Genomic DNA, 115,343 nt, shown 5'->3' on the forward strand with positions numbered 1-115,343 from the left:
AACCTAGAATTGGTGTGCATTACGCAAAAGATTGGGCAGAAAAATTACTGCGCTTTTATATAAAAGATAATGCTTTTATTTCCAAACCATGATGATATGATTGCAACCGTTTAGCGCTCATGAAAAGAATAAGAATAATCACATGGAAACTCTTGCGGCACCTATAACTCGCAATCAAAATTCGCTTGCTGTACTCAAAGAGTACTTTGGGTTTGACTCATTCAGAACACCTCAGGAAGACATTATTAATGATGTTATTGCTGGACATGATGTTCTTGTTTTAATGCCCACCGGCGGTGGAAAATCCCTATGTTATCAGATCCCCGCTATCGTAAGACCGGGAGTGGGCATCGTTGTTTCGCCATTAATTGCCTTAATGGAGGACCAGGTAACAGCCTTAAGATTACAAGGAATTCGCGCCGCTTATTATAACTCATCCTTAACTAGTGAAGAAGCAAAAAATGTATTGATGCAATTACATGGTGATGAACTGGATTTATTATATATTGCTCCTGAACGCCTTATTAGCACATCATTTTTAGAACGATTACAAGAATGCCATATCGCACTTTTTGCGATTGACGAAGCGCATTGTATCTCTCAGTGGGGCCATGATTTTCGTCCTGAATATGCCGCTTTAGGGATCTTGAAAGCCCAATTTCCCAATATCCCAATTATTGCTTTAACTGCCACTGCGGACCAACAAACACGCCAGGATATTGTTAAACAATTAAACTACTCACCTAAAAAATACATTGCCTCATTTAACAGACCGAATATCCATTATAAAGTCGTTCCTAAAACCAGTGCGGTGAAACAATTAAATCAGTTCTTACAAACAGTGGAACAACAATCTGGAATTATTTACTGTGGCACCCGTACAAGCGTAGAGAATCTTGCTAAAAAATTACAGGAAATGGGATTTAAAGCACGTGCTTATCATGCCGGGCTTCCCCACAAAGAACGCAGGGAAGTACAATTTTTATTTCGACATGATCGCATTGACATCGTTGTTGCGACCATCGCCTTTGGGATGGGGATTGATAAACCTAACGTGCGTTTTGTTGTCCATCACGATTTACCTAAAAATATTGAGGGATACTATCAAGAAACCGGGCGTGCCGGGCGTGATGGATTACCAGCCCAGGCACTTTTACTCTATGACGCAGCAGATAGTGCGCGTTTACGTTCCTGGATTATTAACAACCCACTTGATGAGCAAAGACGAGTTGAAACCAATAAGCTCAACCACATGCTGGCTTTTGCTGAAGCATCACATTGCCGTCGCCAAATTTTATTACGCTATTTTGATGAAGTATGTGAAACCGAATGTCAATATTGTGATGTATGCGATAACCCGCCAACAACCGCTGATGCAACAGAAGATGCGCGAAAATTCTTATCCTGTATTTATCGTTTACGGCAAAATTATGGTTTAACCCATACCATAGATGTATTACGTGGCAGTTCTTCGGATAAAATAAAACAATATGGTCATGAACAACTCAGTACCTTTGGCATTGGTAAAGATAAGTCAGCGCAATACTGGAAGCAACTAGCCTGGCAACTTATTCATAAAGAGTATTGTGTGCAGGATATGAACCATTTTAATGTTCTTAAATTAACGCCTAAAGCAATTCCTTTGCTAAGGGGTGAAGAAAAAGTATCATTGACACTGGCCAATTCCGATATAAAAAGCAATAAAAAGAAATCCAAAGAACGACGTTCAATTCAGACAACAAATAGCCCGCTGTTTGAACTGCTTCGTATTTTAAGACGCAAACTGGCCGATGAAGAGAACAAACCACCTTTTATGATCTTCAGCGATGCAACCCTACATGCAATGGCAGAGGCCAAACCTCAAAACCTGGAACAGTTACTCGCGGTACCTGGCGTAGGTCAACACAAACTGGCACATTATGGAAGCCAGTTCCTAAACGCATTGAACGAATATAATGAATAGGATATCCTAATTTTAATGGCTTATTATTGGCCATTTTTGCTGAAATATTAATACGGACTCGAAGGGTGAAATTTCGCGCACGATGCACCCAATACTGCCTTTCTCTAATATAGGCTGAGCACTAATACAAGGACTAGTAATTATGGGGCTGAAAGAAATAATCACTGAGGTTGAAAAAGAGGTTGGCCTATTTTCACAAAAATATAAAACAATAGAAGGAGGTCATACCTACACCATTCCTTTTTCCCAAAAACCTGCCGAACAACTCCTGACTTCATTAGGGGGGATGAAGGATCCAAGCGCCATACTTTCAAGCGCTACACCAGCGATTCACACTTCAGGTAACGCAGATGTTACGATAAATGGCTTTACTCCTAAAACAGCCGATAAAAAATTAGTAATCACTGGAAAGCGTCTTGATCACTTGCTACAAAGCGGCAAAATATATGTCAATACAGCTCTTTTTCCTGCGGGTTTGTACCAAAAAGTCCTCAATGAAAAACTGGCAGGGAAGAAAAAAGAGGAGTTACCGTCAGAAACTAATGGAATTCACTGGGAAAATCTTGCGGTTGGAGTGTGTCATGTCCAAGAAATTGATTTGCTCGTTGATACCATTATGAGCACTCACAAAAGAGCCCATACCACAGTCCGTATAGGAAAAATCGAGGAAAATAATCCGAGCTTGCTTTTGCTTTCAAGCCCCCGCTTGAATCTCAGCGGTGGACTTGACGATCATATGGATAAAGAAACTCAGATCCGTTTTATTGAAGGAATGTTTTACAACCTTTTTGATGCCGTACAAAAGGAAGGACGCCAATACATCGCAATGCCTGCAGCCGGTTTGGGCGCGCATGGCGGTAAACCCGAAATGTATTTTGCGGCGTTAATGAAAGCAGCAAAAGCATTTCCTAAATTAAACATCATTTATCATCCTAATGATCATGAAAAATCCTTTGATAAGGCATTAAAAAAAGCTAAACTGGAGAATGTAGTTAAAATAACTAAAAATGTTATTTTTATTGCAGAGAGACTTAACCAACGGGGTAATCCTTGCGCCTTGCATATACCCGCAGATAGCGACGTTATTTATGGATTATCTGATATAGGAGGACCATGGAAATCTCCTCCTTCTAAAAGGCATCTTTTGTTTTTAAATAAAAAAAATGAAACCAGTCAAACTTATATAGGCGCGCTTTCAACTGCACCATTAAATAGTTTTGGCGTTAATCCACAAGCTTATGCAACAATTATAGAGCGAAATTTAGGAAATTCTCTCGATACACCATTAGGCAAAGAGATTAAAGATACAATTTCCATTCACGTCACAACACAACAAACACCCTCCATTTCAGAACATGGAATCGACCCCACTATTCAAGCAGAACCTGGGAGCCAAGCAAAAAACAATGCTAGAATTACAGGAGAACAGCTCAATAAAATTTCCATAAAACCTACTGAGGGGAGTGAAGTCCTCAAATCCCCAAAATCATCTGTTGTTCCTGATCACATTTCGGAGCCACCAAAATCCTCTCAAACTAAAGCAATTGAAGAACATCCCTCTTCAAAACCTGTAGTTCAAGAGGAATTTCTTCAACAAGCTTCCCGCTTATCCACTAAAAATTCATCTGATCCAAGAAGAATAATTTCTTCTCCCGCTCAAAATGGTCTCTTCGCCCCACCCAAGGAATCGGTACAAGCTAAAACTCAATCAGCTACTTCCTCATTGAGCGAGCAACAGCTACAGGAAATTAATCAAACCATTGATCAGTTAACATTGGAAATCGAAAGTTGTTGGCCTTATCCTAATAAGGCTTTAAAACAAATCAAAATAGACGCTCTAAGTGCATTAATAACCCATGCAGAGACTATGAGTCTTTCTAATGCCATTGCAGCAATTAAAGAAGAGTTTCCAAGAGTTGCTGAAGGAACTTTTAGTACACGCACAGCTGCTTTATTAGTCCGCCTGGAGCACTCCACTAAGAATTTGGAAATCCATTAGAATTATTACTTGCAGGTCGGGCGAAGGCCCGAACTGCGTTTGCTATTTTTGTCAATGAATAATCTAAGCGATGCAGGATGCAGGTTATGCCTAGGCTGCCTTTAACTACGGTAATATCAGCTCGCCTTGGGCATTAAAACGGAATCGATTTTGATCCCAGCCTTGTCCAAAAAGTCTTAGCACTGAGCTGTAATAACTATCCGCAGTCAACTCCACTGCTTCAACACGTTGTCTTTGTATTGCGAGCTGGGTCGGATTATTTGCTAATAAGGGTAACAGAGCAGCAGTAAAACCAATAGAGCCTTTTCCTGTCGTTTTACCACTGAGAATATCAATTTTTTCTGGGGGATACCCCAATTGTTGCGTCAAATTAATAATAGGTAAAAAATGTTTTATCAATTGTGCTGCTTGAGGTGCATCCTGAGCTAACATTCCTACCCATAGATAGACCCGAATTGCATTATAACTGCCAACATTAGGGGACTTCAAATCAGGCTGCCAACCACTATTCTTTTTCCAAATAGCCCAATCCGGTGCAAACCCTTTGGGAGAAGTTTCTAATAGCAAACGTCTGCTATTACGTTCAATAACAGTCCATTTACTATTTAATTTGGCAAAGCGAGCAAATAACTGAGGAGGTAAATAACTTGGATTAACTCGCCAAGTTTTTTTAAAATTAAATCCAAATTGACCTGGAAGTACCATAAGTCCAAATCCCGGAATTTGAGCTACTTCTTCTTTGAGAATACGTTTGAGAAGCTCTTTACCCAAAGCATCATACCGCTTATTTTTCCACAAACGTCCTGCTTCAAGTAAATCATAAGCAATCCATAAGTCCGAGTCAGTCGCCGAATTACTGTCTAAAACGCTCCATTTCTTATTGGCATTTTGTCCCCATTCCCATGCAGGTAGCCGTTTTGTCAAATCACCGGCAGCAAGATTGTTTTCAGTCCAAAGTAATAATTTATCAAACATCGGTTGATCATTGGCAACCAAAGCAAAAAATAATCCATAACTTTGCCCTTCAGATGTTGTTTTTCTCTCAGGAAGTTGTGGATCAATGACTCGGCCATCCACGCTGATGTAATACTGCTTAAATTTATCCCAAATTGGCCATTGCGTATTTGCAATGACATTTGAAATAGGCATCATAGATAGGAGCCATAACAACAAAAATTTTTTAATTTTTGATTTAAAAATCACGCTTTATCCTGTTGACTACCATTTAAACGACGACGATTAATGACTGCCAAACCATTCCAAATCAAAAAGGTAACTAATATCGCAGCCAAAAGAGACAAAAGCGCCAAATTGATGGGATGTTTTTGCAATGAAAACCAAAAACGCTCTACCCATGGTAAATAGCCAAGATGATAGGTCTTGCCTACTCTGAAACTATCAATTCCAGAATTACGAATTACGGCGAGCGAACCAAAGACTTTATCAACATTTTTATTGTTAGATAGTGCATTATTGAGTAATTCAAAGCCCTGCTGATTTTCTGCCAAAAGAATAATAATACTGCGTTTATTGTTAAAGGGGGATTGAATGCCGAGAATTGCTGCCAAAGAACCCATGGCACTCATCGTAGTTTTACTCTCAGCAATGCTGAAAGGAGTCTCGCGATGTATATCAGGCATCGCATTGTTATTTAGAGGTTTTTTAATCCAATCCTGTGTTTTATTGATTAACAAATTGAGATCTTCATTATTTTTAAGCTCTTTGGGTAAAGACCCGATAATTAAAAGATCTGCATCTTTATTTTGAACCTGAGACCAATCATCTGTCAAAGTCATCGATAGAACAGGATAACCTGTTGCTGCACCAATATTACCCATAACATTCAATAAGGTGCTTAGCGCTTCAGGATGTGATTGCGGATCAATGTACACTATTGTTTGCGAGAGATCAGCCAGGATACTGAAAGGATAGCCTGAACTCATAAAAGCATTTAAATTAGGCATCGTAATGAAATGAGAATAATTAGATAAATTCAAAGTGGAAGAACGATCGATAAGCCCTGAATTGTTAATAACCTGATAGGTAATGCATTGTTCATTTTGCATTCCTCCAGCAATTTGAGTCCCATAAGCAAAATCAAAAGTGAATTGGTTGTGTGCTCCTAAATGTGCTGGAATATAGAGTCTTTGACTTGTTTCGGCCATATTATCAGAAAAAGTATGTTCCTGGTGCGACTCCAACTGATAACTTTTCACAAAAGAACCATTCAAGCTAATATTCAATTGTGACATGCTGGCAGCTGGGGGAATTGAGTAACGGTACTTTAAACGTAAATCAATGCCTCTGCCTTGATTAACAAACAAATCAGGAGGCACATTAAATCGAAGTGAAACGGGATAAGGGGTAAATCCTTTTGTTTGCAATTGTCCTTCAAATTCTTCTAATTTTGCAAAAGTTACTGGTTTATTAGTAGGAATCCAGTTGGGTGCGTCATAAGGCTGGCGATGTTCAAGCATTTTTACGTTATCAACCGTAACACGAGCTCCTCTAAAAAGAACATTACCTTGCACTATACCCTGAATGGCAGTCAATAAATCGCGTTCATCACGCCCTGAAATCAACAGTAATTTGATATAAGGATTATTGGGATGACTAATCATTTCGACGGTAGGGGCATTTACAGTCTTATAATCTTTCAAGAAATCAGGTCTTTGTTGGTTTGTGAATAATACTACAGCATTCCTTGTAGGAAGTTGATTCAACAAGACTGGAAAAGACGCTCCACGCCATAAGGCTTTACTCCCGAACCATGAGGTTAAAATTGCTGCGGCTCGTTGTTGCATCAAGCTGGGTTGGTTAGTAAACACGATAGGAAGATTTAATGGATTACTATCTAATGGATCAAAGAAAGGTTCTGGAAAATGGGATAGATCATTTTTCACGAGTAATGTTTGAAACGTCAATTCAAGAGAGCTGAGTTTATCAATATCTAACCATATTGAGCTGTGTGCTGGATTCTCACAAATTGATTTGTAGTGGCCAATAAACTCCAGTCTCAGACGATTGAAATCACTGACATAACGAGGATCTATAGGGATATCCACAGAATTTAATTTACCCAGTTGTTCGTCACTAATTGCAATAACAGTGACCAACTCTTCATTTAAATATATTTTGAGTTGCGATAATAAAGGAATAAGCGCCGGCGAAGGAATAAACTGCAGATGTAATACCGCTTGGGATATCAGCTCATCTTTACGCACCGTGAATTCTATATTTTTTCCAGTAGTAAAATTCCCTAAAGTAAAGTTGCCTTGTTGCTGATTTAAATTATTAAAATATAAATGGATTGTACGTGTTGGAGTATTGGTAGTGGTTGATAATATGGGCTGGGCCGCTTGCATGGAATTTGCTGATGCCGCAGAAGCAGCTTGCATAGGAATACTAGCTCCCGCTATGATCAGTAAAACAATCCAGATTATTTTTCTTATCATTATCTCATCCATTAGTTTTTATATTCTATTCCAATAACCCATGCTTAAGGATGGTTCTTTAATCTAGGCCTGTGAGGGAGGAATGTTCCCATCCAAATAATTGCATTAGTAAAGCTTATGAGCATCTTACGAACTCTAGCTGGTGTATATTCTATGATATCGTAATAACCACGCAAGTCCAGAACAAATACATCACGCATACTTTTCAGCGGCTTATCCTGACCAAACTCTTCCTGCCATAATGTCCAAACATCTGCACGAGCAAATGTACACTGAATGAAATCAATATTTTGTCTAAGGGAGAACTCATGTAATTGAATTCCTGCTTGATGATGAAATGTGTAAGCAATAGTTCCTGGGAAAGCAAATTCATCATCACCACGTCTGAGTAAAAGGGTTATCTCATCACCGGATTGAAACAAACCTTCAGTTTGCATATGTATTCCTACCCCTTTATCCGAATAATTTCGCAGGGTACATTGATACACATGACCATCAGCTCGCATAATTGCTGCTGGCATAACAAATGTTACCCGAGGTGCTCTCCGTCTTTGCCTGGCTTCAATACTTACACCCAACGCCCCACCAAGAATAGCAATGTTATATATAGACCAGATGGAAGTAATAAGCACCGCAAGAATTGTTGCGGCAGGATCAACTGACAAACGAAAGGCAGCCGCGATTAAACCTCCAATATTAATACATAATAAGACGATATAAGGTCGTGCTGTTATCCAATCTACATGCTCTTCTACATTGATATCCCCTTTGGGGGTTACGTTAAACTTTCCCTTACGTGGGTTAATTAAAGCCATGGTGGTAGGGACAGCAATGTACCAGGCCATTACCGTTTCATAAATTTCATTCCATAAAAAATGACGGAATCGGCCTTGAATTCGATCATTTGTTAAAACTGCATGTACGATATGAGGTATGGCATAAAGCAAAATCATCACTCCAGAAGCATAGACTACATAAGCATTCAAAACCAAAAATGCCGCAGGGGTAATGAAGAAAATTAAACGAGGAACCCCAGACAGAAAATGCAACATCGCATTAAAATAACAAAGACGTTGTCCTAAGGATAATCCTTTACCTAATAAAGGATTATCCATACGTAAAATTTGTACCATACCACGTGCCCAACGGATACGCTGGGCAACATGGTTTGCAAGGCTTTCTGTTGCCAAGCCGGCCGCTAAAGGAATACGAATATAAGCTGAGTTATAGCCAAGACGTTGAAGTCGCAATGAGGTATGAGCATCCTCAGTAACGCTTTCTACTGCCAAACCACCAATTTTTTCTAAAGCAGAACGTCGCATGAGACCGCTTGAGCCACAAAAATAAGTTGCGTTCCAGGTATCGTTCCCATCCTGTACCACACCATAAAATAACGAACTTTCATTTGGGGTTTTTCGAAAGGATTTCAAATTACGTTCGAAGGGATCAGGTGAGAAAAAATGATGAGGCGTTTGTAAAATTGCGAGATTAGGATCTTTTAAAAACCACCCAACAGTTAACTGCAAAAAAGGATGGGTAATGACATAGTCACAATCAAAAATTGCCACTAGGTCGCCACTTGTACGTTTTAAAGCATAATTAATATTGCCTGCTTTTGCATGTTCGTGGGTAGGACGCGCTATATAGTGTACCCCTACTTCCTCAGCAAATGCTTTGAATGCAGGGCGATTGCCATCATCCAAAATATATATATTCAGCTTTTCTTTTGGCCAATCCAGGCCTAAAGCGGAATAAACTCCTGGTTTTAATATACTCAAATCTTCATTGTAAGTAGTGATCATGATATCGACACTAGGCCACACAGAATGATCAGAAGGCAATGGCACAGGCTTACGATGTAATGGCCAAATACTTTGAAAATATCCTAATATCATAACCAACCAAATATAGGTTTCTGCAAAGATAAGTAAGCTTCCGAATACCGTGCTGGGTACATCATCCCATACTAAGGTATATGCATAGCGCCACCATAGATAACGACATGAAACAATTACAGAAAGAACAACTAACATAATCGTACACACGTGTCCAGGCGCTTTACGAATGCTCATCGCCATCACCCAGAGCAGGACTACAAAGATAAATTGAGCAATTGGTTTAAAAGGCTGGGTAATACAAATCAACAATATTATGGCTGAAAGAATACTGAGTACGATAAACAAAATACGCCGTACAATTCTGCTTGTGCGTTCAAAATTCATCGCTGTTCGTTTCGTTGCTCGGTTGCTTTCTATCTTATAAGGAAGCGTTTCTATCCAGGAATAATAATAATTAAGACCACGCTCTAAAAAACGGGTATTTTTTTTGCGTTCTGAATAGAAAAAAATAAACCATAAACCTTGAATTAAATAACGAACGATATCTCCGGCGCGTGGATGCTTTCTTGAAATATGAGGGAACCAAAAATGATGGTTATTAAGTACCCCTTGCCAATTGGGAGACTCCAACCTTAAAAAAGTCCAGCTGGTTATTTGTAATAAAATAATACTTATCGTAGTGAACAGCGAGGTATTATGCTGATGAAAATGATAATAAGTTTTCTCAATTTTTTTGTATCCATTATGTGATAAGAACAAATACAAGACTTTACTCATTATGCATCCCTAGAGTCATTGTTCATACACCAATTGGCTAATTCACTGAGATCATTGGCAATAAGACTATGAGCATGAAATTCGCCAATTGGCTTTTTGGCAGCAAGTGACTCTGCGATTGCTTCATCACTATGTAGTATTATTGGTAAAAAATTGGGCAATACCCGCTGCCACAATTGATACAGGTCTTTTTGTAATGACTTAGCGGGGGAAAAATGATTAATTAAAAAATAACAATGCTTCGGAATTTTTTGCTGATGCAAACGAGTATGACAATTAATGTCTGGGGTTAACAACAAGAATACAAAATCGGCGCTATCCAAGCCCTGCTGGGTCAATAATGTATCGTCAGATGGCAGATCAAGCAAAATCCAACGGTACTCATTTTTAGCCAATACATCCTCTATATTTTTTTGCCAAAAAAATGGATTTTTTTGCAGTTTATTTTCCAATTCAACTCGCTCAGCTTGAGTTATTTTCCCAAAAGACAAATAACTCAACTGATGGTTATAAGAGTGGATACTTTCTTTCCAGTCATGTTTATCCAGATATGAACGCCCCCACCCTTCTTTTTGTTCAAATGGCATATTAAAATGCAAGCGCAACAAATTATCTGTTGTGAAATCGATTACTAATACTGATTCATTCAACTGTTGTAAAGCCCAAGCCAACCCAGCAGCAATCGAAGTCACACCTACTCCACCGCGGAGTCCTTGTAGCGCAATTACTGGCATGCTTTTGTCCTATGTTATCTTTTTGAGCTTATGTCACTAAATTCTTTTAATATATACCAACGTTCTAATATTTCGGTAATAATTTGTTGTTTTGAAATATCTACATAACCTAACTGAGGTAAAGAATATATTCGACTCAGTACGTGCAAATCATCCTGAAGCCTAAGAGATTTCAGTCCATGAAGATCTGACATCTGACTCTTCATGTTATACCTTCTACAAACTGTGTATAAATTGGATTCACCCATTTAAAACATAGCTTGCTTTCGCAAAAAAATCAATTTTATCTCTAGTGTAAGGTTCTGATTCATCTGCTGATTTTTTATTATAAATAATGCCTCGGAATTCAGCTTAAAATGGAAAATGTCTGCTTTTCTTAACCAGTCTTTGGTGAAGCAGGCAATGCTGCCTGCCTTTTATCAATAAGTTCCTGCGCAGTAACAATAATTGGATTTTCTTGTACGTTTTCATCGGGATGATTTTGCTGGCGATACTCTATATATTTCTTTAATTCTTGTTCTCGCATAAAAATCTCAAATTCTTTGTAAAAAGCTTTCCCACCTTCTTCCCCAAGAATCTCAATAAATTGTTCATATAAACCTGTTTTGGGGTTACTATAAAAACAAATATCTAAAAATTTCTTCTGGTAAATATTAGAAAACTGATAGGGTTCTCCCACAAACTCAGGTATTTGTTTAAATAAGATATCGAGTCCCTTTGCCTGGGGTTCATTTTTGGCTTGCGCCAAAAGCTCAATCACCCCCTGACGTTTTTCTACTGGGACAATAATGGAGCGGATAGCCGCAAATTTCTTTTTTTCATCATTTAAAAAAGGAGCTCCCCCTACCCGCGCACCACGTTCAGCAAGTGATAACTTCATACTTCCATCCGCCATATTTTTTAACGTAGCAAGTACACTGTGCCCAGTAAAACCAGTTGCCTGAAAAGCCATATCTTCACGCTCCAACCGACTTAATATATCAACTGCCGTGGAGTCCGATTGAAGTTTATTCAATGCCAATAATAGTTGTCCAAACCGCTCAGAATACTCCGGATGTTTCTCCTGGATAAAATTCTTTAAATAGTCATTAAGAACCGCTACTCCTTCATCGAATAAACCCCAACCAAATTTGATCTCTGCATTAGGGAATTGAAGAAACTGAATCAGTTTTTCTCCGCCAAAGATGAAATAAAGTCTGCGTCGATTGTAATACTCCCAATAATCAATCTGATATGCATCAAAAAAACGTGTTACGGACTCCTGGGGAAGTGCATGCAAGTAAGCAATAGAAATCACTGTTTGACCTTTATTGTTTTTGGCCAAAACATCTGCCTTTGCTGCCATAAGCATAGATATTGCTACTGAATTTTGCGATTCAATAGCCGACAATAAAGCCGTATTACCTTGATCATTTCGTGCTTCAATCAACTGCATTTTTATGTGTGGCTGAGAGGTAACTAAACGCAGCATTTCCGCTAATCCATCATTTTGTTTCAGCCTAATTGCTGTGTGCAGAGGGGATTCATCTTTACTATTTTTTTCTAAAATCAAAGCTGGGCTGTGGCTTAGCAGGTATTCCATCGTATTTCCTAAATACCCTTTAGCCACTAATAAATGAAAAGCAGTATTTCCCTCTTCATCGCGGGCATCCAAGGAGCAACCCTTTTGATGGAAAAACTTAACGAGTTTACCGGAGTTCACTTCAGCAGCTGCTAATAAGGGGGTCTTCCCTTTAGCATTTTTATCTTCTAGTGAAAATAAACCTCGAGCAATTAGATGTTTCACAAGAGAAGTATTCCGGTATTTTATGGCCACAAAAAACAGGTTATCTCCTTCGCTGTCCTTATCATGAATAGAAGTAGGATCCTGATCCATGAAATAATCAACGAATGATACATAACCCAAACTTGCTGCCAACAGCATTGGGGTCATTTTATTTTCATTTGTCGCGGATAGAGAAGTGCCATGCTCTACTAACCATTGTGCCGTCGCTAAATCCCCTCGTCTTACTGCATCAAACAAAGCCAGTTCTTGTTCCTGGGCCGTACTATGAGTGACAAGCAAATCGGCTATATCGAATTTTTTTGCTTCCAATGCAAATTGGAACGCTGTTTTACCTTGCTTATTTTGAAGATCGGCAGGAACATTTCGTGCCAAGAGAAACTCTACGCAATCGGCATGTCCATTGCGAGCAGCTGCCATTAAGGCATTCTCACCCTTGTCATTAATAACCATGAGCTCAGCACTCTCTTTATCCAAAAATTTAAGTGTGTCTAATTGTCCCTGTTCAGCAGCAAGAAAAACTGCATTTTCCCCCTGCTTATTTTTTTGATGCAGATTCCCGCCTTTTGCAAGCAAGTAGTCAATAATTTTTGAATTCCCTCTCCCTGCGGCAATCATTAAAGGAGTATTGCCTTGATTATCGGTGACTTCGATTGCGAATTGTTCAGGAAATAATTGAATTGCATCTAATCGATCATTGTATGCAGCAAAATGGACACCGGACCAACCATTTTTAGTTTGATGATGAAGTAAAACTTCAGGAGTTCTTGCGATGCCCAAAAGAATAGTTAAAGCGGTTGCATCCAATGCGCTTGCAACCATAGTAATTTTATTTAGTCCTTCTTTACGAAAGCCAAACGGAGATACCTTCTTTAGTTGTTCATAATTTTTTGCAACAACCAGCTTACTTGAGTCACTTAATTGTGGATTTGATTCTAATAACGGCTTGGTCTTTGATGATGAATAGATATAGGAACATTCTAGAGGAGTGAACCCATTGTCATTAGAAGTCTTCAAAATTGGGCTATTCAGTTCCTCAGCCCTATCTATAATAATTTGCAGAATTTCAGGTTGATCGTAGATTGCAGCAAGATGCGCTAGCGTATTGCCCTCTTCATCAAAAATTAGAAAATCCTCATCCTCTACATTCAATATTAATTTTTTAAATTGCTCCAGATTCCCCTGCTTTATCGCAACTTTTAACTGTTCATTAATCATTGAACACATCCGCATCTATCTTTGCTATAAAGAAAAGTATAGTTGGTATGGAGAGAATCTACATAAAACTCGTATTGATTGGACAGTAGACTTTTGTTACAAAATGAAAAAACACCGTCTTTACAAATGAAATGAAGCAAAGACGATATTTTATCGATTGCCCCCTAAATTATCTGTTTTGATAGCGAATTAGCTCACGTAAAACAGCAGTAGCATAAGAGCCTGCAGGCAAACTAAAAGACAGTTCAGCGGTATTTTCCTTAATGAGACAAGTAAACTGTTCTACATGCAGGATATTTGCGCGCCAATCTTCCTCCAAACCATAATGTTCTAACCCTGTTATCCATGGCTGCCAATCATGATAAATTTTATTAACTAAATCCAACGCCTCATGCTTTATCTTATGTTTGCTTTGCCCTGGTAAAGGACTTGCGGGGGAAATATCTTTATTTTTAATCCTTTGTAACAGTTCATTGTCTACATTATCAATAACAAAAATACTGTTAGATCCTTGAAGCTGCATCACATCACTGATATAGGCGCGGTTTTTTGGACGAAAAAAGGTAATTTTTAAGAGCTATTCTTCTAAGTAACAGAGGAGAATAGAATGAGCAAAAAAAGAAACTATTACACGGCATCAAAAAAATCAAAGATAGCAGTTGCGGCAATTGAAGGAAAATTGACTCAGGCTCAACTGACCAGCGAATACGGTGTGCATCCTACCCAAATTAAAGCATGGAAGCAAACAGCATTGCAGGCTATTTCAGATGCTTTTTCCAATTCTCATGATAAGGATAAAAAAGAGCAAGCCGAGCTTGTTGGTGCTTTGTATGAGGAAATTGGTCGACTTCAAGCCCAATTATCATGGTTAAAAAAAAAGACTGCCACTGAGCTTGGATGAAAAGCGTAAGCTGATTGATAGCAACGCTGAAATATCAATCCGAGAACAATGCATGCTACTCGGATTGAGTATTTCCAGTTATTATTACAAAGCGTCTCCTATATCAGCAGAGGACGAGCGGCTCATGGCGCTGTTAGACGAGCATTATCTCCAGTATCCATGTGAAGGTAAAGTGAAGCGCGCACAATGGTTGTCCCTTGAAGTTGGCTATCCTGTTGGTAAACGACGCATCAAGAGACTCATGGAGGCTATGGGATTAGAAACCGTCTACCCAAAGCCAAATACAAGCGTTCCCAATAAAGAGCACACCGTGTACCCCTATCTATTACGTGACATCGATATCACTAAGCCTAATCAGGTCTGGGCTGCTGATATTACCTACGTGCGTATGAAGGGAGGCCATGTTTACTTGGTTGCCATCATGGACTGGTATAGTCGGTATGTGCTTCAATGGGCGGTGTCCCCAACATTAGAAGCAGAATTTTGTGTAGAGGCGCTAAAAAACGCGTTATTACAGGGGCGGTGTGATATTTTTAATACCGATCAGGGTGCTCAGTTCACGTCTAATGATTGGATCAATACCTTGAAGGCCCACAAAATCTCTATCAGTATGGATGGGCGCGGCCGATACCTCGATAATATTTTCATAGAACGTTTATGGCGCAGTGTTAAGCAAGAAAAACTCTATCGGTATGATTTCGAAACAATCGAAGAGATAGAGCTGGAATTAGCTGAGTATTTTGAATATTATAACAACCGAAGACTCCATCAGTCTTTTGGATATTTAACACCAGCTCAAGTGTATTTCGGACACCCTAGTACGGTTTCTAAAACATAGTTCGGTGTGTCATGGCTTACCCACAGGGTCCACAGGCCTATCCGAGACGATGAAGGCTCTACTGGCCTATGGACTTGTGGATAAGCCATTCTGTGAGAGCAGGAGTTAATAAACCAATTCGGAATAGCTCTTATTTTTCCTGAATTTTGTTCCAGATTACCAGACCTAGATTACACCAGGCAAGGGTATATCCCAACATTGCTCTCTGATACGACGAGATAAAATTAAATTATAAATCCATGAACGTGCGGCAGAACAATACATCCCTCGTAGAAATCGATCCTTAACTTTATAGCCATGAACAAGCATTTCTTCTGCTTTTAACAAATTACCTGCATCTCGACCAAATCGTTGCTCGCCAAAATAATTAGGAACACCTTTCTCTTTAATGCGATCGATACGCTCTAACAAGTCTTCTTTATGGGAAATTTCGCGCAAACGTACAAGAAAATGATTTCCCGTTAGAAAGCCTGGTCTTAATTTTTTATGATGACGAATGCACTCCAAAACACACCAACCAGGCCCTGCAAGTTGCGCAACTCCTGGAATTTCTTCACCAGGAGCATGGATACTCAACCATTGAGTGGTTAATGCTTGCCTGTCTTTTAATCCCGCATAGCCAATTGACTTGATTGGCTTTTTCAATAGTCTTGCTACTGATTTAACTACTTCTAGGGTTGTTACCCCTTTTTTCTCAATTTTAAGGAGAATATGTTCCCCTGCCCCAGAAAATGGGCTATCAAAAAATTCATTTACTTGGAAGTCTTCAGGAGTAAATTTAAAATAAGCCGTAGATTTTGGTAATCCATAAGCATATAACCAATCTAGAGAATACATACATCAACCTTTTCTAAATCCATAAATACTTTTATCAAAAAATTGATAAAAAACTATATAATTCAATTAATTTTAAGTGCATACTTAAAATTAATTTGTAAAATCTATATTAATTGTTACTAAATGGATAGATTAACAATGAATGCAACATTTCCACCAATACGCAAAGCAGTATTTCCCGTTGCCGGTTTAGGAACTCGATTTTTACCGGCTACAAAAACAGCCCCCAAAGAAATGTTAACTGTAGTTAATAAGCCTTTGATTCAATATGCGGTTGAAGAGGCTTATGCAGCAGGCATTCGGCAAATGATTTTCGTAACCTGCCATAACAAACGTGCTATTGAAGATCATTTTGATTTAGCTTATCAATTGGAGAATGAACTGCGCCTCCATGATAAAAATGAATTATTATCCATCGTACAATCAGTTACACCTTCTGACATGGAATGTTTTTATGTACGCCAGGCAAAACCCCTTGGACTAGGACATGCGGTTTTATGTGTTGAAAAAATCGTTTGCAATGAAGCATTTGCTGTCATTCTTGCCGATGATTTAATGTCGAGCACTACACCAGTGATTCAACAATTAACGAACATGTATGAGCAATATGGTCATAGTATTGTTGCGGTAGAAAGTATCCCTCAGGAATTAACAGAATGTTATGGTATTATTCAAGGTGCAGAGTGGGATAAGAACCTTTTAAGTATTCATCATTTAGAAGAAAAACCTAAACCGCATCTTGCTGCATCAAATATTGCCATTGTAGGTCGTTATGTTCTTACCCCAGGTATTTTTGAACAAATCAGAAAATTACCTCATGTGGAGCATAAAGAAATTCAATTAACTGATGCAATTAATGGTTTGCTAAAAAAAGAAACCGTATTGGCTCTACCCTATGATGGAAAACGCTACGACTGCGGGAGCGTTCTCGGTTTTCTAAAAGCTAATGTAGATTTAGGAAAAGAGCATCCAACTGAGGGAGAAAAATTTTCCAAATGGCTTTTAGCCTAGACAGGGCTTGTTTACTTTTCGTTAGCTTGAACCAAAATGGCTTGATTTTCCAATACCGAAGCGCAGCATGCACCCAGTGGTGAAGAGCGGAAAATAATCAGGACCGTTTGGCCAAGGTATTAGAAAGGGAAACCGTCCCTAATTTGATTGAGATATATATATGGAACAGCTTACAAAAATGAATACCTGGAAAAAACTCGAAAAATTCGCCAAAACATACGTTCATCATAATCCAGAAATAAAAAATCATTTTATATCCAATGACAATATTACTCTGGATTACGGCGGGCAACATGTTAATGCCCAGATTATGGATTCACTTCTTGAGCTTGCGAATGAATGTCATCTGCATGAACATATCAATGCCATGATGAGTGGAAAATCCATTAACAACACAGAAAATAGGCCAGTCTTACACACAGCTCTTCGTGCCCCAGAAAATAAAGCCATATGGGTTGATGAACATAACGTGATTCCTGAGGTAGTTAAGGTTCGTAACACAATGAAGGATATCTCCACAAAAATTAGAAACGGAGAATGGCTGGGTTACTCCGGAAAACCTATTACTGATATCGTTAATATAGGGATTGGTGGTTCCATGCTTGGCCCTTTCTTTTGTATTAATGCATTAAGTGATTACGTCACTGACAAATTAGGCTTTCATTTTATCTCCGATATTGACCCTAATGCATTTTCACGTGCTACTGCGAAACTCAATCCTGAGACCACCCTATTTATTATTTCCTCGAAATCGTTTACCACCCCAGAAACCTTATCTCATTTCCAAAAGGCTTTGTCGTGGATTAACCAGGATCACTATTTCAATCAGCATTTTATTGCAATCACGTCACAGGTTAAAAAAGCACAAGAAATGGGTTTTGAAACGATTCTCCCCATCTGGGATTGGGTTGGAGGGCGTTACTCTTTCTGCTCAGCGATTAATTTAATTTCCTGTATTGCCGTTGGTTTTGATAATTTTTCAGAAATCCTTAACGGAGCATACAGCATGGATGTGCATTTTTGCACTGAGCATTTTGAAAAAAACCTACCTGTTTTTATGGCTCTAGTAGGTATATGGAATATTAATTTTTTAAACATTAATAACTTGCTGGTTATGACTTATTCCCAAGATTTACAACACTTTGTTCCTTATCTCCAGCAACTGGACATGGAAAGTAATGGAAAGTCGATAAACAAACAAGGCCGTAGAGTAGATTATGCAACAGGCCCCATCATTTGGGGGGGACTAGGTAATCACGCGCAACACAGTTACTATCAGCTGTTGTGCCAAGGAACTCATAAAATTGCAGCTGATTTAATTTGTCTTCGTAGTTTTGATGACGATGTAATCAATAAAATATGTCGAGCCCACAAGGAAGTTTTAACAAAAGGCGGGAATCATAGCGAGAATCCTCATAGTTATATTCCTGGGGAAATACCCGTAAATCTTCTCTGTTTGAACGATTGCTCTCCAAGAACTCTTGGCTCATTGATTGCTTTATACGAGCATAAAATTTTTGTTCAAGGCGTGATTTGGAATATTAATTCATTTGATCAGCCTGGGGTTGAGAGTTCTAAAGAAATAATTCGACAAAATAATTGGATTACCTAATGTCTAGAGGCAGATTCGGTTTATTATTGTTTAGCTTCATAGCTTTTAAAGCTGTTGCTGACGATTTTAACCCGAAACAAATGTTATTAGATCAAGTCATTTGGGGCGAAACCTATTACCGGGATGATTTTGTTAAGAATTCACTGGAGCGATTACAATTAATCGCTCCTAATGATCCCGAGGTTCTCGCTGCACGGATTAGGCTTGCAATAAGACAAAAAAATTTGGTTTTAGCGGAGGAATTGCTTGATGAATTAAAACAAAAAGCACCTAATTCAGAAGCTTACAAACAAGCCAATATGAGTTTACTTCTAACTCAGCCTACCGCCAAACAAAAACTCCAGCAAGCAAGAATAATGGCACTGTCTGGGCATCTGAGTTCAGCAAAAGCTCAATATGATGCGCTTTTCCATGGTGATTTCCCCACCCTGGAATTAAGTTCTGAATATTGGCGCCTCGTTTCCTACATTCCTACAGAGCGTCAAAATGCATTCAACCATTTGCAAACACTCTATAATTTTTTAAATCTTCATAAAATTTATTCTAACAATAACAATCAAGACAATTGGACTTATGGACTCAAAGAAAGGCTTTCAGGATTATGGGTAGCCAGTGGAGATGCCGCATTTCGAACAGGTAATATGGATTTGGCGCAAAAAAAATATCAGCAGGCCATTCTCTTGGATCACACAAATTATTATGCTTGGGTTGGAATAGGTGAAGTAGCATTTGCTCGCAAAAATTTTGTTGATGCTGAAAAAGCATACAAACAAGCTTTGCTCGTTAGTCCTGGTAAGAGTAGCGCCGTTTATGGACTTTTAGGAATCTATAAACGTCAATCCTTGAAAAAAGCACTGGATTACCTCAATAGTTTACCGGACGATTTGAAAAGTAAATTTAATGATGCGCGACGCAGTTTAGAGAGTTCCATGCTACAAGAGCAAGCGGATCAATTTGCCAGAAAAAATCAATGGCAAAGAGCAATCGAAAAGTACAGCCAGGCAGAAAACCTCGATCCCAATGATGTATGGTTAACTTACCATTTCGCATTAGCATTGAATCATGTAGGCAATTTTAAAAAAGCAAATGACCTGTTTCAGAAGTTGAACTCGAAACAAACAAAAGATCCGACTCGGGCATATGCTTATGCGCTTTACTTATCAAGTATCGACAAGCTACAACAAGCACTGGACCAACTTCATACCATTCCGCAAAAACAATGGAATGAAGGCATGCGTCAAATGGCACAACGTCTGACTACCGAATTGATTTTACAACATGCACAAAAATTGCGAGATGATGGAGATAAACAAGCTGCAATCGCCTATTTAATGCATCAAACCCAAACTACACCCATCAAGCTAACCTTGGCTGATTGGGCTTTTAATGATGGGGCATTTACAGCAGCCTTGAATTATTATCAGGACGTCAAAACCCATGAACCACTTAATACTGATGCCAACTTGGGGGTTATTGAATCGCTAATTGCTATGGGAGACAAGAAAAAAGCCCATCAATTGCTGGAAGAACAGCAAAAAATAAAATTAACATACAATTATAACATGCAAAGAAGATTAGCAAATGCATGGAATGCAGTAGGCTATCCACAAAAAGCATTACCTATTTTTAATCGGCTTAAACGAGAAAATGTCAATGCCGCCCCTAGTCAAGATAGCGCCCTCATATTTCGTGATGCGGCACGTTTAGAGACTCAACTTCGTATGCCTAAACTGGCTCAAGAAGATTACAAAAAAGCGATGGTTGAAAGTGATATTACATCGGTTTGGCCTGCCAGCAATGATTATTATACTTTATTGACCCGCAATCAAGCAGGAGACGATTGGCTTAAACGCAGCATTAGGTCTGATGCAGGCCTTCTTTATCAACAACAAGAAACACGCATTACAATCGATCAAGATTACTGGCGGCTAACAGGTAACGCTGGAACCTCTGATCTACGGGCTGAAGATACCATAGCCCAAGCAGATTGGGGCTACGCAAACGGACGCGCATTTTTTAGAACGGATACGGTTAGTTTGGGTGCAGGAAGTTTTACTACAGTTAATGGCTTGTATTTTGACGACTTTGGAACGTGTAATATTAACGGCTGCTCAACCGGCATAGCGCAAAAAACAAACGGAGTCAGCTTTGATGGAGGATGGCAAAATCGGGTTTGGGGATTCGATGCGGGCGCAACCCCGATAGGATTCCCTGTGAATAATTTCATTGGTGGTATCAATTACAGCGGTGAAATAAATCATATTGGCTGGACAATCACAGCGTCACAACGCCCCATGACCAACTCGTTACTTTCTTTTGCAGGTGCAAAAGATCCAAATACAGGAGTCGTATGGGGAGGAGTTGTAGCCACAGGACTTACCTTATCACTAAGTTATGATCGGGGTGAAGCAAACGGTTTGTGGGCTAATATCATTGGCAGTGAATTAACTGGGAAAAATGTACCGTCGAATCAGCGCATTCTTCTTATCGATGGTTATTATTACAAACTCATCAATGAAGACAATCGCCGTTTTATCATTGGACTCAATAATATGGTTTGGCACTATGATAAAAACCTATACGGTTTTAATCTTGGGCAAGCAGGATATTTTAGCCCAGATTTCTACTTGTCGTTCACCATTCCAATTGATTACCGCAAACGAACAGCAAACTGGTCTTATGAATTAGGTGGCACTGTAACCTGGTCGTATGATACTACTAAAAATCTATTGGCATACCCATTACCAAACCTTATTCCAAATTTTAACAGTTCACAAAACTCCATCCAAACAGGTGGTAATGGTACGGGCTATGGTTATTCTTTGCTTGCATTGATAGAACGTCGACTTGGTTCACATTTTGTAGTCGGAGGAATGGTAGATATTCAACGCTCAACAGACTATACTCCAAGCCATCTCTCTCTGTTCCTTCGTTATTCATTTGAAGGATGGATGGGGGATATGGACATGCCTATCATCCCCTTAGTACCCTATTCTAATTTCAGATAAAGTGAGTTACATATTGAGTCATCTGACGAAATCCAGATAAATTTCTGCCGTGAGAAAAAAGCACTGACGTTCACCTAAGAAACACAATGATATTAGAAAATCACTCAGGATAAGGCACCCAATCACTGTCACCTTTTAATAAAATATAAAATTTGCCTTGATATTTCATTACAGTAACGCCCTCATTAGATGAAACAAAGGCTGTTTGGGGTAAGTTTTTTGTTATTGTTTCTAAATTAACATTATCCTGATTAAATAACTTTCCATCAACCAAGCGAGCCATTAACTCTGAAACAGCTAGATAGCTACTGGGTTCATTGATTTGAATTGGGGCTGGCTTTGTTTTCAAACCAATAAATTTAATTCCAACAGGAATGTGCGTAATACTCGGGCTGGGGATATCACGTAAGCCTGGCATTTGTAATTTATCACCCACAAGGTTGGCTCCATGTTCGGGAATAAAGACAACCACTGCTTTACGACCTGCTTTCTCTAATGCAGTAAAGAAGTTCATTGTTTGATCTAAAAGTCTTTGCGCCCGCGGTGCATAAGGTGCAGGTGTATTATTGCCAATATAAGTATTGCCATCATGGAGAGAAATTTCATTGTAATAGGTAACACTGCGTTTTTGTTCTGACGTGTCTTGTTGTTTAAGCCAGCGCTCGAGTAATTGCCCATCATCTGAAAGTAATTTTCCATCAAATGAAACAAGATCAGGAGAAATACCTGCTCTCGGTAGCATCGATACATCATCTAAGCCACCATATTTTTTAATCTCTCCGATAAAATCACCAAATAATCCCTCATGGTCAAGCATAAACTCCGGAGAAAATCCAAGTTTAGCCAAGTTATCCAAAATATAACAATAAGGAGCTACAGGCTTATAAAGATCAGCATGGGGTGTTTGGCCGCAGCTCGCACGTAATAAACGAATCGCTGCAGGACCACTATATGATGCGGCTGAATTGAACTGATTAAACAAAATATCAAATTTGCTCCATATGGGATGATTTCTTAAATGAGACGCATCGATATCTGCCCAGGCAAGAGAACAAATTTGAATAAACATGATATCAAAAGGCTGAGCATCAGCAGAAAGAGCGCTGGGAAAAATAGTTCGTAAACCTTTTTGCTGCGCATAAAATTGATTCAGATAAGCATTAAGATTCTCATTAGTTGGGGGCAAATTGCTGTTCAGCTCTATTTCACCTGAGTTATTCTCCAACTTAGTTGAGTTAGTCTCCACCTTAGTTTGTTGATTATTAGCAACCATTCTATTTTGTACGGGCAGAAGATTAATGGACGGCCCCATTAGCGTGATGATGTTTAACCAAGTGAGTGCAATCACTGTAAACGTGGTTATTCGAATCCATTGCGAAAGAAACAGATATGCTACTAATAATACAAAAGCCATACCTATGAGTTCCCAATTAAGAAATCGATTGACTAACTCAAGAAGATAGCCAGAGCTAAAAGCAAAAAGATTAGTGCCTTGACCAGTAATGGTACTTATTCCAGGCAGCCAGGTATCATGATAAAACACCACAAAACCTATTGGAATGGCGATCCAGTTACGACAACGATGAAGGAAATTTGAAGGCAACGGAAAAAGTAAAAAAGCTAAAAAAACTAAATTAATAAAAGGATGAAAATTTAAATATCCAGCCCATAAAAGTGCAAATTTCACCAAAAAATAATAGTTCCACCCATCAATATCTCGCCACCTGACATAAGTTTTTTGTTGTATTTGTACTGTGTCCGTCATTATTATTTCTTGTCCGTAATAATCAATATGGTTCTATAATCTGGAGCATCAATACCCTACCAATACTGAGAGGAGAATTGATTTTTTAATTTTCAGTGTAACAGGATACATAATATATTCAATGTATTGTATTTATTTTTCAGAACCGATTTCGTCTCGTTTCTTGACATCACCCTATCCATCTTGGTATTTTGTAGAAAATTCAAATTATAAGACAATATGTTTAAAAATAAATCCATTGCCATTATTGGGGCAGGTCATTTGGGTAGTGCTTTGGCACGAGGTCTCATTAAAAGTGGTCACCCAGCAAGCTCGATAACATTCAGCAATCGTGATCCCAGTAAATCCGAACGTTTGGTTAAAGAATTAGGTGTTCTATCAGCAAAAACCAATACCCAAGCGATGATGAATGCAGAGATTCTTATTCTTGCAGTAAAACCTCAATTTATGCAGGCTGTATGTAGGGAAATTGCTCCTAGCATCCAACAAAAACAACCTATAATTATTTCTTTGGCCGGCGTAATCGGCATCGACAGCATGAAAAAATGGCTTAATAAAAAAGAGCTAGCGATTACTCGGGTCATGACAAATACTCCAATCGAGTTTTGTAAAGGAACCTCGGCATTGTTTGCATGTCCTTCAGTAACTCCTGAGCAACAGCGATTGGTTGAAACTCTTTTTAATGAAGTGGGATATACATTTTGGGTAAATCAAGAATCCATGATCGACTCACTTACAGCTCCCGTTGGTTGTGCGCCAGCCTATGTTTTTCTTTTCCTCGAAGCATTACAAGAGGCAGCAATAAGTAGAGGAATTCCTGAGGAGCTCTCGGAAAAAATTGCCTTAGAATCCGTATTAGGTGCCGCTGAGCTGGCCAAAAAATCCGGGCGTTCGTTTGCTCAATTGCGCGCAGGTGTCACTACTCCGCATGGTGTGACGGCTCATTCTTTAGAAAAACTGTCATTTACTGATTTTTTTGACCTCTTTAAGCAAATCTTTGCAGCCGCTGAAGAACGTATAGAACAAATAACCCACTCATTAAATACGGATGTATAAGATGAAGCTGCTGTAATCCGGGTCCAACGTATAGCGGAACCTGGGTTATCGCTTTGCCAACATTCGAGCTTAGGCTGGCATTGGCCCGACGAGCGGCTAAGAGTTAACATAGAAATGGGTTAATACTTTTACGAAAATAAAAAATGGTTCAGTGGATATCGAGAGTAAAGTAGCTTCGGAGTAACTGTTGTTGGGCCAAGGCCCAACTTACTTTTGCAAACATGAATACTAACTCTCAAATTTAACCAAGATTGGATACAGGTCTAACCCAAGGTTTTAATTTTGTCAACTTTATTGGCAACTTGCTGATACTGCGTTGTGCTTCAACTCTGCTTTGATACTCACCTACAGTCAGAATGTACCAAATGCCTTTTGCATTCGTAAAGTGTCTTATTTTGACATCTTGGGCAAGTAATTTATGGTTCTGCTGGAAACGTTCAATGTCTGTTTTATTGTGGCTGGCAGCAACTTGTATGGTGTACAGATTCGTATTATTTTTCGAACTGGGAACTTGAGTGGGTTCTGCTTTATTTTGTTTTGCTGTTGGAATCTCAACTATTTTTGATTCGCGCGCGAGATCTGATTCAGGGCTCTCCCGTTTAAATTCAGATTCGGGAACTCTTGCTTCTTGCTCCGTTGGATTATTTACTTGCAATTTAGGAATCACAACCACCTTATCCACAATTGCCACTGTCTCACTGGGCGTTTCATCGTTAAATTCATCTAAATCTTGTTTTTGGGGTAAAGCGGCATAGACCAATTGTCGAATTGAAGAATCCTGCCAAGAGGCAATTTGACTGACTAACACTTCAGGTTGTGCTTGTTGCTTCACGGCACTTGCATTGCTCATGTTCTCTAATGATGAAAGATCGTAGTTTTGAGCAAAGTAAAAACCCACAAACCCTGCAATTAAAGCTACGCTCACGGCGATGCCTGCTGTTTTTACCCATTTCAGTGGTTCTTTTTTCTTTTGTGTTGCACATTTAAAGACAAATGGTTCGAGATTGCTGTTTATTTTTGCGACATTTCCTTTAGTCAACTGATAAAATTGCTTAAACTGCGCATCAGTTAATGGTTTGCTTATCAAATGTGCCGCCATAGCACGTTGTAAAACATAGGTTCTTGTTTCACTTTCATTCAATGAACCCAATTCTATTGTATGTACTAAATTTTCAAAAAACGAAGCGACTAAATTGTTCAGCGTTGCTACGATTGAATAGTCCGATATCAGACAAAGATGAAAAAAACTAAAATTCTCCTGGTTCTTTATCGCTAACATTGCTTCTTTAATTAAAGCCTCTGGTAAATGTTGCGCATCATCAATTAAGAGCAATACATGGGCTTTACGTTCGTTAATTTGAGCTACTAACGCACTAATGTCTGTATGTTCATCATGATTAAGATGCAGCTGAGTTGCAATCTCTCGAATGATGCTTTCTCTATTACAAGGCGCCTTAACCGTCATAGATACTGATTTAATTTGTTGATCTAAATTACTTTGCAACAAAGTATTAAAAGAAGTTTTACCGCCCTCTTTCTCAGATAAAACAGTAATGAGCACGTTGTTAAAAAGAACCAAATGATTAATGAAGTCAATCTTAGCGAGCCAAGACCCCGGTTTAAACAATACTCTTGGTTGAATTACAGCCGCCACATCAGACTGAATCATTCCCTCTTTCATTTTTATTCTCCTCTTACAGCTGAAACAAGTGCATTATACAAACAATCCTCAGTTATTCCAGATTCAAGATAACAATCACCAGGCCTCTTAAGTACTACAAACCTTAAGCAGTTATTTTTAATTTTTTTATCCGATTGCATCAATTCGATGAGTTTTTTCAAGTCTACTGAGCTTGGAATTTTATGGGGTAAATGTGCTTGATGCAGAATTCGCTCAACTTGCTCCACCAATTGTTTATCAACTAAATGCATTTTATACGACAAAACTGTGGCACAATATAAACCGATTGCCACCGCTTCGCCATGCAACCATTGTTTATACTGAGTATAAGTTTCCAATGCATGTGCAAAAGTATGACCAAGGTTCAGTAAGGCTCGTTGTCCTGCTTCTCGTTCATCAACTTCAACAAATTGGGCTTTAATACGGCAACACTCAGCAATTAATTGAGGTAACTGGGGGCTTTCAGCTGTTAGCCCCTGCTGAAGGGTTTCACTCAAAACTTGGAAGAAATCACCACCAGCTAGTAGAGCATATTTGATCATTTCTGCTAAGCCCGCACGAAACTCTCTTTCAGGAAGAGTGTTTAATGTAGCCAAATCAATAATCACTGCTTGAGGTTGATAAAAACTACCAATCATATTTTTACCCAAGGCATGATTAATTCCAGTTTTTCCACCAATGGAAGCATCAATCTGGGCGAGTAAAGTAGTAGGGATTTGAACAAATTTTACCCCGCGTTGGTAAGTTGATGCTGCAAATCCCGTGATATCACCAATTACCCCCCCACCTAAAGCGATTAGTGTTGTGTCTCTATGATGCTTGTGTTGGATTAATGCATCATAAATAGTAAATAATGTTTGCTGATTTTTATATTGCTCTCCATCTTTCAAAATCAACACATCACACTGAATATCCGCAAAAGCAGTCTGCACCTGCTTTAAATAGAAAGGAGCTATCGTTTGGTTAGTAACAATTAGAATCTGTGAAGACGTAACGATGGTTCGCAGAAAATCTAGGTTTTGCAAACCATTGCGACAAATAGTGATGGAATATTGATGTTCACTTAAAGAAACATCAACGTGATCAAAAACCTCAAAGTTCGCCATAAATATATTTTATTATATTATTTGCAACTGCTTTGACCGTTAATTTATCTGTCTCAAAACTAACATCAGCTAATTCATTATAGAATGGCTCGCGCTCGTCTCTCAATAATTCCAATCTTCCTTCGAGATCATTCGTTTGTAGCAAAGGACGTTTTGTATCGCGCTTAGTTCTCTCGAACTGTTGTTGTAATGAGGTTTTAAGATAAATTACAGTTCCACGCCCTGCTAATGCATTTCTGTTTTCAGGAGTGATGACAACTCCACCACCAGTTGCCAAAACAATGTTGGTCTTTTGAGTTAATTCTTCAATAACTTTCTGTTCACGGCGTCTGAATCCCTCTTCACCCTCAATATCAAAAATCCAAGAAATATCCGCACCAGCACGTTCTTCAATCACTTCATCTGAATCAAAAAATTCTAACTTGAGCTCCTTTGCCAAAGCACGACCTATAGTGCTTTTACCTGCACCCATGGGTCCGATGAGAAAAATATTTCGTACTTTAACTATGCTCATTTTTTATTACATACCTCTTTAACTGAAATGTCATTAATTAAAGATCGAGTCCGAAATAACTTCCCATTTAGCATTAAACTAAAAATACGATCAGTAGCCAAAGTGGGGGATATTTGGGGCTCAATCCTAACTGTATTTTTCGCAGTTAGAAATTCCCGCTCATTATTCTACAACAAATGAGCATATTTTATAACTATTTACTCTGAATCATTTATATTATATCACTTCTTAGTGTACTTTTATGGGTTAAGTACATCATAAAATTAATTTAAATTGGAAAAAACCTATAGTCTGAAACCTTTTTTACGTGAATACAAGCTTGCCCGTGGACGTAGCTGGAAAAAACATTGTCCCAGCTAATCTATAACATCTAACCAGGACTGGACACATTGTGCTCAAAATTCAATCCGCAAAGTGGAGCATGCACATTCGCATCAATGAGACTGCGAGGTTGTACGCTGTTAGTCTCAAACGTAAAACACGTTTAAGATGGTCTGTTCAGCCCAGCATTCCATAACATTTACAAATTAGCTCGCGAAGAAAAATTGTTCAACAAATGGCTTAACAGTCCAGCCTACGTTTGCTTGTGTTGAAACAAACCTGGCGCAACTCAAAATATTCATTCTGAATAGCGCATAAACGCAAAAACGAGCTCATTAACGCGGTGCTAATAAACTTTATTTTTCATCAAAGCGAATTGATTTTCTGCCTTCAATTGTCGTAATCGATAATGAATTGGTTATTATTTTTGGCGTAATAAAAATAAGTAATTCATCGTTTTTAAGAGCAATTTGGGTATTTTTAAATAAATTTCCGACTACAGGCAGCTGACCAAAAAAAGGTACTCTAGTAATCGTTTTACTCTTGTCTTGCTGATAGATTCCGCCTAGAACTATAGTCTGTCCATTACTAACAAGGACATTGGTTTGAATTTCCTTAGTCAAAATAGCAGGCACACCGTTAAATAATTGAGGTGAAGCCGTATCCTGATTAATTTTTAACTCCATAAGTATTTTACTATCAGGAGTAATTTGCGGAGTTACCTTTAAACTTAATACCGCTTTTTTGAACGCTACAGCAGTCGCACCACTTGAAGTGGCCTGCTGGTAAGGTATCTCCTGTCCTGAATCAATTACTGCAGGTTGTTGATTCGCAGTAATAAGTCTCGGACTGGATATCAATTCAGCAAGCCCTTCACTTTCCAACGCGGATAACTCAAGATCCAGTAAAATATTATCGCCCAGTTGAGCCAAGGCAATACCAACGGAGGCAGGGACTGCTCCCGTCACAGGAGCAGCAACCAAATCTAAGTTTAATCGGTCTGTAAAAGGTACGACATTTGCAGGAGCAACCCCCTGCTCCATTTGGTTCGCTCCAGCTAAAGTACCACTTAAATGAGGCGGTTTGGAAACACCCCATCGTATTCCCAAGTCTTGCGCAAAATCTTTAGTGACTTCGACAATACGTGCCTCAATAAGCACTTGTTTAACAGGTACATCTAACTGTTTTATCAAATCCCTGACTTCATCGATTTTGGTGCCGCTGTCTTGAATCCAGATGGTATTTGTTCGTGTATCAACACTTACTTTACCCTTTTCAGATAGAAGTGAATTTTGTTTGTCTTTAATTAAAATCGCAAGATCAGTAGCTTTTGCATAATTAATCTGAATAAGTTCAGAACGTACCGGCTCAAGTCTTTGAATTTTCTGTTGACTCTTAAGTTCATCTTGCTCAATTTTATCAAAAGTAGCTTTATAATCGATCAACATTACATTACCTGTCTGACGCTTAGCGAGTCCTTGCGTGGTTAAAATAATATCTAACGCCTGATCCCAGGGAATGCTATTTAATCTTAGAGTGATATTTCCCTGAACTTTATCGCTTACGACAATATTAATTCCAGTAAAATCAGCCAATAACTGTAAAACAGCGCGTATGCTGATATTCTGAAAATTCAAAGAAATTCTTCTTCCAGAAAATACCTTCTTTTTCATTTTAGCCTGTTGCGCTTCTTCTTGGGTTAAGGGAAAGACATCTATCATGAATTGTTTATTAATTTGATAAACGTATTGACCAAAATTACCCTTGTTAGACAAAACCATGTGCGCGTTTTTACCGGCTTGCTGAAAAGTAACGAGTTGTACTGGGCTGCGGAAATCTGCAACATCAAAGCGTTTCCTTAGATTCTGTGGAATATTTGTATTTAAAAATTTAACTAAAATTTCTTGGCCACGTTCCTCGACTTCAATTGGAACACTGCTATTGGAGACATCGACTATTGCACGGCCGCCTTGTCTCTCAATCCCACGAAAGTCAAAATGATTGATTTCATAACTTGTCTTGACCGGTCTATTGGTGATTAAAATTTCTTTAGGAGGTTGAAATAACTCGTTGCTTTTGCCATTCAAAATCAGTGTATAAACTTTTCCAGAAATTGAACCGGAATAAGGTACAGGGAAATTTAAATCCAATATAGCTCGAACACGCGACCCCACGGCAACAATGCTGTAGTTATTTAGTGAACCTAATTTAATTTCTTTCGTCCTCTGCTCGGGAGGTAATTGCAGATTGGAGTCAATAAAATCCAGAACGATACGTGCCGGTTTTTGGGTCACAAAACTTGCAGGTTCTTGCTTAAGAGGTTTCGCAAATTGGAAATCCAAACGCAACTTTGCCTCAGGCAAAGGAATTACCTTTACCGATTCAAGAGGATTATTTTGGGCAAAAGCCATCGTACATAAGCTCATGCCAATAAAAATCAATAAAGCAGTTATTTTCCGCACTTTTGCTCCTACTTCCCGGTATATAATTCAATCGTGGTTCTACGTTTCTCCCACTTTCCTGAGGTTTGTGTTGTTTCTATTAATTGAATTGAATTGTTTTTAATCGACACAATACGACCATAATTCTGTCCTATATAGTTACCAATTCGAACATGAGTAATATCCGAGCTGGGTAATTTAATCAATGCCCACAATTCACTTCCCTGTCTTAAAGTTCCTACAAATTTCAAGGCATCCAATGGATAAGCTTCCAAAGGCTCTTTCCGTCTATTTTTATCTGGGGCATTCACATCAACTTGTTCTTTTTTTTGAGTTATGGGCTTAAATGGATTACGTCTGTCACCATTATCAGGAAATTTAAAAGTCGGTAACGGTGAAAATGTAGGAATGGGTTCTATCTCACGTGTTTTTCTGTGTTTCACTTCATTTATGTATTGCCTCAAATCATCATTGTCACTGGAGCAAGCACCCAGTAATAAAGAGCAAATAAACCCCATTATTTTGGGTATATAACCAATCCTTTGTCTTCGGCTCATCATTGTGTACGATATCGATATATTTTAGCAGTAATGCTCATTACCAACTCATCTTCCGAGACTGTTTTATGATCCTTGGAAGACACCCCTTCAATAGTAAAATCATGTAACGTTACAATTCGATTCATTTCAGCCACTCGACTTATAAACATAGCCAATTGAAAATAAGTCCCTACTACTGAAATCTTTATAGGTAATTCAACATAAAAATCATGCATTACTTCTGGTTGTGGGGCAAATAACTCAAATCTTAATCCTGAGGCCACCCCTGTTTTAGAAATTTCTTCCAACAAGCCAGGCATCTCATTTTTTTCAGGAAGCTGCTTGAGCATTAGTACAAAACGCTCACTCATAATCTGCAGTTGTTCACGAAAGGCAGGTAAATTATATAATTGCCGTTGCTTGTTTTCAAAATCTGTTTTTAAAGTTGCTTCCTGACCTTCCAATTTACTGTACTGTGTGAAATTATCTTGAATGATCAACCAATATCCTAAAGCAATAATGAGAAAACTAACACCCAAAAAAACACATATTTTGACCACCAATGGCCATTGTCCCACATTTTCCAGAGTTAGTTCATTTAGGTTGACGTTGTTCATAATATAATTCCAATCTGGAATTGAGGAGCAAGTACAAAAGTTAATTTAAATTCATTTTCAGTAGATTGCTGTTTCTCTTTATCCTTATCTTTATCGTTTTCTTCCCCCTTGATTTCACTAAGGACAGGATTATGGAGCCAATCATTATTTTCAATGTTTCTCATTAATATAGAAACAAATGTATTCGACTCCGTATATCCTATGACTGAAATGATATCATTTTTGCCTTCGACCTGAGTAAGATAGACCCCGGATGGCGTAATATTAATTAGCTCATCAAATAAATGAACCATTAATGTTCGAGTAGATTGTAAATGCTGTACTATAGACATTCTGGAAATGAGCATTTCTCTAGTTTTTTCCAAATTTTTAATTTCTTTTAATTGTGCATCCATCGCATTAATTTCTTTTTGAAGCATTTGATTTCGCGTAATTTGATTACTCACCAAGCCCGAAGCATAGGAGTTAATTAAAAATACAATAAAAGCAGCAGCTACAACGCACACAAGCAGCATGATCGTAAACAGTTTTTTTTCCTGCTCCCGCTTTAACTCTCGCCAGGGAAGAAGGTTAATCTGCGTCATATAGCCTCACTTAATATTCCTTAATGCCAGGCCACAAGCGACCATAAGTGATGGGGCATCATTATTTATCGCATCCAAGTTCATCATTTTACCTGGAGTCATATATGAAAATGGATTCGCAATAGTTGTACTCATTCCTAATCGCTCTTGAACCAATGAAACCAAGCCTGGAAGTTTGGCTAATCCCCCAGCCAAAAGTATATGATCCACATCCCCATCTTGACTTGTAGAATAAAAAAACTGCAAGGTACGCTTGATTTGCAACAATATATCCTCTTTAAAAGGTTCTAAAACTTCCTTTTCATAGTCTTCAGGTAATTCTCCATTCTCTTTAGCGAGCATTGCTTGTTCTAAAGTCATTTTATAATGTTCCGCGATCGACTCTATTAATTGTTTACCCCCAAATTTTTCCTCCCTGGAGTACACTAATTTCATTTTCTGTAATACAAATAAATGCGTATAACTAGCACCAACATCAATGATCGCTATTGTTTTATCTTGGCCTGAAGCAGGTAAATCTTTAGCTAGCTGTTGAACCGCTCGTTCCACAGCATAAGACTCTACGTCAATCACTATTGCATCTAAGCCTGCACGAACCGCAGTCTCAACACGCTGATTCACATTTTCCGCCCGTGATGCAACAATAAGAACATCTAACATATGCGGATTTTTTTCAGACTGGCCTAAAATTTCAAAATCAAGATTGATTTCATCGATTGGATAGGGAATGTACTTATCAGCCTCAGTAACAATGAGTTCCTCCATTTCCTCATCATTTAAACCCTCGTTGATTTGTATGACCTTGCTAATTATTGAAGCATCAGGAACGGCTAAAGCAGCCTGCTTACATGATGTATGCAAGCGATCGATTACTTTCTTAATACAACGGGAAACTACGTCAATATCCTTGATTGTATTCCCATCCATGGCATTTGATGGTAATACTTCGCGTCCATAGTTTTCCACAACAAGCGCACCTTCTTGGCCTGAAATTTCCAATACTTTTACCGACGTTGATGTAATGTCTATTCCGAGAATTGAACGATGTTTGGGCTGAAACAATTTGAGCATGTCTCTTATTCCCTTGAATCTTCCATGCATTCAAAAAACTCCTTTAGGATCATCTATTGATGTTAACGTAAGCGCTTAAAAAATTACACTGTTTTCTGCTGCATTCTCTTATAAACAAATGACTGGATTTTGTCATTTTCACCATTTCACTATAACAACTTGCACTCCTCAAAAACATTTAATATAGTGAAAGACCAACTTGTAAGGGGATTTCACATTTATGCTTTAAAAGGAGATTTGCATGACTCGATTAGAAGAACTCATTTATTCACTCGCAACAGTTATAGTTCGTTATCACGACAGTCAAGACATTAAGGATAAACTTGTTGTTGCAGTTGACCCCACAGCTCTCAAAAAAAAATCTCACGAACGTGCAATAGAAATAATTCAAGATACAAAGATTGATTATTTTCCATACTTGGAAGGCAGAATCTCTGCATGTACAAAAGGGTATCATGGTCGGGAAGAATTCCTTTTCTTCGTTTTAAATGAAATCCGTTTCCTTAAAGAACAGCTCGATAGAAAAACCCCATTGGAGCAAAAAGAATTACAAACGTTTAGCGAACAATTAACTCAATTATTTATCGATTTTCGACAATTATTAAATATAAAAAAAGGGTTTAAACATTCAGCTACTTTACACAGTTCCAAAGGCGCTAAAACCCAGGAATTGTCTGGTTTACTGAATGATCGTATGATTGGCGGCAAATATTGTAATTCCGGTCAATTACTTATTGAGGAAGTACTTTTTGTACTGCATATGACTTCAGAAGACTCTAATGCTGAACTGAAAGAAATTGCTTCAAACATTTGTTTAGAACATCAGACTCAATTAGAGAATCAAAGAGAAAAATTGAGGAAAGCTAATGAAGACTCAGAAAAAGAAATTGATAAATTAGAATTAGACAAACTGAAATCTTCATCAGAGATCCAAAAATCTGAGTCAGAAGCTCAACGATTAGAAATTGAAAAATTAAAAGAATCATTGGTAATGCATAAATCTGAATCAGAAGCTCAAATATTGGAGTTACAAGAAACAAATAAAAAACAACTTGTCACTATTGAGCAATTAACACAAGATCTAGAAAAAACCAAAATAGAGTTACAAAAATCACAAACAGAGGCACTAATAAGACGTTATCCAACTTACAGTCCTTTATTTGGTGGTCTTGCTGGATTGCAAATGCTGCAAAGACAAGCAACTAATCCGCAAACAGGAACGAATCGTTTTTTTCCATCTATTCAGCCTACGAATTCTCCATCCCAAACTTTATCAACAGATCAAGAGGCTGAGGAAAGTCGTCATGGTAGTACGATAGAGTAAAGATAAACAAATTCATCGCTATTTGATGACTTATTTAAACAACTCACTATGTTTCATTGAATTTTTTCCACAAAATTTAATGAAACATAAAAAAAACAGTGCAAAATTTCCCTATTTTTTACACAAAACTCGCAATCTTACAGAGAATCACTGTATAATATCCGCCAAATTTCATTAAAAAAACGCATGACTCTATGAAAATGGCATACTTCTGGCGTAAAGGTCTATGGGCGCTGATGAGCCTATCTTTTGTTTTAATCGTAGCGGGTAGTTTCTTATATCTCTACCTTGAAAGCCAACTCCCCAATGTAGATTCGTTAAAGACAGTACAACTGCAAGTACCTTTACAAATTTTCAGTAAAGAAGGTTTGCTGATTCAGGAATATGGTGAAAAAAAACGAATTCCAGTTACCTATGATGAAATACCACCTATGCTGGTTCATGCTTTGATTGCCACCGAAGATCAACGTTTTTTTGAACATCCTGGTGTCGATATTTTGGGCCTTGGCCGTGCTGCTGTGCGTATGGTGAAAACAGGAACAAAATCACAAGGCGGTAGTACTATTACCATGCAAGTGGCACGTAATTTTTTCTTAAGCCGCAAAAAGACTTTCCTACGCAAATTTAATGAGATTATGCTTGCCATAAAAATAGATAGGGAATTAAGTAAAGAAAAAATTCTCGAACTCTATCTTAATCGTATCTATTTAGGTAATCGTGCTTATGGAGTTGGCGCTGCAGCAATGGTGTATTTTGGCAAGTCCCTTAAAGAATTAAATCTGGCAGAATTAGCGATGATTGCGGGTCTTCCTCAAGCCCCTTCAACACAAAACCCCATTGCAAATCCGCTTGCCGCCAAAAAACGCCGCGATCACGTGTTAGAGCGCTTACTGGAAGAACATTACATTAATGAAGAACAGTATCAGAATGCCATCAATCAACCCATTACTGCCAGGTATCATGGCACCCATATTGAAGTAAAAGCGCCTTATGTTGCTGAAATGATTCGTCAATCCCTGTACGACAATTTTGGCCCGGATGCCTATACTAAAGGCTACAAAGTGTACACCACTATTGATGGGAAATTACAAAACACTGCCAATGATGTCGTTGAAAAAAATTTAATAGCCTATGATCATCGACATGGATATCGGGGACCTGTTGCTACCATTGGAGAAAATGACAGTAAGTCCTTGCATTCAATTCAAAAGAATTTAGAAAAGTATCCGGAACTGAATCACCTGATACCTGCGGTTGTTACTGAAGTTCGGGAAAAAGAAGCTACAGCGACATTACAAAGTGGTCGAACTGTTCTAATCCCTTGGGCCGGTATGTCTTGGGCCAGACCAGCACTTAAAAACGGTTGGGTAGGAAAATCGCCATCTAAGGCCATGCAAGTTGTTGCTGTCGGCGATATTATTTATGTACACTCGACCAAAGACCATTGGGAATTAGCGCAAATTCCTGAAGCTGAATCAGCGATGGTAGCACTTAATCCTAAAAATGGTGCTATTGAAGTTCTTGTTGGCGGATTCAACTTCCAAAAAAGCAAATTTAACCGTGCCACGCAATCAAGCAGACAACCAGGATCCAGCTTTAAACCTTTTGTCTACGCCGCAGCGTTAAATAACGGTTATACCCTGGCAACATTGATTAACGACGCACCTATTGTTGTTGATGATCCAAGCCAACCCAACCTATGGCGTCCTCATAATGTGAATCTGAAATTCAATGGGCCTACACGATTGAAAAAAGCTTTAGTTCAATCTAAAAATTTGGTATCCATACGTATTCTTGATGACATAGGCATCAATTACACTATCGATTTTTTAACTCGATTTGGATTTAATAAGAAAACGCTTCCCAAAGGTCTTTCTCTGGCTTTAGGTAGTTTATCCGTTAGCCCTATGGAACTTACTGCCGCTTATGCTATTTTCGCAAATGGTGGTTATAAAGTTGAACCCTACCTTATCGATCATATTACTGATACGGATGGTAAAATTTTACTGCAAGCCAAGCCAACCGTTGTTTGCAATAATTGTACTAATGTAGATCATTCCACGCTAGCGCCTCGCGTCATTCCTGAAGACATTACCTTTTTAATGAACACTGCATTAAAAGATGTGATTCAGCATGGTACCGCGCGTGCAGCTCGTGTGCTCAATCGTCAAGACATAGCAGGTAAAACCGGTACAACTAATGATCAAGTGGATGCCTGGTTTGCTGGGTTTAATGCCGATCTTGTTGTAACCACCTGGATCGGTTTTGATAATCCCAAATCCTTACACGAATACGCTGCGGGACTGGCTCTGCCTTTATGGATAGACTTTATGAAAGTTGCTTTGAAAGGGAAGCCTGAAAGTGAAATGAAACAGCCTGAGAATGTAGTCGCTGTTCGTATCGATCCGAATAGCGGCTTACTGGCACGTCCTAATCAGGCCAATGGAATCATTGAGTATTTTCGTAATAAAGAAGTTCCTGCGGAAGAAGATCCAACTCCCGTTTATAATGCGAGTAATGAGCAACAACAACTTACAACTGGCGAGGACAGTTTGTTTTAATAAACTCGCGTTGTCCTATTTTTTTATAGCCTGGGTTACAGCTTCGCCTTCACCCAGGCTACAACAATAAATGTCAGCTACATCAACTTGATCTAAGTAAAAAGATCTCCTGAATGAGGCATAACCGTTATAGATAAATAGGATGTACTATCTAGGAGATCCTTCGTCGTAGATTCCTCAGGATAACATGATTTTTATAACCCTGAGCAATTGATTAATTTTTGAAATCCTGGGTTAGGTGTTACCTTCACCCAGGTTATATAGAGACTTCAATAAAACCTTATCGACCAGCTAATGCAATCGTAGCAGGTGTATACTCATAGCCTAAGTCACGAGCAACCGCATCAAAAGTAATTTTCCCTTGATGGACATTCAAGCCATTGAGTAAATGCTTATCATTTAATAAAGCAAGCTTCACGCCTTTGGTTACGATGCTTAACACAAAAGGTAATGTTGCATTATTTAAAGCAAAAGTGGATGTTCTAGGGACTGCACCAGGCATATTCGCAACACAATAATGAACTACATTATCAATAACATAAGTAGGCTCTTGATGTGTTGTGGGGCGACTTGTCTCAAAACAACCGCCTTGATCGATGGCCACATCCACTAATACTGAACCAGGTCGCATTGATTTAAGCATGGAGCGAGTCATTAATTTTGGAGCAGCTGCGCCAGGTACCAATACCGCACCAATCACTAAATCAGCACTAGCCACATATTTTTCTATAGCATCAGCTGTAGAATACACTGTATTGAGCTTAGAACCAAACTGGAAATCTAATTCGTTTAAACGTTGTAAGGAACGATCCAGTACGGTAACTCGTGCTTCCATACCCATAGCCATGCGCACTGCATTCGTACCGACTACACCCCCGCCAATAACCACAACGTTTGCTGCTGCGACTCCAGGAACGCCACCTAGTAAAATACCACTACCGCCTTGAGCCATCTCCAAGCAATGAGCCCCGGCTTGAATCGACATCCGCCCTGCAACTTGTGACATAGGAGCCAGTAATGGTAAACCACCTCCCTCCTCTGTTACCGTTTCATAAGCAATTGCAGTTACACCAGATTCTTTAAGCATACGTGCTTGATGAGGATCTGGGGCCAAATGCAAATAGGTAAATAATGTTTGGCCTTCACGTAGACGTTTGCACTCAATGGGTTGCGGTTCTTTTACTTTTACGATGAGATCCGCTCTGGAAAACACTTCATCCGCGCTATCAACAACTTCTGCTCCAGCATGTCGATAATCATCATCGGAAATACCAATCCCCAATCCAGCACCCTTCTCAACTATAGCAGAGCTTCCTACTCTTATAATTTCTCTGATACTAGAAGGAACAAGACCTACACGATTTTCTTGAGGTTTAATTTCTTTTGGAACACCTACTAACATACTTTCTCCCTCTAACGGTTTTTTAATTGTGCAATTAACTGTGGCACGAGTTCAAATAAATCACCAACCAAACCATAATCAGCGATTTGAAAAATAGGGGCATCCTCATCCTTATTAATTGCTACTATAATCTTGGAATCTTTCATCCCTGCCAAATGCTGTACAGCTCCTGAAATTCCTACAGCAATATAGAGCATTGGTGCAACGATCCTTCCGGTTTGCCCCACCTGATAATCATTAGGAACAAATCCCGCATCAACAGCAGCACGGGATGCTCCCACAGCAGCACCAAGAACATCAGCTAACTCTTCAATCATTTGAAATTTTTCAGCGCTTTGCAGTCCTCTTCCACCTGAGATTACAATTTTAGCACTGCCTAAATCAGGACGTTCCGATTTACTGAGTTCATGTTTAACGAATTGGCTACCTTTTGCAATACATTCTTTATCAATTTGTTCAATGCAACAACTTGTTTGGCTTTCTGTAATAGGATTAAACGCCGTAGACCGAATCGTAAGAACTTTTATAGGATCAAGGACTCGTACAGTTTCTATAGCATTACCGGCATAGATTGGATGCTCAAAAGTATCTTTATCAATAACTTTACTGACATCAGAAACTTGAGCCACATCTAATAGTGCTGCAATACGTGGTGCAATATTTTTACCAAAAGTACTTGCTGATACTAATATGGCATTAAATGAATGTGCAAAAGAAAGAACTAACTCACTGATTTGCTCTGCTAAAGGATGCTCATAACATGGTTTATCAAGGCACCAAACAGCATGTGCCCCTGCAAGAGTTGCAGCTTGTTCAGCTACTTTCTTGCATTGATGTCCTATAACAAGTAAGGTCGGATCATCACCCAATTCTAATGCCGCAGCTAAAGTATTACGGGTAGATGGGTGTATGGTTTGGTTATCATGTTCAACGAGTATTAAAGTGCTCATCACGTCCCCTTATTAAAGCACTTTGGCTTCATGCTGTAATTTATCCAATAACTCAGTCACTGATTCAACTTTAACTCCAGCACTGCGAACTGCAGGTGCAGTAACTTTTAATATCTCAACATGTTTTTTAAGTGACAATCCAAGGCTATCTAATTCTAAAACATCCAAAGGTTTCTTTTTGGCTTTCATAATATTGGGTAGGCTGGCATATCGTGGCTCGTTTAAACGTAAATCGGTACTCACTACAGCCGGCAAATGCACGCTGATTGTTTCGAGTCCACCATCAATCTCACGAGTTACCTCAAGGTGGTCGGCATGTGCTTCAATTTTGGAAGCATAGGTAGCCTGTGACCAATTTAACAGGGCAGCTAACATTTGTGGCGTTTGATTATTATCCCCATCAATAGCTTGTTTACCCATCAATACTAAATCAGGCTTTTCATCATCGACAATCTTTTTTAATATTTTTGCGATATTTAGGCTTTCCAATGACTCTTGGGTTTGAACCAATATTCCTTTATCTACCCCTAAAGCCAAAGCATGTCTTAAAGTTTCCTGTGAGCTGTCGCCGCCGATACTGACTGCAATCACTTCGGTCGCCCAATTTTTTTCGCGTAAACGTAATGCTTCCTCTACAGCAATTTCATCAAATGGATTCATTGCCATTTTAATATTTTGTGTTTCAACTCCGGAATGGTCCGACTTGACCCGAACTTTGACATAAGGATCGATTACACGCTTCACTGCCACGAGAATTTTCATAATTCCTCACTGGATAATCAAAACAAACGCATCTTGCCAGAGATACTGTGCCAAATTCAAGTGGGTATTTCTATTTAAACTGAATTTGGTCCCTTTATCGTTGCTGAGATAACGATTAAAAGTTGTGTCTACTGGCGGTAAAAATATATTCATTATAAAAAATTTAGGACTTACTTAAAGCAGGCTGCATCTCAAAATTATCTTGAAGCAGACTAATTACACGTTCGGCTCTATCCACTGCCAGAGCAGTTTTTCCTCCCTCAGTATAAACATCAGCTTTTTTTTTAACTTTTTCTAATGCCTCATGTGCTTTCGCTATTTTTTGTTCAACCAGTAAGTCATCATCTTTATCTAATACCCGCATAGTCAATAAAAACGCGTCTAAGGCTCGATACTTCTCTCCTCCAGCCCGCCAGTTTCTAAAAAATTGTTGTTCCAATAATCCGAGATAGGATTCGATAGGTGCTGCGATCATTTTTAATTGTGGTGTTTTAAAATTATCACTGATACTTTGATTTTGGCTGGCAAGAATTAATTCCCGACATAAGTTTTGATCTGCCATTGTGCCATCAAATTGAGCTTCAGAAGAAGAAATAAGTGGGGTTAAAAGACTAGAACCTATTTGCAAACTCATCTCATAACACTGTCGTGATGCCCAAAAGGTCATTTCAACGAGACGTACCAATAAAGTTGTCGTAGTCGTAGCCGAGACCATAGTAATTTTTTGCAAGGTACTGCCAAGACTTTGTAATTCTTTTGAATTGCTACTCTCCATATATTGTCCACTCTTCAATAAAGCAAAATAAAGTGCGTAAACAGCAAATAGTTCTTCAGCAAAAACAAAGGTACCAAAACTGATGAAAACCATAGGTAAAAATGAAATTAAAGCCCGTACACCTTTAGGTTTTATCTTACCTACTTCATCAAAATAACCCGTAGATTGATCGAACAAGCCTAAAAGGCCTACGTATAAATTACGCTCAGTAAATGTTCTGGAAGTATTTTTTAAGTGTTCTAACCATTTTTTAAGATCTTCTCGACTTGAAATGTCTTCAAATTTAAGCGGTTTAAAGTCCTGAGGAGACATTAACTTCTCATAGCAAAGACTTAATGTTTTAAAACAAGCCCCATCGTTACGATCTTCAGATAAATTCTTTTCAAACCATTTAGCTTCTGGACAGAATTTTGATATCAAATCCGGATGAAAAAACAAAGATAAATTTTTATAATTTTTTTTGATTTTTGTTTTTTCTGGTCCATCTTTTAGCAATAATTTATTAATTAACTTAATAAAATCAGCATCCAGACGTAAAAGGGCCTCTTGATTCAAATCACTGACATAACATTTGTTTTCTTCATCAAAACTGGCATAAACACTAACCAGAGTTTTTAATTCAGTCTCTATAGTCATAACCTCTCCCTAGATTGGCTAGGATCGATACCGGTAAAAACTCAGTCAACTTCGAGATCTGGGATCCCGAGTTATCAAACAGTACAATCCATTTTTTTAAACCAATTTTTCCGTTTAAGATATTCTGTAAAAAAGCCAACAACCAACAGAGTAATATAAAATGCGCTCATTACATCACTCAAATAATGAAAACATAGCAGGACTCTAGATGCGACAACGAGTAGCGCAATAACAAGTAAAACATAAAAATATCGAGAAAAAACTGTACCTAATCCAGCTGCCAAACTAATAACTGTCGTTGTATGTCCTGAAGGTAAAGACCAATAGTTTGAACTTAATTTAAACCAATAAAATCCAAATTCATTACTTGAAAATAATAACTCAGGACGAGCTCGGCTTAATGTAACTTTTAAAATCAAACAAACTAAATTGGCTAAAAATACACAACCTAACAAATACCAGCAGCGCGCTTCATATACAGCATTAACTTGAATGTATCGGAAATACAATCCAGCAATAAGAAACAAAATGATATAAGCAACCCATTTTCCTAAAGCGGTGAGTAGTTCTAAAAATGGCAGCTTGGTTCCAAGAGCTAATTGATAAAAATAAGTTGCCAAAGGTTTATCTACAAAATAATAGGCCAAAATAACAAAAATTGCATAAATAATAATAACCCAAGGTTTTTTCATAAAATGAAATAACGTTTCAAATTGTGTCATCAATCCATCCTTATTCTATTTTTCACGTAAATACCAAGGTATTGTAATAACAATCGTGCGGGGATCGCGCTCTAAAAATAATAATGCTCGTAATCCTGGCGCATGAATATTGTGTAATAAGTACTCATACCATTTAGGTTCCACTAACTCAGGTATAATAAGAGCAATGAGTCTATTTTTCCTCTCTTTTCTTACTTTATTCACAAAATTTAATAATGGTTTGTAGATACGACGATATGGTGATCTAATGATTTCCAATTTAGGAACCCTCTTATCCGTCGCTTTAGCTGGTATTTCAATTTTTTTATGCCAAAGCTCCTGCAAGTGTTCCACATCATCATATCCTGCATCAATATAAACAGCCGTAATATCATCCGAAAGCAACATTCCAAATTGAATTGCTTTTTCTGCAATTAAATCCACACCATGTATTGGAATAATGACAACAGGAGGTTTTAATGAAAGGGAGTTTATTTTGATTGGATTTTCAATTTCATGAGCAATGCGTTCATAATGATGTTTAATACGGTGCATTAGTAACGCAAGCACAGGGGCAAGAATAACAATTATCCAAGCACCTTGGAGAAATTTTGTAAGAATAATAATAAAAAGTGCAATGGCAGTAACTACCGCACCCAATGCATTGATAATTAATTTATAACGTACTCTTCGATTTTCCTGACGTAACCAATAGACTACCATCCCAATCTGGGAAAAAAGAAAGGCACTAAAGGCACCCACAGCAAATAATGGAATCAGATTATTCGTAATTCCTTTAAAAGCAATAAGAATGATTCCAGAAAAAATGGCCAAAATAATAATTCCGACTGAGAACACTAAACGTCTACCACGTTCAGCAAAAAAATGAGGTAAATAATTATCCTCAGCAAGGAATCGACATACCCTCGGAAAAGCTGAAAAACTGGTTTGCGCTGAATAGGCAAGAACAGTAAAAATACTGGCAATCGAAATATAGTAAAAAACCCCCTTACCTGTAGACGCTTCAACGAGTTGCGACAGTATCGTTCGATACCCAGGTTTATTCTGATCCATGGCTACAATATGATAAGCTGGGCAAAGATAACCAATGATAATTAAAAATAGAGCGAGCGTGCCAACAATTAGAGTCAATGTCCATTGTGCATTTCGAACAGTCGGTTTACGAAATAACGGCACGGCATTACTGACTGCTTCTACTCCTGTCATCGCGGTTAAACCATTAGCGAAAGCAGTTAACAACATCCACAAGGTTAATGTTTCGGTTAAGTTTGTTTGATTTTGTGTTAAGTCTTGTAAAGGTTGTATATGCCCTCCATGAGTCCAGACATCTACTAATCCTAGAAACAGAGCGATTAACATACACAACATAAAAACAAATACCGGAACAACTAAAAGTCTTCCCGTTTCACGAATTCCACGTAAATTGATTACCGTGAGCATGACTAAAATGGCAAGACACAATGTCAGTGTATAAGGTTGCAAGGCAGGAATTGCCGAAACTATAGCACCAACGCCCGCTGATATACCGACGGTGACATTTAATAAATAATCAAGTATCAAGGAAATCGCTGCTCCAACACCATATTTTTTACCTAAATTGTCACTGGCAACAATGTAAGCCCCTCCTCCTTGGGGATACGCCGCTGTTGTCTGTAAATATGAAAAATACAAAGACATAAGCACAAGAACGACTAATAGGGAAATAGTAAAAAAATGCTGCAACCCGATTACCCCTGCCGGTAATAGAATGGCTAACGCCGCTTCGGGGCCATAAGCTGTTGAAGACAATGCATCTAATCCGAGGGCAGGAACCCCAGTGAATACCGACAGCTCTTGCCTTTTCCTGGATCTTAAAGAGAGAGGTTTTCCTAAGATTTTATCTATTATTGACATGTCCCTATAGCCTCAGAATTTTTCATCTATTGTAGCTATTCAAAAAAACTTAATAAAGATATCTTCATCCAAGCAATCCGTAAGCATTTGTTCATAAAATACAAAAAAATGAAACCATTGATTTTGTTGTCAATGATTAAAAAGCACTACAATTCGACTTCAAATTTCATTTAGGTAATGATTACGATATATCCCGATTCTCAGCAATTTCGATCTAGACGAGGTGATATAGGCGCGGTTTTTTGGACGAAAAAAGGTAATTTTTAAGAGCTATTCTTCTAAGTAACAGAGGAGAATAGAATGAGCAAAAAAAGAAACTATTACACGGCATCAAAAAAATCAAAGATAGCAGTTGCGGCAATTGAAGGAAAATTGACTCAGGCTCAACTGACCAGCGAATACGGTGTGCATCCTACCCAAATTAAAGCATGGAAGCAAACAGCATTGCAGGCTATTTCAGATGCTTTTTCCAATTCTCATGATAAGGATAAAAAAGAGCAAGCCGAGCTTGTTGGTGCTTTGTATGAGGAAATTGGTCGACTTCAAGCCCAATTATCATGGTTAAAAAAAAAGACTGCCACTGAGCTTGGATGAAAAGCGTAAGCTGATTGATAGCAACGCTGAAATATCAATCCGAGAACAATGCATGCTACTCGGATTGAGTATTTCCAGTTATTATTACAAAGCGTCTCCTATATCAGCAGAGGACGAGCGGCTCATGGCGCTGTTAGACGAGCATTATCTCCAGTATCCATGTGAAGGTAAAGTGAAGCGCGCACAATGGTTGTCCCTTGAAGTTGGCTATCCTGTTGGTAAACGACGCATCAAGAGACTCATGGAGGCTATGGGATTAGAAACCGTCTACCCAAAGCCAAATACAAGCGTTCCCAATAAAGAGCACACCGTGTACCCCTATCTATTACGTGACATCGATATCACTAAGCCTAATCAGGTCTGGGCTGCTGATATTACCTACGTGCGTATGAAGGGAGGCCATGTTTACTTGGTTGCCATCATGGACTGGTATAGTCGGTATGTGCTTCAATGGGCGGTGTCCCCAACATTAGAAGCAGAATTTTGTGTAGAGGCGCTAAAAAACGCGTTATTACAGGGGCGGTGTGATATTTTTAATACCGATCAGGGTGCTCAGTTCACGTCTAATGATTGGATCAATACCTTGAAGGCCCACAAAATCTCTATCAGTATGGATGGGCGCGGCCGATACCTCGATAATATTTTCATAGAACGTTTATGGCGCAGTGTTAAGCAAGAAAAACTCTATCGGTATGATTTCGAAACAATCGAAGAGATAGAGCTGGAATTAGCTGAGTATTTTGAATATTATAACAACCGAAGACTCCATCAGTCTTTTGGATATTTAACACCAGCTCAAGTGTATTTCGGACACCCTAGTACGGTTTCTAAAACATAGTTCGGTGTGTCATGGCTTACCCACAGGGTCCACAGGCCTATCCGAGACGATGAAGGCTCTACTGGCCTATGGACTTGTGGATAAGCCATTCTGTGAGAGCAGGAGTTAATAAACCAATTCGGAATAGCTCTTATTTTTCCTGAATTTTGTTCCAGATTACCAGACCTAGATTAAGGAGGAGTAGTAGAAAAATTTAAAAATTGCGGCTACAGTTGCCGACGATAAAACTCGCTTGCATTAGTTAATAAAATTTTTTTAGCCATGTGATCATCAAATGCATCCAAAATAAGAGTAATGTCTTCTTTTTTGAAAGGCTGTGGCGCACGTGTCGAAGGAAGATCAGTACCAAACATCAAAGCGTCAGGATTAATAGAAGCAATCATTTTTAAAATTTTAGCCACATCAAAATCAACTCGCCCAAATCCAGATGCTTTGACTTTGACTCCTTGTTCTACAAGCCTAAATAATCCAGAAAGTCCTTTCTTGGACAGCCCCATATGGTCAATACTCAAAGCAGGTAAACAAAGCAAGCGATCGGTTAATCCAGTAAGCTCTGTAGAATCAATATATAATTCAACATGCCAGTGAGCAATCTCATAAACTCGATGCGCCATGTCCCTTAAATGCTCGATTGTTTCTGAACCACCACGTTTAAGATTAAATCGTATACCGCGAATCCCTTGGTGATTTAATTCAATAATTTGCTCATCGCTTACTGACGCAGGTAATTGAGTCACTCCAACAAAATTTGGACCTAAGGTTTGCAAAGCATTAACGAGATAGGTTTGGTCAAACGCTTGAAAAGAGCCTGATACAACTACCCCGCCAACAATATGCAACGGTTTTGCAATTTCAAGGTAATCAGTAACAGTAAATTCACTAGGTAGATAGGATTGGTTAGCAACCAAGGGAAAACGATAATCGATAATATGGAAATGTGCATCAAATACGTTAATCATTGATGTTCCATTTTGGGAATAATCTTTAATTTAGTTTAACCTTTTGTACGTAATAGTCTAGATACTTTGTAGCTCGGAACCAACCCCATCACAAAGTCCTAGCTCTCGCAATACCACACCCTAATTACGCAAAACGTTTAACAAACTCCTCTTCTGCAACAGGAACCTCCACTGGCAATTGAGGTTTCGCTTTTTCAGCAAAAAATCGGTGGTTTTTCGCATCGGAGTTCATAGAGGACCAAGTATCTTCTTTGACCGATTCCATCAAACTCGGAGTATCCCTATATCCACCCAAACAATATGTATCCCATTGACCATCGAGTTCCATTTCAATAAAACAATGATCCGGGTTGCCTACAATAGAAACAGGAACTTTAGGATACAAACGTTTCATTTCCTCTTTAAAGGCAATAGCTCTTAGACGACAACTTCCTACAGCCAATCCTCTGGCCTCATCAAGATATTCATTGCCATTATGAACTTTGGTATCTCTTAACTTTCCATGATCTTTACCAAACTTAAGGTACTTCATTAATAAGCGATGTATCTCTTGATGCTCTCGATGAGCGGTTAATGTATTAAAAACAGGATGTGCTCGATACTGCTTGGGCATGCGTAACAAAAAATTTATCTTGGCTTCCTTAGGCTCTGTAGTTGGTTTCAGTAAGCGAATGTAATGCAAACGATTTTCCTTAGAATACTTTATTTCAAAATCATCTTTTTTTAATCCGTTAATGGCAATATCTAATAAGGTTTCACCAGGATACACCGAAGGCAATGGTTGCCAATTAGAAGTCAAACTTAATCTTTTTTTTCCTTTTAAGAGAACGAGATTTGCTTCATCCTTCCTTTTTTTGATGAGCTCTTCACTTAATCCCTCAGGGTGAAACTCATAGTCACAATCTGTCAGATTTTCAGTGGCATTCATTCCTACTAATTCATAATATTGGAATGGAGAAGATGGGTTTTCGTTAATCACCAAATCGGAATAGACTTCATCACGATAATACTTAGTGGAAGGTGTAAAAGTCAGTAAATCAACGGGCTTAAATATTGGCTTTCTATGTCGTGGTTGCGTCACAAAAGCCTTAGTATCAACACCACTTTGATATGTTTTATGCTTTATATCGTTTAACGTAGCAATTCGCTTTTTCAGTTTTTGCAATTTAAGTTGTTCATTTTCATCCTGAGTATTTGCTAGTTCAATATCAATCAATGCAAGCTTTGTTTGATTCAAATGATACTCATCCTGTTTTGAAGAAAATATTGACGCGACATTAAGATGAGTTTCAATGGATTGATGATCATCTGCTAGTTCTTGACACACTTTATAATCAAGAAAGTGGACTTGGGCAGTATTCAGCTGCTGATACTCTGCTTGCTTAAGCACGGCAGCGCGTGTTGCCGGTTTTAATTTAGAAGCCAGCAAATCATCAAAATCCTCTCCATTAATCGCACTTTTTAAGGACTCTTTGTTCATTTTGACTAATTGGCCATTTTCCCAGGTATATAAAGCATGTCCTTTGGCAACTAATTGGTTCATATACTGTAACAACTGTGCACGTTTATCTGTTGGCCAGATGGAAAAAGACCAATCAGAAAAAATATAAATCTGCCCTGTAGGCAATGGTTCTTGCACTACTTCTGCTGGAATTTCTTCTTGAGATGTGATTGCAGGATGCGTTTTTAGCTTTTCTACTGCGCCCCGGATATCCCCATCAAAAATACCCTGAGTACGCGCAAATGCCCGTATATTGGTATAAGAAGTAGACGGGAACCATTCCCCCAAGAAACCTGTCTTTTTTTGCAAGGCAGGAAGTAACGTTGCAATGAGCTCTAGCGCAATATCAACCTGTAATTCAACAGAGTAGCCTTGATATTTGGGATTACGAAAAGACAAAAGACGCTTTTTTAAATCACTCGCTTTGTCTCTGTCAGCCTGATTGAGCCACCATTTGGACTCAATGCGCTGAATTTCTTTATCTACCGCAGCTAATAAGGTGCTCATCAATTTTTTGCCTGATGCGGGTAAAATTTGTAATTTAAATGGGGGTATCCACTGTTCTTGTGCTGCAACCATCTCTTCAAAATCATCGAACTGCTCCGGTGATTCTTTTTCAGGTCGCGTTTTACTTTTTGTTGCTTCGCGAAGACCTGCTTCCAAAGTTTTGGGTAAAACATATCGTCCTCTGTGTACCAGATCGGGATTAACCTGATTTAACACTTGCATTACGTTACTTGAACAAAAGGTTGCATCCGAAGGAGCAAGATGTTCTCTGTCGTGTTGATCCTGCTGATTTGACCATTGAAACAACGATTTGAGCACGTCCCAGAAACTGGTTCGGCTTTTTCCTTGCTCATGAAATCGTTGTGTTACTTTAACCTGTTGCTGATAAGCACTTAAAAATTGTTGCCGTTGTTTCGTGTCGGTATGCTTAAATACTAAAAGGCTTGAATTCACTACCGGAAGAATTTCTGCCTGTCCTGAGGCACGCCAAAATACAAGCACTAACTGAATCAGTCTCTCTTTATTCTCTTTGGATGCTGCGAGGAATTGTTCAATTAATTTTTCAGGATCCTCACTGCCAGTCATCTTAGCAGCCAATTGCCTCATCCACATGGTACCGGATGAAAAGGCTTCCTTGATTTGGATTGAAGTGAATTCTTTATCACAATACTTTAAAAGGAGCGTGGTTAATTCCTCTATGGTTTTTTCTTGAAGTTTTGCCCTAAAAGTTTCAGTGGGTACTGATAGCTGCCGTTCGTAATTATGACAAATGACACCATATTTATTTCTATCGGTACAAACAAAGACGGTAACTACTTCTCTATGACCATGTTTGTTGCCCGGGGTCGTGAGCTGAAAGATCCCCACGAAATTACCAAACACGGTTAAGCTCCTGTTCTATAATCTCTTGTAAGGTTCTAGGGTCAGGGGCTAAGGAACAGAGCTGATTATGCTCAATCATAAGCTTACCCAGGGTAAAATAAGAGAATATTTTCTTATCTTTGACCGTATTGGCTTGGAAGTATTGTTGTTTATTTTGACTATGTGCAATTACTCCAATAACCCAATAAGTAATTTGCACAATAGCAGCAAGAAGCATTTTTACTCCCCATCTATCTACTGAATGAGTACGCACATAACGTCCTGCTAGTCCGAATTGATGACTTTTAACATCTCTAAACGATTCTTCTATTTGCATTCTTTTAAAATAGAGATTGATAATATCAGTAGGCCCTACATCCAATGGTAAATTAGTAGCCAAAATCCATGGCTCTTTATTAGCTTGACTATAACTTCCATTAGACAGTGTCGAGGTGGTTTTTCCTCGTGATGTCTTTACCTTTCTTCCCTTAGGCTTACGATAGGTTGTAACCACCCTACAAGGTCTTGTATGCTCTTTGGTTAATAGAGCATGCTCATAATGTGTCGTTTTAGATTTAATATCAGGGATTAGTTCTTTAATGAGTTTCCATCCCAGTTCTTCGGATAATTGTACCGATTTAACTCCTCTTACACGACTTAGCCAATACCAGCCCAGCGCTTCTATTTCTTTAAACCATTCTTCATAAAAACCGGCATCCATGATTACGATTACTCGACGATTTTTGGGCAAACAAAGACTCAACTCTTTTAAAAAGTCCTTAGCTCGTCCTTTTGTTTCGGTATCTCTATACACTTCTCGATAAAGAGGAAGACTTCTACCTTTTAACGCTATTTCTGCACTGAGCATTTGAATTTCTCGGTCGTCTTTTAAGCAGCAAATATCTACAATCAAAGGTAAGGTTGTATCTTGCGAGATGTAAGTAAAAACAAAGCTTGATAACCCTTGATAAATGGAAAAAAGTTCATTATGCAGTGCCTTATTGCCTTCCAGCCTATCAACTTTCTTTATCTTATTTTTTAATTTTGCATCTCCAGGCAAGTTCCTCCCTAATTCACTTAATGAAAGGTTTTGGCTATGTCTTAAGCCTGATGCTACATCCATTACTGCATTCAATCGTGATATATGAATTTCAGGACATGATTCTGTAAGCGAATTATAAAGATAGGTTTCTACAGCTAACATTTTAATTTCCATGAGTCTTAATGACGCTCATTTGATCATGAGACGCTCTTTATTTCAACTCATAATTCGTGGGGATAGATCAGGTCGTGAGGGATTGAGCGGCCTGTTTTAAACGTATAAAAGGTTTACTGCTATTGGAGACCACAAACACAATATCGCCTGGCTCAATAGCGCAATCCTGCATCACTAACATGACCGCTCTCCTAAGATTTAATTATCAATGATAATGAGTAGTACCACCAAAACCACGAGTTGCTACTGTTATGTTAGATTCATGGTGATGGTGATGGTGATGTTGTTGGTAACGACCCTCTTCACAGGTTGCACTGGTTATGATTAATGATGAGAGAATCGCGAGTAGGTCATCATCGCCGGCCTGCTCCAGCCCTTTGGTAATTTCCTCGATTTTACTCGGTTCAAAATCCAGCTCTTTGAGTCGAGATGCTAAATCCCCTGGTTTAGAAAAAGTATGGATACCCACTTCCGCTGCATGCGCTCTGAGTAAAGGTAAATAAGCTTCTTTTTTAGCTTGTAAATCTGATGAGCTAGGTGATGTTCCTTTAATCATATTATATCTTCTTACAACGTCATCAATATATCGAATTGCATCCTCATTGCCTTTGAGTTGGCCCTCACTGCTTTTTTGAATTAAGCCTTCATATCGAGTTTGAAAATCAAATTTGTTTCCTAAGGCATTTTTCACTTCGGGCGTTAACTTTTTTAATGTTGGCATTTTGTCTCCTAGACTAGTTAAATTTCGGGCAGAATACTATCATGGGCCGATCAAGCAATCAACTTTCTGATCTCAATTTAATCAGTAGCTTAAGGAACATATTTTGAGGAATGCAAATTCGAAATTTGATTTAGAGATGAGGTATATAAAATAAGATGAATGTTTTGATATCTTTTCACACTTGTTATTGAAAGCCACTATTCGATAGAATCACAATATCTTTATTACAGGTTTTTTATTAATGATAGAATTTACTTTGATCCAAAAAATATGTATCTGGGCTATTCCCATTTTACTCGCCATTACCCTACATGAAGCGGCTCATGCTTATGTTGCCTATCGTTGTGGTGACACGACTGCAAAAATGTTTGGTCGGTTAAGTTTAAATCCTCTTCGACATATTGATCCGATAGGTACAGTATTTATACCTTTATTGGTTGGTATTTTAACTCAGTTTAACTTTGTAATTGGTTATGCAAAACCTGTCCCCATTAATTGGAACCAATTTCGTCATCCCCGGCGAGATATGATCCTGGTAACACTTGCCGGACCTTTTTCAAACCTTTTAATGGCATTTTTATGGGCTGCTTGCGACAAAATCGCTCTTATATTGAATCCCAATACCTCGATGGCTGTACTATTTCTTTATGCTACCGCACAAGCCGGCGTATTTATTAATTTGATTTTAACCGCATTAAATATTCTCCCCATTCCACCACTTGATGGCAGTCGAGTAGTCATGAGTCTTTTACCTCCCAGACAAGCAATTGCCTATGCAAAAATTGAACCTTACGGTTTTTTTATCTTAATCCTTTTAGTATTTACTGGAATTTTAGGTATGATATTGACCCCACTGATTAATCTGGGACTAATCATCCTAAGTGCCATTTTTAAAATATGATGAATAATCGACAAAATTATATCGAGGCAGTGCGATACTCATATCCATACTGACTGTTTTTGCAACTAACGAATAAAAAAAGAGGTTGTTTTTTTTGATGCGGAGTAAGCGATGGCTATAAATATTCTTGCTGATGCCTCTCTTCCGGGCTTGGAGCAAGCGTTTCCCAAACCCTTTCATTTAACGAAATATCATCATCCTGAGGAAGTTTCCCAATTACTTGCCGGGAAAGAGGTGCTCTTATGCCGGGCTACACTAAAAGTCAACCAATCTTTATTAAAAAATCATTCTTTGCGTTATGTTGCTACAGCGAGTAGTGGTACCGATCATCTCGATCATCTTTGGCTTAATTCCCAAAAAATTCAAATAATCGATGCCAAGGGCTCTAATGCACGAGCGGTTGCTGATTATGTCGTTGCTTGTCTTGCTGTATTAAAACATCAACATCTTTTACGTGGAAATACTGCCGGCATTATTGGTCTTGGAAAGGTAGGTTCTCAAGTTGCTGCTCGTTTTCAGACAGCGGGTTTTAGAGTGTTCAGCTACGATCCACCTAAAGCAGCACGTGAGCACTCTCATAGTTGCAGTTTAGAAGAATTATATCAGGTTGACCTCATATGTATCCATGCAGAATTACACCATACCCCACCCTATCCAAGTGCCAATTTAATTGATGGGGATTTTTTTAACCACTTAAAACCAGGCTGCATCATAATCAATGCGGCACGTGGTGGAATTGTCAATGAAGAAGAACTCCTTAGCACCTCAAAACCACTTATTTATTGTACTGATGTATACCTCAATGAGCCTGAGATTGACAAACGCATTATTGATAAAGCCACCATTTGTACCCCTCATATCGCGGGCCACAGTCTCGAAGCAAAATATGCTGCGGTTTCTATGGTCAGCTCAAAATTACACAAAATAGCAGGACTACCTCTTCCACAATTTGCAGCACCTGAGTTACCTCAGCGCTTAAATTTGGAAAATGATGAATTATGGTACGAATCGATATTAAATATTTATAACCCTCTTAAAGAAACATTATTCTTAAAACAGGCTTTAGATCAAAAAAGCGCCTTCTTAAATTTGCGGAAACAGCATCAAATGCGTCATGATTTTTCTCGGTATCCTATACCATCGCTTATGGGCAATGAAACCAAGTTATTGCTTGGAAAGTAAAAAAAATAAGGCCATTAATATCCTAATTATTGAGTTGATAGGTACGGATAAATCTAAAAATTGTCCATTGTAAATTATGAAATCAAATGATACTCTTTTTGCGATTTTTAAAAAACAAAGGAGTATGTGTTATGTCTTTAGGAATAAAATTATCTACTTTTGCAGCAGCATTAGTTCTAGCGGGTTCTGCTTTTGCAATTGATGCAAGTTGCCCTGATCTGAGTGCTCTTCAGGCAGAAGGAATCTCCATGTCTGAGCAAATTGGTAATGACTTTTACATCGGTTATTCAATGAGTAACTTCGGTTCATCTGCTGAATGGGGTTTTGCTATTGGACCAGTGCAAGCTGATTCAAGTGAAGGTGCTGTAGATGCTTCAAATCAAATTCTAGATAATATGACTACTCCTGGATTTCCTTTGGAACTCGATGAAAATGTATTAGTTTGTTTATATGATACAGGCAATCCTTATGTTTATTCTATTGCTGTTAGAGGTTATGCAATTAGTCCAATGAAGTTAAAGCAATACTTGTTAAAAGCCCACAAGTAAAATCACCAACGCGGTACCTCTCCAGGTTCGATAGGTCAATTCAACCTGGAGTAAATTGGAGTAATTGATTTAACAAGGAATATACTATGTCTTTAAAAGCAAAATTAACCACTTTAGCAGCTGCTTTAGTTCTTACCGGATCTGCTTTTGCACAGGAAGCAGTTTGTCCTAAACTCAATGAGATTCAGTCAGTAGGAATCGAAATGGCTTCCCAACTGGCTTATAATTATTTTATTGGTTATTCAATCAACAATTACAATACCTCTTCAAGCTGGGGATTTGCTATTGGCCCTGTAGAAGCAGAATCTGAAGAAGAAACCATTGAGATAACTAACGATATTTTAGACCAGTTGACGGCGCAAGGAATTCCTGAGCATGGTAAAAACGGTGAGTTAGTGTGCTTCTACGAAACAGGTGATCCCAATCTTTTTGCAATCGCAATCAAAGACTATGTAGATATGTCACCAATGAAGTTTAAGCAATACATCCACAAACACTAAGAAAATCCAGCTGGATTTTGTAGGCTGGGCTTAGCAGCCAGCCTACGCATTCTACAAAGCATCCATCCAATTTATGTTTTGCATTTACTTTTGAATTAATCTTTTCACTACATCCTGATCCGAAAAAGTATGTTTTACCTTACCAATTTGCTGATAAGCCTCATGTCCTTTCCCTGCAATCAAAATGACATCATGTGCATCTGCCTCATTTAAGGCATATGCAATTGCTTCTTCACGATTAAGGAGTTGAATCACATTAGATGGGTTCGAAATTCCATGTGCTATCTGATTGACTATTACTTGTGGATCCTCTGTGCGCGGATTATCACTGGTAATAACAATTTGATCTGCAAGTTTACTAGCAACCCTGCCCATCACAGGTCTTTTAGTTTTATCCCGATCTCCGCCGCAGCCAAATACGACCCACAAACGTCCTTTTTTTAATTGATTTAAGGTAGTTAAAGCATTTTCCAAAGCATCTGGAGTATGTGCGTAATCGACAAGTACATAAGGTGCATTCGCAACAATTTCCATGCGTCCTGGAGCAGCTTTTAATTGCGCCATGACGTCAATTATTTGAGAAGGTGCATAATCAGAAGCTAATAAGCTGCTCCATATGGCTAAACTGTTATATATATTAAATTGTCCTAAAGCTTTTATCCTTAATTGATGCTGTCCCCAAGGTGAATGCACTTCAATTTCAGTACCATTAATATCCATAGACCAATTTACCGCTTTTACATCACAATCGTGTTGAATTCCATAAGTCAACTTTTTAACATGTGGCCTAAGTGCCGCTGCCATTTTTTGTTGATAGGCATCATCTTGATTAATTATCGCCCATTGCAACGATTCTCCAGCAAACAACTGTGCTTTTGCCATTGCATAATTTTCCATATTGAGATGAAAGTCCAAATGATCCAGCGTTAGATTGGTAAATATAGCCTGTGTAAACGCAACAGCATCAACACGATGTTGTGCCAACGCATGAGAAGACACTTCCATACAAACCTGTCTTATACCTTGATTTTTGTATTGGTGTAATAATTTTTGCAAACAAAGGGAATCGGGTGTTGTGTTATCCAAAAGTTGAAGTTCGTTTACATTACCTTGCCCAATAGTACCAATATAGGCAGCTCCCTGCCCCAGTAAATGATGGGCCTGAGCCAATTGATAAGCAATCGTTGTTTTACCATTAGTTCCAGTTACGCCAGTTATTGACAGAAAACGCCCCGGATCCTCGTAAAAAAGTTTTGCAATAATTGCGAGTTGTGTCGCCAATTCAGGAACAGGAATACATGGGATTGTCTCAGGTAAAACACAACCCTCGGGAAAATGAGCAGGATCATAGGCAATCGCAACAGCACCTGCAGACACGGCTTTATCTATAAATAATCGACCATCAGCGGCGGCCCCAGGATAGGCAATAAATAAATCACCTGGCTGGATGCGACGACTGTCATTTTCCAGTCCAGTAATAATACAATCCGATTTTATATGAGGCATCCATGGTTTTAATAATTGTGAAAGTTTCATCACTATTCCTAATTGTTCTAAAGTAGCCTAGATTACAATCTTATCCAAAGATCAAATTACCCTACCAACTCATCAGTAGGTATATTAAATAATCGCAAGGCTCCCGACATGACTTTAGCAAACAAAGGAGCGGCAACTGCTGCAGCATAATAACCCTTACGAGAAGGTTCATGAATGATTACAACGACAACAAATTTGGGTTTTGAAACGGGAGCTATGCCTATAAAACTTGCAGTATATCTTCTATCTTTGTAACCATCTTTTCCTGCTACACGCGCTGTTCCTGTTTTACCTGCCACTCGGTAACCTGGTACCCTTGCAGCTCTGCCGGTACCATCTTTACCCAAAACCGCTTCCATCATTGAAAGAACCTGATGCGCTGTCTCCGGTTTTATCACCTGGACACCTGGAGTGGGTGGATCATTATGCAGTAACGTGACTGGAATCAATTTCCCTTGATTTGCAAAAACCATATTGGCTTTCGCGAGCTGCAAAGCTGTAACCGACAAACCATAACCAAAACTCAAAGTAGCTAATACAAAAGGATTCGCATCTTTTACATTAACAATTCCCCCTTCACTTTCGCCAGGATAAGTACTTTCAGTTCTTTGTCCAAAACCACAACGTTGCAACAAGCCAATTAATTGTTCCGGGGGACTTGCTAACACCATTTTCGTTACCCCAACGTTACTTGAGTGCTGCAAAATACCCGTTACATCCAGAACACCATAATTATGGATATCTCGAACGGTGTGACCATGAACAATCATCCAACTGGGATTCGTGTCAATAATTGTTGTTGGTGAAAACAAACCTGTTTCCAAAGCACTGGCAATACTAAATGTCTTAATCACTGATCCAGGTTCAAATGTATCAGTGACTGCTCTGTTCCTATAAGTATCTTTATCGTAACGTCCGCGTGAATTAGGGTTATAAGAAGGAACGTTAGCCATCGCTAAAATCTCACCGTTTTCTGTATCAACAACGACTACAGAACCCGATTTTGCGGCAAACTCTTCAACTGTTTTGTTTAATTCACTGTATGCTAAATATTGTAATCGTCGATCAATACTTAAAGCCATATCACGTCCAGGACGTGGTTCTTTGATGACCCCTAACTCTTCGATAATTCGACCTAAACGATCTTTAATGACTCTTTTTTTTCCAACAACACCTTTCAACCAATCTTGATATGCAAGCTCTATTCCCTCTAAACCTTGATCATCGACATTCGTGAATCCAATTAATTGGGAGATGCTATCTGAATCAGGATAATAACGTTTGAATTCTTTCTGAAAATTAACACCAGGGATTTTTAATGTCTTTATTTTTTTAGCTAAAGGAGGAGGTAATTGCCTTTGTAGGTAGAGAAATTCTAATTCTTTATTTTCAGCATCTACTATTTTTTTGCTTAATTGTTTGGGAGTCAAATTCAAGTATTCAGCCAAAGACATAAATTGTTCTTTGTCAGGTGAAAATTCTTTAGGATTCACCCAGACAGATTCCACAGGTGTACTAATTGCCAATGGAGTACCATTCCTATCCATGATCATTCCTCTATGGGCAGGAATATCTACAACACGTAAGCTACGCGCATTACCTTGACCTTGTAGAAATTGGCGATGAAGTACCGTTAAATCAACCATACGCCAAATCAAAACGAGCAAAAGCAGAGAAAAAAAGGAAGATACTACAATCAGTCTATTTAAATGAGTTGAGTTTTTCATGGATATTTATCCATCTGTAGCCTAGGTAAGTTAACCGCATCTTCATTAAGTCAAATGAAATCCCGCCCCTCCCAATGGAGAGAGATAAAGCTAGAGGTTGCCACCCGACTCCCCTCATCGTCCTGACAGGCCCTTCTCCCATGAAGAGAGAAGGGAAATTTCCATTAACTCGATGGAGTGCAGTCCAAAACCCCAGGTTTTATTGCACTAAAATTCCCAGGTTACTCCCAGGCTACGTTGTTCAAAACTAAAAGCCAATGGTACTCGTTTAAAACAAAAACTTCTACTGCTGGGCTTGTAACCAGTAAGTATTTTTAGCGGTTGGTAAAACCATTTGTAATTTTTCGGTAGCTAATTCCTCTACTCGCGCGGGGGTAGCCAGGCTGGCCTGTTCCAGAAGCAACTGTCCCCATTGCAACTGCAAATAGTGTGTTAATTGTTCCTGTTGCTCGACTTTATTTAAAGTCACTCGATATGAATTGGTACTGTATACCACTGCCAAAGCACTCACTAATACAGCAACTAATAATATAATCAGCATGTATAATGATTTAGACATTTGCATATCTGCCAGTTGACCATTAAATAAAGTCCCTTGATTGATTACTCTCGCTGCAGCATTCATGCTAATTTCTCCCCTATTCTCAATACAGCACTTCGAGCCCTGACGTTCTCTTTTACTTCACTTTCTTGAGGCATAATCGCCTTGCCTATTCTTTTAAAATTTGTGGTTAATTCTTCATGGCGAATCGGCACTTCCGGAGGTGGCTTTTCCCCTTGTTCTTTATCACGCATAAATTGTTTGACGATGCGATCTTCAAGAGAGTGAAAGCTAATCACTGCCAATCGACCTTTGGGTGCCAAAACATTGATGCATTGCTCCAAACAACTCTTTAAATCGTTTAGCTCTTGATTGATATGAATTCGTATCGCCTGGAACACACGAGTTGCGGGATGCTTGTGCTTTTCCCATTTTGGATTTGCTTCCTTCACAATTTCCGCCAATTGCAAGGTTGTAGAAATGGGCGCAATGCTTCGAGCAGCCACAATCGCCTTTGCAATACGGCCTGCAAAACGCTCTTCTCCGTATAATCGGAACACAGAAGCCATTTCTTCTGCTTCTGCCTCATTAACAAATCGAGCAGCACTCATAGGTTGAGATAAGTCCATACGCATATCTAATGGCCCTTGCTGCATAAAGCTGAAACCTCTTTCAGGATTATCCAGCTGCGGTGAAGACACCCCTAGGTCCAACAAAATGCCATCCACTTTTCCCAACACGTCTGCTTCGCGAGCAAATTCTTCAATTCGTGCAAATGAGCCTTGGAAGATATGGAACCTTTTATCCTGACCAAAATGATCTGTGGCATACGCAATTGCATCTATGTCTTTATCTATGGCATATAAACGACCCTGATCGTTTAAATGACGTAAAATTTCTCTACTATGGCCACCTCGGCCAAACGTCCCATCAAAATAGATGCCACCACTTTTAATGGCCAAGCCTTTTATTGACTCATGAAGTAATACTGATTGATGCATTGCCATTTAATTGTTTCCATTACAAAGAAAACGTTTTCATTTCATCAGGTAACCCACCAGTTCCAGAGCTTTCCTCAGCCAACCACTGTTCACGCCGGGTTTCCCAAAGATCCTTATTCCATACTTCAAATTTATTTCCTTGGCCTATCATCACTACATCTTTTTCCAACTGCGCATAAGTTCTTAAAACTGTAGGTAACAACACCCTTCCATTTGCATCAAGCTCAACATCAGTCGCATGACCAATCAATAGACGCTGAATTCTTCGTGCTGCTGCATTAAAACTGGGTAATTTCTGCAAATTATCTTCAATTATTTGCCATTGAGTCGCCGTGTAGAGCAGCAAGCATGTTTCCTCGGTATCGATAGTCACCACCAAAGGCGTTTTTTCTTCAGCACCCAACGCGAAACGATAACGCGTAGGGATTGCTAAGCGCCCTTTAGTATCAATGGTGATGGCATTTATTCCACGAAACATGGCTTTCATTTATGTGGAAGTTTTTTTCCCTCCACAATTCTCCACTTTTTTATTATTTTACCCCACTTTTATACACTATAGAAACACATTTCTCCATGCGTCAAGATAAAAACCCACTTTTTAATTAATTTATTTGGGAATTACAAAATTGATGAACAAAAACAGGGCTTTGTATGGAATTTTTGATCAAAACCAGTTGAATTAAGGTGCAGTAGAGACCACGGGATTGAATACACTTTTAAAGTTTCTGTAATTGACTTATTTAAAGCAAATATCTCTGGACAAATGTAAAGACAAACCGCAAAGATTCAACACGATTCATTGAACAAGCACTTATGACTCACGTGAATTAATTGTGGCCATCATGGCAAGTTTATATCCAAACTTAAAAGAAGATAGGATATAATAAGGTAAAGATTTTAAAAAAACTACTTTTTAAAGCCGGAGCAAAAAAGTGAGTCAAAACCCAAATCTAACACAAGTTCAACTCCTAATAGAAAACCTCGAAAAAACATGGGAATCTATTGCTGACTGTAACCCATACCAAAACACTTCAAAAATGGATCGTGTTAATGACCGAATTGGGTCAATCAGAGTGGTAACTAATGACATAACACAGAAAGCTTTTTGGGATGAACAACAAGAGTTATACAAAACATTGTTACCCGAATTTAACCGATTAAAACAACAGTTCAGTCACGCATTAAACAATTTATTGCAAGTAAATAATAAGGTACATAAAGAACAATTCGAGAGAGCAGTAAAAAACTATTATCAAGGTTTAAAAGCGCTTAAGTTTTGTCAACTCATAATGGCTGAGTCTTTATCTCACCCTAATCGATTAAAAGGAGAGCAATTTCCCAAACGGATTGAGTTTTTAAATGAGCAATATGAGTTTTTGAAGCAGGAAATAGAATCATATAAAACGAATATTTGTTTGCTCGGTGACAAAAAGATTGGAAATTACATTGGTAAGCATAATGAAACCTCGCTTAAATCAATTGCTTCATTATATGAAGATGCATACACACAATCTTGGGGTGATTGGGCATGGATAAAAAAATACTTTCGAAACAGCGACAGAGCTCAAGAAATTGAATTTTTAAATCGACTATCGAGGCAGCAGGATTGTGATGAGCTCATGCAGGTCCAAGCAGCTGCTCTAATTCATAATAAAATTCTTGCTTCAGAATTTTATGGTAGCAGCAGTCAGCTTGGCAAACTATTAGGAAAATTTTTAGAAGGAAAAGAACACCCTGAAGGTGAATATGGCAATTTAGCTGAATTTCTTGAGCAGCATGTAGACATTAAAGAAAGTATGCCGGAAAGTTTAAAACTCTATTTTGAAGAAAACCAAGAAAAACGCAGTGCGAACACCATTTCTAGGTTTTAATTTCGATAATTAATCCAGCTTCTCAGGTGGTTCCTAAGGACAATTTGCTGAATTATAAGTTCTAATTAAAGGGTAATTGCTGCACGGTTATTTTTGAGTCACCTAATTAGGGTAAGTCCCCTTAATTAATTGTTCATCAGCGCAGCTAATCTTATGCCTTGCAGAACCAGATCAGGGACGAGATGATCATACAACTCTTGTTTTTCAAATAAAGAAGCAAATCCCCCCGTAGCTAATACCAGAGCTTTTTCTGTCCCAAAGGCTTCCTGTTTCAGACGTTGAATCAATTCTCGGCAGGCACCAATTGCACCGTAAAAAACACCAGACTGAATACTTTCTATCGTTGAACGCCCAACTGCATTTTCAATTTTTATTATTTCCACGGCAGGCAGCTTCGCCGTATTTTTTGATAAAGCATCTACTGAGAGTCTAACACCTGGCAAAATAGCCCCTCCCATATATGCTTTCTGCGCAGTAATGACACAAAAAGTGGTTGCGGTACCAAAATCAATCACAATCACGTTTTGGTTTGGATAGGTATGCGTCGCAGCAATTGCATTGGCAATTCGGTCAGCCCCCACTTCTATAGGGTTACGATATTTGATGTTCAGCCCTGTTTTAACCCCCGCTTGTAGCAGAAAGGGCTCTAAAGAAAAATACTTAACACATGCCGCACGTAGTGAATAATCAACTTGAGGAACTACAGAACAGATGCCAATTTGTTTAATTGCTTCAGGAGAGCAATTATTCTCCCTTAATACACTTTTTAAAAAAATTCCCAGTTCATCTGATGTAGTTACTTTAGATGTATGGCGAAAACGAAGCTTTATTTCTTCTCCATCAAAGACGCCACCATAGATATGAGAATTTCCAACATCAATACAAAGAATCATAATGCCACATGTTTGTTTTTTAAAAATAGGATAGTAAATTGTGATTCCCTGATTAGCAAGGTGTTATTTGAAAAAACGACTACCGGGTCTGTTTACACTTTGTCACCATATGCACCCAGGGTCTCCACGCTTTAGTATTATGTTCATTGGAGATCCCTTGTTGCACTCGGATGATGGGAGTAGGTAAAAATGAAGGGAAGTAGAATTAGAAGCAAATCCTATAAAAAAAGCCCTGCTTATGCAGGGCAGTTGTAGTGATTGATATGTTTTTTATTCACGTTAATTTGACACAATCTTGAAAACGCTCTCTGCTGTCAAATGAATTAGTATGGTTTAACAATCACTGTAGTACCAATGTCAGCAAAGTCTTCGTTTAACCATTTTGCTGCACTAGGTAAAACCCGGATACAACCATGGCTTGCATTGTAGTTGGGTACTTCATATGCTGCATGGATGGAGTAACCACCATGGAAATGCATACAATAAGGCATTCTTGCGCCACCATGTGTTTCCAAGGGATAAATACTGGAAGTACAATCTTCCCCTTTTTTAGAATAAATACTATATGTTCCGGTAACAGTACGGCATGGTTTACCTGCATCTTCGCAGAAATCTTTACCCCCGGAAGCACTGCCTGTATTCACCCTATTACCCTCTTTATCGTAAGCTGCCCATGCAGTGGCTTTAGGATCAAATACAATCACTTTTTTCCCTGTTGCTGGTCTTTTCATAGGAAAATAATTAGATCCCTTATGGTCAGATTGCATACTCATTGTATAGTGCGTGTACCCCGCATCATCTACAATAGGCACTGATCTATCCATGGAAGCACAGGATGTAGCTAAAGCACATACTGGAACTAACACTAGATATTTTTTCACTTTATTTCTCCCTCTTCTTTTCTTCTTTATCGGGAGATTTAAAAATAGGTTTAGGGTTTTTTATAAATTTTTTTTACATTGTGCTTTTTTTGTGATCTCAAAGATTATTTAATGATTATTTTTTTGGTTGTTTTGGGAGCATATACTGAATCGCGCGCATTAACTGTTTATCAGTACATTCAAAGCATCCTCCCCTAGGTGGCATTGCATTTAAACCTTCATTACTATGCTCAAAAAGTACTTTCATTCCCTGTTTTAAACGCACTTTCCAATCCGCTTCCTCGCCAATTCTCGGTGCCCCTAAAGAAATTAATGGCTTACTTGCATGGCAGTTTGCACAAAAATGGTGATAAATTTGCTCCCCTTCATTTTTGTCACCACTAATTGATTTTAAAAATTCTTGAGGATGATGACTGTCTGCATAAACAGGAAATTGGACCATCAATAAAACTACAGCATAAATGCTAAAACGTATCATCATGTAATACTCCTGAAAATTGGCATAGTATTTGCTAAGTACAACAAGTTACTCAAAGAGGGATTATTTGTGAAAAAATGCATACTAAGTGTTTTACTATTTTTTGCAAGCACTGCATTGTATTCTGATGCAATACAGTCACCTGAAATATTAACAAATAAGATAGAACAACATATTCGTAATGAACTTTCTTCATATAAGGAAGGAAAAATTCAGGTAATAGCAGATAAAATTGATTCTCGTTTAAACCTCAAGGCCTGTGCTGAAGATCACTTAGTTGTTTTTAATCCTTATCAGTCTCCTATCTTAAATACGAGTACTATGGGTATTAAATGCCAAGAAAATGACAATCGCTGGTCTTTGTATGTCCCTGTTAAAATCACTGTATTAAAAACAATATATGTGTCAAAGCGTGCGCTTATCAAAGGAACCCGAATTAGACGAGATGATATTTATGAAACAGAAATGGATGTACAAAAATTAAATCATGGATATTATACTGAAAAAGATCTCCTCATAGGACAAATTTGCAAAATCAATATTCCCCCAAACAGTCCACTGAATCCACATAATATTGAAGCAGCAAAATTGATTAATAAAGGTGAGCGTGTTTCTATTGTTGTTAATGACAATAATTTAACGGTAAGTATGGATGGGGTTGCTATGGAAGAAGGCTCACTGGGCGAAACCATTAAAGTACGCAACTTATCTTCTAAAAAAATTATTGAGGCCCAAATCTCAGGTCCAAAGAAAGTTGATGTCATTATTTAGTAAAATTAAGATAAGGTCATCACGAGCCTAGCGAGGGATGTCCAACGTTAGCACAGTGTTACGGTGGGAAGACAGTAAGAATGAAAACAACTTCACATTAAAAATTTACTAAAGATTTTTAAAAAAGAGCCGATACATATAGAAGTCGAACGTGATTGAGGATAAATTATGTTTAATCAAATCAGTGATGCAGCTCCTGTAAAGACTATAGATTCAGACAATCGTCTAAAAACGAAACATCAAGATCAAATTAAACGTTTGATCGAGGACCCCTCATCACTTGTCAGCATAAGTGATACCTCAAAACAATTAGAAGCAATAAAAAATTCCCTTAAAGATGCTCCTGAAATCAATGAAGCTCGTGTTTTATATTTTAAATCAGAAATTGCACTTGGAAACTATCAAATTGATAGTGACAAAATTGCCATGAAAATGTTAAATGTAGAACCTGCTTAATTTCTAAGGGCAATTATATGGATAATAAGATCAGCGTTTTAAGTAATCATTTGGAACAAGAAATTAATTGGGTAGAGTCACTCAATTCATTGTTGGCTGAAGAAAAAGAAATATTATCATCTCGTCAATTCGATAGACTCGAAGAGTTTGCGAACAAAAAACAGGAATTATCCAATAAATTGGAAGAAAGCGCCAAACAACGCATGCACCTTATTCATCATAATAATCCCAATGAGCCCATGAATCTGGCTTTATCAGAGTTTCTTAAAAACTCTAGTGCTGACGAAACGGCTCTCATTAATCAATTAAATAAGAAACTTGGTGAGGTTCTATCTCGTTGTCGTGAATTAAATGCAGTTAATGGACAAATTATTACCAACAACCTTTATATCCGTCAAGAAATTGTCAATACCCTGTCGGGAAATAAAGGAAATGCAATCAGCGTTTATACTGCCAATGGAAATATACAATCATCTCAAGAAAATACTCATCATCAAGAAGCCTAGATAGAGAGTATCTTCAATTGATGCAAAAACACTTTCAGTGACTTCTAGCCTGTGTTCTTTGTAATCTGGATTAGCGTGCCTAATCCAGGTAACAAAGCATCAATTGATTAGCGCATGCGCAATGCACCATCCAGACGTATCACTTCCCCATTAATCATTTCATTTTCAATAATATGTGCCACTAATGAAGCAAATTCCTCGGGCTTTCCAAAACGTTTGGGAAAAGTCATTGTTGCTACTAAATTATCCTGTACCTCTTGCGGCATATTCAGCAACATTGGGGTAGCGATTAATCCAGGGGCAATTGTATTGATACGAATCGCCCACTGAGCTAACTCACGTGCCGCTGGAAGTGTCATGGCAACGACCCCACCCTTAGATGCACTATATGCCGCTTGCCCAATTTGTCCTTCAAATGCAGCAATAGAGGCTGTATTAATAATAACTCCTCGTTCCTGTGAATCACTGTCCAACGCTAAACGAGTCATCGCATGCGCTGCCACTCGCATGACATTAAACGTTCCTACAAGATTTATATCAATCACCTGTTTAAAGGCAGCCAAAGGCATAGCCCCCTCTTTTCCAACAATCCGCTTTGCTGGAGCAACTCCTGCACAATTAATACAAACTCTTGGAGTTCCCAATTGTTCTATTGTTTGTTGCATTGCTTTTTCCACCGATTCATCACTAGTTACATCACAAGTGATAAATAAATCAGCTTCGCTTTGGGCATCTTCCTGTTTATCCCATGCTACAACTCGCATTCCACGCTTCTGTAAGTAGTGAACAGATGCTTTACCCATACCGGATGCACCACCGGTAATTAATGCGATTTGATTTTTAAAATTCACTATTACTCTCCATGATTTGTAGTCTGTTTGAAGCGCAACGCCTCTCCGTTATCCCGAGGATAGCCAGGAACCTCCACCCTGCAGCACCGTATTACAGAGGAAAGCTAGGCTACGCTCGAATGTCGAGGAGCCGCTACGAGATACCCAGATTATTACTAAAAAAATTCCTTACTCAGTTGTTTGAACTCAGGAGTACCGGCCTTTTTTAACCATTCAAAAAATACCATTTCGGAGGTAATTAAATGTACCCCTTCGATTTTCATTCGTTTCAATCCGTATTTCATATTTTGCTCACCACGACAGCTCACAGCATCAACAACAACAAAAACTTCAAATCCTGCTTCTCGCATTTCTAATGCAGTTTGTAACACACAAACGTGAGTCTCAATACCAATAAGGATTAATTGTTTTTTATGCAACTGCTTGAGTCGTTCAACATAGGTGGGTTCACCCATACAGGAAAAAGATACTTTATCAACACATTCTTGCGGATTAAAATACTTTTGAAATTGTTCTAAAGTGGCACCAAGACCTTGTGGATATTGTTCGCTTACTAAAATTGGAACACTCATGCGTTGAGCCAACTTTAAAAGCCATTCACATCTTGCGATAAATACTTCATTATTTAATACAGCTGGTGTTAATTTTTCTTGTACATCAACTAACAGTAAGAGTGAATCCTCTTTATTAAGTAACATCCTTATTCTCCTCAGCAGATAAATTCTAGTATCTTAATCAAGACAGTAGAATTTTAAACAAACCCCATTTGCGATCTTTAAATTTAAATTCTTATAAAAACTTATAGCCTGGATTAGTGAAGGTACAACCCAGACCATAAGCAGATTAGTAGAGAAGATTTTCTGTTAAATCCTAAACACCAGCAATATCTATGGTTCTCATTTTTACATCCATTTGTTTGCTACCGCGTTGGATGGAAACGGTTACTTGCTCCCCTACTTTTATTTCAGTAAGCATATTATACAAAACATCATAGTTAGGCACTGCATGTCCATTAAGTGCTACAATAATATCACCTAATACAATACGACCCCAAGCATCTCTGTGAGTCGCTCGTAAATGTGCTTTAGCTGCGGGAGTATTCGGTATAATGTCAGCGATTAATATTCCTTTACGTATACCTAATTGACGGGCAATACTGGGCGGAACACTTTGAATTCCGATACCAGACAACACTACTCGACCATTTTTAATAATTTGAGTCACAATTCGATCAATATCCTCAGCAGGTACAGCAAAACCAATTCCAGCAGACGTGCCTGAATGAGAAAAGATCATTGTATTCATCCCAATTAACTGCCCAGCACTATTCAATAATGGGCCACCTGAGTTACCTGGATTGATTGGTGTATCTGTTTGGATCATATTGCGAATTGTTACTCCGCCAATCCCAGGAACTTTTCTACCCAAAGCAGAAATCACTCCTTTAGATAGACTGTGATCAAGGCCAAAAGGATTGCCGATTGCAATCGCTTTTTGTCCGACCATGAGATCATTAAGACGTACGACTTCAAATGGCCTAAACTCTTTGAGTAAAGCCAAAGCCTGTGGTGATTCGATCTTGAGTACTGCAATATCTTTACGAGGCTCTGATCCAACTACCTTTGCAGGTACCGTCAATTTGCCCAACGAAATAGCCAGCTTGTCAGCTCCTTTGATCACGTGATAATTAGTCACTATGTAGCCATTATTATTCCAGACTATCCCTGATCCAGCCCCATCTGGTACTTGCATTTTACGTGCAGCAGCTCTATTTGTAACTGTTGCTAATCTGTGAACATACACCACTTTAGGTGACGCTTCTTGAAAAACTTTCACTGTATTTTGTTCATCAGGAAGAAGAGAGTTCACATCAGCACTATGTCCTGGCAAAGCCAGAAGACAACATAGCATAAAAGTACTAAACCATAAAAAACGATGTCTTGCCATTCAATATATCTCCACCAATTAACTCCAAATCTTGCATTCTCCTAAATGCAAGTGAATTGTAATATATACCAACAAAAATGTCACTAAATGACTTAGGAGAATAATTTTCACGCAAATGTCATTGAACGAGCTTTTGCTGAATCTTTCTCTTCTTCCTCATCCTGGACGGTATCAGGTGGTTGATTTTGGTGGACGTCAGTCTGTTTCTGTTGTTTCTCCTCTTTATGCGTTACATTCTCTTTTTTCTCAGGTGCTGCATCATTTATGTCACGTTGGGTTTTATCGACCTCAGCACGTGCAATATGTTCTACTCGTGTTTGAACTAGCGAAATCCCAGGTGCGACTGATACCCCAAAATATTGCATCAGAAATTGTATTGGGATCATAAACATATCTTTAAACGTCATTGTTGATGCCTCCATGCTTTTGACTGCTACAATTTCCGTATCATCAATATGACGCAGATAGACTTTTTCTAACAAAGCAGAATGCTGTTTGTAAACGTTATCCAAACTGGCGTTTCGTGTCTTTTCCTGATTCAAGAGATATCTTTGAAAATCAGTATGAGCATCCCATAAAGAAGCTCTTCTTTCTTGTAATTGCTTGAGCTCGCTCTCATAAAAAGCGATTTTATGATCGATTTCTTCTCTTAATCGATCACAAGCGCCTTTACGATCGGCGGAGATTTCTCCACTGACTATTGAGCCAGACTCTTTCACAATAGTCTGGGCGTAACGTTCAATCAACTCAGTTTTTTTACGTAAAATCTCATCGATTTGCGTATCAATGTACCTAATCGCTTCTTTATTTACTCCAAGAATTTGATAGTGAGAGTCAAAACGTTTCTCATTTTGCATTTGCTCCCGCATCTGCTCCAGTTCTTTGACCTCTTGAGACAATGCTCTCATTTGTGCGTCATCATTTAATTGTTTGTCTCGGCTTAACAAGATTTGTCGGATAAATGCAGCCAAAACCACAACAGTTCCTAATACGGCTGCACAGATAAGCGCTATACTGACAGGCTCCATAGTCAACTCCTTGAATTAAGACAAATGAATCAATTGAGTATGTATTTCAATAGCAAAATAGTGACTAAAGTCTTGAAAAGAGTCGATTGATGGCCATTGCTCAGGTTGACTCGACATTCGACTCATAGCTGCTGAAAAAATTGAAATATAATGTTCTTTGATAAAAGGTTTTATTTCAGTCAAGTTAGAAAAATTCTTAACCAGGGCAGTGGCATTTTCTTCCAGATGAGATAATTCAACTTTTTCAATGACATCTACCAAATCATCCTGGCCCTCTAAGCTTTCTTTAATCCAATTAAGTAACGCCATACGAGGTTTAATCAGCAGTAATTGATGACTTTTTTCTATGGAAGGTTCCATTAACAGAATATGATTATGTAATTCAAATTTAAAACAACAAAGAAAATCAAGAAAATTGGTTTCTATTGCATGACGCGCTTTGTCACCTAACCAGCGACTAATTTCATGGTGAAACATTTTTGAAAAATATTTTTCTATTTCATTTAAAGTAGCATCATCTGAATTTTGTTTTTGCAGGACATAAGCTGTATTATCAATTTGCAATAATCGAAGATCCGGTAATTTAGTCTCAGGCAATTGTGAGGTAAGAAATGATAAAAAAACAGCCGTAGGTTTTAATACTGCTATTTCGTGTTGGCTATGGCGCATATCTCTCTCCTTGATTTTCCCTAAATCCCTCACCAACAGATTTACTGCGCTCACTGTAATGATTTAGTCTGTAAGCTTTTTAAGACTTTTATTCGAGTATTTTGACCTTTTCCAGAAAAATCTTTAAAAAACTCCCATCGTCAATGCATTAAGTGCATTCGCGACAATCTTTAGCAAATGATTCAGCTTGATTTTTACTCATCCTGAGTACAACAGGCCCCTATTAACGATAGACTATATATCGACACTTAGCGAATCGATTTTAATTTTTTTATTATAAACTAGGGCGTGTTGACAATTTATCCCCACCGGCTACGTGCCGCGACGTGTTCGCGGCATCCAGGAAATGGTCAAGTTAAAGATGGACTTAATTCATTGCTCTAATCGATTGATGAATAAGAGCAAACTCATAATTTATCGATTTCAATATCAAGTATAAAACGAGTTTGCAATGGCTAGACTGATGCTCCGTGATGAGCTATGGTCTAAGCTAAAGGAGATAATGCTACAACATCAGATATATGACAAACCTAATCTTCGTATGATGGTTGAGGCAATGTTATATCGCATGCGTGTAGGCTGCCCTTGGCGAGACCTACCTAAAGAGTTTGGATTTTGGAATTCTGCCTATCAACAATTCAATCGTTGGTCCTCAAAGAACAAGTTGATGATGATTTTCAAAGCGCTCATACAACATCCTGATCTTGAATCGGAATTTATTGATGGCAGTATCGTTCGTGCCCATCAACATAGCTCAGGCGCCATAGGAAAGAAACATCAAGCAATAGGGAAATCCGTTGGTGGTAATACAACAAAAATTCATAGGGCAGTTGATGCTTGCCGCCTTCCGATTGAATTTCAATTGACTGGCGGAGAGGTACATGATGCTAAAGCAGCTTCAGGTCTCATTGAAACACTCCCTAAAGCTGATTACACCATTGCAGACAAAGGATATGATAGCGAGGAAATTCGAGATCAGATTAGGCAAAAATCATCTACTCCAATGATTCCTCGGAAGACGAACTCTAAAACTGGGAATGCTGATATTGATTGGGGTCTATACAAATATCGTCATCTAGTTGAAAACGTATTTGCGCGACTTAAACATTTTCGAGCTATTGCCACAAGAGATGATAAATTGAAGAGAAATGATGCGTCAATGCTCGCAATGGCTTGTTCCTATATTTGGCTACCAATGTAATCCGTGAAATTTAGGTGATATCATCGCATTGAGTCCAACACTCTGATCAAAACAAGGAAGCCAAATGAAGTCATTTATGTCTATATTATGGCAAGCAAGCGAAATGGTACACTATACGCTGGTTCAACATCCGATTTAATTAAACGAGTCTGGGAACATAAAAACAGCCTGATTCCGGGATTTACAGCTAAGTACAATGTACATATATTGGTTTATTATGAGGTTCATGAAACCTGTATAGAAGCTGCTCGACGTGAGAAGCGATTCAAAAATTGGCCCAGGCAGTGGAAGTTACATTTGATTGAGAACCTAAATACAGAATGGCATCATCTTTATGAAGAAATTTGCCACTGATTAAGATCGGCTGGTTGCCGCGAACACGTCGCGGCACGTAGGCGGTGGGGATGAATTGTCAACACGTCCTAGAGTCATTAATTATTAACTTCGCTCATTGACCTCAGCCATTACTTTTTTTACAGTACGCCAACTATAAAGTATCAAAGAATCACAGCGTGGATAAGCAAAACTTATACAAACAATTTAGTCAACCATTATTGCACTGGTTTGCCCTTAATGGACGTCAAAACCTGCCTTGGCAACTCCCTCGGACGCCCTACAGAGTTTGGATTTCTGAAATTATGCTGCAGCAAACTCAAGTACGAACAGTTATTCCTTATTTCGAACGTTTTATGCAACGATTTCCCAACCTTAGTGACTTGGCTCGAGCAGATGAAGATGAAGTACTTTCTTTATGGTCAGGACTTGGTTATTACAGTCGTGCCAGAAATCTTCATCAGACGGCAAAAATAGTGATGCAACAACATAATGGCGTTGTTCCTGATGATTATCAGTTATTAAAAGAACTCCCTGGAATCGGTCCATCTACTGCAGCAGCCATCTTATCACAAGCTTTTAATCAACCCGTTGCTATTCTTGATGGTAATGTAAAACGAGTTTTAACTCGTTTTTTCATGATCAAAGGTTACCCAGAACAAGCTCAAGTAAAAAAAACACTGTGGGATTTAGCGAACTCGTGCATGCCCAATGAACACTGTGCCAACTACACTCAAGCAATTATGGATTTAGGTGCATTATGTTGTACCTCTAAAAGTCCAAATTGCACTAATTGCCCCTTACAAAATAGTTGCCTGGCTTTTAAATTTAAGGAACAGCACTTATATCCCACGAAAAAAATAAAAAAACCCATACCCATTCAATGTCAACAATTTCTGGTTTTGTATAATGAGCAAGGACATATTTATTTGGAAAAAAGACCGCCTACCGGATTATGGGGAGGATTATGGTGTTTACCCTGTTTGGATGAAGACGATTGCCCTCTTGATTTCATTCGTCTGAACTATGACTTATCAGGAGAAACACCTCAACAGCTCATTACGTTTAAACACCGTTTTAGTCATTTTCATTTGGAAATCAATGCCCTCAGCATAAAAACCAAAATCCTGGGTAACAAATTGGCTGAACAACAAGGTCAATGGTTCGAAAAGGAACGAATAGACTCTCTAGGATTAGCACAACCTACCAGCAAAATATTGTCTTATCACTACAACATGTTTATTCAAAGCTCACAATGGATATAATAGGGGCTTTTCGTTGGATGCTCCTTGTATGAAAGAATTTATTCAATCCAGTTCGTCTTTAACTCCTTTGGTTAATTATGTCAAAGAAAAAGGAGTTTCTTTAAAGAGTTTACCAGTGGAGAAAAAAGCATCCATAAAAATCGAAGAGGAACTTTCTGATGAACAACAAAAATTCAAAGCCAATAGAGCTGCAACAATAATCCAGCGCACTTATCGTGCCTATAAAATGAAACAAAAAATAAGAAATAACCCTTATAGTTCTTATTTATCAATGATGGATCGAATGGAAGTACAAAGAATCCCTGCGCACATTCTATTTGGAAGACATATAGCTGAAATAAGACCAACCTCAAAAAATCAAATCAAAAATCCTTATATATATTCTGACGCACGATATCATCGAGATGATGATTTGTCTGGAATTTTGTTGAACAGTTTAATCGACTCCTTCAATATTGATGAACCATCACGTTCCACTCATGATTATGTTCCTGTCACGTTGCTCGATAATACCCCTGCTGAAGACATTATCAGCCGTTATTTTCCCCAACCAATGCAAAAAACAAAACCACAACCCCAAGTGATTAAAGATACGAACCACTCCATTGCATTAATTGCTATACCTCATGGCTATTATAGAGCGGATGAAGTTAAAGGAATTTTGAGTATTTGTGGTCTGGTTGCAAGTCCTTGGGAAATTGCGATTAATGTTAAAGTACCACCTCTTCCTCTAATTGAACCAGAACAAGTCAACCCTGCTCTTAATACTCTACCCACAACTAAAGAAGCTTTATTAAAAAGTAAACCATTTAATAAACTTCTTTTAATTGCTAAAAGCCCAAAACATTCAACCAATAAATTGGCGACGGGGCTAAGAAATCTTTTAATAGACCTTCCTGAATTAAATCAAAAGGCCATACAACGCATCGCCATAATGCTCCAAGTAAGTTGTCATTTTTATGATAATAATTATCCTCAATTCGCATTTTGTCTTTATACAATTATCCACGAAATCAGTCTTTGTTTATTAGAGCCAAAAGACTTGCTTCATTTAGAAAAGGACTTTTCTCGATTTAAGCAAGAAACAGAAAAAGTACTGTTACAGACATTGGATCTAAAAAAGGAACAACTAACACAAACTACTTTTTTCGCCTCACTGGCCATGTCAGGAACTAATGCATATGTCATTGCCATGCATCTGGCGCAAAAAATGAAAACAGAGCAAAACAAAAAACCTAAAATTAAAATTTATGGCACCAATTATTATGAATTTGATTTCATTACCAAAGCAACTAAAAAGTCCGATGCCGATGTTTTTATAATTTGCACTGGACCAACTGTCACAGAGACTGGTCTTATTCCAGGAATAGATATTAATCGGTTAATTAACCAAGAAATAATCAGTAAAAAACGAACAAAACCTGTTACTGTTATTATCGACGCGACCTCAACATTGTATAAGAATTTGCGTTTAAATACCGAAGTTCAATCGCTTGTTAAAGAAGGGAAACTCTCGTTAATCATCCATGAAAGCATTCAAAAATTTGGACTCCTCCATACCGATCAACCCCAATGCGGAAAGGTGTATGGTTTATGTTCTAAAGGGAGCTATGCAGGAGAAGTACTTCAAGAATTACAGCGAAATGCCCAGAATGATTTTAATAATCATGTCGATCTGCGAATTGGAGCGTATATCAGCAATAACTGTGGCCACATATTAGAAGAAATAAAACGACAGCATTTTGTTAATGGATCACTTTTAAGAAATATATTGATTCAAGCCAAATTGATAGATGCACAGGTTATTGGCCATCCTTATATGCTGTCTAATCTGGATGAACTGTATTTTGTAAGTTTTGATCCAGAAAAATCAAAACAACTTGAAGAATCAACTCTGAAATTTATTGAGCATAGAGACAGTTTCGGACATTTTTGTACTACGCGATCGATTATAAGTGACTTTGTAGACTCTGATGAAATAATGCAAACACGTATTAGTGTTGATGCCTCAGATACCATTGATTGCTTAATCCAAACATCGCAACTTTTTTTGGCAAGTTGTTATACGACAGAAGAAATATTAGACATTCTTCTTGAAAATGCCAGAAAGTCTGATTTGCTATCGTATGATGAGCAAATTATTTCGCTTGGATTAATTAATATTTTGGTTGCCGACATGCCTAACGGTTCGCCCATGATCAGAAATCGAGTTGAAGTCTTTGCTGCGATAAGTTGCCTATTGGAACAGTGTTTTTTATTAAAAGGCCGCCAATATACTGCAAATGCACATAGTTATTTACAGGAATTACAAAAAGAAATTAGTAACATGTATCAACCCAAATATCGGCACAATTTCATGCAGTCGATTCACACGCTTTATCGTCAAGGTACTCCTTTAAATCCTAATGTTCTTGAACAATTAAAGTTGAGCAATGAACAGCTGATCGACGTACCAAAGAATAAATTATCTTTTTTCAATGCGGATGCAGCAGCCGTAGAAACAGCAGAGCTACACGATCAGAAGCCAAAAATTTGTGATTATTGAAAAAGCTAAATCAGTAGTTAACAAAATGGCTCTTCCTACTATATCGAGCGAAAATTTCCCTTATCTGCAAGAATAGGAACATTTTAGCTTAATGAACCCCCGCTAGCCAATATGCGAACGGCCTCTTTGGCATCAGGTTGTCCTAAATTTGCGGCGGCATTAATCCAAAACCAAGCTTTCTTACGGTCTTCAACTACTCCTTTACCATAATAATACATATAACCCACAGCATATTGAGCATCAGGTTGGCCTTTCTCCGCTATTGGCTTTAGGCGGATAAAAGCCTTGCGGTAATTTTCGACTCTGAAACTATCAATCCCTTCACGTAAATTGATTGCACTTGTAGTAGCACAGGCAGCAAGAGTAGAAATAAAAATTACAGCGATTAATAAATTAAATAAACGTCTCATAAAATCCCTATTCCCCTTCTAAAGGCTTAGCCACTGGTTCAAAGATTAATTCATTTTTGGGTAAACTTAAACTCTCTAATGTACCATTACGTTCAACCAAAATCCCAGAGGCCATAATTCGCTTGATCACTGCACCGCCGGGGATAGTATCACCTAATTTGTAAGTTTTTTCCTCTCCGGTTGCTGAACGAATAATTACTTGGGAGTTATTTAGCTTATTTGCAAATAAAATTCCTACTAAAGTAACATTCAGCATGGATTTTTTAATACTGGATAAATTATTAGAAACATAAACACCAAATAATGAGGAATGTAAAATTGCATCGAAGGAATTCTGCTGGGGTATTATCGGCACTTCTTTACCAACATCGTGAGCTGCTTCTATCTTTATGGGAGAAAATATCAATTGAGTGTATTCGGCTATTATCAGTATGGAAAAAAGTGAAATAAAAGCAATAATAATCCATTGTGCGTATTTTGCTGAAAATAAAGCATGAAGATCAAATTTCATTATCAAAACGCTCCTGAAGCCTAAACTTACACCACACTCTGGCTACCACCGCCATTACCTAGAGGAAAACTCTCCTCCAATGTCCCGTGTGACGCGATCAGGGGCATCGGGTAAGGATTAAAAACCTTAAACTTAATAGCAATCAATCTGGCTACAACCCCGCAAAGTAGAGCTTGCCTATCTATAGAACCCCCTCTAGAATATCCTACATAAACCACTCTGAAAAGATCACTCTTTCATAAATAGACCTCTTTCCAAACTCGCTCAAGGGCGTGAAGTGCGATAGCTCCAGTAAAGTTTAGAAAAGGCTTAAGAGGATTAGACATAAAAAATTTATAGCCCTTAAGGATAGTCCAATGAAAAAGAATCACTTTGAAACTCGAGCCATTCATGCAGGTCAAAAACCTTGCCCAAGTACTGGGGCGGTTATGACGCCTATTTATGCCACATCAACCTACAAACAAATTGCTCCTGGTGAACATTTGGGCTATGAGTACTCACGAACACATAACCCTACTCGTGACGCCTATGAAGGATGCATTGCCAGTTTGGAATCAGGTCAACGTGGTTTTGCTTTTGCCTCTGGAATGGCTGCCATTAACACCATTGTTGACTTATTAGATGCAGGAGATCATGTTGTCGCCATGGATGATCTTTATGGAGGCACCTTTCGATTATTTGACAAGGTTAAAACCCGCACTTCAGGATTATCCTTTTCTTTTGTAGACATGTCTCATGCTCACAATATCGAAGCTGCAATTACTCCCAAAACGCGCATGCTCTGGGTAGAAACACCTTCAAATCCTATGTTAAAACTGGCCAACTTACGCGAAATAGCTGAAATAGCAAAACGTCATAATCTTATAGCTGTCGCAGACAATACTTTTGCAACACCTTGGATTCAAAGACCTATCGAGTTAGGATTTGATATAGTACTTCATTCTGCAACCAAATATCTTAACGGCCATTCGGATGTAGTCAGTGGGGTTGTGGTTGTTGGTGATAATCCTAATTTAGGTGACAAAATTGCTTTTCTACAAAACTCTTGTGGGGGTGTTGCAGGTCCTTTTGACAGTTTTCTGGTATTAAGAAGCCTAAAAACTCTGTCGTTACGTATGGAACGACATTGTGAGAATGCGAACCATCTGGCAAACTGGCTGAGTAGTCAACCCAAAGTAAAAAAAATAATCTATCCAGGCCTTAAAAGTCATCCACAACATCATTTAGCCAAAGAGCAAATGCATGGATTCGGCGGTATGATTTCCATGGTAATTGATGGGGGCATTGATGCTGCCAAAAGATTTCTTGCTCGCTGCGAATTGTTTACATTAGCTGAAAGTCTAGGCGGCGTAGAAAGCTTAATTGAGCATCCCGCGATTATGACCCATGCCTCTATACCTCCAGAAAAACGTAAAGCCTTAGGAATAGAAGATGGCTTTATTCGGCTCTCAGTAGGCATAGAGCATGTAGAAGATTTACAGGCTGATTTGGAATATGCACTTGCATATTAAACTTTATAAAATTGTGAAACCTGGGTGTAGCGCAGCGAAATCCGGGTTGGACTAATTAAATAACTCCTCGGGTCCCGCTGCGCAGCACCCAGGCTACAATATGATATGGGAAAAATAGATGCAAACCTTACAATCTATAATTGAACACGCTTTTGACCAACGTCAAACGCTATCCATTGATACAGCCTCTCAAGAACTCATTACCGCAGTGAATGAAGTACTTTCTTGCCTCGATAGTGGCCAATACCGTGTTGCAGAAAAAATAAATGAGCAATGGGTAGTACATCAATGGATAAAAAAAGCAGTTCTTTTATCTTTTAAACTTTATCCAAATCAAGTGATTGATTCAGGTTTTTGTCAGTTTTATGACAAAGTTCCCCTCAAATTCAATAACTATACAGAAGAACAATTTAAACAAACTGGAGTCCGCGTAGTTCCTCACGCCATGGTGCGCAAAGGGGCATACATCGCGAAAAACTGTGTTTTAATGCCATCTTATGTCAATGTAGGTGCATATATTGATGAAGGTGTCATGGTTGATACATGGGCAACTGTAGGTTCTTGTGCGCAAATTGGTAAAAACGTACATTTATCAGGTGGAGTAGGTATTGGCGGCGTTCTGGAGCCATTACAGGCTAATCCAACAATAATTGAAGACAACTGCTTTATTGGTGCTCGCTCTGAAGTGGTCGAAGGGGTGATTGTCGAACGAAATTCAGTCTTATCCATGGGAGTATATTTAGGACAAAGCACTAAAATATATAATCGCCTTACTGGAGAAATTACTTATGGTCGTATTCCCGCTGGTTCCGTTGTCGTTGCAGGAAGTTTACCCAGTGAAGATAAAAGCTACAGCTTGTATTGTGCGGTCATTGTCAAACAAGTAGATGAAAAGACAAGAGCCAAAGTAAGCATTAATGAATTATTGAGAGCAGGATAAAATGACTGAATCAGTAACACCTCATTTTTTCGAAGACTTACAAGAAATTTTAGCCAAACTTGTTAGCTTTCCATCGATTACACCAGAAGATGCAGGCTGTCAGGAGTTTATGATCCAATTTTTAGAACACATTGGATTTACTTGCCAGCGGATGAATAAAGGCCCTGTTTCCAATTTCTTTGCTTTGTATGGGGAATCAGGCCCCCTCCTGGTCTTTGCGGGTCATACTGATGTAGTTCCTGTTGGTGAGGCGACAAAATGGTTATCCAATCCATTTGTAGTAGAAAGTAAAAATGGGATGCTTTTTGGTCGTGGTGTTGCTGATATGAAGGGAAGCCTTGCCTGCATGCTGCTTATGGCGCAACGATTTGTTAAAACATATCCTAAGTTTAGAGGAAGATTAGGATTTCTTATTACCAGTGGCGAGGAAGGTAATGATTACGATATGGGCACGCCTTATGTCATGGAGCGTCTAAAAAATCAAGATATTCATATTGATTATTGCATTGTAGGTGAACCTTCAAGTACACATAAAGTAGGCGATGTGCTTAAAATTGGCAGACGTGGTTCCTTAAGCGCAAAAATTGCCCTACACGGAAAGCAAGGTCATGTTGCCTACCCGCACTTGGCAGATAATCCAATACATAAAATTAGTCCCGTATTAGCCAAACTGACGACAACACTCTGGGATCAAGGTAACCTGCATTTCCCACCGACATCCATGCAAATTACTCATCTTCAATCAGGAGGACAGGCTCCCAATATAATTCCTGGGGAACTGGTTTTACACCTAAATTTTAGATATTCAACCGAACAAACCCATAGCATGTTAAAAGAGAAAGTTGCAACGACTTTTCAAGAACACGATCTGAACCCCACTATTGAATGGCGCCTCAGTGGCGAGCCTTTCTTAACCGCTCAAGGAGCACTTCTGGACAGCTGTAAAGAAGCCATTGTCGAGCTTACAAAAAACGCTCCAGAACTTTCCACAAGTGGAGGGACATCTGATGGTCGTTTCATTGCCCCCTATGGAGTTGAAGTAGTAGAGCTAGGACCAGTTAATGCCACCATTCATCAAGTGAACGAATGTGTTTCCTTAAGTGATTTATATCAATTAGAGGCTTTATATTTTTCAATTTGTGAGAAATTGTTAGTTAACTCAGTACAGTAGGCTATACTTTTTTTAGAATCAATTGAATTCATTTCACTTTTTACAGTTTTGTAACCCGGGGGCAGCGCAGCGAAACCCGGGTAAATGCATTCCTGGGTTTCGCTTCGCTGCGCCCAGGCAACGATTTATAGGACAGTATAAAGGAGAAACGGATATGAACGGTTGCAAATTAAACCCTTTGGCTCTAGGTCTTGCATTTGGAGTTTTATGGGGTGTGTCTATTTTGTTGATGGGCTTGCTTGCATATTATTATACGTATGGGCATGCTTTTGTAGTCGCTGTAGGTTCTTTATATCCCGGATATGCTCCCTCAATTAAAGGAAGTATCATGGGAGGTGTTATAGGTTTTATTGATGCCTTCATCATGGGTTTTATTATTGCCTGGTTGTACAATTTATTTAATTGTTGCAAATGTGTATGTTGTGACAAAAAGACTAAAGAAGTGAAATAAGACTTGATAGTGTAGCCTGGGCTTTACCCAGGCTAAACGACATGGTTTGAATTGATTTTAGTTTACAACATGCCAAGTGCCATCTGGCTGGCGACATGCACTACCACGTAATGTTTGTGGTCTTCCATCAATAATGGCCTTAGTGTAATACTCACGACAAGGTAAATGTTCACGATAATAGGTACGAGTGGGCTGTACTGTATATCTATTTCCAGTATCTGGGTTTGACCAGGTTACAGCCTTACCAGTTGGTGCAGTTTCTAAGGCACGTTGCATTTCCATTCTATCCACTTTATCCATAGTCTTTCCAATTTGACCACCTATGTAAGCACCAGCAATGGCACCACCTGCTGTTGCAGCCAATTTAGCTGCTGGGCCACCACCAAATTGGCTTCCAATTAATCCGCCAATAACCCCTCCAGAGAGAGTACCTACGTCTTGATTATTCATTGGTGCACATCCAACCAACAACAAAGACAATGATGCAATAGCTATTTTTTTCATCACATATCACCCAATTAAAAGGATTATAAAATCGGTTTCAATTCTAGCATCACGTTCAGTTATTATCCATACCTCTAGAAAATCTATGCTTTATAACCCGAATGCCGAAGACTAACTCTGCTGTTACTTTAAAAAGAATCCCCTCTCCATGCGGGGAGAAGGGACTTTGGTTATTCGCTGCACTGCATCAGCCACAATAGGCATAGAATTAACTAATCGTGGCGTACTCGCTCAGAAATCTGACATAACAATTCATAACCTGAGGTCCCTGCTGCTTGTGCGATTCGCTCAACTAAAACATGCGTACCCCAAAGCTCAACAGGTGCCCCAGGTTTAACTTCTGGATGGTCAGTTAAATCCACAGCAAGCATATCCATTGAGACGCGCCCTACAATAGGAACTTCTTTACCTTGAACCCAAACGGGTGTATTCGCTGCGATATGTCGTGGATAACCATCGCCATAACCCGCAGCAACAATACCAATAATTGAAGCTTTTTCGCTTTTCCAAATACCCCCATAACCCACCTGCGCTAATGGCGGATTATAATGAACTGCACTGATTGCAGAAACAAAACGCATTACGGGAAGTAATCCTAGATCAAGCGCGGTCTGATTAGCAAATGGGGATACACCATAAAGCATAATACCCGGTCTGACCACATCAGCATGAGTCTGAGGAAAAGAAATAATAGCGGCTGAATTAGCGATACTGCGCTGGCTAAATCCAGCAACAGAAATACTCTCAAATAAAGAAATTTGTTGAAAATTCTCTATACGTTCTGGCTCATCCGCACAGGCTAAGTGAGTCATCAAGCCAATATTTTGATCCACCCAAGGGCAAGCTTTCAATGCATCCATCACTCCTTGCAACTCATGGATTTTAAAACCCAAACGATGCATACCCGTATTTACTTTAATCCATAATTTGATAGGCGTATCGAGTGGAGTATTTAAAAGCCATTGAATTTGATGAGGTTGGTGAATGACGCAACCAAATTGGTACTGAGCTACCGCCCTAAACTCATCGGGACTAAAGACTCCCTGGAACAGAATGCAATGAGTACGAATTCCTATTTTGCGAAGAACCATCGCTTCCTCAATACATGCCACCCCAAAAGCATCTACGTGTCCTTCCAATATGGGTGCTACCACATGCACACCGCAGCCATAGGCATTGGCCTTGACCATCGCAATTATTTTTTTGCCAGGAGCCAAACGTCTTATTCGTGCTAAATTATGGTGTAACGCATTGGACTCTATCACCAATCTGGTAGGTCTGGACACTTTAGTCTACCCCTTGATAACCATTATATGCTAAATCTTCAAAACGAGTGTATTTACCGATGAAGGCGACACGCACTTTACCAATAGGGCCATTCCTTTGCTTGGCAACTATAATTTCTGCTGTACCTTTATCGGGACTATCTTCATTATAAACTTCATCCCTATAAATAAAACAAATTAAATCAGCATCTTGCTCAATTGCACCCGATTCACGTAAATCAGACATGACTGGCCGTTTATCTGCTCGTTGCTCCAAGCTACGGTTCAACTGAGATAAGGCAATAACCGGTACTTGTAACTCTTTTGCAAGCGACTTAAGACTGCGTGAAATTTCAGAGATCTCTGCCGTTCGATTATCTGCACCAAATCCTGGCACTTTCATTAATTGCAAATAATCCACCACAATTAGGCCCAAGTTGCTCCCTTGATCTTTTGCTAATCTTCTGGCTCGCGCACGCATTTCCCCTGGGCTCAAAGCGGGGGTATCATCAATAAATAAAGGAGCCTCTGAAAGCATATGCACTGCTGAAGTGACACGAGGCCAATCGTCATCATCCAGTTTACCTGTTCTAATCTTATGCTGATCAATACGTCCTAAAGAAGACATCATCCTCATTGCCAAAGAATCTGCGGGCATTTCCATAGAAAAAACAAGAACGGGTTTTCCAGATTTTATTGCAGCATGCTCTGCCATATTCATAACTAGTGTTGTTTTACCCATGGAAGGACGACCCGCTACGATAACTAAATCGGCAGGCTGTAAACCGGATGTCATTTCATCTAAATCGGACAAGCCCGTAGCAAGCCCTGTAATTGCATCGCCGTTATGATAGAGGGCATCAATTTTTTCTACTGCACGAACCAAGATTGATTTTATATTTTCAGGTCCACCATCACCAGCTGTTTGCTCGCCTATAGCAAAAACTTTGGTTTCGGCCATGTCCAATAGCTCTGGAACTTGTCTACCCCCGGGATTATATGCTGAATCCGCGATTTCAGTAGCGACATTAATGAGCTGCCTCTGCACTGATTTTTCACGAACAATATCAGCATAAGCAGACACGTTAGCAACGCTGGGAGTATTATTAGCCAGTTCAAACAAATAGGCCTCACCACCAGCATCATCCAACTCATTATGAGACTTTAATGCATCAAGCAACGTCACTACATCAAATGGCTGATCTTTCTTTACCAAAGAAGAAATTGCTCGAAACAAAATTCGATGCTCAGTGCGGTAAAAATCTGCTTCGCATAATTTATTGCTGACTTTGTCCCAAACCTGATTGTCCAACATTAATCCACCAATAATGGATTGTTCCGCCTCTACTGAATGAGGTGGGCGTTTCAAAGGATCAACTGACTTTTTGGAATTTTGCAGATCATACATAGTAATGACACAATGACTATTTAGAACAGGCTATTGTAATGTGCTTTTGACAAATAGTCATTATTCTTGACTCTTTGAAGTAGTGAATTATCTCTACTTTGCAAGATATCATCCCGAACAAAACTGTTCGGGATGTATTTGAGGCGGTTATTGTTTTTGCCATACTTGAGTACGACCTAATAAAGAAATACCTACATATCCTCTGACTAAGAGTTTATTTCCTTGGACTGTCAGTTTTGCACGATAGATTTTACCTGACTTAGGATCTAAAATAGAGCCACCGCCCCATTCATTCTCACCTTCGCTCTTCAAACCCCACATAAATTGCAATCCTTGGATTTTCTTGCCTTTAAAACCACCTGGACATTTCTCACAAATTCCAGTATCACCAGGTTGTGGGAATACCTTATCGATGACTGCACTCAGCTCTCCACCAGATTCACTAATGGTGACAAGTGCTCTTTTTTTACCTGTTTTATCATCAATTGTGACCCAATTACCTACTGGTGCTTGAGATGCGGCTAGTGCTGCAGGCAAATAAATAACAGCAACAAAAAAACCACAAGCGAGCTTCCATAAGTTCATAATTTTCTCCATGTTTACAATCATTTAATAGCTTATGCCATGAATGAGAACTATGCCAGTTTTTAATGCAATAAATTTTAAAAAGAGAATGGGTGTCCGAATACTTTTGTGATTTGGAAGCTGAGTTTGACAAACCGAAACTCAGGATCTTTTTACCATCATCCTGAGTATAGCGGCGATTTTCAATCATAACCCTGAGCTACAGCATGCCGTTCACGCGCTGCGGGATTGACGGGATTTATTAACTCAATGGCATAAATAGGTGTTCTATATCTTCTTCACTCAAGGTCATCGCTTTCGCAGGATCAGCGGATAAAACGCCTTCAACTAATTGTCTCTTTTTCTCTTGCATCCCTAAAATAGCTTCCTCTACCGTACCCAAGGTAATAAGCTTATAGACAAAAACAGGGTTTTCCTGACCTATTCGATGACTCCTATCGGTTGCTTGATCTTCAACGGCGGGATTCCACCAAGGATCATAATGAATTACTGTATCAGCACGTGTTAAGTTAAGTCCGGTGCCTCCCGCTTTCAAACTAATAAGAAAAACTGGAGTTTTTCCTTCTTGGAATTTTTCTACCATTGCTTGTCGATGGACTGTTTGCCCGGTTAGCTTTAAATAATCATAATTTCTCGCACGCAACTCCTCTTCAATTAATTGCAACATGGAAGTAAATTGTGAAAAAACCAAAACCCGCCTACCCTCGCCCACCAAATTATCCAATAATTCCATCAACGCCTCGAGCTTGGCAGAGGTCCCATGTGCAATCGAGGCTTCAGACAAAGACAAAAGCCTGGGATCGCAACACACTTGGCGTAGCTTCAGTAGCGCGTCCAGAAGGAGTATATGACTTTTACCCAATCCCTGCTTTGCAATTGCATCCCGAACTTTTTTCTCCATACTCATGCGAATCGCTTCATACAGATCACGTTGTGGGCCAATAATTTCTATGGTTCGTGTCATTTCTGTTTTGGGTGGTAATTCACGAACCACCTGATTTTTTGTCCTTCTTAAAATAAAAGGCTGCACTCTTTTAATTAATATGTCCCGTCGGGTCAAATCTGCGTATTTTTCAATGGGGGTTCTAAACCATAGTCGGAATTGTTTTGCATCGCCCAATAACCCTGGCATCAAGAAATGAAATAAAGACCACAACTCACCTAAGTGATTTTCCAAAGGCGTACCAGTCAGACATAAACGATGGGTCGCATGCAATTGCTGAATGATCTGCGTCGTCTTAGTGCGCGCATTTTTAATGAATTGCGCTTCATCCAAAATCAAATAATAAAAAGGATAAGAAATAAATTTATCTTTATCACGGTGAATTAATCCATAAGTAGAAACAACGATGTCATAGTCATCAAAATTATCCTGATGGCGCTCAGAACCATGATAAATTAAAACGTTTAAGTTAGGGGTAAAGCGTTTTGCTTCGGCGTGCCAATTTCCTACAAGGCTGGTTGGTGCAACGATTAAACTTGCTGTTTTAATACGTCCTTGTTCTTTTTCATATTGCAAATGAGCTAAAGTCTGTACTGTTTTACCTAATCCCATATCATCAGCCAGAATACCACTAAAATGAGATACTCTTAAAAATTGCAGCCAATTTAAACCTTGACGTTGATAATCCCTCAACTGAGTTTGTAAGCCAGTTGGCAGTTGTATTTCAGGAATAAGGGTTAATTGCGAAAGCTTTCTTATTTGTTCTCTTAACGTTTCAGCGCCTTGCCAACGCGTTTTGGTTGCCGCAATAGCCAGCTCTGCTTCGCGCATCAAAATAATTTGATATTTGTTGATTTGCACCTGTTGATTTCCATCAATATGACGTATGCCAAATTGCAGCAACAATCGAACTAATGGTTTAATTCGTCCCATTTCCAACTGCAAAGCACGTCCATCATTCAAGGGCAACTTGACTAATTGTGTATCAGGCAGATTATCCAAGTCATTCCCCCGATAACGCTGAATTAAATCTGCTACCAAAGGAACGATACTGACCGGTTTACCCTCAACCAAAATCCCTAATTGATATGAGAAAAAATCCGTTGTACTTTCTGAGAGATCCGAATACCACTCAACTTGGTCAGCACTAATTACGTCTTGATATAAAGAACTAATACGCTCAACTCGCCAGCCACGACTTTCTAACTCGGGAATTAATTGACTATAAAGAAATTCTAAATCTGCGACGACCTGAATATTTTCCAAAACAAAATCGGCTCGTTTTATTTTTTCCCATTGTTCATGCTCCCATGCCCTAGGTACTCTTAACTCCAGTATTTCCTGTACTTCATCCCATTTGGATTTTTCAAAATCTTTATGCCGCACATATTCAATTAAAACCCCTTCTTGCTGACAAACAACCGTTTCACTTTCATCAGAACCTGCAATCATTAACCCCGCATAATCAAAAATAATACGCGCAATAAACAAAACCTGCAGTTCTTCTTCGGTGTCATAGAGCCAAGAAGATTCTTCGTCAAATTCACTCACGGCATCTAAAATGAGTACAGGTACTGGCATTATGTTGCGAATTTCTCGTTGTTCAAAAACTCGTGGCACAGGGAATTCAGGACATGTTTTAGCCATTTTATCTGCTAATAATTCAGCCTGTCCCATTGGAATTGGAGGTGCTTGCAATAAATAACCCAGTTGCTTTATTGGATATGAGGTAATTAAACGTCCCATTTTGCTTTCTGCATAATTAAAATACCAACTATCATCCAACAGCATGGGGTCAAGCGCATTCCCTTCATGCATTAACAATAAGTTCTGACTTCCATTATGAGATAACACCCATTCACAAGTACCTTGGATGGACTCACCCAGGTGAATTGGCTCATGCTGATTTTGTATAAAAAAAGCCCTGCCAGTTGCAATGGTTCGTTCTAACAATTCGCTATTGCGTATGATTAATGTATCAAACCACCCTGAAACACCGCATTTAAACAACAGCAGTGCGACCAGATCATTATCATCACCAACAAAATGCTGTTTTTTAGAATCAGAAAGGCTGTTAAAAGTGATCATTTTTCCATAACCACCGCGCTTTAATAACTTGGCCAAAGCCAACTTAATCGCGACCCGGTGTTCATGCCCATCAAGCCTTAGTTCCAGGAGATAGACTAAATGATGGGTGACTTCCGTCGTTTTCACTACTGCTGCTTCTTGAGCACGTAAATTCTTCAACCAGCTATCGAGCTTTTTATCTAATTTATTGGCAGGCAAAGAGAGTAAGCTGTCCTTTTCTCGATCCCGTAGAGCAAACAAACACGCAGCAGCATGCTTGCAGTTATATTGATAAGTGCAAGTACAATGCGCCAATTTCTTTGGCCAGGCCTTCAAGTCCATATGTACATCATAAATCTGACTTGAACTGCCTTTCACCCGCCCTTTGAGAAGCCCATCACTAAAACGAATGTTAAGCACATGCCCCTTTTCAAAATACTCTTGGCCACGCAATAATATTTTGGCCTCAAAGACTTCTGGCATTTTTGAGAGTGCTTCATTTAACATAAATGTGATTTTTTAATGGCAAAGGGTCTATTTTAGACAATTTTTAGATTAATTAACATTTTTATCTTTAAATTAAGGGTTCTTTGTATTAGGGTATCCTGTTTACCACACCTTGGGGTTCTTTATAGAGTATATATCATGCAGAATAAGCTTACTGTACTTATGGCACAAATTAATCCGACTGTAGGCGCTTTAGCATCCAACAGGGATAAAATCATCGAAGTTATAAAAAGCAAACAAGCAGATCACCATGTCATACTCTTTCCTGAATTGGCTTTAACTGGCTATCCCCCCGAAGATTTACTCTTTCGCAAAGAGTTTCAACAAGCCGTTACCGAACATTTAAAGCAAATTCAAGAGGCAACAAAAGACTGCTATGTACTTGTTGGACATCCAAGCCGGGATAGGCAACGACTATATAATAGCGTGAGCATTTTTTATCAAGGACAAAAAATTGCAGAATACCATAAACAAAATTTGCCAAACTATGAAATTTTTGATGAAGCACGTTATTTTACCCCAGGGAAAAAAAATCCATGCCTCTTGGAAATAAATAACAGCAAAGTAGGCGTAATTATTTGTGAAGATTTATGGCATCCAGGCCCTGCAGAAGATTTAATTGAACATGGAATTTCATTACTGCTCATTTTAAATGCCTCCCCATTTGATTACAGTAAATATCAAAAAAGAGAAGCCCTTCTTAAATCTTATGCCAAACGGGGTATATCTATAATCTATGTAAATCAAATTGGTGGTCAGGATGAACTCTTATTCGATGGTCAATCATTAGCAATTGATTCTCATGGTGGAATTTGCGCACGGTCTCCTGCATTTAAAGAGGATTTACGTACGGTTGAAGTCCAGGCAAATCAGGTGAAGGGAGCAATTACCCCTCTTCTCGATTTTGAACCATTAATCTATGAAGCATTGATTTGCGGCACTCGAGATTATGTCAACAAAAATCATTTCCCTGGAGTTCTTGTTGGACTTTCAGGAGGAATTGATTCAGCATTAACGTTGACTGTAGCAGTTGATGCATTAGGCGCAGAGCGCGTACATGCGGTTCTTATGCCTTCCCGTTATACAGCCCAAATGAGTAACGAAGACGCTTTAACACAAATAAAACACTTAAATGTATCCTATTCCATGCTCTCTATTGAACCCGCTTTTGATGCGCTAATGACTACTCTCGAGCCCGAATTTAAAGGATTACCAACTGATACCACAGAAGAAAACATTCAAGCACGAATTCGTGGTTTGTTGATTATGGCATTGTCTAACAAAACAGGAAAAATGGTACTTACAACATCGAATAAAAGCGAATCTGCTGTCGGCTATGCCACCTTGTACGGAGATATGGCTGGTGGATTTGCGGTATTAAAAGATGTACTTAAAACCCAAGTTTATGCTCTGGCACATTACCGTAACCGTCTGTCACAAGTGATTCCCGAACGAGTCCTAACTCGTGCTCCATCCGCTGAATTAAGAGCCGATCAAACCGATCAAGACAGCTTACCTGACTATGCAATACTGGATGCAATCATCGTTGCCTATATGGAGAAATACTTAACTCCCGAAGAAATAATTCAGCAAGGTTTTGCCCCAGAAACTGTGGCTAAAGTAATTCAATTAATCAAACGCAATGAATACAAACGTCGTCAATCTGCACCAGGAATAAAAATCAGTCCAACTGCTTTTGGTAAGGACTGGCGTTATCCTATCACGAATGGTTTTTGAACGGGTAAGAGCCTCACTAAGTTAAGTGAAATTCCCTTCTCCCTATGGGGAGAAGGTGCCCTCCAGGGCGGATGAGGGTATTAATTAGGGCTAATGAACCCTCACCTATGATTCCTGGTTTCACTTTACACCTTGCCAAAATAAGATTAAGGATGACTGAAAGGCCGACTTTCATTGATGACTTCATTGACCAATGATTCTTCCATTCCCCTTTTACGTTGTTGCCAAAAAGTAGGTAACTCTGACAGTGCTGAATATCTATCTTGTCCTAACTTATTAGACTTTTTCTCTGGGGTAATTTCTTCAACACATTCTTGCTTTGATTCAGAAACTACTTTCTTTGTAGGTTCAGGATCCTGCGAAGCTATTTTTTTTACGCGATCTTTCATATTTTCTTCAAGAAAGGCAAATTTCTTCATGTTTATTTTAGGTACCTTCGTTTTATTCTCTTCTTTATTAGGCTCATCAACCAAAAGTTGCTCCTGTTTGCCTTTATTTTGTAATACTTTCGACAACAAGACATTCATTTTATCGCGGGTTGCAGTAGCGATGGACTGTTTGGTATTCAATTGCAACAAATAAGCTTTTAATTGCAGCACATCCGCTTCGCTAAATGAGCCTTGATGATGAGCTAACCAGGAAGACATTGCCGGATGATCAGTGAAACTAATTTGGTGAGGAACCCCCATACTATTTATCCACCAAAGGCTTGGCCCTGTTTCTTGATGGCGCAAAACAAAAGCGGAGGTAATCCCATTTCGAATCAGATCCTCATTACTCAATTCAGGATCAATATGTACTTTAACCTTAGCAACATATTCTTCTCTTGCTTTAACACACTCTCTCTTAATTTGTTTTAGATGGATGGTATGTAATTTTTCTATATCTTTTTCTTCTAGAGTTGCCAATTTCTGCGCTAACTCTTTACCTGGAATAAGAGGATAAACTTGACCCGTTACATCGACCCAAGAAAGATGCCATTGCTGATTGTTAAAACTAAGGGAAAAAATAATTTTGTTTTGTTGTTTGGATTGATAATTTTTGGCAGTTTCCAGATCATTAAAAACCATTACATTTTCAACCAGTTGGCGAGCACTTTCATGTGCTGCCTGACACTCTAATTCTCGATTTTTTTTGTCTTCTAATGAAAGTTTGCGCTGAGCCAAATAACTGTTGACCTCTACCATTACTTCATTTTTGAGAGCCTTTAGAAAAGAAGGGATAAGATGTTCTTCTACCGGTTGGAACTCGGAGTTAGCTAGGTATACAGCATCCGCTATCTGGCGAAAAAGGAAATAATTATAGGAACTATCTACATTCCACTCCCCCTCACTAATCATCAGTTTAAACTCGAGTAATCGAGTATAAGCATCAGGAAAGTTTTCCATTACATTAATCGATTGTTCTACTTTATCACCACGTGTTCTGGTGAATTGATAAACCCAGCCTGTTAACCATGATTTTACAGGTCGTTGATACTCCTTTTCTGCTCTTTGGGCAATGGCAACTATCTTTTCACGCCCTTCTACTGTCTCATTAGCAAGTATCGCTATTACTTGCTCAACAAATTCTTTAGCTATTTTAAATGGGGTTTTTTTTGGCATTTTTTGAAACTCCTTTTCATGATGCAAAAATTTATCTTTGCATTAATGTTAATTTGATACAAGTAGAAAATTATTATGCTAAATTGATTGCATGAATGTAGTCATGTTAATTTTTCTACACCACACTAAATTATAATAATTAACCCTCTCTAAACATCATCACTTTCCATTGACTTAGAGTTTGGACTTGCATTTCAAAGAAAAAATTGGATTCATTCCCGCTTTAAATCACTGCATTAAGAAGCTATTTGTAGCACTCATTTGAGTACGACATGTCATTACTTTTTGAATGCATTTTTTAGAGTGCCAGTTGGAAGTATAGTCTTTGTTCTAGATCCTGCCAAAAGGATTAGTAAACTATTCAAAATTACATCAATGTCATTTTTGATAATGATTTTATTGAGGAATACTTATCAAGTGGAATAACAGGTCACTTTTTAAAGCAAAAACAACTTTATATCAAACCAAAATCGCATTAACGCTTCTCTTTTCCAAAAATATGCATTTCCAATACTTGCAAATTTAAAGTAACACGTTAACATGATTCCACAAAAAAATAATAACAACAAAGGGATGTTATGAAATTTGCATTTTTCTCTGCTAGTTTATTCGTAAGTGGTATTGCGGCAGCTGCAACCCCAGTAAATGGTTGGTATTCCAGCATCTTTGGAGGTTACGCTCATGTATCTCAAAAAGTATCGACAACTATTTTGGGTTTTACCGTTTCTGAAACCTTTACAAATAATGGGTTTAATGCAGGACTACGTTTAGGTTATCAAAGCAATCCTATTCGCTATGAATTGGAATATACTTATATCCAGCCTGAGAATAAAGAATTTGATTTTGGCTTCCTCGAATTACAAAGAAAATCGAATGCTAACGTAGGAATGGCGAACATTTATTATGATTTTTCCGATGGCATCTTACCAACAATTTATCCCTTCCTAGGAGTAGGTATTGGTTATGCTTACGCGCAGGATAAAGTCACAGGTACAGGCCCTATTGGCGGAACATTTCTTGATGTAAAAAAAGGCGCATTTGCTTACCAAGGAACTGCCGGACTCACTTTTAACTTTGAAGAAAATTGGGCATTAAATGCTTCCTACCGTTATTTAGCAACAAGCAATAAGCATGATTTTGGCAAACTAGAGGTTCAGATGGGGGATGTAGGTATCGTTTATCGATTTGATCATTGCAATTATAAATAATCGTTACGAAATCCAAATCCAGGTTGAATTGCTTTCTGGTCAATTCAACCTGATTCCTTATCCGCAGAATCGTAAGTAGTTCAAATGTCCTAGTGGTCTTCGCGCAAACCTATATTTTTCCTTTACTGAAAGCAGGTAGTGTTTTTTACGAATGATGTATTTTTGTAGAAGATAAAACTTGCGGTTCTTGCCATAAAGTCATAAAGAGGACCATGACTAAGGGTCCCACAAATAAACCAAGTAGCCCTAAAGTTTCTACACCACCTAGAATTCCAAATAACACAGCTAAAAAAGGCAATTCGATTGCACCACCAATTAGCGCGGGCTTGATAAAATGATCGGCAACAAACATAACGAGTGTTCCCCACACCAAAACAACGATGGCACTAATCATACTGCCCAATGAAAATAAAATAACTGCAACTGTAATAAAAACGATAGGAACGACGAATGGAATCATTGCCGCAAGTGCCGTGATAAATCCGACTAACGTGGGCGCAGGAAAACCCACTAGACCGTAACAAATCCCCATTAAGATACCTACACCAAGCCCGACAACAATGGTTCCATTGACTGTGGCTCTCAATGCTCTAGGCAGTCTGTCTGCATATCGAAACCATCTTTTTCCCAAACAATATTCGCCCACCTGGTAAATCTGCAATAGTAACCGATCCCCATCACGATAAAAGAAAAATAAACTTAAAAGAGTAAAACCCAATTGAACACTTCGATGTGCCAGACTCGAACCAATTTCTTTCACATAGTAGCTCGTTGGGGTTAACGATAAATGAACATTGGACAAAAGACTTTTAATCATTCCTGGTTTGCCAATATTATCATCCCAATACTGTACCAAGTCATTGCCTACAAAGGGAAAATCTTTAAGAAACTCAGGTGCAGCGCCTCCTTGTTGATTTAAAGATTGCAAGAAGTTAATAAATATTTGCAATTCTTTTATTAAAAGTCCCAGCAACCAACTTAAGGGAAGAATAAACAACAATCCGATTAAGGTTGTAAACAGTAAAGCAGAGAGATTATCTTTTTTCCCAAAAAAGTAACGCCATTTTTCATATAAGGGATAAGATGCAATAACAATTATGGAAGCCCATATCAGTGAAGGGATAAATCGATGAATAATAAATAAACTTAGAGCCACAATTCCAATAGTCAAGCCCATACTAATGAGCTCTTTATGATTTTCATTCATTAAGCAAAACTCCATGCTAAAAGTTGCATCAAGATCCAAGAAGGCACTGCAGCTAAGACATCATCCAACATAATGCCCAAACCGCCACGAACTTTTTGATCGATATAATCAATGGGCTGAGGTTTCCAGATATCAAAAATTCGAAACAAAATAAAACCACAAATCATCCAGGATAATCCTTTAGGAGCCATGAACATAGTCAATAAATACCCAACAACCTCATCCCAAACAATCCCTTTATAGTCGTGTACACCTAAATCTTGAGTCACTTTATCACAAACCCAGACACCTAGCAGGAACGCGGCAAGGGTAAAAAAAAGATAAACTGCCCAATGAGTGCCTATTAATAGCAAATAAACAGGTATTGCTGCCAATGTTCCCCAAGTGCCTGGAGCAGTAGGCATTAAACCACTACCAAAGCCAAAGGCAATAAAATAAATAGGATCCTGGAATACTCTTTTTGTTAAATTTATTTGTTTCATTTTTTTTCTCTATGCTTAGCTCAACTGCAAGGTTGGATTCATTTATTCATGAGCGTTCATGTTGTCCCAAGCATTCAAGGAGATACCCAGAAACGGTCTCATACATTTAACATAGAATAACCTAAATCCTTAATTATGTTTACTCAAAGAACTCAATTAAAAATGTGAATAACCTGCGGGTGTCAACTTATGGCATTGGTTGTTAGCATCTTTCATTCTTAATCCAGAGGCCTCCTCAATTACTCCAATAGGATAGCAATGTAAATTAGCTTTTTTAAACTCTTTCATCAAGAGGGGAAATCGATGTTCCGGAACTGTAAAACATAACTCATAATCATCACCGCCAGTCAAAGCAATGTCAACAGCATGATCGGGCCAATATTGATTAAGTAAGGCATGAATAGGAATAGCTTTTTGATCAAGACAAGCACCAACACCACTTGCAACACAAATATGATTTAAGTCGGCACTAAGCCCATCTGAAATATCTATTGCTGCAGTGGCATAATTTCGCAAAAAATCAATTAAATCAATACGAGGGTTAGGATGGAGTAATTTATTCATTAATTCCGCTTTGTCGCTTGGAGGAATTTCCTGATTATCAAGAAGTTTAATGGCTAAAGCTGCGGCGCCCAACTCACCTGAAACGACAATAATATCCCCAGGTTTTGCTCCACTGCGTAGCACTGCTTTTCCCTTTGGTGCAGTACCCAAAATGGTTAATGTAATCGATAATGGACCGTGTGTTGTATCACCTCCAATTAAAGACAAGCGATATCGACTTAATGAATCTTTTAATCCTCGTGTAAACGAGTTGAGCCATTGTGGATTGAGTTCCGGTAAAGTTAAAGCGAGTGTGACCCAACAAGGCTCTGCAGCCATAGCCGCCATATCACTCACATTGGCCATGACTGACTTACACGCAATATCATAGGCATCCCAATGCGGAAGAAAATGAACATTAGAAACTAAGGTATCTGTGCTTATCAGTAAATTCATCCCTTCAGGAATACGCAAGCACGCTGCATCATCACCAATACCAAACAATACGTCATCACGTTTTATATCAAGTGGTTTAAAAAAATGTTCAATAAGAGAAAACTCATCCATGGTTATTGATTTCAATTGACCGCACCTGCTGCGCCAAACTATTTAATACACCATTGACATAACGGTATCCATCCTGGGAACCAAATTCCTTAGTCAATGAGATTGACTCATCAAGAACAACTTTATAGGGAATTTCAGGACAATAGAGTAATTCAAAAGATCCGATACGTAACACCGTCAATTCAATTGGATTAAGTCCTGCGATCTCTCTATCAAGAAAAGGAGAAATACGCTCTTCTAAGATTTCAACATGGTCTGGAACACCGTGTAGAATACGACAAAAATAATCTACATCTACTTTATCCATATTATTAATGACTCGAAACTGTGCTTCGATTTCATGCAATTCACATCCAGACATTAACCATTGATAAAGTGCCTGAAGTGCTAATTTTCTGGCCTTTCTTTTACCACTTATTGACCGCTTTTCCACCTTTACCTCATAAATTCTTTTTAACATCTATAAAGCTCCTTTTCTCTTGAAAAGGAGAAAAAGGATGTGGCATGGTATAACAATCGGGCACGCACGCTGGTAGACAGGCATTGACTTGAATTAGGCTAAGCGCGCGATTTTTAAAAATCGCGCATTAGCGCTCATTGACCTGCCTGCGCCCGTTTGCGTGTCCATGCCCGATTATTTATACCTGTCACATACCTACCCATTAATTAAATGGAAAAAGTACTAATCCTTATCCATTTGATCAATTGTCTGCCTAAAATCACTTACGTCTTTAAAGCGTTTGTATACCGATGCAAACCGCACATAAGCAACATGATCCAAACTATATAATTCCTTCATAACCAATTCGCCAATGATTTGGGAATCGATCTCCCGCTCGCCTCTACGGCGAATTTCTTGTGTAATTGAAATAATCGAGGCCTCTAATGCATCAACACTTACCGGTCTTTTTTCCAAAGCCCGCAACATACCTGAACGTAAATTATCAATGTTAAAAGGCTCGCGCCGTCCATCACGCTTAACGACCGACGGCATGATTAATTCGGCTGTCTCAAAAGTAGTAAAACGTTCATGACATATGAGACACTCTCGTCTTCTGCGCACTTGAGCACCATCAGCGACAAGACGTGAATCAACCACTTTTGTTTCTTCTGCGTGACAAAACGGGCAAAACATAATTATTTATAAACCGGAAATTCACGACATAAAAGCAATACTTGCTCTTTAACCCTTGCAATAGTCGTTTCATTATTAATATCATCAAGAATATCAGCTATCCAATTCGATAGAAGCGTAATTTCTTTTTCTTTAAATCCTCTGGTTGTAACTGCCGGAGTACCTAGACGCAACCCACTTGTTACAAAAGGAGAACGAGGATCATTAGGTACAGTATTTTTGTTCACAGTAATATTTGCTTTATCTAAAGCGGCATCAGCATCTTTGCCTGTAATATTCTTATCAATTAAATCAACCAATAATAAATGGTTATCTGTACCACCAGAAACAATCTTATAACCACGACTTATAAGCACAGAGGCCATAGTCTTCGCATTGACTAATACTTGTTGTTGATAGTCTTTAAATTCTGGTAACAATGCTTCAGCAAAAGAAACTGCTTTAGCTGCAATGACATGCATTAATGGCCCACCTTGACTGCCAGGAAAAACAGAAGAATTTAATTTTTTTTCAATTTCTTCATTAGCTCGACATAAAATCATTCCTCCCCTTGGTCCTCTGAGGGTCTTGTGGGTAGTAGTTGTAACCACATCAGCATAAGGAACTGGAGAAGGATAAAGACCTACTGCAATCAAGCCAGCGACATGAGCAACATCCGCCATCACATAGGCACCTACTTTATCGGCAATTGCTCTGAATCGTGGCCAATCAAGGACACGGGAATAAGCAGAAAATCCAGCGATAATCAATTTAGGCTTATGCTCCAGAGCCAATTGTTCCAAAACGTCATAATCAATTAAACCCGTTTGTGAATCAACACCATAAGGGATTCCTTCATAGAGTTTACCCGAGAAATTAACTTTAGAACCATGGGTTAAATGACCGCCATGGGGCAATGCCATACCTAACACAACATCACCAGGAGCTAATAGTGCCATCATTACCGCAGCATTAGCTTGTGAACCAGAATGAGGCTGAACATTGACATAATCTGCAGAAAAAAGTTTTTTTGCACGAGCAATTGCCAACTCTTCAGCAACATCAACATACTCACATCCGCCATAATACCGCTTCCCAGGATATCCTTCGGCATACTTATTCGTTAATACAGAACCTTGAGCCTCCAAAACACGCGGGCTTACATAATTTTCCGATGCAATAAGTTCAATGTGTTCTTCTTGCCGACGTTGTTCATCAACAATTGCTTGAAATAATTCATCATCAAAATGTTTTATGGTATAGCTTTGGTCAAACATGAGTAATCCTTGGGAAAATGGTTAAGGTCTAACGATGATGTCATTACGTACCTTTCTAACACCATCTACGCTTGCAGCAATCATCCCTGCTCTTTGCTTCAATCTAGGAGTAGCAACAAAACCGCTGAGTTGCACTTCATCTTTAAAGGTTTTCACTTGTACTGCTAAACCTGTACGCCCTAATTGATTCACTAATGTTGCTTTTACCTTAGTAGTCGTCGTTGAACTATCCAAAAATTCACCAGTACTTTCAGTACCTGGAGAAGCAACACACGCTATTATAAGTATAGTTAAAAGCCCCACAAACAACATTTTAAGTGAGTTACGCATCCAAAAACTCCCTAAAGAAAAAACGTCATAAGAGTACCACAAAATTTAACTGGTTACGAATTGTGAATACAAACCGAATAGGCTATTTTTTAATTTTGATGGTTAAAATACTGCACACGCTTTTCAAGCCATTAGTTTTCAATACATCTTCTTACTACCGCAGTTTTTTGCGGCACGTAGGCCATTAGAAAACCTATAAAACTTACCACCCGATTTTTTTCTTTAGCATCTTAACTTTATCATGCTCGTGTTTTTTATTTTTATTATTCACAACCACTTGTTCACGGTGATTTTTATGCTCATGTGCCTGATTACCATGTCCATGCACCTTAGCTTGATTAGGAGCCACATGTGTTTGCCGATGGCCTCGATAATGACGAGAAGGATGGCGATAATCATGTGGACGCTCATCGAAACCATAAATTTCAGCTCGGGGAGGAACGGAATGATAATAACCGGCATCATAATATTCGGGTTCGGCGATATAACATGAAGTCAAAAAAGGAATGAATACTAGACAAGAGATTAAACGCTTCATGAACGACTCCTGAAACATAAAAAAAAAGGAAGGTGCACTTGCATGCAACTTCCCTATCGTTAAATAAGTTATTAATTACTTATTTTTTTGCTGTAACTTCAACTTTCTCACTCTTAATACCTTTATTCAGGTAATTAACAATGCGTACTGTACTGTTTACGTTAGTCCAACCAGAATAAATAGTTCCGTAAGGACCCTGAATCATAAGATTCATACCAGAATGGCAATAACCATAGTAGTACAAGCTGATGTAATGAGGTGCATCATAATAGAATATTGTAAAAGGCTCTAAGGGAGTAGCATCATCAAAAGAACCGTATACACGAACATTGTCAATACTGTTGTTGATGATTTCAATTTCACAATAACCTGGATACATCATTGATTTACCAGCAGGCTTTTTATCAGCTTCTGTAGCTTTTGGATGCAAATGTGCATTTGCTGCAAAAGCTTGTCCAATCAAACTAAAACAAAGAGCAAATAACAAGGACTTCAACTTCATGGTTTCTCCTTTGACTTTATTGAAAGCTGCATAGTAACAAAGTGTTGTATTTAGTCAATAGGATATTTTTATAACCATGAAATAAATAAAAATGAAGCTTATAAGCACAATAAGGGTAATAATATTCATCTTTCATGGTATATTTGGCGGGTTTTGTAATTTACCGTTTTTTGTTCTGTTTACAATTCACTCGCTTGAGCCAAAATGAGCGGAATTGGAAACAGAACCTAGTATTTCAGGGGAGCATAATGAAAAAGCGAATGGTCATCATGGGAGTTGCCTTACTGATTGTTTTCGGTGGGATCATTGCTTTTAACTTCATCAAGACAATAATGATTAAGCGTTTCTTTGCAAGCTACCAGCCACCCGCTGTTTCTGTCGCTTCCGCTGTTGCTCAAGCTGTAGATTGGCAGCCCACCATCAATGCAGTAGGCAGTTTCGTTGCTTTAAACGGAGTCGATGTAAGTTCTCAAGCATCAGGCAACGTAGTAAAAATAGATTTTGAATCAGGGCAATATGTTGATAAAGATGCACCTCTAATTACTATTGATGACAGCGTGGATCAAGCCGTATTAAAGTTTAATCAGGCCGAACTCACTCTAAAAACTTTGAGTTATCAACGTCAAAACGATTTATATAAACGAGGGGCTTCACCCATTTCGAGTGTTGATGAAGCCAAAGCAAATCTCGAACAAGCCCAAGCAAAATTAGACCAAACTCAAGCGCAAATTAAGCAAAAACATATTACGGCACCCTTTGCTGGGAAATTAGGTATAAGACAAGTTAATCTTGGTCAATTTATTAGTCCTGGACAAACAACAATTGTTTCTTTGCAATCACTTGATCCATTATATTTGGAATTTTATCTCCCAGAACAACTCTATAAACGTATTCGGCCAAATCAAACCATTACATTTTCTGTAGAGGGATTTCCTAATGCACTTTTTGAGGCCAAAGTTAATGCGATTAACTCCAAAGTAGATCTCAACACCCACAATATGCTCGTTCAGGGTACTCTTGCTAATTGCCCTACATCAGCGATTAAAGATCCCGAAAATTCTCCATTATTGAAAATCCGCAAAGAACCTATGGGAAATAAGCGAATTATCACTTGCGATACCGATTTAAACAGCCAAAATAAAATTCGTAACTTTACGTTTGTACCCGGGATGTTTGCTTCGATTGAAATCAGCCAACCTGCTGAACCCAATACAGTGATTGTTCCTTCTACTGCTATTTCCTATAGCTTATACGGTAATGCCGTGTACATCATTGAGAAAAATGCGGAAGGGAAGAAAAATCCAGACGGTTCTGATCTGCTTACGGTGAAACGTGTCTTTGTCAGCACAGGTGAACAACATGGAAATTATACCGTCATCAAAAAAGGAGTTAAGGCAGGACAGTTGGTGGTGAGTGCCGGTGAAATAAAATTACAAAATGGTACGCCTGTTGTGATCAATAATGAGGTCAAACTCAATGAGGTCAGTAATCCGGATCTCTTAGGACAATAAAACCAGTTGCTGTAACCGGGCGTCATCCTGAATGCTACGAAGGATCTCTTATCAACACGGTCTTCCGTGTAGAGAGTCCTCGTTCTACTGGGGATGGCAACGATAGATCCCGGACACAGCTACAATGCAACCAAATTGCATTTTTACCTATTACAAAATTTTTTAATCAGGAATAGTTATGAAGTTTACCGATCTTTTTATCAAACGGCCCGTACTTGCCATGGTAATTAGTTTACTCATTTTTCTTTTTGGAATAAATGCCATTTATAACATGCAAATTCGCCAATACCCTCGCATGGATAATACAGTAATTACTATTATGACCGGTTATCCAGGAGCAGATGCCGATCTCATTGCCGGATTCATTACCTCACCTCTAGAAAAAGCCGTTGCCAGTGCAGAAGGGATCGATTATATGACCTCTTCAAGTACACAAGGTTTAAGCACGATCACGCTAAACATTAAATTAAACTTCGACCCTCAGGTGGCTTTTACCGATGTGATGAGTAAAGTCCAACAAACTTTAAATCAATTGCCTAAAGAGTCGCAACAACCTGTTATATTGAAAACATCCGATAGTTCAACTGCATTGATGTACATCAGCTTGGATAGTACAGAAATGACCCCACAACAAATTACCGATTACGCAACCCGTGTCGTGCAGCCTCAACTGCAAACAGTAGATGGTGTGGCAAAAGCGGAAATTTTAGGTGGTGCAACCTACTCCATGCGAATTTTTATGGACCCTATGAAAATGGCCGCATTAGGTGTATCCCCCTCGGATGTATCGGGTGTACTTGCCAAAAATAATTTCTTGACTGCAGCAGGCAATACAAAAGGTGAATACGTTGCAATCAGCATTACAGCAAAAACCGATCTGAATGATGCAACACAATTTAGTAATTTGATTGTTAAAAGTGATAAAGGGTCTATTGTCCGTTTACGTGATGTGGGCAAAATTGAGTTAGGCTCACAAGACTACGATACCTCGGTTACCTTTAATGGTAAAAAAGCAGTATTTATCTCCATCACCCCCACACCAACGGCGAACCCTCTGACGGTAATTAGTGATGTAAGAAAAATTCTTCCTTCAATCATCAAAGAATTTCCACCTTCCCTAACAGGAACAATAGTCTATGATGCAACCGCGTTCATTAGAGCTTCTTTAGATGAAGTGACTCATACTATTATTGAAGCAGGCCTCATTGTTATCGTAGTGATTTTCCTGTTTTTAGGATCTATTCGCTCCGTGCTCATTCCAATTGTCACTATTCCTCTCTCATTAGTTGGCGTATGCACCCTAATGCTTATGTTAGGCTATAGTATTAATTTATTGACCTTACTTGCTTTTGTCTTGGCCATTGGCTTGGTCGTCGATGACGCGATTGTTGTTGTAGAAAACGTCCATCGTCACATAGAAGAAGGAAAAAGCCCTTTTGACGCTGCTTTGATTGGTGCTCGTGAAATTGCCACTCCAGTCATTGCAATGACCATTACACTTGCTGCAGTGTACGCACCTATTGGATTTATGGGAGGGCTGACTGGAGCCTTATTTAAAGAATTTGCTTTTACTTTAGCCAGTGCAGTAATCATTTCTGGAATCATTGCATTAACGCTTTCCCCCATGATGTGCTCTAGAGTGTTATCTAAAGACATTAGCAGTGGTAAGTTTGTTCATTTTCTCGATAATTTTTTCAACAAACTTAAATTGAAATATCAAAATGCCTTACATAGTTTGTTGAACACCCGCGTGATCATGTTGTTTTTTGCAGCAGTGGTTATCTTGATGCTGCCTTATCTCTACACCCATACCTCAGCAGAGACCGCCCCCGATGAGGACCAGGGCTTCTTTTTTGTTATGGCAATGATCCCACAATTTGCCACACTTAATTATATTGAGTCCTTCACTAAGCCCTTTGATGAAATTTATAAAAGTTTCCCTGAAACGGAAAATTATTTCACCGTAAACAACAGCAGCCAAACCATCTCGGGCATGGTACTGAAGCCATGGAATCAACGCAGTAAAAGTCAATTTGCTTTAAAGCAACCGCTGCAAGATAAATTATCACATGTCGCCGGTTTAAATGCTTTTGCAATTGTCCCACCACCTCTACCTGGGGGCGGAGGCGGTACTCCAGTACAATTCGTCATCAAAACAACGAATGACTTTCAGAGCTTGTTAGACGTTTCCAATAAGCTTACCGATAAAGCGCGTAAAAGTGGCTTATTTATTTATGTAGATAATTCACTCAAATTTAATAAACCACAAATTATATTGGATATTAATCGCTCTAAAGCGTCTGAAATGGGGTTAGATATGCAAGCTGTGGGAAGCAGCTTAACCAGCGCTTTGTCGGGTAATTATGTCAATTACTTCAACCTTGAAGGCCGTAGTTACCAAGTAATCCCCCAATTAAGCCGTTCATTCCGCATGAACCCTGAACAATTAGGGCAAATATATGTTAAAAGTATTCATGGGACAATGGTTCCTCTTTCAACTGTGGTGACTGCTGTAGAAAAAACTGCACCGAATGCGGCCTCACATTTTCAACAAATGAACTCAGCAACCATTCAGGCAGTAATGATGCCTGGAAAAACACTAGGAGAGGGTTTACAGTTTTTACAAGAAGCAGCAAATGATACCTTACCTAAAGGCTTCGCTTACGACTATGGCGGCGAATCAAGACAATTTATGCAAGAAGGAAGCGCTCTCTTATTTGCATTTGTCTTTGCGATCATTATTATTTTCTTGGTACTTTCAGCTCAATATGAAAGCTTTCGCGATCCGTTAATTGTGTTAATTAGTGTGCCCATGTCTATTTGCGGGGCATTAATTCCACTGAATTTAGGATTGGCAAGTATCAATATTTATACCCAGGTAGGCCTGATTACCCTCATTGGATTAATCTCCAAACATGGGATTTTGATCGTTGATTTTGCCAACCATTTACAACGTGAAAAAAACCTGGATAAACGAGCAGCCGTAGAAGAAGCTGCGGGAATTCGTTTGAGACCTATTCTCATGACTACTGCAGCGATGGTATTTGGTGTACTCCCCTTACTCATTGCCAGTGGTGCAGGAGCAGTAAGTCGTTTTGATATAGGATTAGTTATTGCAACGGGCTTGTTGATTGGGACAGGTTTCACTTTGTTTGTAGTACCCACTTTGTATACCTACATCGCAGAAGATCATCGCTCAAAAGCATCTGAGCCTCAGTTCGATGAAGCAAAAATTCCTGAAGTACAAGTACCTGATCAAAAAGATTAAAAATGTAGCCTGGGTTAGGCGAAGCCGTAACCCGGGATCCTTGATACAAGATATGCTTTTGATTAGGGAATTAATTAATAGACCATGTGAATGACTCACCTGAGGAAATTAAAAAGAGATATAAATTATAAAATTATTTTACATCGCACTATTGATAGCCTTACTGACTCAACTTATGACTGAATTTATGGTAGTATTTCGCTTTTATCAGTACAGGTTTAATTATGGATAAAGTCTATTCCCCTGAAGCAATCGAAAAAGCATGCTATAAGAATTGGGAAAATCATCATTACTTCCAACCGCATGGTGACGGTAAAAAATATTGCATTATGCTTCCCCCTCCTAACGTCACGGGGAGCCTGCATATGGGGCATGGTTTTCAGCATACCATTATGGATGCTTTAACACGTTATCACCGCATGTTAGGTGATAAAACGCTATGGCAACCTGGCACTGACCATGCCGGTATCTCAACGCAACTGGTTGTTGAACGGCAACTCGAAGCTTCAGGAATCTCCAGGAAAGATCTTACCCGTGAACAATTTCTAGAGAAGGTTTGGCAATGGAAGAATGAATCGGGTAATACCATAACCCAACAAATGCGACGTTTGGGGGCATCTGTAGATTGGAATCGGGAACGATTTACTATGGATGAAGGGTTGTCAGCTGCCGTACAAAAAGTATTTGTACAACTCTATGATGAGGGACTAATCTATCGTGGAACCCGTTTAGTGAATTGGGATCCTAAATTAGGGACTGCGGTATCTGATCTTGAAGTGCTTTCTGAAGAAGAAGATGGTTTTCTCTGGCATATTCGCTACCCAATTGTGAACTCAACTGAATCGCTGATTGTTGCTACCACGCGACCTGAAACGATGTTAGGGGATACTGCAGTTGCGGTACATCCTGAAGATCCCCGCTTCAAACATCTTATTGGACAACAGGTTCATCTGCCTCTTTGTGATCGAACAATCCCTATTATTGCTGATGAGTACGTGGATAAAGAGTTTGGCAGTGGCTGCGTTAAAATTACCCCTGCCCATGACTTCAACGATCATGAAGTGGGTAAGCGTCATAATCTTCCGCTCATAAATATCTTAACTAAAAAGGCCTCTATTAATAAGAATGCGCCGCTCAAATATCAAGGCATGGATCGATTCATCGCTCGAGAACAAATTGTAAAAGACCTTGATGCAGCAGGCTTATTAGTTAAAACAGAACCGCATAAACTCAAAGTACCTCGTGGTGAAAAATCCAATGTCATTATCGAACCACTGCTAACCGATCAATGGTATGTCAAAACCCAACCATTGGCTGAACCGGCAATAGCTGCGGTAAAAAATGGTGAAATTCGCTTTATTCCGGAAAACTGGAGCAAAACATATTTTCAATGGATGGATAACATCGAAGATTGGTGCATTAGTCGTCAATTATGGTGGGGGCATAGAATCCCTGCCTGGTATGACAGCAATGGCAATGTGTATGTGGGTTATAGTGAAAATGATGTTCGTTTTAAATATAAAATTAAAGATTCAACCACATTAAAACAAGATGAAGACGTTCTCGATACTTGGTTTTCTTCTGCACTTTGGCCTTTTTCTACTTTAGGCTGGCCCGAAAGAACTCCCGAGTTAGAGCAGTTCTACCCAACTTCAGTGCTCGTTACTGGCTTTGATATTATCTTTTTCTGGGTCGCCCGCATGATCATGATGGGCTTGAAATTTACTGGTAAAATTCCATTTAAAGAAGTCTTTATTACTGGCTTAATACGGGACAGTGAAGGACACAAAATGTCCAAATCTAAAGGTAATGTCCTTGATCCTTTGGATATAGTGGATGGGATTGATCTCGAATCCTTGATTGAAAAAAGAACTTCTAATTTAATGCTGTCTTCAGTTCGTGATCAAATAATTAAAAACACCCGTAAAGAATTCCCAGATGGTATCAGCGCTTATGGAACAGATGCCCTTCGCTTTACTTATTGCTCTCTCGCATCAACAGGGCGTAATGTTCGCTTTGATATAGGTCGCGTTGAGGGGTACCGTAATTTTTGTAATAAACTATGGAATGCTGCGCGTTATGTATTACTTAATACTGATGAAGATCTAATGGATTTCGATGATGGAGCATTTCAGTATACTCCGGCAGATCAGTGGATTTTATCACGCTTACAACGTACCATTAGCAAAGTACATCATTATTTTGAAACCTACAGATTTGACTTATTATCAAGCGCAATTTATGAGTTTGTCTGGCATGAATATTGTGACTGGTATTTGGAGTTATCTAAGCCAGTATTACAAGATGAACATGCACTGAGCGCTTTGAAGCGAGGTACTCGTAGAACCTTAATTCATGTGCTGGATCAAATTCTTAAAATGCTGCATCCTTTAATGCCATTCATTACAGAAGAAATTTGGCAGCGTACATCAAAGCTAACCAGCGAGAACGGTGCAAGCATTATGACCAGTGCTTATCCACAACTAAATCCTGAGTTCATCAATGATACCGTTGAAGAGGAGTTAGAATGGTTAAAATCAGCAATTCAAGCGGTGCGCACCATACGCAGTGAAATGTCCATTTCACCTGCCAAGCTGATTCCACTCTATATTCGTAACGTGACGCCCGTGCTGAAAGACCGAGTACAAAAATATCAACACACGTTAAAAGCACTCAGTAAATTAAGTGATATTCATTATTTAGGAGCAGATGAGAAAGCACCTGTCTCAGCGACTGCTGTGTTAGGTGAAATCGAATTACTCATTCCTATGGCTGATTTAATCGATAAGGAAGCTGAGCTGTCACGTTTGAACAAAGAGTTAGGTAAACTGGATAAAGACATTAGTCTTGCTGAAGGAAAACTAAATAATCCTAAATTTACAGATAAAGCCCCAGCAGAAATTATCGCTAAAGAACAGGAAAAATTAGCACAAGCACAACAAGCTAAAGAAAAACTGTTAGAACATAAAATCAGGGTTGAGTCACTTTAATCAAAATCCCCTCTCCCACACGTTGGAGAGGGGCTGAGATGAGCGCATTGGCTACCGCCAATCCTTCTCATCCCCTTCTGGGCATCTTCTCCCAACTGCATTCATCCCCAGCGTAGGGAGGGATCTCCCTTGCTGTGGCAGTATCATAATGAACAAATCCCTCGCTATGCTCGGGATTGACGAGGAAATGAAACTCTTAAATTTATGACACGAATCTTTGTATTATTTAAATTTAACAACTCGATGATGGATCCACCACGCAAGTAATAAAGTGGTTAAAACTCCTAAATAAACACCGATGCTCTTCCATTCTGGCCCCACTATTTGCAACGCATCAGGACTTTGAAAAATCGAAAAAGGAATGGCCAGCAATACATCTATAATTGCAGAACCGGCAACCAATCCACAGGCAATAAGCGTCCCTTTTTGTTTGCGGGTTATTGCCTCTTCTTCAATAGGCGTCGTGCGTTTTAAACGTCTTTTTACAAATAGTGCGATCATCCCGCCAATAAAAAGTGGAAACGAAGAAGAAAGTGGTAAATACATTCCTATCGCAACGCCTAAAATGGATAAATTTAAATAACGACTTAAGCGCAAAAAATAATTGACGAAAACAATAAGTAGAATAATTGCGGAACCAATCAACATCATCGTCCATGGCAATGAATTTCGAAACACAGCTTCAGTAATCGCCGCCATTAAAGCAGCTGTTGGCGCAGGCAAAGATTGACTTATATCCATACCCTCATGAGGCATGACCCCTGCAATCCCATACACATTAAACAGCAACTGCATTACCGGAGGAATAACCAATGAAGAAATCACTACCCCAAGCAACAGCATCAATTGTTGTTTCCACGGGGTTGCACCAACCAATTGCCCTACTTTGAGATCTTGAGTGTTGTCATTGGCAATCGCCGCTATCCCGGTTACTACAGCACCAATCATGATTGTAATGGCTTCAGCCGCCTGAATTTGTTCTGTCTTTAACGGTAAAGGTAATAGATGATCCACTGCAACCAATAACAACCATGCAGCAAAAAGCATTCCTGAAATGACAACAGAACTACCAGGGCTGGCTGTAACCCCCACCATACCTGAAAAATAGGCGGTGATAACAGAAAAAATAAACCCTATAAACAAAACATAAATAACCGCCAGAAAAACTAGGGTCGGTGAATATTCATTATCCAGTCCCACTTGCTGTAGCGGCAGAACCAGTTGGAAAAAGAGAAACAAGATGGCAGCTAACGCACCGGTGCCAATCAAAATATAAGGTAACGGTATGTCTTGATCTGTGCGCACAGGTTGAATGTCTTTATTACCTTTAGACATAAAGGATTTCAATGAAATTTGGATACTTGTGGAAAGGGGTCTCACTAATTTTAAAAAAGTCCACACACCTGCAAACAACATAGCTCCTATCCCTAGATAACGCATCTCACTATTCCATAAAAAAGATGCTGCTTGCTCTGCAGGATAATGGCTTACAAATTCAGGATAAAATTGACTGACTACAGGTAATGCGATTAACCAAGAGATCACTGCCCCCAAAAAAATACTGATTGCCATATCATGGCCAACCAGATAACCAGCACCTATCATTGTAGCGGAAAAGCCAGCACCAAGACCAAATAGGGAGCGCTGTATCACAAACCAATAACCCCAGCTATTAGCGACTACTTTAAATCCAGTTTGGAATAATTCAATGAGCCCACCTACAGCACCACCAATTAATATGTCTTTGATCCCTGTTTTTTCAACTGACGATTTTAAAACCTCCGCAATAGCACGCCCCTCTGGAAACTTTAAAGAGGGATCATGAACTAAAATACGACGAAGCGGTATGGAAAATAATACCCCCAAAACACCACCGCAAACTGCAATAAAAAAATTAGTGAGGTAATCAAAATGATTCCAAAAACCAATAATAATCAAAGCTGGAATAGTATAAACAATCCCCCCAGCAACAGCTTCACCTGCAGAAGCAGCAGTTTGTACCGCATTATTTTCGAGAATGGTGGAGTTTTTAAAAAAACGCAGAATACCCATAGAAATAATTGCAGCAGGAATTGATGCCGAAGTTAAAATTCCCAACTTCAACGCAAGATATGCGTTAGACATCGCCAGTAATACAGTAAGTATTATGGCCAGCACAACAACTCTTAAAGAAAGTTCAGCTACCTTTTTATCGGCAGCTATAAAAGGAGTATCAGCCATTAACGACCCCAAACATTGTGCATTATTTCAGGCTTAATTAAAGAAGAAATCTGTGATAAAGGTACTTTTACAGTTTGAGGTCCGTATACATATGCGGCGACTTGATAGGTATCGAAAATAACATTTATTCCTTTGGGTGAAAAAGACCAGATTTTATAGTTTTTATCTATAGGTTTAGTTCCCTCATCAATCCATTTTTGATCTGAAAAACCTTTTCCACTGATTTTTTTATTAGAAAAACTCGCAATAGGTTTTAAATAATTTACTTCAGGACGAAATAAATCGGCTAATTCAACCTGACGACCATCAATGAAATTCAATACCGCTACCGTATTTGATGGATGCGCAGCTCCTCGATGATAAATAGAAATATTAAAAGATACACTTAAAGCTTTTTTGGTTTTAAAAGGCAAAGAATAAGTGACATTTAACCCTGATTTTCCTGGTGCATCAGCAGGAATATCTGCATCGTCAGCAATTTCTTTAAGGAAGCTTTTTTTAGTTTTTTCAATAAAAGCTTGCACTGCGGCATTGATCCGCGCATCCTTAAACCCTTGGGGGTACTTGATATCAATAATATAAACAGATGTTTCTTTTTTGACTGATACTGGACTCACCGCCCAAACAGTAAAAGAACATACCATGATACCTAAAGAAAGAATTGTTTTTAGTGATTTCAGCATATTTTATTCCTAATAGTTATCCTTTGGAGACACCCACTCCCCTGCAATCATCGTACGATGAGGTAAGGGATAAGCAAAATAATAACAAAGAGCAGCACTGTCATTAACAGACCACCATACCAAATCGGCGTTCATGCCTTTCTCAATTGCTCCCAGTTCTTTTTGCAAACCTAATGCTCTTGCAGCATGACTGGTGACCGCCATCAATGCTTCAGGCACAGATAGTGAAAAAAATTGGCAGGCCATACTCATCATCAAACGTAATGAAGTAGTTGGCGAGGAGCCCGGATTACAGTCAGTGGCAACTGCCATTCCTACACCAGCCTGTCGCAATAGATCGATGGGTGGTTTTTGTTTTTCACGCAGAAAGTAATACGCACCAGGAAGCAAAACAGCAATCGTATTTTTTTTTGCCATAGCATAGGCTCCTTTCTCATCCAGGAACTCCAGATGATCACAAGACAAGGCACCAAACTCTGCAGCAAGCTGACTTGCTCCAAGATTAGATAATTGTTCTGCATGGCATTTTATAGGTAGATTTAATTCCCGCGCCGCAATAAAAACTTGCTCAGTTTGTTTTAATGAGAAGGCAATATTCTCACAAAATACATCCACAGCATCTATTAAATTTTCTTCATATAATGCGGGCAACATTTCTTGGCAAAGAACATCAATGTATGCTTGGCTGTTTCCTTTAAATTCGGGGCCTATTGCATGCGCACCAAGGAATGTTTTTCTTACCCTTAAACCCGTTAACTCGCCCAAACGTCTGGCTACTCGTAGCATTTTTAATTCGCTGGCCAAATCCAGCCCATAACCTGATTTAATCTCAACCGTAGTCACACCTTCTGCGAATAACGCAAGAATTCTGGGCAACGATTGTTTGATTAACTCATCTTCCGACGCAGCGCGAGTCTGATGGACTGTAGATAATATCCCACCACCTGCTTTAGAAATTTCAGCATAACTCACTCCAGCTAATTTCATTTGAAATTCGGTGGAGCGATTTCCTGCATAAACCAGATGCGTGTGGCAATCGATAAGGCCAGGGGTAATCAACTGTCCTTGACAATCTTCTTCATGCAATGACTTACAAAATTCTGTAGGCAATTCTGTCTGTGGTCCAGACCAGGCAATCAGGCCATTTTTAATTGCAATTGCTTGCTTCAGTAATTGATTACCCTGAGCATCAATAGTAGTTGCATTTAATAGTAATTTGTCACAAGGAACCATTAAAAATCCCAATGAAGAACTTGATGAGGTGCCTTGAGCCACGCTTTATGGTGTTTTGTGTCATAGATATCCCATTCTTTAGAAACATAGGTTTTCTTGTCCACATCCAATAAGAGCCAAGTCAAGAATTCTGCGACTGTATCTGGGGACACCAAACGATGTTCCTCTTTCAATCGCTTATAAAAATTAATTCGTTCATAATCAGGATTATCATCACTTCGGGCAATCGCTTGCATGTGGGTATCAATTATACCGGGCATTACATTAGCAAAAGCTATTGAATCAGACTCCAACTGCCAACATTTGGTCAGCATGGATAAAGCAGCTTTAGACACACAATATGCAGTCCAGCCGCGGATCGGGTAATGGGCAGCTCCAGAACCAATATTTAGAACACGGCCGTTAGTCAATTTGTCGTATATCTTTTGGGGAAGAAAAAGAGCAGCATTCAAATTTGTATTTAAAGCATGATGCCAGTCTTTAGACTCAATATTCTTTATGGGAGTCAAAGGATTTAAAGTTCCGGCATTATTAACCAATGCATGAACCTGATTCACATCCTGTAAATGATTTTTGATTAAATCCAAACCATCAAGTGTTGACACATCGGCGCAAATATATTGAATGTTTGTAGAAAAAGAGGCTGTTTCTTGCAATGCTTGCTTTCTTCTACCCACGATTAAGACTGTTTGATCTCGTTTTGCCAAAGCAAAAGCTAATGATCTTCCTATCCCACTGCCTCCACCGGTAATAACAATCACAATACCCTCTTACTCTTTTTATTTGCCATGGACGAATAATACCAGACATTGAGTAAACTTGGCATAATTTTATGCGTATTTGATGGCGAACAAGAGTCGATAAAGCAAAACTCAGGTAGGTAAAGAATTATCAATTTATCGGTTGTGGAGGAACAAGTAACACAGGGTTTGTAGCAATGCGGACGGTGTTTTCGGCAACACTACCTAAAAATAATCGATTAAAACCTCGGCGTCCGTGCGTACCCAGTGCGATTAAATCTGCAGACCAGTTTTTTGCTTCCTTAACAATCGCTTCAGAGATCCTTCCTTGCAATAGATTATGTTCAATTAATTTGGTGTCGCACTGAACTAAAGACTGAGCCGCAACTAATTTTTTTGCATTCTCTAAAATAATCTGACCTTCTTTTTTATAAAGAGAGAGCAACGAAATATAATCAATACCAGGAAACATAAAATGTACTTCAACTACATGTAAAATAAGTAATTGAACTTGCTCCTCTTTCATAAGTTTTACAGTTTCTTGCATTGCATGCGTTGAGATGTCACTTCCATCAATTGCAATTAAAATTTTTTTAGACATAGGATTGCCCAATGAACGAACTATATTATAGATTGTAGGCAATAGATCGATGTAAGCTCAAATATCTTAGGGCTTAGGGTATCCATTGATTGGATGATCTTATAGTCTACTCACGATGGGGATATCTATGCATCAATTAAGTACCTTACTCGCTCAATCAGCGGAGCAGTTTCCTGATAAAATTGCCTTGATTATTGATCAACAGAGCTATACATATAAAAAACTGGATGAATTAACTCACCGTCTAGCCGATGCGTTTTTAGCACAAGGGGTCTCACAAGGAGACCGCATTGCATTTCTTTTACCAAACAGTATTGAAATCGTTTTATGTTACTATGCCTGTTTTATGATAGGTGCTATAGCCGTTCCAGTGAACATTCAATTTAACAATGAACTGATTCATTACGTATTGGAACAGAGTAAGGCGCATGTTTTTATAACTACGGCACATTATTATCAACAGCTACTTGCTGATGAAAAAATATTAAACGAAATTGATGAATGTTATCTTACCTCGGAATCGTCAGGCTATTCCGGAGTTAAGAATTTCCAAGATTTGCTATTACCTAGAGCAATATCCACTCCCTCTGATATCACAATCGAGCCCAAAGAACCTGCCTTAATTTTTTTTACATCTGGAACCACAGGATTACCCAAAGTAGTGGTGCACACTCACTATAGTCTTAGTCAAGGTACCCAAAATCAGCTCAGACAAATTCAGATAAATCATACGGATCAAACCTTGGTGATGTTTCCAATCTGTTATTTGATTGGCTTAGGTTCACAAATTTTACCTTTTCATGCAGTAGGTGCCACGGTAATCCTGTTACCTAGCTTTAATCCTAAAGATGCATTAACAAAACTGCACCTCTATGGCATTACGAAAATCTATGGGTTTCCTAAGCTTTATCTTGAGCTCATTAATCATGCGGAATCTTTAGGTTACGAAATCAACACCCTTGATTTTTGTTTTTCTGCTGGGGATGCAACGCCTATCTCACTACAGAAAAAATTTAATCTCTTGTTTCATGCTGAAATTACTGAAGGCTGCGGGATGTCTGAATTACAAATCTACTCCATGAACCCTCCTTATGGAAAAAAGAAAACTGGATCAATTGGGCTTCCTATAGAAGGTATGGACATGCGCTTAATTGATGAAAAAGGTGAACTCATTTTAAATCCACATCAAACTGGAGAAATTATTGTTCATGGCGAGAGTATGTGTTCAGGCTATTGGCAAGATCCTGATTTAACAGCAAAAACGATAAAAAATGGCTGGTTGCATACAGGGGATTTAGCATATCGAGATAAACAAGGATACTACTGGTTCGTAAGTCGTAAAGTAGATATTATACGCTGCGGAAAAGAACTCATCTCTCCTAGTGAGATTGAAAATATCTTTTATCAACATAGTGCAGTTAAGGAAGCCGCTGCAATTGCATTACCCAATAAAAATAAAACAAATGATGATAAAATTATTGTCTATGTGGTTCTTAAAATTAAAGACAATCACTTGCAGGCCCAAACATTGATGGATTTTGCTCATGCGTCACTCCCCCCCACCAAACGTCCATATCAAGTCATTATCATGAACCAATTGCCCTATGGTTTTACTGGAAAGATTGATCGCAACACTTTAAGGCAGATGGCAAACAAGGAATTAGACCAGGAGGTGCTCAATCTTTGGACACAATAATCAGCATGTTATACTAAGCAAAAATTTCTGGGGTGCAATTTATGAGAATTTTTATTTGGATCAACTTTTTTTGGGGGTATATTGTCTTTTGTGATTCAGCATCCGCAACAGCGATACATTGCCCAGAAACCATACAAACGACTCAGTCTTTACAACATGATATAAAAGCATGGGAGGCATTTCAGGATGATTGGAATAGTACTCATCATTTTGATCGCGTCACATTTTATTCAGGACACCCCAAAGAACAAGCCAGTCTGGCTCCTGACACTGAAGTTTCAAAAGTAAAAAAATTAACTTGGTCATTTGATAAACAAGAAATCTGGATAGCTTGTGAATATACACATACTAAAATTCAATTAATTCAAAAAATTCCTCATGGAACCGAAAGTTGTTCCGTGACTTATAATGAAAACTTTTCTAAAGTGCTGAGTATCAATTGCACTTAAGTCTCTTTTTTATGTAGATTCTTAAAGAATTAATTAATGATTAGGGAGAATTTAATGTTTGAACATCTTTCCAATTACCAACGTGCCAATCCTTCACTCTGGCAAGGTAGAAAGGATACGATAAGTGCTGAACGGTTCTTTCAAAAAATCATTTTTCCAGTACAACAAACTGAGCTCATTACTAAAGAGAAAAAAACCGTTTTCCTTGGCTTTGCCAGTGATGCGGGTGTTCGCAGAAATATGGGAAGACCAGGAGCAAAATTAGGACCAGATCAAATCAAAACACAATTAGCAAAACTACCTTGCTCTTTAGATAAACAATTTTATGACTTAGGGACTATTTTTTGCGAGGAAGACGAACTGGAAACTGCTCAAGCTCAATTTGCCAATCTAATCAGTTTTTGTCATCAACAAGGGCATCAAACGGTTGCCTTGGGTGGAGGCCATGAAATTGCTTGGGCACATTATCAAGGTTTAGCCCCCCATTACAGCAAGCTGGGAATTATTAATTTTGATGCGCATTTTGATTTAAGACCACACCAAAAAAATCAACCAGGCACCTCAGGAACTCCTTTTTCACAAATCGCAGCATATTGTAAAGAAAACAACCAACCCTTTAATTATTGCTGCGTGGGGATCCAAAAATTAGGCAATACCCCTTCTCTTTTTGAGCGCGCTAATGAACTTAATGTCAATTATCTGACTGCTGAAGAATTGTATGCAAACAGCTTAGCATGGCATTTAGCTTTTCTCGATGATTTTATGCTGAATCTAGATCACATCTATGTGACACTTTGTCTGGATGTTTTAGCAGAATCTTTTGCTCCTGGTGTCAGTGCACCGCAACCACTCGGATTAACCCCGTGGCAAATTTTACCGCTCTTGAAATACATCATTCAAAGTGGCAAAGTAGTTAGTTTTGATGTTGCTGAACTGTCACCGCCTTTGGATCAAGAACAAAAAACTGCTAGACTAGCGGCTCTTATTATCGCAGAATTGCTACATACTATTTAAGGAGTTAATTTCATGAAGAACACATTACTATGGG

General features: G+C 38.8%; 99 protein-coding genes and 1 pseudogene (2 of these 100 cut by a window edge). 38 read left to right on the forward strand and 62 right to left on the reverse strand.

Going from position 1 to position 115,343, the window contains the following annotated elements; translation table 11 throughout:
- The 3 genes from OQJ26_RS05475 to OQJ26_RS05485 form a co-directional block, all read left to right on the forward strand.
- Window positions 1-92, forward strand: partial view of a DNA-3-methyladenine glycosylase gene (locus OQJ26_RS05475; RefSeq protein WP_265702890.1) — the 3' end only. Its footprint begins 463 nt before the window's first position; 92 of the gene's 555 nt are visible here — the last part of the coding sequence; its start codon lies off the left edge, out of view; the stop codon is at window positions 90-92.
- A gap of 50 nt (window positions 93-142) precedes the next feature.
- On the forward strand, window positions 143-1,963 hold the full coding sequence (gene recQ, locus OQJ26_RS05480) for a DNA helicase RecQ (protein WP_265702891.1): 1,821 nt from the start codon (window positions 143-145) through the stop codon (window positions 1,961-1,963).
- A 142-nt stretch (window positions 1,964-2,105) separates the two neighbouring features.
- Entirely contained in the window at window positions 2,106-3,962 is a 1,857-nt protein-coding gene (locus OQJ26_RS05485) for a hypothetical protein (RefSeq protein WP_265702892.1), read from the forward strand.
- A gap of 105 nt (window positions 3,963-4,067) precedes the next feature.
- Here the strand turns inward: OQJ26_RS05485 and bcsZ are convergent, their stop codons facing one another.
- From bcsZ to truD, 7 genes are all read right to left on the reverse strand, one after another.
- The gene (gene bcsZ / locus OQJ26_RS05490; RefSeq protein ID WP_416209946.1) at window positions 4,068-5,114 is read right to left on the reverse strand and encodes a cellulose synthase complex periplasmic endoglucanase BcsZ; all 1,047 of its coding nucleotides are present in this window, start codon (window positions 5,112-5,114) and stop codon (window positions 4,068-4,070) included.
- A 47-nt stretch (window positions 5,115-5,161) separates the two neighbouring features.
- Window positions 5,162-7,417 carry a cellulose biosynthesis cyclic di-GMP-binding regulatory protein BcsB gene (gene bcsB / locus OQJ26_RS05495; protein ID WP_265702894.1) on the reverse strand — a complete coding sequence of 752 codons (2,256 nt, stop codon included), beginning with the start codon at window positions 7,415-7,417 and terminating at the stop codon, window positions 5,162-5,164.
- 44 nt (window positions 7,418-7,461) lie between these two features.
- Entirely contained in the window at window positions 7,462-10,032 is a 2,571-nt protein-coding gene (gene bcsA / locus OQJ26_RS05500) for a UDP-forming cellulose synthase catalytic subunit (protein ID WP_265702895.1), read from the reverse strand.
- Complete coding sequence (gene bcsQ / locus OQJ26_RS05505) at window positions 10,032-10,766, reverse strand: cellulose biosynthesis protein BcsQ (RefSeq protein WP_265702896.1); 735 nt, start codon at window positions 10,764-10,766, stop codon at window positions 10,032-10,034. The genes bcsA and bcsQ overlap by 1 nt, the downstream gene beginning before the upstream one ends.
- 14 nt (window positions 10,767-10,780) lie before the next feature.
- Window positions 10,781-10,972, reverse strand: a complete 192-nt coding sequence (gene bcsR, locus OQJ26_RS05510) for a cellulose biosynthesis protein BcsR (RefSeq protein WP_265702897.1) — start codon at window positions 10,970-10,972, stop codon at window positions 10,781-10,783.
- A 170-nt stretch (window positions 10,973-11,142) separates the two neighbouring features.
- Window positions 11,143-13,767, reverse strand: coding sequence for an ankyrin repeat domain-containing protein (locus OQJ26_RS05515; protein WP_265702898.1), 2,625 nt, complete (start codon window positions 13,765-13,767; stop codon window positions 11,143-11,145).
- Between the two features lie 169 nt (window positions 13,768-13,936).
- Window positions 13,937-14,335 (reverse strand): tRNA pseudouridine(13) synthase TruD, encoded by a 399-nt coding sequence (gene truD, locus OQJ26_RS05520; RefSeq protein ID WP_416209947.1) that lies wholly within the window; start codon window positions 14,333-14,335, stop codon window positions 13,937-13,939.
- A gap of 39 nt (window positions 14,336-14,374) precedes the next feature.
- Here truD and OQJ26_RS19520 point away from each other — a divergent pair, with 39 nt between their 5' ends.
- Window positions 14,375-14,668 (forward strand): hypothetical protein, encoded by a 294-nt coding sequence (locus OQJ26_RS19520; protein ID WP_065235619.1) that lies wholly within the window; start codon window positions 14,375-14,377, stop codon window positions 14,666-14,668.
- Window positions 14,661-15,506: an IS3 family transposase gene (locus tag OQJ26_RS05530; protein WP_082650874.1), complete on the forward strand. Its 846-nt coding sequence runs from the start codon at window positions 14,661-14,663 to the stop codon at window positions 15,504-15,506. Before OQJ26_RS19520 ends, OQJ26_RS05530 begins: the two co-directional genes overlap by 8 nt.
- 174 nt (window positions 15,507-15,680) lie before the next feature.
- On the opposite strand, the pseudogene OQJ26_RS05535 reads toward OQJ26_RS05530, so the two are convergent.
- Window positions 15,681-16,343: pseudogene (locus OQJ26_RS05535) on the reverse strand (tRNA pseudouridine(13) synthase TruD); the annotation flags it as partial.
- 138 nt (window positions 16,344-16,481) lie between these two features.
- Between OQJ26_RS05535 and galU the strand changes: the two are divergent.
- The 3 genes from galU to bcsC all read left to right on the forward strand — a co-directional run bounded on the left by galU (window position 16,482) and on the right by bcsC (window position 21,974).
- Window positions 16,482-17,354: a UTP--glucose-1-phosphate uridylyltransferase GalU gene (gene galU / locus OQJ26_RS05540; RefSeq protein ID WP_265702899.1), complete on the forward strand. Its 873-nt coding sequence runs from the start codon at window positions 16,482-16,484 to the stop codon at window positions 17,352-17,354.
- Window positions 17,355-17,514: 160 nt separating this feature from the next.
- Window positions 17,515-18,966 carry a glucose-6-phosphate isomerase gene (pgi, locus tag OQJ26_RS05545; RefSeq protein ID WP_265702900.1) on the forward strand — a complete coding sequence of 484 codons (1,452 nt, stop codon included), beginning with the start codon at window positions 17,515-17,517 and terminating at the stop codon, window positions 18,964-18,966.
- The gene (gene bcsC / locus OQJ26_RS05550; protein ID WP_265702901.1) at window positions 18,966-21,974 is read left to right on the forward strand and encodes a cellulose synthase complex outer membrane protein BcsC; all 3,009 of its coding nucleotides are present in this window, start codon (window positions 18,966-18,968) and stop codon (window positions 21,972-21,974) included. The genes pgi and bcsC overlap by 1 nt, the downstream gene beginning before the upstream one ends.
- Before the next feature lie 100 nt (window positions 21,975-22,074).
- Here the strand turns inward: bcsC and bcsG are convergent, their stop codons facing one another.
- The gene (gene bcsG / locus OQJ26_RS05555) at window positions 22,075-23,739 is read right to left on the reverse strand and encodes a cellulose biosynthesis protein BcsG (RefSeq protein WP_265702902.1); all 1,665 of its coding nucleotides are present in this window, start codon (window positions 23,737-23,739) and stop codon (window positions 22,075-22,077) included.
- Window positions 23,740-23,958: 219 nt separating this feature from the next.
- Between bcsG and proC the strand changes: the two genes are divergently transcribed.
- Window positions 23,959-24,795 (forward strand): pyrroline-5-carboxylate reductase, encoded by an 837-nt coding sequence (gene proC / locus OQJ26_RS05560; RefSeq protein WP_265702903.1) that lies wholly within the window; start codon window positions 23,959-23,961, stop codon window positions 24,793-24,795.
- A 241-nt stretch (window positions 24,796-25,036) separates the two neighbouring features.
- Here proC and OQJ26_RS05565 read toward each other — a convergent pair whose 3' ends face one another.
- The 8 genes from OQJ26_RS05565 to OQJ26_RS05600 all read right to left on the reverse strand — a co-directional run bounded on the left by OQJ26_RS05565 (window position 25,037) and on the right by OQJ26_RS05600 (window position 33,669).
- Window positions 25,037-26,476: an SPOR domain-containing protein gene (locus OQJ26_RS05565; RefSeq protein ID WP_265702904.1), complete on the reverse strand. Its 1,440-nt coding sequence runs from the start codon at window positions 26,474-26,476 to the stop codon at window positions 25,037-25,039.
- Window positions 26,477-26,478: 2 nt separating this feature from the next.
- Window positions 26,479-27,582, reverse strand: coding sequence for a 3-dehydroquinate synthase (gene aroB, locus OQJ26_RS05570; RefSeq protein ID WP_265702905.1), 1,104 nt, complete (start codon window positions 27,580-27,582; stop codon window positions 26,479-26,481).
- Window positions 27,569-28,096 carry a shikimate kinase AroK gene (aroK, locus tag OQJ26_RS05575; protein ID WP_010653139.1) on the reverse strand — a complete coding sequence of 176 codons (528 nt, stop codon included), beginning with the start codon at window positions 28,094-28,096 and terminating at the stop codon, window positions 27,569-27,571. The genes aroB and aroK overlap by 14 nt, the downstream gene beginning before the upstream one ends.
- 677 nt (window positions 28,097-28,773) lie before the next feature.
- On the reverse strand, window positions 28,774-30,879 hold the full coding sequence (gene pilQ / locus OQJ26_RS05580) for a type IV pilus secretin PilQ (RefSeq protein ID WP_265702906.1): 2,106 nt from the start codon (window positions 30,877-30,879) through the stop codon (window positions 28,774-28,776).
- 8 nt (window positions 30,880-30,887) lie between these two features.
- The gene (locus OQJ26_RS05585; protein ID WP_265702907.1) at window positions 30,888-31,418 is read right to left on the reverse strand and encodes a pilus assembly protein PilP; all 531 of its coding nucleotides are present in this window, start codon (window positions 31,416-31,418) and stop codon (window positions 30,888-30,890) included.
- Entirely contained in the window at window positions 31,415-32,014 is a 600-nt protein-coding gene (locus OQJ26_RS05590; protein WP_265702908.1) for a type IV pilus inner membrane component PilO, read from the reverse strand. The genes OQJ26_RS05585 and OQJ26_RS05590 overlap by 4 nt, the downstream gene beginning before the upstream one ends.
- Window positions 32,011-32,598: a PilN domain-containing protein gene (locus OQJ26_RS05595; protein WP_265702909.1), complete on the reverse strand. Its 588-nt coding sequence runs from the start codon at window positions 32,596-32,598 to the stop codon at window positions 32,011-32,013. Before OQJ26_RS05595 ends, OQJ26_RS05590 begins: the two co-directional genes overlap by 4 nt.
- Window positions 32,599-32,604: 6 nt before the next feature.
- A complete protein-coding gene (locus tag OQJ26_RS05600; RefSeq protein ID WP_322783957.1) occupies window positions 32,605-33,669 on the reverse strand; it encodes a pilus assembly protein PilM in 1,065 nt (354 codons plus the stop codon).
- Window positions 33,670-33,910: 241 nt separating this feature from the next.
- Here OQJ26_RS05600 and OQJ26_RS05605 point away from each other — a divergent pair, with 241 nt between their 5' ends.
- Together OQJ26_RS05605 and OQJ26_RS05610 are read left to right on the forward strand one after the other, a co-directional pair.
- Window positions 33,911-34,993 carry a hypothetical protein gene (locus OQJ26_RS05605; RefSeq protein ID WP_265702911.1) on the forward strand — a complete coding sequence of 361 codons (1,083 nt, stop codon included), beginning with the start codon at window positions 33,911-33,913 and terminating at the stop codon, window positions 34,991-34,993.
- 194 nt (window positions 34,994-35,187) lie between these two features.
- Complete coding sequence (locus OQJ26_RS05610) at window positions 35,188-37,554, forward strand: penicillin-binding protein 1A (RefSeq protein WP_265702912.1); 2,367 nt, start codon at window positions 35,188-35,190, stop codon at window positions 37,552-37,554.
- Between the two features lie 280 nt (window positions 37,555-37,834).
- On the opposite strand, the gene ald is transcribed toward OQJ26_RS05610, so the two are convergent.
- From ald to OQJ26_RS05640, 6 genes are all read right to left on the reverse strand, one after another.
- Window positions 37,835-38,956, reverse strand: coding sequence for an alanine dehydrogenase (gene ald / locus OQJ26_RS05615; RefSeq protein WP_265702913.1), 1,122 nt, complete (start codon window positions 38,954-38,956; stop codon window positions 37,835-37,837).
- An 11-nt stretch (window positions 38,957-38,967) separates the two neighbouring features.
- The gene (locus tag OQJ26_RS05620) at window positions 38,968-39,906 is read right to left on the reverse strand and encodes an electron transfer flavoprotein subunit alpha/FixB family protein (protein WP_265702914.1); all 939 of its coding nucleotides are present in this window, start codon (window positions 39,904-39,906) and stop codon (window positions 38,968-38,970) included.
- Between the two features lie 12 nt (window positions 39,907-39,918).
- Window positions 39,919-40,668, reverse strand: coding sequence for an electron transfer flavoprotein subunit beta/FixA family protein (locus OQJ26_RS05625; RefSeq protein ID WP_265702915.1), 750 nt, complete (start codon window positions 40,666-40,668; stop codon window positions 39,919-39,921).
- A gap of 163 nt (window positions 40,669-40,831) precedes the next feature.
- Window positions 40,832-42,079, reverse strand: coding sequence for a J domain-containing protein (locus OQJ26_RS05630; protein ID WP_265702916.1), 1,248 nt, complete (start codon window positions 42,077-42,079; stop codon window positions 40,832-40,834).
- A gap of 74 nt (window positions 42,080-42,153) precedes the next feature.
- Window positions 42,154-42,801, reverse strand: a complete 648-nt coding sequence (locus OQJ26_RS05635) for a phosphatase PAP2 family protein (protein ID WP_265702917.1) — start codon at window positions 42,799-42,801, stop codon at window positions 42,154-42,156.
- A 15-nt stretch (window positions 42,802-42,816) separates the two neighbouring features.
- Complete coding sequence (locus tag OQJ26_RS05640; protein WP_265702918.1) at window positions 42,817-44,694, reverse strand: APC family permease; 1,878 nt, start codon at window positions 44,692-44,694, stop codon at window positions 42,817-42,819.
- Window positions 44,695-44,994: 300 nt separating this feature from the next.
- Here OQJ26_RS05640 and OQJ26_RS05645 point away from each other — a divergent pair, with 300 nt between their 5' ends.
- Both OQJ26_RS05645 and OQJ26_RS05650 read left to right on the forward strand, forming a co-directional pair.
- Complete coding sequence (locus tag OQJ26_RS05645) at window positions 44,995-45,288, forward strand: hypothetical protein (protein WP_065235619.1); 294 nt, start codon at window positions 44,995-44,997, stop codon at window positions 45,286-45,288.
- Window positions 45,281-46,126 (forward strand): IS3 family transposase, encoded by an 846-nt coding sequence (locus tag OQJ26_RS05650; protein WP_082650874.1) that lies wholly within the window; start codon window positions 45,281-45,283, stop codon window positions 46,124-46,126. Before OQJ26_RS05645 ends, OQJ26_RS05650 begins: the two co-directional genes overlap by 8 nt.
- 206 nt (window positions 46,127-46,332) lie before the next feature.
- On the opposite strand, the gene OQJ26_RS05655 is transcribed toward OQJ26_RS05650, so the two are convergent.
- The 4 genes from OQJ26_RS05655 to OQJ26_RS05670 form a co-directional block, all read right to left on the reverse strand.
- The gene (locus tag OQJ26_RS05655) at window positions 46,333-47,085 is read right to left on the reverse strand and encodes an amidohydrolase family protein (protein ID WP_265702919.1); all 753 of its coding nucleotides are present in this window, start codon (window positions 47,083-47,085) and stop codon (window positions 46,333-46,335) included.
- 124 nt (window positions 47,086-47,209) lie between these two features.
- Entirely contained in the window at window positions 47,210-49,975 is a 2,766-nt protein-coding gene (locus OQJ26_RS05660; protein WP_265702920.1) for a hypothetical protein, read from the reverse strand.
- Window positions 49,965-51,170 (reverse strand): IS4 family transposase, encoded by a 1,206-nt coding sequence (locus OQJ26_RS05665; RefSeq protein ID WP_265702028.1) that lies wholly within the window; start codon window positions 51,168-51,170, stop codon window positions 49,965-49,967. Before OQJ26_RS05665 ends, OQJ26_RS05660 begins: the two co-directional genes overlap by 11 nt.
- A gap of 205 nt (window positions 51,171-51,375) precedes the next feature.
- Window positions 51,376-51,891: a coiled coil protein gene (locus OQJ26_RS05670; protein WP_265702921.1), complete on the reverse strand. Its 516-nt coding sequence runs from the start codon at window positions 51,889-51,891 to the stop codon at window positions 51,376-51,378.
- Between the two features lie 241 nt (window positions 51,892-52,132).
- Between OQJ26_RS05670 and OQJ26_RS05675 the strand changes: the two genes are divergently transcribed.
- From OQJ26_RS05675 to OQJ26_RS05690, 4 genes are all read left to right on the forward strand, one after another.
- Window positions 52,133-52,792, forward strand: coding sequence for a site-2 protease family protein (locus OQJ26_RS05675; RefSeq protein WP_265702922.1), 660 nt, complete (start codon window positions 52,133-52,135; stop codon window positions 52,790-52,792).
- A gap of 117 nt (window positions 52,793-52,909) precedes the next feature.
- Window positions 52,910-53,974, forward strand: coding sequence for a 4-phosphoerythronate dehydrogenase (locus OQJ26_RS05680; protein ID WP_265703061.1), 1,065 nt, complete (start codon window positions 52,910-52,912; stop codon window positions 53,972-53,974).
- A gap of 131 nt (window positions 53,975-54,105) precedes the next feature.
- Window positions 54,106-54,522 carry a DUF4949 domain-containing protein gene (locus OQJ26_RS05685; RefSeq protein ID WP_265702923.1) on the forward strand — a complete coding sequence of 139 codons (417 nt, stop codon included), beginning with the start codon at window positions 54,106-54,108 and terminating at the stop codon, window positions 54,520-54,522.
- Window positions 54,523-54,608: 86 nt separating this feature from the next.
- Window positions 54,609-55,022, forward strand: a complete 414-nt coding sequence (locus OQJ26_RS05690) for a DUF4949 domain-containing protein (protein WP_265702924.1) — start codon at window positions 54,609-54,611, stop codon at window positions 55,020-55,022.
- 84 nt (window positions 55,023-55,106) lie between these two features.
- Here OQJ26_RS05690 and OQJ26_RS05695 read toward each other — a convergent pair whose 3' ends face one another.
- The 5 genes from OQJ26_RS05695 to mraZ form a co-directional block, all read right to left on the reverse strand.
- A complete protein-coding gene (locus OQJ26_RS05695) occupies window positions 55,107-56,558 on the reverse strand; it encodes a UDP-N-acetylmuramoyl-L-alanyl-D-glutamate--2,6-diaminopimelate ligase (protein WP_265702925.1) in 1,452 nt (483 codons plus the stop codon).
- Between the two features lie 56 nt (window positions 56,559-56,614).
- Window positions 56,615-58,285 (reverse strand): peptidoglycan D,D-transpeptidase FtsI family protein, encoded by a 1,671-nt coding sequence (locus tag OQJ26_RS05700; RefSeq protein WP_265702926.1) that lies wholly within the window; start codon window positions 58,283-58,285, stop codon window positions 56,615-56,617.
- A 283-nt stretch (window positions 58,286-58,568) separates the two neighbouring features.
- Window positions 58,569-58,910 (reverse strand): cell division protein FtsL, encoded by a 342-nt coding sequence (ftsL, locus tag OQJ26_RS05705; protein WP_265702927.1) that lies wholly within the window; start codon window positions 58,908-58,910, stop codon window positions 58,569-58,571.
- The gene (rsmH, locus tag OQJ26_RS05710; RefSeq protein ID WP_265702928.1) at window positions 58,907-59,833 is read right to left on the reverse strand and encodes a 16S rRNA (cytosine(1402)-N(4))-methyltransferase RsmH; all 927 of its coding nucleotides are present in this window, start codon (window positions 59,831-59,833) and stop codon (window positions 58,907-58,909) included. Before rsmH ends, ftsL begins: the two co-directional genes overlap by 4 nt.
- Before the next feature lie 13 nt (window positions 59,834-59,846).
- Window positions 59,847-60,305: a division/cell wall cluster transcriptional repressor MraZ gene (mraZ, locus tag OQJ26_RS05715; protein ID WP_265702929.1), complete on the reverse strand. Its 459-nt coding sequence runs from the start codon at window positions 60,303-60,305 to the stop codon at window positions 59,847-59,849.
- A gap of 454 nt (window positions 60,306-60,759) precedes the next feature.
- On the opposite strand from mraZ, the gene OQJ26_RS05720 reads away from it, so the two are divergent.
- Window positions 60,760-61,698: a hypothetical protein gene (locus OQJ26_RS05720; RefSeq protein WP_265702930.1), complete on the forward strand. Its 939-nt coding sequence runs from the start codon at window positions 60,760-60,762 to the stop codon at window positions 61,696-61,698.
- A 125-nt stretch (window positions 61,699-61,823) separates the two neighbouring features.
- Here OQJ26_RS05720 and OQJ26_RS05725 read toward each other — a convergent pair whose 3' ends face one another.
- The 3 genes from OQJ26_RS05725 to OQJ26_RS05735 form a co-directional block, all read right to left on the reverse strand.
- On the reverse strand, window positions 61,824-62,591 hold the full coding sequence (locus OQJ26_RS05725) for a type III pantothenate kinase (RefSeq protein ID WP_265702931.1): 768 nt from the start codon (window positions 62,589-62,591) through the stop codon (window positions 61,824-61,826).
- Between the two features lie 323 nt (window positions 62,592-62,914).
- Window positions 62,915-63,472, reverse strand: a complete 558-nt coding sequence (locus OQJ26_RS05730) for a L,D-transpeptidase (RefSeq protein WP_265702932.1) — start codon at window positions 63,470-63,472, stop codon at window positions 62,915-62,917.
- A gap of 115 nt (window positions 63,473-63,587) precedes the next feature.
- Complete coding sequence (locus OQJ26_RS05735; RefSeq protein ID WP_265702933.1) at window positions 63,588-63,953, reverse strand: c-type cytochrome; 366 nt, start codon at window positions 63,951-63,953, stop codon at window positions 63,588-63,590.
- Window positions 63,954-64,019: 66 nt separating this feature from the next.
- On the opposite strand from OQJ26_RS05735, the gene flgA reads away from it, so the two are divergent.
- The 3 genes from flgA (at window position 64,020) to OQJ26_RS05750 (ending at window position 65,683) form a co-directional block, all read left to right on the forward strand.
- A complete protein-coding gene (gene flgA, locus OQJ26_RS05740; protein ID WP_265702934.1) occupies window positions 64,020-64,721 on the forward strand; it encodes a flagellar basal body P-ring formation chaperone FlgA in 702 nt (233 codons plus the stop codon).
- Window positions 64,722-64,889: 168 nt separating this feature from the next.
- Window positions 64,890-65,177: a flagellar biosynthesis anti-sigma factor FlgM gene (gene flgM, locus OQJ26_RS05745; protein ID WP_028382212.1), complete on the forward strand. Its 288-nt coding sequence runs from the start codon at window positions 64,890-64,892 to the stop codon at window positions 65,175-65,177.
- 17 nt (window positions 65,178-65,194) lie between these two features.
- Complete coding sequence (locus OQJ26_RS05750) at window positions 65,195-65,683, forward strand: flagella synthesis protein FlgN (RefSeq protein ID WP_265702935.1); 489 nt, start codon at window positions 65,195-65,197, stop codon at window positions 65,681-65,683.
- A gap of 107 nt (window positions 65,684-65,790) precedes the next feature.
- Here OQJ26_RS05750 and OQJ26_RS05755 read toward each other — a convergent pair whose 3' ends face one another.
- The 5 genes from OQJ26_RS05755 to OQJ26_RS05775 form a co-directional block, all read right to left on the reverse strand.
- On the reverse strand, window positions 65,791-66,534 hold the full coding sequence (locus OQJ26_RS05755; RefSeq protein WP_265702936.1) for an SDR family NAD(P)-dependent oxidoreductase: 744 nt from the start codon (window positions 66,532-66,534) through the stop codon (window positions 65,791-65,793).
- A gap of 155 nt (window positions 66,535-66,689) precedes the next feature.
- On the reverse strand, window positions 66,690-67,232 hold the full coding sequence (locus OQJ26_RS05760; protein ID WP_265702937.1) for a hydrolase: 543 nt from the start codon (window positions 67,230-67,232) through the stop codon (window positions 66,690-66,692).
- 172 nt (window positions 67,233-67,404) lie between these two features.
- Window positions 67,405-68,481 carry a S1C family serine protease gene (locus OQJ26_RS05765; RefSeq protein ID WP_265702938.1) on the reverse strand — a complete coding sequence of 359 codons (1,077 nt, stop codon included), beginning with the start codon at window positions 68,479-68,481 and terminating at the stop codon, window positions 67,405-67,407.
- 107 nt (window positions 68,482-68,588) lie between these two features.
- Window positions 68,589-69,509 carry a hypothetical protein gene (locus OQJ26_RS05770; RefSeq protein WP_265702939.1) on the reverse strand — a complete coding sequence of 307 codons (921 nt, stop codon included), beginning with the start codon at window positions 69,507-69,509 and terminating at the stop codon, window positions 68,589-68,591.
- 15 nt (window positions 69,510-69,524) lie between these two features.
- A complete protein-coding gene (locus tag OQJ26_RS05775; RefSeq protein ID WP_265702940.1) occupies window positions 69,525-70,178 on the reverse strand; it encodes a hypothetical protein in 654 nt (217 codons plus the stop codon).
- A 451-nt stretch (window positions 70,179-70,629) separates the two neighbouring features.
- Between OQJ26_RS05775 and OQJ26_RS05780 the strand changes: the two genes are divergently transcribed.
- From OQJ26_RS05780 to OQJ26_RS05795, 4 genes are all read left to right on the forward strand, one after another.
- Window positions 70,630-71,379, forward strand: coding sequence for an IS5 family transposase (locus tag OQJ26_RS05780; RefSeq protein ID WP_265702941.1), 750 nt, complete (start codon window positions 70,630-70,632; stop codon window positions 71,377-71,379).
- Window positions 71,380-71,466: 87 nt separating this feature from the next.
- Window positions 71,467-71,733 carry a GIY-YIG nuclease family protein gene (locus tag OQJ26_RS05785; RefSeq protein ID WP_265702942.1) on the forward strand — a complete coding sequence of 89 codons (267 nt, stop codon included), beginning with the start codon at window positions 71,467-71,469 and terminating at the stop codon, window positions 71,731-71,733.
- 158 nt (window positions 71,734-71,891) lie between these two features.
- Window positions 71,892-72,977 (forward strand): A/G-specific adenine glycosylase, encoded by a 1,086-nt coding sequence (gene mutY, locus OQJ26_RS05790; RefSeq protein ID WP_265702943.1) that lies wholly within the window; start codon window positions 71,892-71,894, stop codon window positions 72,975-72,977.
- A gap of 28 nt (window positions 72,978-73,005) precedes the next feature.
- Window positions 73,006-75,522 (forward strand): IQ calmodulin-binding motif-containing protein, encoded by a 2,517-nt coding sequence (locus OQJ26_RS05795; RefSeq protein WP_265702944.1) that lies wholly within the window; start codon window positions 73,006-73,008, stop codon window positions 75,520-75,522.
- A gap of 83 nt (window positions 75,523-75,605) precedes the next feature.
- On the opposite strand, the gene OQJ26_RS05800 is transcribed toward OQJ26_RS05795, so the two are convergent.
- Together OQJ26_RS05800 and OQJ26_RS05805 are read right to left on the reverse strand one after the other, a co-directional pair.
- Window positions 75,606-75,932 (reverse strand): SEL1-like repeat protein, encoded by a 327-nt coding sequence (locus OQJ26_RS05800; RefSeq protein WP_265702945.1) that lies wholly within the window; start codon window positions 75,930-75,932, stop codon window positions 75,606-75,608.
- A gap of 7 nt (window positions 75,933-75,939) precedes the next feature.
- Window positions 75,940-76,443 (reverse strand): type II secretion system protein N, encoded by a 504-nt coding sequence (locus OQJ26_RS05805; protein WP_265702946.1) that lies wholly within the window; start codon window positions 76,441-76,443, stop codon window positions 75,940-75,942.
- A gap of 356 nt (window positions 76,444-76,799) precedes the next feature.
- Here OQJ26_RS05805 and OQJ26_RS05810 point away from each other — a divergent pair, with 356 nt between their 5' ends.
- From OQJ26_RS05810 to OQJ26_RS05825, 4 genes are all read left to right on the forward strand, one after another.
- Entirely contained in the window at window positions 76,800-77,954 is a 1,155-nt protein-coding gene (locus OQJ26_RS05810; RefSeq protein WP_265702947.1) for a trans-sulfuration enzyme family protein, read from the forward strand.
- Between the two features lie 118 nt (window positions 77,955-78,072).
- Window positions 78,073-78,894, forward strand: coding sequence for a 2,3,4,5-tetrahydropyridine-2,6-dicarboxylate N-succinyltransferase (gene dapD, locus OQJ26_RS05815; protein ID WP_265702948.1), 822 nt, complete (start codon window positions 78,073-78,075; stop codon window positions 78,892-78,894).
- A 1-nt stretch (window position 78,895) separates the two neighbouring features.
- Entirely contained in the window at window positions 78,896-80,065 is a 1,170-nt protein-coding gene (gene dapE, locus OQJ26_RS05820; protein WP_265702949.1) for a succinyl-diaminopimelate desuccinylase, read from the forward strand.
- Between the two features lie 154 nt (window positions 80,066-80,219).
- Entirely contained in the window at window positions 80,220-80,516 is a 297-nt protein-coding gene (locus OQJ26_RS05825) for a bacteriophage holin (protein WP_265702950.1), read from the forward strand.
- Between the two features lie 57 nt (window positions 80,517-80,573).
- On the opposite strand, the gene OQJ26_RS05830 is transcribed toward OQJ26_RS05825, so the two are convergent.
- The 5 genes from OQJ26_RS05830 to OQJ26_RS05850 form a co-directional block, all read right to left on the reverse strand.
- Window positions 80,574-81,020, reverse strand: coding sequence for an RT0821/Lpp0805 family surface protein (locus OQJ26_RS05830; RefSeq protein WP_028382226.1), 447 nt, complete (start codon window positions 81,018-81,020; stop codon window positions 80,574-80,576).
- A gap of 212 nt (window positions 81,021-81,232) precedes the next feature.
- Window positions 81,233-82,306: an alanine racemase gene (gene alr / locus OQJ26_RS05835; protein WP_265702951.1), complete on the reverse strand. Its 1,074-nt coding sequence runs from the start codon at window positions 82,304-82,306 to the stop codon at window positions 81,233-81,235.
- A gap of 1 nt (window position 82,307) precedes the next feature.
- Window positions 82,308-83,693 carry a replicative DNA helicase gene (gene dnaB, locus OQJ26_RS05840; protein WP_265702952.1) on the reverse strand — a complete coding sequence of 462 codons (1,386 nt, stop codon included), beginning with the start codon at window positions 83,691-83,693 and terminating at the stop codon, window positions 82,308-82,310.
- Window positions 83,694-83,840: 147 nt separating this feature from the next.
- Entirely contained in the window at window positions 83,841-84,278 is a 438-nt protein-coding gene (locus OQJ26_RS05845; protein WP_265702953.1) for a DUF2147 domain-containing protein, read from the reverse strand.
- Between the two features lie 241 nt (window positions 84,279-84,519).
- Entirely contained in the window at window positions 84,520-87,795 is a 3,276-nt protein-coding gene (locus tag OQJ26_RS05850; RefSeq protein ID WP_265702954.1) for a DEAD/DEAH box helicase, read from the reverse strand.
- 138 nt (window positions 87,796-87,933) lie between these two features.
- On the opposite strand from OQJ26_RS05850, the gene OQJ26_RS05855 reads away from it, so the two are divergent.
- Window positions 87,934-89,532, forward strand: a complete 1,599-nt coding sequence (locus OQJ26_RS05855; protein ID WP_265702955.1) for an NAD+ synthase — start codon at window positions 87,934-87,936, stop codon at window positions 89,530-89,532.
- A gap of 146 nt (window positions 89,533-89,678) precedes the next feature.
- Here OQJ26_RS05855 and OQJ26_RS05860 read toward each other — a convergent pair whose 3' ends face one another.
- On the reverse strand, window positions 89,679-91,136 hold the full coding sequence (locus tag OQJ26_RS05860) for a hypothetical protein (protein WP_265702956.1): 1,458 nt from the start codon (window positions 91,134-91,136) through the stop codon (window positions 89,679-89,681).
- A gap of 578 nt (window positions 91,137-91,714) precedes the next feature.
- On the opposite strand from OQJ26_RS05860, the gene OQJ26_RS05865 reads away from it, so the two are divergent.
- On the forward strand, window positions 91,715-92,344 hold the full coding sequence (locus tag OQJ26_RS05865) for an outer membrane protein (protein WP_265702957.1): 630 nt from the start codon (window positions 91,715-91,717) through the stop codon (window positions 92,342-92,344).
- Window positions 92,345-92,489: 145 nt separating this feature from the next.
- Here OQJ26_RS05865 and OQJ26_RS05870 read toward each other — a convergent pair whose 3' ends face one another.
- From OQJ26_RS05870 to OQJ26_RS05910, 9 genes are all read right to left on the reverse strand, one after another.
- Window positions 92,490-93,551, reverse strand: a complete 1,062-nt coding sequence (locus tag OQJ26_RS05870; protein WP_265702958.1) for an AI-2E family transporter — start codon at window positions 93,549-93,551, stop codon at window positions 92,490-92,492.
- Window positions 93,551-94,033, reverse strand: a complete 483-nt coding sequence (locus tag OQJ26_RS05875; protein ID WP_265702959.1) for a phosphatidylglycerophosphatase A family protein — start codon at window positions 94,031-94,033, stop codon at window positions 93,551-93,553. Before OQJ26_RS05875 ends, OQJ26_RS05870 begins: the two co-directional genes overlap by 1 nt.
- 156 nt (window positions 94,034-94,189) lie before the next feature.
- Window positions 94,190-95,143 carry a thiamine-phosphate kinase gene (gene thiL, locus OQJ26_RS05880; protein ID WP_265703062.1) on the reverse strand — a complete coding sequence of 318 codons (954 nt, stop codon included), beginning with the start codon at window positions 95,141-95,143 and terminating at the stop codon, window positions 94,190-94,192.
- The gene (gene nusB / locus OQJ26_RS05885) at window positions 95,136-95,576 is read right to left on the reverse strand and encodes a transcription antitermination factor NusB (protein ID WP_265703063.1); all 441 of its coding nucleotides are present in this window, start codon (window positions 95,574-95,576) and stop codon (window positions 95,136-95,138) included. Before nusB ends, thiL begins: the two co-directional genes overlap by 8 nt.
- A gap of 249 nt (window positions 95,577-95,825) precedes the next feature.
- The gene (nrdR, locus tag OQJ26_RS05890) at window positions 95,826-96,278 is read right to left on the reverse strand and encodes a transcriptional regulator NrdR (RefSeq protein ID WP_265702960.1); all 453 of its coding nucleotides are present in this window, start codon (window positions 96,276-96,278) and stop codon (window positions 95,826-95,828) included.
- A gap of 2 nt (window positions 96,279-96,280) precedes the next feature.
- Entirely contained in the window at window positions 96,281-97,534 is a 1,254-nt protein-coding gene (glyA, locus tag OQJ26_RS05895) for a serine hydroxymethyltransferase (protein WP_265702961.1), read from the reverse strand.
- 21 nt (window positions 97,535-97,555) lie between these two features.
- The gene (locus tag OQJ26_RS05900; RefSeq protein ID WP_265702962.1) at window positions 97,556-97,864 is read right to left on the reverse strand and encodes a BON domain-containing protein; all 309 of its coding nucleotides are present in this window, start codon (window positions 97,862-97,864) and stop codon (window positions 97,556-97,558) included.
- A gap of 202 nt (window positions 97,865-98,066) precedes the next feature.
- The gene (locus OQJ26_RS05905; RefSeq protein WP_265702963.1) at window positions 98,067-98,402 is read right to left on the reverse strand and encodes a hypothetical protein; all 336 of its coding nucleotides are present in this window, start codon (window positions 98,400-98,402) and stop codon (window positions 98,067-98,069) included.
- Window positions 98,403-98,481: 79 nt separating this feature from the next.
- Window positions 98,482-98,904 carry a hypothetical protein gene (locus OQJ26_RS05910; RefSeq protein ID WP_265702964.1) on the reverse strand — a complete coding sequence of 141 codons (423 nt, stop codon included), beginning with the start codon at window positions 98,902-98,904 and terminating at the stop codon, window positions 98,482-98,484.
- Between the two features lie 248 nt (window positions 98,905-99,152).
- On the opposite strand from OQJ26_RS05910, the gene OQJ26_RS05915 reads away from it, so the two are divergent.
- The 3 genes from OQJ26_RS05915 (at window position 99,153) to OQJ26_RS05925 (ending at window position 106,673) form a co-directional block, all read left to right on the forward strand.
- Window positions 99,153-100,415 (forward strand): efflux RND transporter periplasmic adaptor subunit, encoded by a 1,263-nt coding sequence (locus OQJ26_RS05915; RefSeq protein ID WP_265702965.1) that lies wholly within the window; start codon window positions 99,153-99,155, stop codon window positions 100,413-100,415.
- A gap of 178 nt (window positions 100,416-100,593) precedes the next feature.
- A complete protein-coding gene (locus OQJ26_RS05920) occupies window positions 100,594-103,683 on the forward strand; it encodes an efflux RND transporter permease subunit (RefSeq protein WP_265702966.1) in 3,090 nt (1,029 codons plus the stop codon).
- Between the two features lie 224 nt (window positions 103,684-103,907).
- On the forward strand, window positions 103,908-106,673 hold the full coding sequence (locus OQJ26_RS05925; protein ID WP_265702967.1) for a valine--tRNA ligase: 2,766 nt from the start codon (window positions 103,908-103,910) through the stop codon (window positions 106,671-106,673).
- A 222-nt stretch (window positions 106,674-106,895) separates the two neighbouring features.
- Here the strand turns inward: OQJ26_RS05925 and OQJ26_RS05930 are convergent, their stop codons facing one another.
- From OQJ26_RS05930 to OQJ26_RS05950, 5 genes are all read right to left on the reverse strand, one after another.
- The gene (locus OQJ26_RS05930) at window positions 106,896-108,893 is read right to left on the reverse strand and encodes an OPT family oligopeptide transporter (RefSeq protein ID WP_265702968.1); all 1,998 of its coding nucleotides are present in this window, start codon (window positions 108,891-108,893) and stop codon (window positions 106,896-106,898) included.
- Window positions 108,893-109,576 (reverse strand): DUF3298 and DUF4163 domain-containing protein, encoded by a 684-nt coding sequence (locus OQJ26_RS05935; RefSeq protein ID WP_265702969.1) that lies wholly within the window; start codon window positions 109,574-109,576, stop codon window positions 108,893-108,895. The genes OQJ26_RS05930 and OQJ26_RS05935 overlap by 1 nt, the downstream gene beginning before the upstream one ends.
- A gap of 9 nt (window positions 109,577-109,585) precedes the next feature.
- Window positions 109,586-110,809 carry an imidazolonepropionase gene (hutI, locus tag OQJ26_RS05940; protein WP_265702970.1) on the reverse strand — a complete coding sequence of 408 codons (1,224 nt, stop codon included), beginning with the start codon at window positions 110,807-110,809 and terminating at the stop codon, window positions 109,586-109,588.
- Window positions 110,809-111,570 carry an SDR family NAD(P)-dependent oxidoreductase gene (locus OQJ26_RS05945; RefSeq protein WP_265702971.1) on the reverse strand — a complete coding sequence of 254 codons (762 nt, stop codon included), beginning with the start codon at window positions 111,568-111,570 and terminating at the stop codon, window positions 110,809-110,811. The genes hutI and OQJ26_RS05945 overlap by 1 nt, the downstream gene beginning before the upstream one ends.
- A gap of 130 nt (window positions 111,571-111,700) precedes the next feature.
- On the reverse strand, window positions 111,701-112,150 hold the full coding sequence (locus OQJ26_RS05950) for a universal stress protein (protein ID WP_265702972.1): 450 nt from the start codon (window positions 112,148-112,150) through the stop codon (window positions 111,701-111,703).
- Window positions 112,151-112,277: 127 nt separating this feature from the next.
- On the opposite strand from OQJ26_RS05950, the gene OQJ26_RS05955 reads away from it, so the two are divergent.
- The 4 genes in view from OQJ26_RS05955 to OQJ26_RS05970 are tightly spaced (at most 54 nt apart) and all read left to right on the forward strand, a layout consistent with a single transcriptional unit that may run on beyond the window.
- Complete coding sequence (locus OQJ26_RS05955; protein ID WP_265702973.1) at window positions 112,278-113,846, forward strand: class I adenylate-forming enzyme family protein; 1,569 nt, start codon at window positions 112,278-112,280, stop codon at window positions 113,844-113,846.
- Window positions 113,847-113,887: 41 nt separating this feature from the next.
- Entirely contained in the window at window positions 113,888-114,295 is a 408-nt protein-coding gene (locus OQJ26_RS05960; protein WP_265702974.1) for an STY0301 family protein, read from the forward strand.
- Window positions 114,296-114,349: 54 nt separating this feature from the next.
- Window positions 114,350-115,309 (forward strand): formimidoylglutamase, encoded by a 960-nt coding sequence (gene hutG, locus OQJ26_RS05965; protein WP_265702975.1) that lies wholly within the window; start codon window positions 114,350-114,352, stop codon window positions 115,307-115,309.
- A 12-nt stretch (window positions 115,310-115,321) separates the two neighbouring features.
- Window positions 115,322-115,343, forward strand: the start of a protein-coding gene (locus OQJ26_RS05970; protein WP_265702976.1) for a DotI/IcmL family type IV secretion protein. 842 nt of this gene lie beyond the right edge of the window; the window shows 22 of its 864 coding nt (coding positions 1-22); its start codon is at window positions 115,322-115,324; its stop codon lies off the right edge, out of view.

Source organism: Legionella sheltonii (assembly GCF_026191355.1).
GTDB lineage: Bacteria > Pseudomonadota > Gammaproteobacteria > Legionellales > Legionellaceae > Legionella > Legionella sheltonii.

What these genes read in the sequence shown, in the direction of transcription:
- recQ (WP_265702891.1), top strand. Translation starts at nt 143, where the DNA reads ATGGAAACTCTTGCGGCACCTATAACTCGCAATCAAAATTCGCTTGCT.
- OQJ26_RS05485 (WP_265702892.1), top strand. Translation starts at nt 2,106, where the DNA reads ATGGGGCTGAAAGAAATAATCACTGAGGTTGAAAAAGAGGTTGGCCTA.
- bcsZ (WP_416209946.1), bottom strand. Translation starts at nt 5,114, where the DNA reads ATGATGCCTATTTCAAATGTCATTGCAAATACGCAATGGCCAATTTGG.
- bcsB (WP_265702894.1), bottom strand. Translation starts at nt 7,417, where the DNA reads ATGATAAGAAAAATAATCTGGATTGTTTTACTGATCATAGCGGGAGCT.
- bcsA (WP_265702895.1), bottom strand. Translation starts at nt 10,032, where the DNA reads ATGAGTAAAGTCTTGTATTTGTTCTTATCACATAATGGATACAAAAAA.
- bcsQ (WP_265702896.1), bottom strand. Translation starts at nt 10,766, where the DNA reads ATGCCAGTAATTGCGCTACAAGGACTCCGCGGTGGAGTAGGTGTGACT.
- bcsR (WP_265702897.1), bottom strand. Translation starts at nt 10,972, where the DNA reads ATGAAGAGTCAGATGTCAGATCTTCATGGACTGAAATCTCTTAGGCTT.
- OQJ26_RS05515 (WP_265702898.1), bottom strand. Translation starts at nt 13,767, where the DNA reads ATGATTAATGAACAGTTAAAAGTTGCGATAAAGCAGGGGAATCTGGAG.
- OQJ26_RS19520 (WP_065235619.1), top strand. Translation starts at nt 14,375, where the DNA reads ATGAGCAAAAAAAGAAACTATTACACGGCATCAAAAAAATCAAAGATA.
- galU (WP_265702899.1), top strand. Translation starts at nt 16,482, where the DNA reads ATGAATGCAACATTTCCACCAATACGCAAAGCAGTATTTCCCGTTGCC.
- pgi (WP_265702900.1), top strand. Translation starts at nt 17,515, where the DNA reads ATGGAACAGCTTACAAAAATGAATACCTGGAAAAAACTCGAAAAATTC.
- bcsC (WP_265702901.1), top strand. Translation starts at nt 18,966, where the DNA reads ATGTCTAGAGGCAGATTCGGTTTATTATTGTTTAGCTTCATAGCTTTT.
- bcsG (WP_265702902.1), bottom strand. Translation starts at nt 23,739, where the DNA reads ATGACGGACACAGTACAAATACAACAAAAAACTTATGTCAGGTGGCGA.
- proC (WP_265702903.1), top strand. Translation starts at nt 23,959, where the DNA reads ATGTTTAAAAATAAATCCATTGCCATTATTGGGGCAGGTCATTTGGGT.
- OQJ26_RS05565 (WP_265702904.1), bottom strand. Translation starts at nt 26,476, where the DNA reads ATGAAAGAGGGAATGATTCAGTCTGATGTGGCGGCTGTAATTCAACCA.
- aroB (WP_265702905.1), bottom strand. Translation starts at nt 27,582, where the DNA reads ATGGCGAACTTTGAGGTTTTTGATCACGTTGATGTTTCTTTAAGTGAA.
- aroK (WP_010653139.1), bottom strand. Translation starts at nt 28,096, where the DNA reads ATGAGCATAGTTAAAGTACGAAATATTTTTCTCATCGGACCCATGGGT.
- OQJ26_RS05585 (WP_265702907.1), bottom strand. Translation starts at nt 31,418, where the DNA reads ATGATGAGCCGAAGACAAAGGATTGGTTATATACCCAAAATAATGGGG.
- OQJ26_RS05590 (WP_265702908.1), bottom strand. Translation starts at nt 32,014, where the DNA reads ATGAACAACGTCAACCTAAATGAACTAACTCTGGAAAATGTGGGACAA.
- OQJ26_RS05595 (WP_265702909.1), bottom strand. Translation starts at nt 32,598, where the DNA reads ATGACGCAGATTAACCTTCTTCCCTGGCGAGAGTTAAAGCGGGAGCAG.
- OQJ26_RS05600 (WP_322783957.1), bottom strand. Translation starts at nt 33,669, where the DNA reads ATGCTCAAATTGTTTCAGCCCAAACATCGTTCAATTCTCGGAATAGAC.
- OQJ26_RS05605 (WP_265702911.1), top strand. Translation starts at nt 33,911, where the DNA reads ATGACTCGATTAGAAGAACTCATTTATTCACTCGCAACAGTTATAGTT.
- OQJ26_RS05610 (WP_265702912.1), top strand. Translation starts at nt 35,188, where the DNA reads ATGAAAATGGCATACTTCTGGCGTAAAGGTCTATGGGCGCTGATGAGC.
- ald (WP_265702913.1), bottom strand. Translation starts at nt 38,956, where the DNA reads ATGTTAGTAGGTGTTCCAAAAGAAATTAAACCTCAAGAAAATCGTGTA.
- OQJ26_RS05620 (WP_265702914.1), bottom strand. Translation starts at nt 39,906, where the DNA reads ATGAGCACTTTAATACTCGTTGAACATGATAACCAAACCATACACCCA.
- OQJ26_RS05625 (WP_265702915.1), bottom strand. Translation starts at nt 40,668, where the DNA reads ATGAAAATTCTCGTGGCAGTGAAGCGTGTAATCGATCCTTATGTCAAA.
- OQJ26_RS05630 (WP_265702916.1), bottom strand. Translation starts at nt 42,079, where the DNA reads ATGACTATAGAGACTGAATTAAAAACTCTGGTTAGTGTTTATGCCAGT.
- OQJ26_RS05635 (WP_265702917.1), bottom strand. Translation starts at nt 42,801, where the DNA reads ATGACACAATTTGAAACGTTATTTCATTTTATGAAAAAACCTTGGGTT.
- OQJ26_RS05640 (WP_265702918.1), bottom strand. Translation starts at nt 44,694, where the DNA reads ATGTCAATAATAGATAAAATCTTAGGAAAACCTCTCTCTTTAAGATCC.
- OQJ26_RS05645 (WP_065235619.1), top strand. Translation starts at nt 44,995, where the DNA reads ATGAGCAAAAAAAGAAACTATTACACGGCATCAAAAAAATCAAAGATA.
- OQJ26_RS05655 (WP_265702919.1), bottom strand. Translation starts at nt 47,085, where the DNA reads ATGATTAACGTATTTGATGCACATTTCCATATTATCGATTATCGTTTT.
- OQJ26_RS05665 (WP_265702028.1), bottom strand. Translation starts at nt 51,170, where the DNA reads ATGGAAATTAAAATGTTAGCTGTAGAAACCTATCTTTATAATTCGCTT.
- OQJ26_RS05670 (WP_265702921.1), bottom strand. Translation starts at nt 51,891, where the DNA reads ATGCCAACATTAAAAAAGTTAACGCCCGAAGTGAAAAATGCCTTAGGA.
- OQJ26_RS05675 (WP_265702922.1), top strand. Translation starts at nt 52,133, where the DNA reads ATGATAGAATTTACTTTGATCCAAAAAATATGTATCTGGGCTATTCCC.
- OQJ26_RS05685 (WP_265702923.1), top strand. Translation starts at nt 54,106, where the DNA reads ATGTCTTTAGGAATAAAATTATCTACTTTTGCAGCAGCATTAGTTCTA.
- OQJ26_RS05690 (WP_265702924.1), top strand. Translation starts at nt 54,609, where the DNA reads ATGTCTTTAAAAGCAAAATTAACCACTTTAGCAGCTGCTTTAGTTCTT.
- OQJ26_RS05695 (WP_265702925.1), bottom strand. Translation starts at nt 56,558, where the DNA reads ATGAAACTTTCACAATTATTAAAACCATGGATGCCTCATATAAAATCG.
- OQJ26_RS05700 (WP_265702926.1), bottom strand. Translation starts at nt 58,285, where the DNA reads ATGAAAAACTCAACTCATTTAAATAGACTGATTGTAGTATCTTCCTTT.
- ftsL (WP_265702927.1), bottom strand. Translation starts at nt 58,910, where the DNA reads ATGAATGCTGCAGCGAGAGTAATCAATCAAGGGACTTTATTTAATGGT.
- rsmH (WP_265702928.1), bottom strand. Translation starts at nt 59,833, where the DNA reads ATGGCAATGCATCAATCAGTATTACTTCATGAGTCAATAAAAGGCTTG.
- mraZ (WP_265702929.1), bottom strand. Translation starts at nt 60,305, where the DNA reads ATGTTTCGTGGAATAAATGCCATCACCATTGATACTAAAGGGCGCTTA.
- OQJ26_RS05725 (WP_265702931.1), bottom strand. Translation starts at nt 62,591, where the DNA reads ATGATTCTTTGTATTGATGTTGGAAATTCTCATATCTATGGTGGCGTC.
- OQJ26_RS05735 (WP_265702933.1), bottom strand. Translation starts at nt 63,953, where the DNA reads ATGATGATACGTTTTAGCATTTATGCTGTAGTTTTATTGATGGTCCAA.
- flgM (WP_028382212.1), top strand. Translation starts at nt 64,890, where the DNA reads ATGTTTAATCAAATCAGTGATGCAGCTCCTGTAAAGACTATAGATTCA.
- OQJ26_RS05750 (WP_265702935.1), top strand. Translation starts at nt 65,195, where the DNA reads ATGGATAATAAGATCAGCGTTTTAAGTAATCATTTGGAACAAGAAATT.
- OQJ26_RS05760 (WP_265702937.1), bottom strand. Translation starts at nt 67,232, where the DNA reads ATGTTACTTAATAAAGAGGATTCACTCTTACTGTTAGTTGATGTACAA.
- OQJ26_RS05765 (WP_265702938.1), bottom strand. Translation starts at nt 68,481, where the DNA reads ATGGCAAGACATCGTTTTTTATGGTTTAGTACTTTTATGCTATGTTGT.
- OQJ26_RS05770 (WP_265702939.1), bottom strand. Translation starts at nt 69,509, where the DNA reads ATGGAGCCTGTCAGTATAGCGCTTATCTGTGCAGCCGTATTAGGAACT.
- OQJ26_RS05775 (WP_265702940.1), bottom strand. Translation starts at nt 70,178, where the DNA reads ATGCGCCATAGCCAACACGAAATAGCAGTATTAAAACCTACGGCTGTT.
- OQJ26_RS05780 (WP_265702941.1), top strand. Translation starts at nt 70,630, where the DNA reads ATGGCTAGACTGATGCTCCGTGATGAGCTATGGTCTAAGCTAAAGGAG.
- OQJ26_RS05785 (WP_265702942.1), top strand. Translation starts at nt 71,467, where the DNA reads ATGGCAAGCAAGCGAAATGGTACACTATACGCTGGTTCAACATCCGAT.
- OQJ26_RS05795 (WP_265702944.1), top strand. Translation starts at nt 73,006, where the DNA reads ATGAAAGAATTTATTCAATCCAGTTCGTCTTTAACTCCTTTGGTTAAT.
- OQJ26_RS05800 (WP_265702945.1), bottom strand. Translation starts at nt 75,932, where the DNA reads ATGAGACGTTTATTTAATTTATTAATCGCTGTAATTTTTATTTCTACT.
- OQJ26_RS05805 (WP_265702946.1), bottom strand. Translation starts at nt 76,443, where the DNA reads ATGAAATTTGATCTTCATGCTTTATTTTCAGCAAAATACGCACAATGG.
- OQJ26_RS05810 (WP_265702947.1), top strand. Translation starts at nt 76,800, where the DNA reads ATGAAAAAGAATCACTTTGAAACTCGAGCCATTCATGCAGGTCAAAAA.
- dapD (WP_265702948.1), top strand. Translation starts at nt 78,073, where the DNA reads ATGCAAACCTTACAATCTATAATTGAACACGCTTTTGACCAACGTCAA.
- dapE (WP_265702949.1), top strand. Translation starts at nt 78,896, where the DNA reads ATGACTGAATCAGTAACACCTCATTTTTTCGAAGACTTACAAGAAATT.
- OQJ26_RS05825 (WP_265702950.1), top strand. Translation starts at nt 80,220, where the DNA reads ATGAACGGTTGCAAATTAAACCCTTTGGCTCTAGGTCTTGCATTTGGA.
- OQJ26_RS05830 (WP_028382226.1), bottom strand. Translation starts at nt 81,020, where the DNA reads ATGAAAAAAATAGCTATTGCATCATTGTCTTTGTTGTTGGTTGGATGT.
- dnaB (WP_265702952.1), bottom strand. Translation starts at nt 83,693, where the DNA reads ATGTATGATCTGCAAAATTCCAAAAAGTCAGTTGATCCTTTGAAACGC.
- OQJ26_RS05845 (WP_265702953.1), bottom strand. Translation starts at nt 84,278, where the DNA reads ATGAACTTATGGAAGCTCGCTTGTGGTTTTTTTGTTGCTGTTATTTAT.
- OQJ26_RS05850 (WP_265702954.1), bottom strand. Translation starts at nt 87,795, where the DNA reads ATGTTAAATGAAGCACTCTCAAAAATGCCAGAAGTCTTTGAGGCCAAA.
- OQJ26_RS05855 (WP_265702955.1), top strand. Translation starts at nt 87,934, where the DNA reads ATGCAGAATAAGCTTACTGTACTTATGGCACAAATTAATCCGACTGTA.
- OQJ26_RS05860 (WP_265702956.1), bottom strand. Translation starts at nt 91,136, where the DNA reads ATGCCAAAAAAAACCCCATTTAAAATAGCTAAAGAATTTGTTGAGCAA.
- OQJ26_RS05865 (WP_265702957.1), top strand. Translation starts at nt 91,715, where the DNA reads ATGAAATTTGCATTTTTCTCTGCTAGTTTATTCGTAAGTGGTATTGCG.
- OQJ26_RS05870 (WP_265702958.1), bottom strand. Translation starts at nt 93,551, where the DNA reads ATGAATGAAAATCATAAAGAGCTCATTAGTATGGGCTTGACTATTGGA.
- OQJ26_RS05875 (WP_265702959.1), bottom strand. Translation starts at nt 94,033, where the DNA reads ATGAAACAAATAAATTTAACAAAAAGAGTATTCCAGGATCCTATTTAT.
- thiL (WP_265703062.1), bottom strand. Translation starts at nt 95,143, where the DNA reads ATGGATGAGTTTTCTCTTATTGAACATTTTTTTAAACCACTTGATATA.
- nrdR (WP_265702960.1), bottom strand. Translation starts at nt 96,278, where the DNA reads ATGTTTTGCCCGTTTTGTCACGCAGAAGAAACAAAAGTGGTTGATTCA.
- glyA (WP_265702961.1), bottom strand. Translation starts at nt 97,534, where the DNA reads ATGTTTGACCAAAGCTATACCATAAAACATTTTGATGATGAATTATTT.
- OQJ26_RS05900 (WP_265702962.1), bottom strand. Translation starts at nt 97,864, where the DNA reads ATGCGTAACTCACTTAAAATGTTGTTTGTGGGGCTTTTAACTATACTT.
- OQJ26_RS05905 (WP_265702963.1), bottom strand. Translation starts at nt 98,402, where the DNA reads ATGAAGCGTTTAATCTCTTGTCTAGTATTCATTCCTTTTTTGACTTCA.
- OQJ26_RS05910 (WP_265702964.1), bottom strand. Translation starts at nt 98,904, where the DNA reads ATGAAGTTGAAGTCCTTGTTATTTGCTCTTTGTTTTAGTTTGATTGGA.
- OQJ26_RS05915 (WP_265702965.1), top strand. Translation starts at nt 99,153, where the DNA reads ATGAAAAAGCGAATGGTCATCATGGGAGTTGCCTTACTGATTGTTTTC.
- OQJ26_RS05920 (WP_265702966.1), top strand. Translation starts at nt 100,594, where the DNA reads ATGAAGTTTACCGATCTTTTTATCAAACGGCCCGTACTTGCCATGGTA.
- OQJ26_RS05925 (WP_265702967.1), top strand. Translation starts at nt 103,908, where the DNA reads ATGGATAAAGTCTATTCCCCTGAAGCAATCGAAAAAGCATGCTATAAG.
- OQJ26_RS05930 (WP_265702968.1), bottom strand. Translation starts at nt 108,893, where the DNA reads ATGGCTGATACTCCTTTTATAGCTGCCGATAAAAAGGTAGCTGAACTT.
- OQJ26_RS05935 (WP_265702969.1), bottom strand. Translation starts at nt 109,576, where the DNA reads ATGCTGAAATCACTAAAAACAATTCTTTCTTTAGGTATCATGGTATGT.
- hutI (WP_265702970.1), bottom strand. Translation starts at nt 110,809, where the DNA reads ATGGTTCCTTGTGACAAATTACTATTAAATGCAACTACTATTGATGCT.
- OQJ26_RS05950 (WP_265702972.1), bottom strand. Translation starts at nt 112,150, where the DNA reads ATGTCTAAAAAAATTTTAATTGCAATTGATGGAAGTGACATCTCAACG.
- OQJ26_RS05955 (WP_265702973.1), top strand. Translation starts at nt 112,278, where the DNA reads ATGCATCAATTAAGTACCTTACTCGCTCAATCAGCGGAGCAGTTTCCT.
- OQJ26_RS05960 (WP_265702974.1), top strand. Translation starts at nt 113,888, where the DNA reads ATGAGAATTTTTATTTGGATCAACTTTTTTTGGGGGTATATTGTCTTT.
- hutG (WP_265702975.1), top strand. Translation starts at nt 114,350, where the DNA reads ATGTTTGAACATCTTTCCAATTACCAACGTGCCAATCCTTCACTCTGG.